At 55.5% G+C, this 114682-nt stretch carries 111 protein-coding genes (2 of these 111 cut by a window edge); 60 read left to right on the top strand and 51 right to left on the bottom strand.

What is annotated here, in order from left to right; all coding sequences use genetic code 11:
- The 6 genes from bamA to lpxB form a co-directional block, all read left to right on the top strand.
- On the top strand, positions 1-512 hold the 3' portion of the coding sequence (gene bamA / locus C1J03_RS12880) for an outer membrane protein assembly factor BamA (protein WP_254694269.1). The gene continues 1738 nt to the left of window position 1, outside the view; only the last 512 of its 2250 coding nucleotides appear in the window; its start codon lies beyond the left edge, outside the window; its stop codon occupies positions 510-512.
- A 5-nt stretch (positions 513-517) separates the two neighbouring features.
- Positions 518-1087: an OmpH family outer membrane protein gene (locus tag C1J03_RS12875; RefSeq protein WP_174234463.1), complete on the top strand. Its 570-nt coding sequence runs from the start codon at positions 518-520 to the stop codon at positions 1085-1087.
- Positions 1088-1162: 75 nt separating this feature from the next.
- A complete protein-coding gene (gene fabZ / locus C1J03_RS12870; protein ID WP_114886964.1) occupies positions 1163-1624 on the top strand; it encodes a 3-hydroxyacyl-ACP dehydratase FabZ in 462 nt (153 codons plus the stop codon).
- Positions 1621-2403 (top strand): acyl-ACP--UDP-N-acetylglucosamine O-acyltransferase, encoded by a 783-nt coding sequence (gene lpxA, locus C1J03_RS12865; RefSeq protein WP_114886963.1) that lies wholly within the window; start codon positions 1621-1623, stop codon positions 2401-2403. Before fabZ ends, lpxA begins: the two co-directional genes overlap by 4 nt.
- Complete coding sequence (locus tag C1J03_RS12860) at positions 2403-3194, top strand: LpxI family protein (RefSeq protein ID WP_114886962.1); 792 nt, start codon at positions 2403-2405, stop codon at positions 3192-3194. Before lpxA ends, C1J03_RS12860 begins: the two co-directional genes overlap by 1 nt.
- Positions 3191-4348 (top strand): lipid-A-disaccharide synthase, encoded by a 1158-nt coding sequence (gene lpxB / locus C1J03_RS12855; protein WP_114886961.1) that lies wholly within the window; start codon positions 3191-3193, stop codon positions 4346-4348. Before C1J03_RS12860 ends, lpxB begins: the two co-directional genes overlap by 4 nt.
- On the opposite strand, the gene mnmA is transcribed toward lpxB, so the two are convergent.
- Positions 4349-5491: a tRNA 2-thiouridine(34) synthase MnmA gene (mnmA, locus tag C1J03_RS12850; protein WP_114888991.1), complete on the bottom strand. Its 1143-nt coding sequence runs from the start codon at positions 5489-5491 to the stop codon at positions 4349-4351. It lies immediately after the preceding gene.
- Between the two features lie 120 nt (positions 5492-5611).
- Between mnmA and sciP the strand changes: the two genes are divergently transcribed.
- From sciP to C1J03_RS25960, 5 genes are all read left to right on the top strand, one after another.
- Positions 5612-5890 (top strand): CtrA inhibitor SciP, encoded by a 279-nt coding sequence (sciP, locus tag C1J03_RS12845; protein WP_114886960.1) that lies wholly within the window; start codon positions 5612-5614, stop codon positions 5888-5890.
- Positions 5891-5989: 99 nt separating this feature from the next.
- Positions 5990-6697: a response regulator transcription factor CtrA gene (gene ctrA, locus C1J03_RS12840; RefSeq protein ID WP_114886959.1), complete on the top strand. Its 708-nt coding sequence runs from the start codon at positions 5990-5992 to the stop codon at positions 6695-6697.
- 129 nt (positions 6698-6826) lie between these two features.
- Positions 6827-8920 (top strand): NAD-dependent DNA ligase LigA, encoded by a 2094-nt coding sequence (gene ligA / locus C1J03_RS12835; protein ID WP_114888990.1) that lies wholly within the window; start codon positions 6827-6829, stop codon positions 8918-8920.
- On the top strand, positions 8917-11007 hold the full coding sequence (recG, locus tag C1J03_RS12830; protein ID WP_114886958.1) for an ATP-dependent DNA helicase RecG: 2091 nt from the start codon (positions 8917-8919) through the stop codon (positions 11005-11007). The genes ligA and recG overlap by 4 nt, the downstream gene beginning before the upstream one ends.
- A 109-nt stretch (positions 11008-11116) precedes the next feature.
- Positions 11117-11245, top strand: a complete 129-nt coding sequence (locus C1J03_RS25960; protein WP_302661631.1) for a hypothetical protein — start codon at positions 11117-11119, stop codon at positions 11243-11245.
- Positions 11246-11439: 194 nt separating this feature from the next.
- Here the strand turns inward: C1J03_RS25960 and C1J03_RS12825 are convergent, their stop codons facing one another.
- Positions 11440-11889, bottom strand: coding sequence for an iron-sulfur cluster assembly scaffold protein (locus C1J03_RS12825; RefSeq protein WP_114886957.1), 450 nt, complete (start codon positions 11887-11889; stop codon positions 11440-11442).
- An 84-nt stretch (positions 11890-11973) separates the two neighbouring features.
- Between C1J03_RS12825 and hisI the strand changes: the two genes are divergently transcribed.
- Together hisI and C1J03_RS12815 are read left to right on the top strand one after the other, a co-directional pair.
- Entirely contained in the window at positions 11974-12333 is a 360-nt protein-coding gene (gene hisI / locus C1J03_RS12820; RefSeq protein ID WP_114886956.1) for a phosphoribosyl-AMP cyclohydrolase, read from the top strand.
- Between the two features lie 66 nt (positions 12334-12399).
- On the top strand, positions 12400-13146 hold the full coding sequence (locus C1J03_RS12815; protein ID WP_114886955.1) for a hypothetical protein: 747 nt from the start codon (positions 12400-12402) through the stop codon (positions 13144-13146).
- Here C1J03_RS12815 and gluQRS read toward each other — a convergent pair whose 3' ends face one another.
- From gluQRS to C1J03_RS12795, 4 genes are all read right to left on the bottom strand, one after another.
- The gene (gluQRS, locus tag C1J03_RS12810) at positions 13147-13998 is read right to left on the bottom strand and encodes a tRNA glutamyl-Q(34) synthetase GluQRS (protein ID WP_114886954.1); all 852 of its coding nucleotides are present in this window, start codon (positions 13996-13998) and stop codon (positions 13147-13149) included.
- Entirely contained in the window at positions 13995-14609 is a 615-nt protein-coding gene (locus tag C1J03_RS12805; protein ID WP_114886953.1) for a class I SAM-dependent DNA methyltransferase, read from the bottom strand. Before C1J03_RS12805 ends, gluQRS begins: the two co-directional genes overlap by 4 nt.
- A 38-nt stretch (positions 14610-14647) precedes the next feature.
- Positions 14648-15985 carry a methylenetetrahydrofolate--tRNA-(uracil(54)-C(5))-methyltransferase (FADH(2)-oxidizing) TrmFO gene (trmFO, locus tag C1J03_RS12800; protein WP_114888989.1) on the bottom strand — a complete coding sequence of 446 codons (1338 nt, stop codon included), beginning with the start codon at positions 15983-15985 and terminating at the stop codon, positions 14648-14650.
- 261 nt (positions 15986-16246) lie between these two features.
- Positions 16247-17092, bottom strand: coding sequence for an enoyl-CoA hydratase (locus C1J03_RS12795; RefSeq protein ID WP_302661599.1), 846 nt, complete (start codon positions 17090-17092; stop codon positions 16247-16249).
- Between C1J03_RS12795 and C1J03_RS12790 the strand changes: the two genes are divergently transcribed.
- Positions 17091-17528: a PaaI family thioesterase gene (locus C1J03_RS12790; RefSeq protein ID WP_114886952.1), complete on the top strand. Its 438-nt coding sequence runs from the start codon at positions 17091-17093 to the stop codon at positions 17526-17528. The genes C1J03_RS12795 and C1J03_RS12790 overlap by 2 nt on opposite strands.
- Positions 17529-17593: 65 nt before the next feature.
- Here the strand turns inward: C1J03_RS12790 and C1J03_RS12785 are convergent, their stop codons facing one another.
- A complete protein-coding gene (locus C1J03_RS12785) occupies positions 17594-17827 on the bottom strand; it encodes a DUF1127 domain-containing protein (RefSeq protein ID WP_114886951.1) in 234 nt (77 codons plus the stop codon).
- A gap of 100 nt (positions 17828-17927) precedes the next feature.
- On the opposite strand from C1J03_RS12785, the gene C1J03_RS12780 reads away from it, so the two are divergent.
- The 4 genes from C1J03_RS12780 (at position 17928) to C1J03_RS12765 (ending at position 22308) form a co-directional block, all read left to right on the top strand.
- Positions 17928-19334, top strand: coding sequence for an aminotransferase-like domain-containing protein (locus C1J03_RS12780; protein WP_114886950.1), 1407 nt, complete (start codon positions 17928-17930; stop codon positions 19332-19334).
- Between the two features lie 162 nt (positions 19335-19496).
- Complete coding sequence (rplM, locus tag C1J03_RS12775) at positions 19497-19958, top strand: 50S ribosomal protein L13 (RefSeq protein ID WP_114886949.1); 462 nt, start codon at positions 19497-19499, stop codon at positions 19956-19958.
- 2 nt (positions 19959-19960) lie between these two features.
- Entirely contained in the window at positions 19961-20449 is a 489-nt protein-coding gene (gene rpsI / locus C1J03_RS12770; protein ID WP_114888987.1) for a 30S ribosomal protein S9, read from the top strand.
- Positions 20450-20619: 170 nt separating this feature from the next.
- Complete coding sequence (locus C1J03_RS12765; RefSeq protein ID WP_114886948.1) at positions 20620-22308, top strand: calcium-binding protein; 1689 nt, start codon at positions 20620-20622, stop codon at positions 22306-22308.
- 54 nt (positions 22309-22362) lie between these two features.
- On the opposite strand, the gene C1J03_RS12760 is transcribed toward C1J03_RS12765, so the two are convergent.
- The 9 genes from C1J03_RS12760 to guaA all read right to left on the bottom strand — a co-directional run bounded on the left by C1J03_RS12760 (position 22363) and on the right by guaA (position 31575).
- Positions 22363-23109, bottom strand: coding sequence for an FkbM family methyltransferase (locus C1J03_RS12760; protein ID WP_114886947.1), 747 nt, complete (start codon positions 23107-23109; stop codon positions 22363-22365).
- A gap of 69 nt (positions 23110-23178) precedes the next feature.
- Positions 23179-23796: a TetR/AcrR family transcriptional regulator gene (locus C1J03_RS12755; RefSeq protein ID WP_114886946.1), complete on the bottom strand. Its 618-nt coding sequence runs from the start codon at positions 23794-23796 to the stop codon at positions 23179-23181.
- Positions 23789-24658 (bottom strand): polyphosphate kinase 2, encoded by an 870-nt coding sequence (ppk2, locus tag C1J03_RS12750; RefSeq protein WP_114886945.1) that lies wholly within the window; start codon positions 24656-24658, stop codon positions 23789-23791. The genes C1J03_RS12755 and ppk2 overlap by 8 nt, the downstream gene beginning before the upstream one ends.
- Positions 24659-24706: 48 nt before the next feature.
- Positions 24707-25732, bottom strand: a complete 1026-nt coding sequence (locus tag C1J03_RS12745; RefSeq protein ID WP_114886944.1) for an alpha/beta fold hydrolase — start codon at positions 25730-25732, stop codon at positions 24707-24709.
- A complete protein-coding gene (gene metA, locus C1J03_RS12740; protein ID WP_114886943.1) occupies positions 25668-26585 on the bottom strand; it encodes a homoserine O-acetyltransferase MetA in 918 nt (305 codons plus the stop codon). Before metA ends, C1J03_RS12745 begins: the two co-directional genes overlap by 65 nt.
- Before the next feature lie 98 nt (positions 26586-26683).
- A complete protein-coding gene (locus C1J03_RS12735; RefSeq protein WP_114886942.1) occupies positions 26684-27532 on the bottom strand; it encodes an ATPase in 849 nt (282 codons plus the stop codon).
- 292 nt (positions 27533-27824) lie between these two features.
- Complete coding sequence (locus C1J03_RS12730) at positions 27825-28967, bottom strand: OmpP1/FadL family transporter (RefSeq protein ID WP_114886941.1); 1143 nt, start codon at positions 28965-28967, stop codon at positions 27825-27827.
- 106 nt (positions 28968-29073) lie between these two features.
- Positions 29074-29955, bottom strand: coding sequence for a DMT family transporter (locus C1J03_RS12725; protein WP_114886940.1), 882 nt, complete (start codon positions 29953-29955; stop codon positions 29074-29076).
- Between the two features lie 57 nt (positions 29956-30012).
- Complete coding sequence (gene guaA / locus C1J03_RS12720; RefSeq protein ID WP_114886939.1) at positions 30013-31575, bottom strand: glutamine-hydrolyzing GMP synthase; 1563 nt, start codon at positions 31573-31575, stop codon at positions 30013-30015.
- 202 nt (positions 31576-31777) lie between these two features.
- On the opposite strand from guaA, the gene C1J03_RS12715 reads away from it, so the two are divergent.
- Positions 31778-33319 (top strand): trimethylamine methyltransferase family protein, encoded by a 1542-nt coding sequence (locus tag C1J03_RS12715; protein ID WP_114886938.1) that lies wholly within the window; start codon positions 31778-31780, stop codon positions 33317-33319.
- 17 nt (positions 33320-33336) lie between these two features.
- Here C1J03_RS12715 and C1J03_RS26080 read toward each other — a convergent pair whose 3' ends face one another.
- Both C1J03_RS26080 and C1J03_RS12710 read right to left on the bottom strand, forming a co-directional pair.
- Complete coding sequence (locus C1J03_RS26080) at positions 33337-33429, bottom strand: DUF6477 family protein (RefSeq protein WP_368073898.1); 93 nt, start codon at positions 33427-33429, stop codon at positions 33337-33339.
- Positions 33416-33631, bottom strand: coding sequence for a DUF6477 family protein (locus C1J03_RS12710; RefSeq protein WP_368073897.1), 216 nt, complete (start codon positions 33629-33631; stop codon positions 33416-33418). The genes C1J03_RS26080 and C1J03_RS12710 overlap by 14 nt, the downstream gene beginning before the upstream one ends.
- 251 nt (positions 33632-33882) lie before the next feature.
- Between C1J03_RS12710 and C1J03_RS12705 the strand changes: the two genes are divergently transcribed.
- Positions 33883-35019 (top strand): DUF6456 domain-containing protein, encoded by a 1137-nt coding sequence (locus tag C1J03_RS12705; RefSeq protein WP_114886937.1) that lies wholly within the window; start codon positions 33883-33885, stop codon positions 35017-35019.
- Positions 35020-35155: 136 nt separating this feature from the next.
- On the top strand, positions 35156-35611 hold the full coding sequence (locus C1J03_RS12700) for a hypothetical protein (protein WP_114886936.1): 456 nt from the start codon (positions 35156-35158) through the stop codon (positions 35609-35611).
- 72 nt (positions 35612-35683) lie between these two features.
- On the opposite strand, the gene katG is transcribed toward C1J03_RS12700, so the two are convergent.
- Complete coding sequence (katG, locus tag C1J03_RS12695; RefSeq protein WP_114886935.1) at positions 35684-37873, bottom strand: catalase/peroxidase HPI; 2190 nt, start codon at positions 37871-37873, stop codon at positions 35684-35686.
- A gap of 218 nt (positions 37874-38091) precedes the next feature.
- Here katG and lipA point away from each other — a divergent pair, with 218 nt between their 5' ends.
- Entirely contained in the window at positions 38092-39045 is a 954-nt protein-coding gene (gene lipA / locus C1J03_RS12685) for a lipoyl synthase (protein ID WP_114886933.1), read from the top strand.
- A 28-nt stretch (positions 39046-39073) separates the two neighbouring features.
- Here the strand turns inward: lipA and C1J03_RS12680 are convergent, their stop codons facing one another.
- From C1J03_RS12680 to hpt, 3 genes are all read right to left on the bottom strand, one after another.
- Positions 39074-39964: a cytochrome c gene (locus C1J03_RS12680; RefSeq protein ID WP_114886932.1), complete on the bottom strand. Its 891-nt coding sequence runs from the start codon at positions 39962-39964 to the stop codon at positions 39074-39076.
- A 6-nt stretch (positions 39965-39970) separates the two neighbouring features.
- Positions 39971-40450, bottom strand: a complete 480-nt coding sequence (locus tag C1J03_RS12675) for a c-type cytochrome (protein ID WP_162798533.1) — start codon at positions 40448-40450, stop codon at positions 39971-39973.
- A gap of 299 nt (positions 40451-40749) precedes the next feature.
- Positions 40750-41286: a hypoxanthine phosphoribosyltransferase gene (gene hpt / locus C1J03_RS12670; RefSeq protein WP_114886930.1), complete on the bottom strand. Its 537-nt coding sequence runs from the start codon at positions 41284-41286 to the stop codon at positions 40750-40752.
- Positions 41287-41354: 68 nt separating this feature from the next.
- Between hpt and C1J03_RS12665 the strand changes: the two genes are divergently transcribed.
- Positions 41355-41813, top strand: a complete 459-nt coding sequence (locus C1J03_RS12665) for a type II toxin-antitoxin system RatA family toxin (protein ID WP_114886929.1) — start codon at positions 41355-41357, stop codon at positions 41811-41813.
- A 1-nt stretch (position 41814) separates the two neighbouring features.
- Here the strand turns inward: C1J03_RS12665 and C1J03_RS12660 are convergent, their stop codons facing one another.
- Genes C1J03_RS12660 through C1J03_RS12650 form a run of 3 tightly spaced genes read right to left on the bottom strand, consistent with a single transcriptional unit; the run spans position 41815 to position 43909 of the window.
- The gene (locus C1J03_RS12660; RefSeq protein WP_114886928.1) at positions 41815-42288 is read right to left on the bottom strand and encodes a CinA family protein; all 474 of its coding nucleotides are present in this window, start codon (positions 42286-42288) and stop codon (positions 41815-41817) included.
- On the bottom strand, positions 42285-42782 hold the full coding sequence (locus C1J03_RS12655) for a phosphatidylglycerophosphatase A family protein (protein WP_114886927.1): 498 nt from the start codon (positions 42780-42782) through the stop codon (positions 42285-42287). The genes C1J03_RS12660 and C1J03_RS12655 overlap by 4 nt, the downstream gene beginning before the upstream one ends.
- Positions 42779-43909 carry a bifunctional 2-C-methyl-D-erythritol 4-phosphate cytidylyltransferase/2-C-methyl-D-erythritol 2,4-cyclodiphosphate synthase gene (locus tag C1J03_RS12650; protein ID WP_114886926.1) on the bottom strand — a complete coding sequence of 377 codons (1131 nt, stop codon included), beginning with the start codon at positions 43907-43909 and terminating at the stop codon, positions 42779-42781. Before C1J03_RS12650 ends, C1J03_RS12655 begins: the two co-directional genes overlap by 4 nt.
- A 178-nt stretch (positions 43910-44087) precedes the next feature.
- Here C1J03_RS12650 and dusB point away from each other — a divergent pair, with 178 nt between their 5' ends.
- The 5 genes from dusB to ntrX are packed head-to-tail and all read left to right on the top strand — an operon-like array spanning position 44088 to position 51273.
- Positions 44088-45074, top strand: a complete 987-nt coding sequence (gene dusB / locus C1J03_RS12645) for a tRNA dihydrouridine synthase DusB (protein WP_114886925.1) — start codon at positions 44088-44090, stop codon at positions 45072-45074.
- Positions 45071-46165, top strand: coding sequence for a two-component system sensor histidine kinase NtrB (locus tag C1J03_RS12640; RefSeq protein WP_114886924.1), 1095 nt, complete (start codon positions 45071-45073; stop codon positions 46163-46165). The genes dusB and C1J03_RS12640 overlap by 4 nt, the downstream gene beginning before the upstream one ends.
- Before the next feature lie 3 nt (positions 46166-46168).
- Positions 46169-47536 carry a response regulator gene (locus C1J03_RS12635; RefSeq protein WP_114886923.1) on the top strand — a complete coding sequence of 456 codons (1368 nt, stop codon included), beginning with the start codon at positions 46169-46171 and terminating at the stop codon, positions 47534-47536.
- A 54-nt stretch (positions 47537-47590) separates the two neighbouring features.
- Entirely contained in the window at positions 47591-49861 is a 2271-nt protein-coding gene (locus C1J03_RS12630) for a sensor histidine kinase NtrY-like (RefSeq protein WP_114886922.1), read from the top strand.
- 11 nt (positions 49862-49872) lie between these two features.
- Positions 49873-51273 carry a nitrogen assimilation response regulator NtrX gene (ntrX, locus tag C1J03_RS12625; protein WP_114886921.1) on the top strand — a complete coding sequence of 467 codons (1401 nt, stop codon included), beginning with the start codon at positions 49873-49875 and terminating at the stop codon, positions 51271-51273.
- A gap of 53 nt (positions 51274-51326) precedes the next feature.
- Here the strand turns inward: ntrX and C1J03_RS12620 are convergent, their stop codons facing one another.
- Positions 51327-52331 carry a nuclear transport factor 2 family protein gene (locus C1J03_RS12620; RefSeq protein ID WP_114886920.1) on the bottom strand — a complete coding sequence of 335 codons (1005 nt, stop codon included), beginning with the start codon at positions 52329-52331 and terminating at the stop codon, positions 51327-51329.
- A 73-nt stretch (positions 52332-52404) separates the two neighbouring features.
- Entirely contained in the window at positions 52405-52878 is a 474-nt protein-coding gene (locus tag C1J03_RS12615) for a hypothetical protein (protein ID WP_254694035.1), read from the bottom strand.
- Between the two features lie 124 nt (positions 52879-53002).
- On the opposite strand from C1J03_RS12615, the gene trkA reads away from it, so the two are divergent.
- From trkA to C1J03_RS12590, 5 genes are all read left to right on the top strand, one after another.
- Positions 53003-54379, top strand: a complete 1377-nt coding sequence (gene trkA, locus C1J03_RS12610; RefSeq protein ID WP_114886918.1) for a Trk system potassium transporter TrkA — start codon at positions 53003-53005, stop codon at positions 54377-54379.
- Between the two features lie 31 nt (positions 54380-54410).
- Positions 54411-55946 carry a TrkH family potassium uptake protein gene (locus tag C1J03_RS12605; RefSeq protein WP_114886917.1) on the top strand — a complete coding sequence of 512 codons (1536 nt, stop codon included), beginning with the start codon at positions 54411-54413 and terminating at the stop codon, positions 55944-55946.
- 129 nt (positions 55947-56075) lie between these two features.
- Entirely contained in the window at positions 56076-56315 is a 240-nt protein-coding gene (hfq, locus tag C1J03_RS12600; protein ID WP_114886916.1) for an RNA chaperone Hfq, read from the top strand.
- Entirely contained in the window at positions 56312-57613 is a 1302-nt protein-coding gene (hflX, locus tag C1J03_RS12595; RefSeq protein ID WP_114886915.1) for a GTPase HflX, read from the top strand. The genes hfq and hflX overlap by 4 nt, the downstream gene beginning before the upstream one ends.
- An 82-nt stretch (positions 57614-57695) precedes the next feature.
- A complete protein-coding gene (locus tag C1J03_RS12590) occupies positions 57696-58097 on the top strand; it encodes a DUF2177 family protein (protein ID WP_114886914.1) in 402 nt (133 codons plus the stop codon).
- A 6-nt stretch (positions 58098-58103) separates the two neighbouring features.
- Here the strand turns inward: C1J03_RS12590 and C1J03_RS12585 are convergent, their stop codons facing one another.
- Together C1J03_RS12585 and C1J03_RS12580 are read right to left on the bottom strand one after the other, a co-directional pair.
- Positions 58104-58673, bottom strand: a complete 570-nt coding sequence (locus C1J03_RS12585; RefSeq protein ID WP_114886913.1) for a pseudouridine synthase — start codon at positions 58671-58673, stop codon at positions 58104-58106.
- Positions 58670-61138 (bottom strand): penicillin acylase family protein, encoded by a 2469-nt coding sequence (locus C1J03_RS12580; RefSeq protein WP_114886912.1) that lies wholly within the window; start codon positions 61136-61138, stop codon positions 58670-58672. Before C1J03_RS12580 ends, C1J03_RS12585 begins: the two co-directional genes overlap by 4 nt.
- Before the next feature lie 120 nt (positions 61139-61258).
- On the opposite strand from C1J03_RS12580, the gene C1J03_RS12575 reads away from it, so the two are divergent.
- Together C1J03_RS12575 and C1J03_RS12570 are read left to right on the top strand one after the other, a co-directional pair.
- Entirely contained in the window at positions 61259-62131 is an 873-nt protein-coding gene (locus tag C1J03_RS12575) for an NAD(P)-dependent oxidoreductase (RefSeq protein WP_114886911.1), read from the top strand.
- Between the two features lie 68 nt (positions 62132-62199).
- Positions 62200-63411, top strand: coding sequence for a hypothetical protein (locus C1J03_RS12570; RefSeq protein WP_114886910.1), 1212 nt, complete (start codon positions 62200-62202; stop codon positions 63409-63411).
- 54 nt (positions 63412-63465) lie between these two features.
- On the opposite strand, the gene C1J03_RS12565 is transcribed toward C1J03_RS12570, so the two are convergent.
- Complete coding sequence (locus C1J03_RS12565; protein WP_114886909.1) at positions 63466-64032, bottom strand: YSC84-related protein; 567 nt, start codon at positions 64030-64032, stop codon at positions 63466-63468.
- A gap of 347 nt (positions 64033-64379) precedes the next feature.
- Between C1J03_RS12565 and C1J03_RS12560 the strand changes: the two genes are divergently transcribed.
- Entirely contained in the window at positions 64380-64802 is a 423-nt protein-coding gene (locus tag C1J03_RS12560) for a GNAT family N-acetyltransferase (RefSeq protein ID WP_162798532.1), read from the top strand.
- 59 nt (positions 64803-64861) lie between these two features.
- On the opposite strand, the gene hemB is transcribed toward C1J03_RS12560, so the two are convergent.
- A complete protein-coding gene (gene hemB, locus C1J03_RS12555; protein WP_114886907.1) occupies positions 64862-65866 on the bottom strand; it encodes a porphobilinogen synthase in 1005 nt (334 codons plus the stop codon).
- Between the two features lie 118 nt (positions 65867-65984).
- Between hemB and C1J03_RS12550 the strand changes: the two genes are divergently transcribed.
- Both C1J03_RS12550 and mfd read left to right on the top strand, forming a co-directional pair.
- Positions 65985-66506: a component of SufBCD complex gene (locus C1J03_RS12550; RefSeq protein ID WP_174234462.1), complete on the top strand. Its 522-nt coding sequence runs from the start codon at positions 65985-65987 to the stop codon at positions 66504-66506.
- Between the two features lie 39 nt (positions 66507-66545).
- Complete coding sequence (gene mfd / locus C1J03_RS12545) at positions 66546-70013, top strand: transcription-repair coupling factor (protein WP_114886906.1); 3468 nt, start codon at positions 66546-66548, stop codon at positions 70011-70013.
- A gap of 3 nt (positions 70014-70016) precedes the next feature.
- On the opposite strand, the gene C1J03_RS12540 is transcribed toward mfd, so the two are convergent.
- The 5 genes from C1J03_RS12540 to C1J03_RS12520 all read right to left on the bottom strand — a co-directional run bounded on the left by C1J03_RS12540 (position 70017) and on the right by C1J03_RS12520 (position 75147).
- Positions 70017-71234: a multidrug effflux MFS transporter gene (locus tag C1J03_RS12540; RefSeq protein ID WP_114886905.1), complete on the bottom strand. Its 1218-nt coding sequence runs from the start codon at positions 71232-71234 to the stop codon at positions 70017-70019.
- 301 nt (positions 71235-71535) lie between these two features.
- On the bottom strand, positions 71536-71961 hold the full coding sequence (locus C1J03_RS12535; protein WP_114886904.1) for an adenylyltransferase/cytidyltransferase family protein: 426 nt from the start codon (positions 71959-71961) through the stop codon (positions 71536-71538).
- Complete coding sequence (locus tag C1J03_RS12530; RefSeq protein ID WP_114886903.1) at positions 71961-72869, bottom strand: hypothetical protein; 909 nt, start codon at positions 72867-72869, stop codon at positions 71961-71963. Before C1J03_RS12530 ends, C1J03_RS12535 begins: the two co-directional genes overlap by 1 nt.
- 128 nt (positions 72870-72997) lie before the next feature.
- Positions 72998-73633, bottom strand: coding sequence for a DsbA family oxidoreductase (locus tag C1J03_RS12525; RefSeq protein ID WP_114886902.1), 636 nt, complete (start codon positions 73631-73633; stop codon positions 72998-73000).
- Positions 73630-75147 carry a class I adenylate-forming enzyme family protein gene (locus C1J03_RS12520; RefSeq protein WP_114886901.1) on the bottom strand — a complete coding sequence of 506 codons (1518 nt, stop codon included), beginning with the start codon at positions 75145-75147 and terminating at the stop codon, positions 73630-73632. The genes C1J03_RS12525 and C1J03_RS12520 overlap by 4 nt, the downstream gene beginning before the upstream one ends.
- Positions 75148-75212: 65 nt before the next feature.
- On the opposite strand from C1J03_RS12520, the gene C1J03_RS12515 reads away from it, so the two are divergent.
- Positions 75213-75836, top strand: coding sequence for a helix-turn-helix domain-containing protein (locus C1J03_RS12515; protein WP_114886900.1), 624 nt, complete (start codon positions 75213-75215; stop codon positions 75834-75836).
- Here C1J03_RS12515 and C1J03_RS12510 read toward each other — a convergent pair.
- Genes C1J03_RS12510 through C1J03_RS12500 form a run of 3 tightly spaced genes read right to left on the bottom strand, consistent with a single transcriptional unit; the run spans position 75825 to position 78808 of the window.
- On the bottom strand, positions 75825-76475 hold the full coding sequence (locus C1J03_RS12510) for an aquaporin (protein WP_114886899.1): 651 nt from the start codon (positions 76473-76475) through the stop codon (positions 75825-75827). The two genes, C1J03_RS12515 and C1J03_RS12510, sit on opposite strands and share 12 nt — an antisense overlap.
- Positions 76472-76948, bottom strand: coding sequence for an arsenate reductase ArsC (locus C1J03_RS12505; RefSeq protein ID WP_114886898.1), 477 nt, complete (start codon positions 76946-76948; stop codon positions 76472-76474). The genes C1J03_RS12510 and C1J03_RS12505 overlap by 4 nt, the downstream gene beginning before the upstream one ends.
- Positions 76949-76990: 42 nt before the next feature.
- Entirely contained in the window at positions 76991-78808 is a 1818-nt protein-coding gene (locus C1J03_RS12500; protein WP_441351116.1) for an extracellular solute-binding protein, read from the bottom strand.
- Positions 78809-79194: 386 nt separating this feature from the next.
- On the opposite strand from C1J03_RS12500, the gene C1J03_RS12495 reads away from it, so the two are divergent.
- Entirely contained in the window at positions 79195-79968 is a 774-nt protein-coding gene (locus C1J03_RS12495; RefSeq protein WP_216825931.1) for a 3-hydroxybutyrate dehydrogenase, read from the top strand.
- A gap of 53 nt (positions 79969-80021) precedes the next feature.
- Here the strand turns inward: C1J03_RS12495 and C1J03_RS12490 are convergent, their stop codons facing one another.
- Entirely contained in the window at positions 80022-81656 is a 1635-nt protein-coding gene (locus C1J03_RS12490; protein ID WP_114886896.1) for an NAD(P)-binding domain-containing protein, read from the bottom strand.
- Positions 81657-81814: 158 nt separating this feature from the next.
- Here C1J03_RS12490 and C1J03_RS12485 point away from each other — a divergent pair, with 158 nt between their 5' ends.
- Positions 81815-82849, top strand: coding sequence for a patatin-like phospholipase family protein (locus tag C1J03_RS12485; RefSeq protein ID WP_114886895.1), 1035 nt, complete (start codon positions 81815-81817; stop codon positions 82847-82849).
- 17 nt (positions 82850-82866) lie between these two features.
- Here the strand turns inward: C1J03_RS12485 and C1J03_RS12480 are convergent, their stop codons facing one another.
- From C1J03_RS12480 to C1J03_RS12465, 4 genes are all read right to left on the bottom strand, one after another.
- Positions 82867-83613 (bottom strand): DUF502 domain-containing protein, encoded by a 747-nt coding sequence (locus tag C1J03_RS12480; RefSeq protein WP_114886894.1) that lies wholly within the window; start codon positions 83611-83613, stop codon positions 82867-82869.
- An 88-nt stretch (positions 83614-83701) separates the two neighbouring features.
- On the bottom strand, positions 83702-84622 hold the full coding sequence (locus C1J03_RS12475) for a pseudouridine-5'-phosphate glycosidase (RefSeq protein WP_114886893.1): 921 nt from the start codon (positions 84620-84622) through the stop codon (positions 83702-83704).
- Entirely contained in the window at positions 84619-85494 is an 876-nt protein-coding gene (locus C1J03_RS12470) for a PfkB family carbohydrate kinase (protein ID WP_114886892.1), read from the bottom strand. Before C1J03_RS12470 ends, C1J03_RS12475 begins: the two co-directional genes overlap by 4 nt.
- A 48-nt stretch (positions 85495-85542) precedes the next feature.
- Positions 85543-86358, bottom strand: coding sequence for a DUF4198 domain-containing protein (locus C1J03_RS12465; RefSeq protein WP_114886891.1), 816 nt, complete (start codon positions 86356-86358; stop codon positions 85543-85545).
- Here C1J03_RS12465 and C1J03_RS12460 point away from each other — a divergent pair.
- Positions 86357-87481 (top strand): HupE/UreJ family protein, encoded by a 1125-nt coding sequence (locus C1J03_RS12460; RefSeq protein WP_114886890.1) that lies wholly within the window; start codon positions 86357-86359, stop codon positions 87479-87481. The genes C1J03_RS12465 and C1J03_RS12460 overlap by 2 nt on opposite strands.
- Here C1J03_RS12460 and C1J03_RS12455 read toward each other — a convergent pair.
- Entirely contained in the window at positions 87478-88098 is a 621-nt protein-coding gene (locus C1J03_RS12455) for a thiamine phosphate synthase (protein ID WP_114886889.1), read from the bottom strand. The genes C1J03_RS12460 and C1J03_RS12455 overlap by 4 nt on opposite strands.
- Before the next feature lie 145 nt (positions 88099-88243).
- Here C1J03_RS12455 and C1J03_RS12450 point away from each other — a divergent pair, with 145 nt between their 5' ends.
- The 4 genes from C1J03_RS12450 (at position 88244) to C1J03_RS12435 (ending at position 92187) form a co-directional block, all read left to right on the top strand.
- On the top strand, positions 88244-88990 hold the full coding sequence (locus C1J03_RS12450) for an RNA methyltransferase (protein ID WP_114886888.1): 747 nt from the start codon (positions 88244-88246) through the stop codon (positions 88988-88990).
- Between the two features lie 55 nt (positions 88991-89045).
- Entirely contained in the window at positions 89046-90194 is a 1149-nt protein-coding gene (gene ctaA / locus C1J03_RS12445) for a heme A synthase (protein WP_114886887.1), read from the top strand.
- A 2-nt stretch (positions 90195-90196) separates the two neighbouring features.
- Entirely contained in the window at positions 90197-91672 is a 1476-nt protein-coding gene (locus C1J03_RS12440) for a carboxypeptidase M32 (RefSeq protein ID WP_114886886.1), read from the top strand.
- A gap of 158 nt (positions 91673-91830) precedes the next feature.
- On the top strand, positions 91831-92187 hold the full coding sequence (locus C1J03_RS12435; RefSeq protein WP_114886885.1) for a hypothetical protein: 357 nt from the start codon (positions 91831-91833) through the stop codon (positions 92185-92187).
- A gap of 68 nt (positions 92188-92255) precedes the next feature.
- On the opposite strand, the gene gyrA is transcribed toward C1J03_RS12435, so the two are convergent.
- Together gyrA and C1J03_RS12425 are read right to left on the bottom strand one after the other, a co-directional pair.
- Complete coding sequence (gene gyrA / locus C1J03_RS12430) at positions 92256-95006, bottom strand: DNA gyrase subunit A (protein WP_114886884.1); 2751 nt, start codon at positions 95004-95006, stop codon at positions 92256-92258.
- A 166-nt stretch (positions 95007-95172) separates the two neighbouring features.
- Positions 95173-96120: a radical SAM protein gene (locus C1J03_RS12425; protein ID WP_114886883.1), complete on the bottom strand. Its 948-nt coding sequence runs from the start codon at positions 96118-96120 to the stop codon at positions 95173-95175.
- Between the two features lie 199 nt (positions 96121-96319).
- Between C1J03_RS12425 and zwf the strand changes: the two genes are divergently transcribed.
- From zwf to pgi, 3 genes are read left to right on the top strand one after another with little or no spacing between them, the layout of a single operon-like run.
- The gene (gene zwf / locus C1J03_RS12420) at positions 96320-97798 is read left to right on the top strand and encodes a glucose-6-phosphate dehydrogenase (protein WP_114886882.1); all 1479 of its coding nucleotides are present in this window, start codon (positions 96320-96322) and stop codon (positions 97796-97798) included.
- A complete protein-coding gene (gene pgl, locus C1J03_RS12415; RefSeq protein ID WP_114886881.1) occupies positions 97785-98456 on the top strand; it encodes a 6-phosphogluconolactonase in 672 nt (223 codons plus the stop codon). Before zwf ends, pgl begins: the two co-directional genes overlap by 14 nt.
- Before the next feature lie 2 nt (positions 98457-98458).
- Entirely contained in the window at positions 98459-100048 is a 1590-nt protein-coding gene (gene pgi, locus C1J03_RS12410; RefSeq protein WP_114886880.1) for a glucose-6-phosphate isomerase, read from the top strand.
- Positions 100049-100099: 51 nt separating this feature from the next.
- Here pgi and C1J03_RS12405 read toward each other — a convergent pair whose 3' ends face one another.
- The 4 genes from C1J03_RS12405 to C1J03_RS12390 form a co-directional block, all read right to left on the bottom strand.
- A complete protein-coding gene (locus tag C1J03_RS12405; protein ID WP_114886879.1) occupies positions 100100-101356 on the bottom strand; it encodes a cation:proton antiporter in 1257 nt (418 codons plus the stop codon).
- A gap of 24 nt (positions 101357-101380) precedes the next feature.
- Entirely contained in the window at positions 101381-101827 is a 447-nt protein-coding gene (locus C1J03_RS12400) for a GNAT family N-acetyltransferase (RefSeq protein WP_114886878.1), read from the bottom strand.
- Positions 101828-101829: 2 nt separating this feature from the next.
- Positions 101830-102309, bottom strand: coding sequence for an acyl-CoA thioesterase (locus C1J03_RS12395; RefSeq protein ID WP_114886877.1), 480 nt, complete (start codon positions 102307-102309; stop codon positions 101830-101832).
- 203 nt (positions 102310-102512) lie between these two features.
- On the bottom strand, positions 102513-103109 hold the full coding sequence (locus C1J03_RS12390; protein ID WP_114886876.1) for a YceI family protein: 597 nt from the start codon (positions 103107-103109) through the stop codon (positions 102513-102515).
- Between the two features lie 80 nt (positions 103110-103189).
- On the opposite strand from C1J03_RS12390, the gene C1J03_RS12385 reads away from it, so the two are divergent.
- From C1J03_RS12385 to C1J03_RS12330, 11 genes are all read left to right on the top strand, one after another.
- Entirely contained in the window at positions 103190-103714 is a 525-nt protein-coding gene (locus C1J03_RS12385; protein WP_441351138.1) for an RNA polymerase sigma factor, read from the top strand.
- Entirely contained in the window at positions 103711-104439 is a 729-nt protein-coding gene (locus tag C1J03_RS12380; RefSeq protein WP_114886874.1) for a hypothetical protein, read from the top strand. Before C1J03_RS12385 ends, C1J03_RS12380 begins: the two co-directional genes overlap by 4 nt.
- 195 nt (positions 104440-104634) lie before the next feature.
- Positions 104635-105168 (top strand): hypothetical protein, encoded by a 534-nt coding sequence (locus tag C1J03_RS12375; RefSeq protein WP_114886873.1) that lies wholly within the window; start codon positions 104635-104637, stop codon positions 105166-105168.
- Between the two features lie 639 nt (positions 105169-105807).
- Positions 105808-106335 (top strand): DapH/DapD/GlmU-related protein, encoded by a 528-nt coding sequence (locus tag C1J03_RS12365; RefSeq protein ID WP_114886871.1) that lies wholly within the window; start codon positions 105808-105810, stop codon positions 106333-106335.
- A 2-nt stretch (positions 106336-106337) separates the two neighbouring features.
- On the top strand, positions 106338-108101 hold the full coding sequence (locus C1J03_RS12360; protein ID WP_114886870.1) for an AMP-binding protein: 1764 nt from the start codon (positions 106338-106340) through the stop codon (positions 108099-108101).
- On the top strand, positions 108098-108913 hold the full coding sequence (locus C1J03_RS12355; protein ID WP_114886869.1) for a hypothetical protein: 816 nt from the start codon (positions 108098-108100) through the stop codon (positions 108911-108913). The genes C1J03_RS12360 and C1J03_RS12355 overlap by 4 nt, the downstream gene beginning before the upstream one ends.
- Positions 108910-109983, top strand: coding sequence for an MBOAT family O-acyltransferase (locus C1J03_RS12350; RefSeq protein ID WP_162798530.1), 1074 nt, complete (start codon positions 108910-108912; stop codon positions 109981-109983). Before C1J03_RS12355 ends, C1J03_RS12350 begins: the two co-directional genes overlap by 4 nt.
- Positions 109980-110138: a hypothetical protein gene (locus C1J03_RS25345; protein WP_162798529.1), complete on the top strand. Its 159-nt coding sequence runs from the start codon at positions 109980-109982 to the stop codon at positions 110136-110138. Before C1J03_RS12350 ends, C1J03_RS25345 begins: the two co-directional genes overlap by 4 nt.
- Positions 110135-111211 (top strand): 2-dehydropantoate 2-reductase N-terminal domain-containing protein, encoded by a 1077-nt coding sequence (locus tag C1J03_RS12345; RefSeq protein ID WP_114886867.1) that lies wholly within the window; start codon positions 110135-110137, stop codon positions 111209-111211. Before C1J03_RS25345 ends, C1J03_RS12345 begins: the two co-directional genes overlap by 4 nt.
- Before the next feature lie 1702 nt (positions 111212-112913).
- Positions 112914-114167, top strand: coding sequence for a patatin-like phospholipase family protein (locus tag C1J03_RS12335; protein ID WP_114886865.1), 1254 nt, complete (start codon positions 112914-112916; stop codon positions 114165-114167).
- A 154-nt stretch (positions 114168-114321) separates the two neighbouring features.
- Positions 114322-114682, top strand: partial view of an adenylate/guanylate cyclase domain-containing protein gene (locus tag C1J03_RS12330; RefSeq protein ID WP_114886864.1) — the 5' end (the start) only. 2981 nt of this gene lie beyond the right edge of the window; the window shows 361 of its 3342 coding nt (coding positions 1-361); it begins with the start codon at positions 114322-114324; its stop codon lies beyond the right edge, outside the window.

Here is a 114682-nt window from a genome sequence, read left to right as displayed (position 1 = left end):
ACATCAAAACGGTCGCCAAATTGGTTGGTGAAAAGCAGGTTCTTAGCGAAGAAGTCACATTGAGGGCTACTCTTGAGGGCGGCGCGCTGAGCTGGAGTGGTGGTAACAACCGCGTTGTCGACCGCTTTGTGCTGGGTACGAAGCAACTGCGCGGATTTGAACCGGGTGGTATCGGGCCGCGCGATACCTCTGCGGTGGAAAATGACTCGCTGGGCGGCAACCTCTATGTGGTTGGCAAGCTGGAAGCGGAATTCCCGATTGGCTTGCCCGAAGAATACGGCGTCACTGGTGGTCTTTTCTATGACGTCGGAAACCTTTGGGATCTGGCTGATGTGAACCTGAACGGTGCAACCGTATCCGGTGAAAGCGGGTCCTTCCGCCATGTTATTGGCATCTCGATCTTTTGGGCCTCGCCTTTGGGGCCATTGCAGTTCAACTTTTCTGACGCGATCCGCAAAGAAGAGTTTGACCGCGAACAGACCTTCGAGTTCACCCTACGAACACGGTTCTGATCGTTATGCGTAGTGTTGCGGTCCTCTTGGTCGCAGTTCTGTTCGCAGGAGCGCTTGTGGTGGTCCCCTTAGGGGCCACCGCGCAACAGACCGTATTAAGCCCGGTTCTGACGATCGATTCTGAGCGCATGTTCCGCGACAGCGAATTTGGCCAACGCCTTGCAAGTGAAGTCGAAAGCCAAGGCAGCACCTTGGGATCAGAGAACCGCCGCATTGAGGCCGAGCTTGCCGCAGAAGAAAAAGAGCTTACGGATCTGCGTCCCACAATGGCACCCGAAGAATTTCGGATCCTTGCGGATAAATTTGACGCAAAGGTTCAGGAATTCCGGGCTGCACAGGCCGCAAAGACCCGCAGCCTGAACCAGTTGCTAGATGTGGAGCGTACCGAATTTTTGCAAGCCGCAGCCCCAATTTTGGAACAGCTAATGATCGAAGCAGGTGCCGCCGTCATTCTGGAACGGCGTTCCGTTTTTCTTACTTCTAACAGCGTGGACATCACCGACGAAGCGGTGATCCGTTTGAACGAGGCACAGGCCGGTGTTCCCCAAAACGAAGCACCGCAAGACAAGCCTTAAGCCGCAGGGCCGCTTGCCCCCGTTCGTCTGACTTGTTAGCGTTTCCCCCAAGCCACTGCCCAAATAGGATTTTCCATGACCCAAGAGCTTTTGAGCGCCGACATTCTGATGATCCAGCGGATCCTGCCGCACCGCTATCCGTTTTTGTTGGTCGATAAGGTCGCCGAAATCGACGGGACGACGTCTGCCGTCGGTTATAAAAACGTCACCATGAACGAGCCTCATTTTCAGGGTCACTTCCCAGGCGCGCCTATCATGCCTGGTGTTACGATTGTCGAAGCGATGGCGCAGACTGCTGGTGTCATGATCGGGGTGGCCCTTGAACAGATGGACCGCGACATGCTGATCTACTTCATGTCGATCGATAACTGCAAATTCCGCCGCAAAGTGATCCCCGGTGACGTGTTGCGCATGGATGTCAAAACACTGCGCGGCAAAGCGGGCGGTAAAATCTGGAAATTCTCTGGCGTGGCGACAGTCGAAGGTGAAATGGCGGCTGAGGCTGAATTTATGGCAATGCTGGACTTGCCCAAATGACAGGCATTCACCCCAGCGCGGTGATCGAAGAAGGTGCGCAGATTGATGCCTCTGCGACGGTAGGGCCGTTCTGTGTTGTCGGACCGCAGGTGGTTCTTGGGCCAGATGTGGAGCTGAAATCCCATGTTGTCGTGACCGGCCAAACCGAGGTGGGTGCTGGCACGGTAATATTTTCGTTCGCGGTCATTGGTGAGATCCCCCAAGATTTGAAATTCAAGGGCGAGGCCTCAAAGCTGGTCATCGGTAAACGCAATCGCATCCGCGAACATGTGACGATGAACTGCGGTACCGAAGGTGGTGGTGGCCTGACGTCTGTGGGCGATGATGGGTTGTTTATGGCGGGCTGCCACGTAGCCCATGATGCCATCATCGGCAATAATGTGATCGTTGTGAATTCGGCCGCTGTAGCGGGCCATTGTGTGATCGAAGACGACGTGATCATCGGCGGTCTGGCGGGCATTCACCAGTGGGTGCGTATCGGGCGCGGGGCCATTATCGGCGCGGTCACCATGGTGACCAACGATGTGATACCCTACGGCTTGGTACAGGCCCCACGAGGCGTCCTTGATGGGCTGAACCTTGTGGGCCTCAAACGCCGCGGCGTGTCGCGCGCGGATATCACGGCCTTGCGGGCAGCCTTTCAGATGCTGGCCCAAGGCGAGGGCACGTTCCACCAGCGTGCCGAGCGTTTGGGCGAAGAGACATCGTCAGAATACGTAAGCGAGATCGTTGATTTTGTATTGGCCGAAACAGGTCGTCATTTTCTGACGCCGGGTTGATGCTTGCGCTGATAGCAGGACGCGGCGATTTGGCCGCTGAGGTGGCGCGCGCCCAAGCGGAGCCACCCTTGGTTTGCGTTTATGAAGGCATGGTGCCGCAAGGGTTGGAGCCTGATTTGCTGTTCCGGCTCGAAACACTTGGCTCGCTTTTGGTGCAACTGGGCGAGCGCGGGATCACCGAGGTGTGTTTTGCCGGCGGGCTGGACAGACCCGCCCTTGATCCCTCCAAGCTTGATGATGAAACAGCGCCGTTGGTTCCATTGTTCATGGCAGCCCTCAAAGAAGGTGACGATGGTGCGTTGCGCATGGTTCAAGACCTGTTTGAACGTACGGGCTTTGTGGTGCGAGGCGCGCATGAACTGGCCCCTGATCTGGTTGCGCAGGGCGGCGTGCTAAGTGACGCATGGCCTGACGCGCAGATGCGCAGCGACGCAGACGTAGGGGCGGCGAAAATACTAGAGATGTCACCTCAGGACGTGGGGCAAGCCTGTGTTGTGGGTCGTGGCAAGGTGCTAACAATGGAAGACGTTGGGGGCACGGATGCGATGATCAAATCCTTGCCGAAGACCGTCGGCGATAAGAATGCGATATTGTTTAAGGGCCCAAAGGATGGGCAAACCAGACAGATCGACATGCCAACCATTGGTCCCGAAACGCTTGATGCAGCCCATGCTTCTGGGCTTGTTGGTGTGGTGATCGATGCCGAGGATGTGCTGATCCTGCACCGCGAAAAATGCGTCGAGATTGCCAACGCCCATGGCCTCGTGCTGTGGGTGCGCACGGGCGAATGACCCTCCGGGTTTTCATTCTGGCCGGTGAACCTTCGGGCGACAAACTGGGCGGTGCGTTGATGGCTGGGTTGCGCGCAGAGCGGCCTGATGTGGTTTTCGAGGGCATCGGCGGGCCAGAGATGCAGGCCCAAGGCCTCGACAGTCGATTTGACATGTCCGAGTTGAGCGTCATGGGCTTGGCCGAAGTTATTCCGAAGTATCGCCACCTCAAACGCCGCATCGCCGAGACCGCCGCCGCCGTGGTGCAAAGCGCGCCGGATGTGCTCATCACGATCGACAGCCCTGATTTTTCGCTGCGTGTGGCCAAGCTGGTCAAAGAGGCAAGCAACACGCGCACGGTTCACTATGTTGCGCCGACGGTGTGGGCATGGCGGCCCGGCCGAGCGGCCAAAATGGCGCGCCATATCGATCACGTGCTGGCGCTGTTCCCGTTTGAGCCGCCCTATATGACGGCCGCCGGAATGGCCTGTGATTTTGTCGGACATCCTGTTGTGGCCGAGCCTATTTCTGATACGCAAGAAGGGGTGGCATTTCGGGAGGCCCAAGGGATTGGCGATGCGCCGATGTTGCTTGCGTTGCCAGGGTCGCGTCGGTCCGAAGTGGCTCGGCTGGGTCCTATCTTTGGCCAGACGCTTGAGCGTGTCGTCAAAGCCCAACCTGACCTGCGTGTTGTGGTGCCTGCAGCGGCACCCGTGGCCCAAACGGTGATCGACATGGCCGCCAACTGGCCGGGCGCGCCCGTTGTCCTCGATCCGCGTGCTCAAATGCTAGAAGCCGCGACTGCGACCAAACGCGCGGCGTTTCGCGCCGCAGATGTTGCCTTGGCGGCGTCAGGCACTGTTTCACTGGAACTTGCAGCGGCAGATACCCCTATGGTGATCGCCTATGACATGAATTGGTTAAGCCGCATCATCATCAGCCGCATGGTCAAGATCGATACGGTAACTCTGGTCAATTTGGTGTCCGAAACCCGCGTCGTTCCAGAATTTATTGGCAAAAACTGCCGCCCCGATCTGATCGCCGACGCTTTGGCGCAGGTGATGCAGAACCCAGATGCGCAACGCGCGGCAATGACGCTGAGCATGGAACGTTTGGGAAAGGGTGGCGAGGCACCGGGCCTGCGCGCTGCCAAAGCAGTGCTGGCCCGGCTCTAATTATCCGCGGTGAATCCAACCACCGCCAAAGATGCGGCTGCTGTCGGGATCATAAAAAACACACGCCTGACCGGGGCTCACACCTTCTTCTGGCGTCAGCAACTCGACCTCGGCGGTTGTGTCCGATAGGGGCCGCAAAATTGCATCCGTCGGAGGGCGCGTTGAGCGAACGCGGACCGAGATCGGCCACTCCGCGCGCGACATCAGCGGTGTATCGCCCAACCAATTGATCTCGCGTACGGGGATTGTCCGTGTGGCAAGCATCGCCTTTGGCCCGACAATGACCTCTTTGCGGTCTGCATCCAGCCGAACCACGTACAGTGGATCAGCCAACCCACCGATGCCAAGGCCGCGGCGCTGGCCAATGGTGTAATGAATGACGCCTTCATGCTGCGCCAAGATGTTACCGTCAACATCTACGATATTGCCGGGGTCCGCCGCCTCTGGCCGCAATTTTCGAATGACGCTGGCATAATCACCATTTGGCACAAAACAAATGTCTTGGCTGTCAGGTTTATCCGCCACCCGTAGGCCGTATTTCGCCGCAAGTGCGCGCGTTTCATCCTTTGATGGCAAATGGCCAAGCGGAAAACGTAGATAATTTAACTGATCTGGTGTGGTGGAAAACAAGAAATAGCTCTGATCACGATTGGCATCGGCCGCGGCGTGAAGCTCGGCGCCTTGTGCGCCCATCTTGCGCTGGATGTAGTGGCCGGTCGCCATGCAATCGGCGTCCAGATCGCGCGCAGTTTCCAACAAATCCTTGAATTTCACCCGCTCGTTACAGCGAATACAGGGCACCGGCGTCGCACCGCCAAGGTAGCTATCCGCGAATTCATCGATCACTGCATCTTTGAATACGTTTTCATAATCAAGGACATAGTGGGGGAATCCCATGTCCTCGGCCACGCGACGGGCGTCATGAATGTCGAGCCCAGCACAACACGCACCCTTTTTCGCAAGTGCGGCACCATGATCATACAACTGCAGCGTGACGCCGACTACATCGTAGCCTTCTTTCGCCAACATCGCCGCCACAACGGAGCTGTCGACACCGCCTGACATCGCAACAACGACGCGTGTTTCTGAGGGCGCTTTGGCAAATCCAAGCGAGTTGAGGGGCGGGGTTTGATCGAGGGCCATGGTGTTCTCCGGAAGGTCCATCAGAATATAGGAAAATCCTAATCATTCTCAAGGGCGTGCTTCATATGTCCTTAAGGGACAAGTTGCATTTTTGTCCATATCAACAAGGGCGGTGAGAAAATGTATTTGAAAAGAGTGGATGGGCCCAGGTCGGTGACCTTGGCCAACGGGTCGGTGATGACGCAGGCAGACCTGCCATCGGTAAAGACACGGCGATGGGTTGCATCGCGCAAAGCGGCGGTCGTTCGCGGCGTTGTCTACGGTTTGATGACGCAATCAGAGGCGTTGGAACGGTACCAAATCAGCGAAGATGAATTCTTAGAATGGGTCCGGGCGGTCACTGAGCATGGCGAAGGCGCATTAAAAGCAACATCGGTTCAAAAATATAGACAACTTTAGGTTGTTCGGTTACTCATGTTATCACTTTTAAAGGGTAGTTAACCTTTTAAGTTCACGGTTAACGGGAGAAGTTAACCTGTGCTGATGTGGAGAAACAGAATGCGTGTCCTGCTAGTCGAAGACGATCCGACGACGTCCAAGAGCATCGAATTGATGCTCACTCATGCAAACCTAAACGTATACGCGACAGATTTGGGAGAAGAAGGGATCGATCTGGCAAAGCTATATGATTACGATTTGATCCTCCTCGACCTCGATTTGCCGGATATGAACGGTCACGAAGTGCTACGCCAGTTGCGTCTTAGCCGTATTGAAACACCGATCCTGATCCTCTCGGGGGCCGATGATACTGAAAACAAGATCAAGGGCTTTGGGTTTGGGGCGGATGACTACTTAACGAAACCATTCCACCGCGAAGAGCTGGTCGCGCGGATCCATGCCATCATCCGTCGATCAAAGGGTCATTCACAGTCCATGATTGAGACAGGTCAGATTTCCGTCAACCTTGATGCCAAGACGGTCAGCGTTGACAGCAAATCGGTCCACTTGACGGGCAAAGAATATCAGATGTTGGAGTTGTTGAGCCTGCGTAAAGGTACGACATTGACTAAAGAGATGTTCCTAAACCACCTATACGGCGGCATGGACGAGCCTGAGCTAAAGATCATTGACGTGTTTATCTGCAAACTGCGCAAAAAACTTAGCGTAGCGACAGGTGGCGAGAACTACATCGAAACCGTCTGGGGCCGTGGATATGTGCTCCGTGATCCCGAACCCGCAGAACTAAGCATGGCCGTCAGTGCCTAAACCTTAAGCAAGCGCAATTTGAGTAAAACCTGCTAGACCTGCTTTGGACTGCCGCCTATCACGTTAAGGTGGAACGGCAATTCCGGGGCAGGTTTTTTGACATCTGAAATAGACAGCGACATCCAAACCATGACCCGCGAGGCGGCAAAGACTGAGCTTGCGCGTTTGGCATTAATTTTGGCCGATGCGAATGCGGCTTATCACAAGCTAGACGCGCCGGAGTTGTCGGATGCCGATTTTGACAAGCTCAAACGTCGCAACGCAGCCCTCGAGCAGCAGTTTCCAGACCTCAAACGCCGGGACAGCGCTTCCGATCAAGTTGGCGCGGCGCCTGCATCTGGGTTTGGCAAGATCACCCATAGCGTTTCAATGTTGTCGCTCGCAAATGCCTTTGACGATGCAGATGTGACTGAATTCGACAGCAGTATTCGAAAGTACCTCGGCATGGGTGCAGATGTACCGCTGACATATACGGCGGAGCCTAAAATTGACGGCCTTTCTTTGTCGTTGCGTTACGAGGATGGCGTCTTGGTTCAGGCGGCCACTCGCGGCGACGGGTCGGTCGGCGAAAACGTAACCGCGAATGCATTTACCATCGAAGATATTCCCAAAACGTTGGAAAATGCACCAAACTTGCTGGAAGTTCGAGGTGAAGTTTACATGAGCCACGCGGATTTTGAGGCACTGAATATGAGGCAAGAAGCTAGGGGCGGCAAGACCTTCGCCAATCCGCGAAATGCCGCGGCAGGATCTTTGCGCCAACTCGATGCACAGATTACCAAATCGCGCCCTTTGAGGTTTTTTGCATATGCGTGGGGCAGTTTGTCGTCGCCGCTCGCGGAAACACAATCGGGTGCCATTGAGCGACTTGCAGCGCTTGGCTTTGCAACGAATGAACTCACAAAGCTCTGCCAATCCCCGCAAGAAATGGTTGATCACTACGCCAAGATCCAAACGGCGCGGTCGGCTCTGGGCTATGACATCGACGGTGTTGTCTACAAATTGAACGATTTGGCGCTTCAGGAGCGGCTTGGCTTCCGGTCCACTACGCCGCGTTGGGCAATTGCACATAAATTTCCCGCCGAACTTGCCTGGACGACTCTCGAAGGCATAGACATTCAGGTCGGTCGCACTGGCGCTTTAAGCCCCGTTGCACGGTTAAAGCCCGTTACTGTTGGGGGCGTCGTCGTATCAAACGCGACGCTGCACAACGAGGACTACATTGCCGGGCTCGACAGCAAGGGCGGCGAAATCCGCGGCGGAAAGGACGTACGCGTTGGCGATTTTGTCCAAGTATACCGGGCCGGGGACGTCATCCCCAAAGTCGCTGATGTTGATCTGACGCGCCGGCCAGACTCGGCGCAGCCTTTTGAGTTCCCGCAAACCTGTCCAGAGTGTCAAAGCGATGCGCCGCGCGAGCCCGGAGATGCGGTGCGTCGTTGCTCAGGGGGATTGATCTGTCCAGCCCAAGCGGTTGAGAAAATGAAACATTTTGTGTCTCGCGCGGCTTTTGACATCGACGGGCTTGGGGCAAAGCAGGTGGAGCAATTCTATCTTGATGGTTGGATCGCCGAGCCTGCTGATATTTTCACGCTGCAGACACGCTATGGCACCGGCATGCTACAGCTGAAAAACCGGGAAGGGTGGGGCGAAAAATCCGCCAGTGCGTTGTTTCAGGCCATTGACGACAAACGTAATATCCCACTCGCCCGGCTTCTTTTTGGTCTGGGGATCCGCCACGTTGGGGAAGCCGCGTCGGCGATGGTTGCTTTGCATTACGGCACATGGGACGCGCTAGATCAGGCGATGGAGGAGGCACGCGATTTGGAGGGCCCCACATGGGAAGACCTCGTTGGAATTGACGGCATGGGGGCGGTCATGGCCGGATCGTTGGTCGGGGCGTTTGCGCAAGAAGCAGAGCACGCATCGATAAAGCGCCTTGTGGCTGAACTTGATGTGCAGCCTGCAATCCGCGCGGACACCAATGGATCGCCCGTCGCCGGCAAAACGGTAGTCTTTACCGGAACGTTGGAAAAAATGACACGCGCCGAGGCAAAAGCCCGTGCAGAGCGGTTAGGCGCCAAAGTGTCAGGATCGGTCAGCGCCAAGACGGATATATTGGTGGCCGGTCCCGGCGCCGGCTCCAAGGCAAAAAAAGCCGCTGAACTGGGGATCGAAACGCTGGACGAGGACGGTTGGCTCTCCTTGATCGACGGCGCATGAGCACCCGTCCTGAACCGCTGTTTCCGTTGTTCTCAGGGTTGGAAACGTTGGAGGGCATTGGCCCAAAAACGTCGCTATTGCTGGCGCATCTCGGGGTGCAAGCTCCGCGCGATTTACTGTTTACGCTGCCCTATTCTGGCATCGATCGCCACCTTCAAGACAGCGTTAAGGATGCGGTGCTTCCCGCGACCTTGACCGTAGCGGTGACGGTAGGGCCCCACCGTGCCGCGCCTACAAAGAGCGGGGCTTACCGTATTCATGTCGAAGACGCTCAGACCAGTTTTCAGCTGGTGTTTTTCCATGCACGTGGCGATTTTTGGAAACGACAGTTGCCTGAAGGCAGTCGCCGCATCGTGTCAGGGCGGGTCGAGATGTTTGACGGAACAGCCCAGATGGTACACCCCGATTTTGCGGTGCCAGAGGCGGAAGCGGACACGATTCCGAGCTTTGAACCGGTTTATCCACTCACTGGCGGAGTTACACAAAAGCTCATGTACAAGGCCACGCGTGCTGCGTTGTCTCGTGTGCCAGAGATGGACGAATGGATTGATCCTGAACAGAAAAAACAAGCGAACTGGCCCAGTTTTTCGGATGCCGTTGTTCAGGCGCATGACCCAAAGTCTTTGGAAGATCTGGCCGCAACAGCCCCTGCACGCGAGCGCCTTGCCTATGATGAATTGCTTGCGCATCAGCTGACCCTTGCGCTTGCACGGGCGTCAGAGCGGCGCAAAAAGGGGCGCTCCAGCAAAGGCGAGGGCCACCTGCGCAAACGTGTGCTTGCTGCGTTGCCGTATAAACCGACGGGTGCGCAGACCCGCGCAATTGGCGAAATCACCGCCGATATGGCGACTGACCTGCGCATGAACCGACTGCTGCAAGGCGACGTGGGCTCTGGCAAAACGCTTGTCGCGTTCATGGCTCTCCTGGCAGCGGTTGAAGCGGGCGGGCAGGGCGTCCTGATGGCCCCCACGGAAATTCTTGCGCGTCAACATTTGCAAGGCCTGAGGCCATTGGCCGAAGATGCGGGCGTGGTGTTGGAAATCCTGACGGGGCGCGACAAAGGGGCCGAGCGACAGGCCAAACTCGCCGCTCTTGAACGCGGCGATATTCAAATCCTAGTGGGCACCCATGCGGTCTTCCAAGAGACGGTGGTTTTTCAGGACCTCCGCCTTGCAGTGGTGGATGAACAACACCGCTTTGGTGTGCGCCAGCGGTTGGAGTTGGGCAAAAAAGGACGGCTCGCGGATGTGCTGGTAATGACTGCCACGCCAATCCCGCGCAGTCTGGCACTGGCGCAATATGGGGATATGGATGTGTCGGTGCTGGATGAAAAGCCTCCGGGGCGCCAGCCGATCCGCACCGCCCTGATCAGCACAGAGCGGATAGATGAGGTTATCGACCGCCTTCGTGCGGCGATTGCGGAAGGGCGGCAATGTTATTGGGTTTGCCCGCTGGTAGAGGAAAGCGAAGTTAGCGATCTGATCGCGGCCGAGGCGCGGTTTGAACGTTTGCGCGCTGCTTTGGGCGAAGGTGTTGTGGGGTTGGTCCATGGCCAGATGCCGCCTGCCGACAAAGACGCCGCGATGGCCGCCTTCCAGACTGCGCAGACCAAGGTGCTGGTGGCCACAACGGTGATCGAGGTCGGGGTGGACGTGCCAAATGCGTCGATCATGGTGATTGAACGCGCCGAGAGCTTTGGCCTCGCACAGCTGCACCAATTGCGGGGGCGTGTTGGGCGGGGAACCGCGGCGTCGACCTGTTTGCTGATGTATCAGGCGCCGTTGTCTGAAACAGGCCGTCAACGGCTTGAGGTGCTGCGCGAGACAGAAGACGGCTTTGTCATCGCTGAGACCGACCTGAAAATGCGCGGCACAGGAGATCTGATTGGCACGGCACAATCTGGCGTTCCGCGCTTTCGTGTGGCTGACCTAGAGCGGCAAGCAGGGTTGATGGCTGTGGCGCAATCTGACGCGAGAAAACTACTGGCAGATGATCCCAAATTGGAAACGATGCGGGGCCGGTCCGCACGGCTGCTTTTGTGGTTGATGCGGCAAGACGAAGCTATTCCTTTAATATCAGTCGGTTAAGCATTTTCGAGTCGATGGTGTTCCACTTAGTTCACAAATGTTCTTAAAAAGTTCTTTACAGCGCGCTCATAAAATGAGACCAAAGGAGCAACAAGAACGGGAGACGCACATGACACTGCTCAGCACTTTGAAGACCATCGCAACACGCTCGCAAGACACGTTGTTGCAAGACGCGGCCGGAGCCGCCGCGTTGGTTGTAATGCTGGTTGTGGCGCTGCATATGCCCGGACTTGCCTGATTTCTGCCTGCGCTCTCATGCCGGGTCTGTCGCGCATCTATCCCCATTAGATGCGGTGTTTGGATTTGCCTATCTAAGACACATCTAGGATCTCCCTAGACGACAGCCAGCCCGGGTCCCCATGAGGTCCGCTTCTCTTGCGCCGCCATCCTGTCCCGGATGTGCGGCGTTTTTTTTAGTTTCAACAAAGTGGATTAGGAGGCGGGAGCCGTCGCTTGTTCCATGGCCTCAACCATCGCTTCAATACTCAGCAGGATAGACGCGTGGCGGTTTTTATATTCAACGGCGGGTGTTAGCACCTCAAAACCGTCAAATGGTGCATCAGGAACAGGCCCTTGAGCCTTCAGCATGGCACGCAACTGATCTCGGGCTTGCACAAGCTGTTGATACGTCGCGCCAATCGCGGCGGCCGCTGCAACGGATGCAGCCGCTTGGCCCAAGGCGCAGGCTTTGACGTCTTGTCCCAGCGCTTCGAGTTTGCCGTTGTTAACGACGACATCCACCGTAACGGTCGATCCACACAGGGGTGAACGGCGCGTCACACTGGCATGCGGGGTCTCCAACCGGCCCAAATGTGGAATATCCGCCGCCAAAGCCAATATTCGGGCTGAGTAGAGTTTGATCAGGTCTGTTCCGTCCGACATGACTGTTCCTTTGTCGCGTATGTTCCTACATAAGCGTGCGCGCGCGGTATGCAAAAACTTTTACGCCAGAGAGGCTGATGCTAAATGAGTTTCGACCCACAAACACTTAAATACAACGACGCGGGCCTGATACCCGCAATCGCGCAGGATCATGTTTCTGGCGAAGTTTTGATGATGGCTTGGATGAATGCCGAAAGCCTGACTCGAACGCTTGCCAGTGGCAAGGTCACCTACTGGAGCCGTTCACGTCAAGAATTTTGGGCCAAGGGGGCGACGTCGGGCCATGTACAGCAGCTGGTTGAGCTGCGTGTGGATTGTGACCGCGATTGCCTTTTGATGCAGGTCACGCAAAGCGGTCCTGCCTGTCATACGGGGCGCCGCAGCTGTTTTTATACCGTTGTCACGGCCGAGGGCGAAACAATCACCCAAAGCCCAATGACCTGATCAATTTTGCGCTGTGGACAAATTGCGCTACGCTCCACGGGCATTATTCAAAGATGGGGAATTGGGATGAGGATTAGGATTGTTGGCGCGGCGGTGTTCGCCGCCACATTGGGCACGTCTGCGCTCGCGCAAGAAGGCGGATTTGATCCCAGACAAACCTGTGGGGAAGTTCTGATGGACGCAAGCGATGCGGACCGGATGATGGCGGCTGCTTGGACGTTTGGATTTTTGGCCGCAAACACCAATGATATCAGACCGGTAGATCGACAAAATAACACGACTCTGTTGGGGAATTTGGACCGCGCATGTGCTGCAAGTCCAAATACAACACTGTTGGCGTTGGTCGGTGGCAGCGCAAAACACACTGCCGATGTCCCAGGATCCGAAGCCGAGGCGCGCGCACTTTTGATGAAGTTCTATGAGCCCGGCACGGACCGCAACGCGCTGACCCAAGCGCTATTACCCACGCCCGAAGATATCCGTTTTGTCTATGCCGAACCTCTGGCCAGCGCGCTGGTGAAAACCTATGGCGAGTCTTTTGGGCCCGGTACTACCTTTGGCCCGAAACCTGATCACAACGAAGTTCTGATGGCATATGGAACAACCCGTCAACTGGCCGAAAGGCAAGCGGTGCTGCGTGAATTCCCCGGCGGCTACAAAGACGTGCTGCAGTATTTTCGTGCAGATGTTCCGATTGTGCGGTTTAAATTCGTGACCAAGGGCGAAACGCTGGGGCTTGCGTTTGATGGTTTGGTGTTTGTGAACGAACGCTGGGTCATCATGCCAAAACCGTGGCGCAGTCTGCCGCAGTAACTACAAACCTAACAGGTGCCGAATATCTTGCGGCTTCATGCCGTCGCGCCGGTAGGTCGCGATGGCCCGTGCATCATCTCGTTTGGCCAATCGTTTGCCGGTGTCGTCTCGGATTAGAGCGTGGTGGTGATATGTGGGTGAGGAAAGTACCGTAAGGCGTTGCAAAATAACGTGAATATATGTGGCTTCAAATAGATCCTGCCCGCGAACTACATGTGTTACTCCTTGCGCCGCGTCATCCAGTACAACAGACAGATGATAAGACGTACCCATGTCTCGCCGCGCCAGAACAACATCGCCAATGCCCCTAAGAGCATCTTGAGTGGACAACGTGATCTCTCCCGTTTGGCCTTCGGGTCCTGCGCCGGTCTCTGTAAAGCTCAGCGGGGTATCCCCCAAAACCTGAAGGGCCGCGGCCATGTTCAGCCGCCAAGCGCCGTCCGTTAACCCCTTGTTTCGGCAAGTTCCGGGGTAGACAACCCCATCGGGGCCAATAACAGGCGGCACACCTTCTTGTGGGGCATTTGCGGCTTGAGCAATGTCAAGGCGATTGCAGGTGCAAGCATAGATCAGGCCGGATGCCTTTAAGCGATCAAGGGCAGCGAGATAAGCGGGCTGTCGGTCAGATTGGCGCATAACCGGCTGCGGCCAACTTAAACCCAGCCATGCGAGATCATCGTAAATCTGCGCTTCCCATTTCGGGCGGGCGCGCGATTGATCGATATCCTCAATTCGCAACAGGAACTGACCACGTGCCGCTCGCGCCATGTCATGGGCCAAGAGCGCAGAGTATGCATGTCCTAAATGTAGGGGCCCAGTCGGCGACGGAGCGAACCGCGTAACAAAGCTCACCGTTTTTCGAGCACGTAAACGTTTGATTTTAAATCAATGCCCGGTAAATGGTCGCCATGTTCGCGAAACAGCAAGGCAGCTGCGGCACAGTCGGTCCATTCCATTACGCGCGCTTCATTCGCAGAGTCCGAAAGCGCGTGATCATTCAAAGAAAACACCAGCTTGCCGCCGGGGCCAAGGCTTTGCATTAGCATATCAAACAGGGTTGTGGGGGCCCCACCTGCGCCAACAACGCCAACGGCGCTGATCGCGGCATAGGTACCGGGCGTGTGCGAGAGCGGCGTGTCAGCTTCGATTTGGGTCAGTGTCCGGTAGACGTTTTTCTGTTTGGCGAGCGCCAGCATGTCAGCAGAAACATCGACACCGTCGATCACCGTAAACCCGGCATGCTTGAGCGCCGCGCCCGATAATCCGGTGCCGCAGCCAACATCTAGGATGGGTGCACCTTTATCGGGCATGAATTCAGCAAGTGCGGCCGCGCAACGATCCGGGGTGGCATACCCGATTTCGCCGATTTCGGCATCGTAGCTGCTTGACCAGTCGTCATACAGGGCGCGCGTACTGTCCGCGTCGCGCGCAGCATATGCTTTGTCTAGGAAATTGTGGTTCATCGCGGCTAAGTTAAAGGCTTAACCTCGCGTGTCCAGTGCTAAGACGCGAGCCAGTCTTGCCATTCAAGTTTGGCACGGTCCGTATACGCTTTGTAGCGGTCTTTACGGCCTCGACGGCCCGATTTGAGGCCTTCAACTGGCGGAAACAACCCAAAGTTGACGTTCATGGGCTGAAACGTCTTCGCTTCGGCACCGCCAGAGATATGGGTGATCAGCGCGCCGGTTGCTGTGGTGTTGGGTGGTGTTTCTAATGCCTGACCTAGGATTTCTGCAGCAGCCAACCGTCCGGCAAGCATGCCCATTGCGGCACTCTCAACATAGCCTTCAACACCCGTTATCTGACCGGCGAACCGGATATGCGGCGCTGCGCGCAGGCGCATTTGTCCGTCCAGAAGGGTCGGGGAATTCATAAACGTATTGCGGTGGATCCCACCAAGTCGCGCAAAGTTGGCGTTTTCCAGTCCGGGAATGCGTTTGAAAACTTCCGTTTGCGCGCCGTACTTCATCTTGGTTTGGAAACCTACGATGTTATAGAGCGTGCCCAGGGCGTTATCGCGGCGCAGCTGCACCACGGCATAAGCTTTGACCTCGGGTTGGTGCGGATTGGTAAGACCAACAGGTTTCATCGGGCCAAAGCGCAGGGTTTCACGGCCACGCTCTGCCATCACTTCAATCGGCAGACACCCATCAAAATAAGTCGCAGTTTCGCCTTCGTGGAATTCAGTTTTTTCAGCGGCCAGCAATGCATCGATGAAGTCTTCGTATTGGGCGCGGTCCATTGGGCAATTAAGATAGGCGGTGCGTTCTTCTTCGGTTTCGCCTTTGTCATAGCGCGACTGCATCCATGCGCGGCTCATGTCGATGCTATCGTGGTAAACGATCGGCGCAATTGCGTCGAAAAATGCCAATGCATCCGCGCCGGTTTGCGCCGCAATCGCCCGTCCCAACGCGCCAGATGTCAGCGGCCCGGTGGCCACGATCCACATGCCATCCGATGGCAGCTCCGTAATCTCACCGTATTCAACAGAAATATTCGGATGTGCCATCAACGCGTCGGTCACCGATTGCGCAAACGAATCTCGGTCCACGGCCAGGGCACCACCAGCGGGCAGGCGGTGTTTATCTGCTGTGGCCATGATCAGGCCATTCGCTGCGCGCATTTCCCAATGCAACAAGCCCACGGCGTTTTGCTCATCATCATCTGAGCGGAATGAGTTGGAGCACACCATTTCCCCCAGCAGTCCTGTTTGATGCGCGAAGGTTTCAACCGTCGGGCGCATCTCGTGGATAACAACCTGAATGCCAAGGTGAGCCGCTTGCCAAGCCGCTTCTGAACCGGCCATGCCGCCGCCGATGATGTGGAGTGTTTGTGTCATGCCCGCGATGTAGGGCAGGGCGTGTGCCCGCGCAACCAAAAGCCGCATAAAACTCGTTACGACGGGTTGATGAAAGAGGGGGGAGTTTTGGGGTCGCCGTTGCGGGAAAGATCAGTCAGTGAGAGCTGACTTGGAGGGACCTTCCGCCTACGGCGACCCAAAATCATCTGGGGCGCGCTGGCCTCAACTTATTGATGCCACATTGCTGCCCAATTTGATAGACGCTATTTTTGCAACAATTAACCAAGCTTTTGGAAACAATCACTGCGTCCACTTCGGGTTTCGTTTCTCAATAAAGGCCTGCATTCCCTCGTGGGTATCAGTATTAGCCAAATTTTCTACCATAACGCGGCCTGTGTGTGCGTAGGCGTCAGGGGTGGATAACGCAATTTGGTCATAAAAGGCGCGCTTGCCGATCCGAACAGCACTTCCCAATTTGCCAGCGATCTGTTGGGCAAAGGCAGACGTCTCTGATTGCAGGGACTCGAGTGGGGCGACGCGGTTGATCAGCCCATAATCCTGCGCGCGCTCTGCGGTGATGAAATCGCCCGTAACCAGCATCTCAAACGCTTTCTTCGCTGCGATGTTGCGGGTGAGCGCGACCATCGGCGTAGAGCAAAACAGGCCAATGTTGACGCCGTTTACGCCAAAACGAGTGTCAGACGCCGCGACCGCCAGATCGCAGGTCGCGACCAGTTGGCAACCAGCCGCCGTCGCGATGCCATGAACTTGGGCGATCACGGGCTGGGGCAGGGACTGAATGCGCGCCATCAACGCGGTGCACCGGTCAAACAGATCCTTAAACTCAGCGGCCCCCGCATCAGAGGCCTTACGCATCGCTTGCATTTGTCGCAGATCGTGGCCGGCGCAAAATGCTTTGCCTGCACCTGATAGAATAACGACGCGGCAATCGGGGGTCTGTGCCAACGCATCAAGCTCCGCGTGAAGCGCCGCGATCATCTCATCGGACAGGGCGTTCAACCGCTCAGGCGCGTTCATCTCAAGATGCGCGACCGCACCATCTTGTGTCAGGTTCAGAATTGCCATCTTGTCCTCCGCGGCTGCTTGGCCCAACTCTAGGGCAGGGATGCAAGCGAGGACAAGCATGGTGAGTAAATCTGAGATTAAACTGGATAAGGTTAAGTTAAACGCTTTCATGCTTGAAGCGTTCCCGCAGGTCGCGCATGAATATGCGATCCAAACCGTCGCCGTGAATGAAATCACCGTGCGGCTCGCTGTGGAGGAACGCCACTTGCGCCCTGGTGGCACGGTATCTGGTCCAACGATGTTTGCTCTGGCGGATGTGTCGGCCTACCTTGCCACGCTCGCGATGATCGGCCCGCAAGCGTTGGCCGTGACGACAAATTGTTCAATTGATTTTATGCGCAAACCGGCTCCAGGTGTTGACCTGATCGCCGAGGCCAAGATTTTGAAACTTGGGAAACTTCTATCGGTGACGGATGTCATGATCCGCTCTGAAGGGATGCAAGATCCTGTGGCGCGCGCGACGTTGACCTATGCTATTCCACCTGCAAGGCCCTGAGCCTGAAAAAAGGGCCGGGGAATATCCCGGCCCAAGTAAAGAGGTCTGTCAGATGCCACAGGGTGCTACATCTGCCAGAACACACGAGAGACCTCTGTACTGGCCTGGCCCGGTGTCAGTCCCACATCGCGCAGTTGCCAGGACTCCAATTGAGCAAGGGCTTTTCTGGTGCGGCGACGGGTCGCCCATGTCGTCACGCAGACCGCAAATCGCACAGCAAGAATTGCCAAAAGTGGCAAGCTGCGGTTGTTTTGTAGAACGGTCAGGCTCTCGTTCGAGAGGGTCATTGCGTGTGTCATGGGGAAGCTCCTTTGAATAAATTGTATTGACACAATGTGGCGGTTAGGCCATGAATAAATGATACAATATGAATGCCCCTAGCGCTATGGAAACATTGTAATGGATACAATTTGGCGGCCCGAGATTCTCGAGGGGATCAAGCCCAAGTATAAATCGGTTGTTGCGGCGATCCGCAGCGCGATTGAAGCCGGAGAGCTTGGGCCCGGTGATAGATTGCCGCCAGTGCGCGAGTTGGGCTGGCACCTCAAGATGACGCCGGGGACCGTCGCGCGGGCTTACACAATCTTGACGGATGAAGGGGTGCTGAACGCTGAAGTGGGTCGCGGGACATTTGTGGCGTCGCATCAGGCCCGACCGGCTGATGGGCTTCTAGAAATAGATGTTTCGCCGCATAACGGCCCAAAGGAAACCTACCGGGTTAACCTGTTCTCGCCGAGCTTGCCCAATATAGGTCAGCCAGAGTTGGTCCGCCGGGCGATGATGCAGGTCGCGCAAGATCCGCCGTCTGGCCTCATGCATTATCCGTCTCGCGCGGCACAAAGGCCCGCGCGCGAGGCCGCGGTGCAGTGGTTGGCCGGCACCCCACTTGGGCCTTTGGTGGAGCAAGATATCGTACTGACACATGGTGGCCAAAGTGGGATTGGGCTTACATTTCAGGCAATCCTAACGGGGCGCAAACCGTTCATATTAATTGAAGAGCTGGCCTATCCCGGCTTTCGTCGCGCCGCAGAGTTGTTGCGCGCTGAGGTCGTCCCGGTGCCAATGGATTCTGACGGTATTATTCCTGAGGCACTTGAAGAAGCGGCTTTAACGCATGGTGCGCAGGTGCTTTGTACCTCTCCCGAGGTCCACAACCCTACGGTGGTCTTTACTTCGCTGGCCCGGCGCAAACAAATTGTTGCTGTGGCGCGCAAGACCGGGATGCAAATCATCGAAGACGATTGTTACCGGATGGGAGCCACGCGGGCCCCGACTTACCGAATGCTGGCCCCAGAGCGGGGGTGGTACGTGTCGTCCATCGCTAAAACGCTGACACCGGCGCTGCGCTTGGGCTTTGCTATTGCTGCGGAAAACCGCACCGCCGATCTGCGGCGTGCAGCAGAGCACGGCTTTTTTGGCCTGGCGACGCCATTGACCGACATGGCGGCGTTGTTGCTGGCCGATCCAGCCGTGCACGAGATGACACTCTCAGCACGCGACATTTATGCGACCTATCTGGCTTGCGCGCAGCGTGTCCTGTCGGGTTACGATCTGTCGGTGAATGCTGAGGTGCCTTTTATGTGGCTGAAACTGCCTATCGGTTGGCGCGCTGGGGCTTTCTGTCAGGCCGCCGATGCGGTGGGCGTCCAAATAAGGTCCGCCGAAGAATTTGCAGCCCGGGATGGCCGGGTGCCTCATGCGGTGAGGCTGGCTGTTAATGCGATGGTTGGATTGACGTCATTTGAACAAGCGATGGTGCGATTGCGCGCTCTGCTTGATAGTCCACCCGAAGAAATAGGTGTCTGAGAATTGGGGTAACATAATACCTTATTTGTAAGCCTATGTTTTTGAATGTTTTTTATCAGAGGGTGACGCTTGACGCGGTGTGGCGCTGGTTTATAACCCGCTCATCAGACGCGGGCGTTGGTCTGCGATCAACTTATGACTAATTTAACGGGAATACCGTCCATGAAAACCTACTCTGCAACACCGGCAGATATCGACAAGAAATGGATCATCGTCGACGCTGAAGGCGTCGTGCTGGGCCGTCTTGCTTCGATCATCGCCACGCGGCTGCGCGGCAAGCATAAGCCGTCTTTCACACCTCATATGGATTGCGGCGACAACGTCATCGTAATCAATGCCGAGAAAATTCAGATGACCGGCAAGAAGCGCGAAGAAAACTTCTACTGGCACACGGGCCATCCCGGCGGGATCAAAGAGCGGACCAAGGCACAGATCCTTGAAGGCGCGCACCCTGAGCGTATCGTGACCCAAGCGGTCAAGCGCATGTTGCCTGGCAACCGCCTGAGCCGTCAGATCATGACCAACCTGCGCGTCTATGCAGGCGCAGATCACCCCCATGAGGCACAAGAGCCCGAAGTTCTGGATGTAAAATCCATGAACGCCAAAAACACGCGGAGTGCATGAGCATGGCTGACGAAATCAACACACTCGAAGACCTCGCAGAAGTTGCAGGCGTTGCCGCAACTCCAGAAGTTGAATTGACCCCGCGCGAACCTCTTCGCGATGACCTTGGCCGTTCATACGCCACAGGCAAACGTAAAGACGCCGTCGCACGCGTCTGGATCAAGCCGGGTTCCGGCAAGGTCACTGTAAACGGCAAGCCGCAGAACGAATATTTTGCGCGCCCTGTTTTGCAGATGATCTTGGCACAGCCTTTCACGATCACAGGCACCGACGGCCAATTTGACGTGGTTGCCACGGTCAAAGGTGGCGGCCTCTCTGGTCAAGCTGGTGCGGTTAAGCACGGCGTGTCCAAAGCGCTGCAGCTTTATGATCCCAGCTTGCGCGGTGCGCTGAAAGCCGCCGGCTTCCTGACCCGCGACAGCCGTGTGGTTGAGCGTAAGAAATACGGTAAGGCCAAGGCGCGTAAGAGCTTCCAATTCTCTAAGCGCTAATTTCTATACCATTTCACGTATGACGGGTGGCTGGCCAATAAATGGCTGGCCACCCTTTAACTTATTAAAAGTTGCCATATATGATCGGTGCGTTTAGCATTTGCCAGAGCGCCGCTCGCGGTGCCTTTGTTGCTACATATCAAGTGTTTATATAAATAGGAGGCCCTGCCATGGCCGTAGTTAATTTTCAACAATCCGACAGTGGTTATTCAATCTATCCCGCCGGTGCGGCTGATTTCACAAATCCCATCCTTGCTGCGTCGGGGAATCGTCTATTCTGGCGAACAACTGACGGCAGTCGCGTTTTGGGCGATGCTACAGGCCTTGCGGTCAACGGCAGTGTTGTCCCAACAGCGGGTACGTTCACCGCATTTCGCTTCGATTTGGGTGCTCAAAATGGGTATTCCGACATCTTTGTAACCGGTGTTTCGATTAGCTTCGACGAACTGAGGTACGGTCCAGGTGAAGCATCTACACAGGCCTTCTGGCAGGCAGTTCTTGATGGCAACGACACCATCCGCAACAGCGCGACTTCTGCAATCGGCATTTCGGGTGACGGCTATAGTGTCGCTTCTGGTGTTGCAGGCAATGACACGTTTACGGGAATTGGTGCGGATAACTCGGAGCTTATCGGCGATGTGAGAATTCTCTCTTCAGGAACGCTGACGGGCGGCAATGACACATTCACGGTGACCGCAGATGTCGTCGACGGAGATGTTAACCAAATTGAAAACGCTACGTTGAACGGTGGTGCCGATAGCATCACGTTTATCGGTGATTGGTCACAGGACCAATATGTATCTGTTTCGGGCGATGCCTATTTCGTGACGAACGCCGTCGTAAATGGTGGCAATGACGTTATTAATATCTCAACTGTGTCTTCGACCACTGGCGTGAACGAGATTTTCGGCGATGTTTTCCAAACCACGGGCGGGAGCACCATTCAGGGCGGCGATGACACGCTGACAGGCAGCGATGCAAGAGACATTATTTTCGGTGACGCACAAATCGTAAGTGCCGCGGATGACGTTTTTGGCGGCGATGACATTATCTTTGGCCGTGCCGGTGATGACGAGATTTACGGCGATGCCGTGTCGACGACCAGCAATGTAGTGGGCGGTGCCGACTCGATTGACGGCGGCACAGGCGATGACACACTATATGGCGGTGGTGGCAATGACACGCTGCAAGGCAATAACGACAATGACGAGATTTACGGCGATAACGGCGATGATTTGATCAATGGCGGCGATGGTGATGATCTTTCGCTGGCCGGTCGCGGCGAAGACAGCATGATCGGTGGCTTGGGCAATGACTCGCTCTTTGGGCAATTCGGCGAGGATACAATCCGCGGTGATGCCGGCATGGACACAGTCAACGGTGGCTTTGGCAACGACACGCTTTATGGCGGTGTTGGCCGGGACCGGGTTGTCGGCGGTGGTGATGATGACCTGCTGAATGGCGGCTCTGATAACGACCGTTTGAATGGCGGCTTTGGCAACGACCGCCTGTTTGGCACCGATGGGGACGACACCCTGAGCGGCGAAGGCAGCAATGACCTGTTGAATGGCGGAGACGGTGACGATGTCCTGCGTGGCGGCACTGGACGTGATACGTTCTTTTTCGTGGACGGATGGGGTATCGACAGCATTCAAGACTTTGAAATTACACCGGGTTCATCCGACCGTATTGATCTGCGTAACGTAAGTCGGATCACTGATTTCGATGATTTGATTGATACACACCTGCGCGAAGTGAACGGCACCGTTTTCATCACTGACCAGCAGGGTAACTCAATTAGGTTCAACGGCGTAACGCTTGCAGAATTGCAATCGAGTGAGGATTTCTACATCTTCTGATCGCCCGATTGGACAAACAGTTTAAAGGCCGCTCCTTAGCCGGGGCGGCCTTTTTCATTTGGCGGGGGCGATGTACCAATCGTCAAACCGTGAGACATGCTCATGAACGCGCTGGTACCCCTTGGACGTCAGCAAACTGTGCAATTTCTCACGCTGCGGCGCGTAATTATGCTCAATGCACATCACACCAAACGACCAACGGTCAAAATCAAACGCATCAAGGATATCGAATTCACTGCCTTCGGTATCGATTGAGGCGAAATCAATGTGGCTAGGCGCACCGTGCTCCGCCAACAGATCATTCAGTGAAATCGTAGTGACATCATACTCGGTTCCCAGCGTCCTGCGCCGTTTGCCAACAAAGCTGCTAATTGCCGAATTCTCGCCTCTTGGCGCTTCGGTGAATTGAAGCGTTTCGCCGCTGGCTTTCCAGACACAGCGACTGTCGATTGTGCAGGTTCGATTGGCGCGTAGATCATCCTGCCAACCGCGCGCTGGTTCAGCCAAAATTCCGCTCCAGCCGAAGTCATTTTCCATCAACCAAGTGTTGTTCAACTCGACCCCGTCAGTGGCTCCGAATTCCAGAAAATAGCCGTTTTTCTTGAACTTTGATTGTACGAGCCCAAAAATATCCTGGCGCAGTTGCGACTTTGAGCGATCCAACAGATCGATGCAGGTGCTGCGGTCCTCAGGGTCCAGCACCTTGATGAATTCAAGATCGAAATATCCCGGCTCCCGGGCCTTTAGATCACGAAGCCGGTCTTTTCGGGTGATCGTCGCATTGGAGAATATATTGGCCACGTTTGCACCTCTGAATGATCGATTGTGGGGAGCATAAACCCGGCCTCGCAGACCAACAAGCTGGGATGTTCACTCGTCTGGTGAAATCAGCCCAAGCCCACGTAAGTAGATACCAATTCCACTTTCCAGCAGGTCCTCAGGCGGGAAGGGCGACGCACGACCGGGCGAATTCCGTGCAAAAAGCTCTACAACGCCGTGGCTCATGGCCCAGATATGCGCAGAAAACATCGAGGCCGGGGGGCGTTTGTCCTCCGGGATATGTTGGCTGAGGTCGCTTGCAGCTTTCTCCAACACCCCATTGGCACGATTGGCCACCGTCGCAAGAGCGGCACTGCGGTTAATGGAGATACCACTTTCGAACATGGCGATGTAATGGCCGGGATGTTTGCGCGCGAAGGCAAGATAAGCGCGCCCCGTTGCCTCAAAAGCTTTGAGCGCTGAGGGTTGGCCCGACGCATAGGCGTAATCCATCAAGTCCGCGAATATTTCGTATCCCTGCAAGGCAGCTTCGGCGATCAGGTCATCGCGCCCCTCAAAGTGACGGTAAACAGCCGCAGGGGTCACGCCTGCCTGCTTGGCGGCCTCTGACAGGGTAAAGCCCATTGGGCCCTTCTGCTCAATCAGCTCGAGGGCAGCGTCGACCAGTGCTTGGCGTAGATTGCCGTGATGATATCCGCGTTTAGGCATCCCAGACGTCCGGACCCCCGCAGATCTGCGTTTCAACTTCGCCGATGGCGCGGACGTTTTTGAGATCATAGTCAAAGGTATGAAGCACCGTGCGGATCGTATTCAGCCGCGCGCGTCGTTTGTCGTCGGACCGCACCACCGTCCAAGGGGCAATGTCGGTATGTGTTCGCTCTAGGGTTTCTTGGATCGCGTTGGTGTAAGCTTGCCATTTCGACAGGCCCTGCACGTCGATAGAGCTGAGTTTCCATTGCTTGAGCGGATCGCTTTCGCGTGCCAGCATCCGGCGCAGTTGTTCAGGCTGACAGACGTTCAGCCAAAACTTAAAGACATGCACGCCATCCTCAACCAACATCTCCTCAAACGGGCTCACCTGTTTAAAGAAATGCTCAGTCTGCTCAGGCGTGCAAAATTCAAATACAGGCTCGACAACGCCGCGATTATACCAAGATCTGTCAAAGAAAACCATATCACCATCGGTTGGCAAGTGTTTGATATACCGCTGAAAGTACCATTCACCGCGTTCTTGGTCAGAGGGTTTGTCCAAGGCCACCACACGTGCGGCACGCGGATTAAGGTTTGCCCGAAAGCGCCCGATTGTGCCGCCTTTACCAGCAGCATCGCGTCCCTCAAATACCATGGCAATGCGGGTGCCCGTTTCGCGGACCCATGCCTGTAATTTGACCAACTCGATCTGCAGTTGGGCCATTTCCTTGTCGTAAATTTTGGAGGAAAGTCGTTCTGAATGTGGATAGCTTGGCGATAAAATGTCACGCTTTTTGGCGTGCTTGATCGCAGCACGGATATCTTTAGGGGCCTCGTTCTTGAAGAAGGCACTGATTGCGCCGTCAAAGGGCAGGTCCATCACGGCCTCCGGCTGATTATTTCTATTCAATATGGGATGTTAATGCGATTAACGCAAACCCGCGCGTGTCGCCGCGCGGTCAATGGCATCCACCACGGCATCAGGCACGACATGATGGGGCATGTGGCCGATGCCCTCAAGCTTTGTCAGGACGGCACCAACAATCTGCTGAGATAGAGGAACTGAGTGGATTTCCATCGGCACAATGGTATCTGCAGTGCCGTGCACGATCTCAACAGGCATCTCTAACGCGCTATATTCCTGTGATATATCGACGATGTGAGGGCGCAGTGAGTTTACCTGCTGCGCATTCGCTCGCATTGAGCTGCGGCGCAGTGTGAGGCCCGGTCCGATATGATTAGCATAACCTTCGGGGGCGTCCTGCGGCGCGAAAATCGCAGCTAAATTGCTGTCTACAAGGCTGTTGGGCACAAATGCGGTTATGAGCGGAACAACCAATGCACCACCTGCGGCTGAGCCATTCACGGTATAGAGCCAGCCAAGATTGCCGGGCCAAGGGTTCGATACCGCCGATACCAGCACAAGTCCGGCGGTTTCGTCGGGCCGTTCAAGCGCCCATGCGAGGGCGACGGCACCACCATAAGAATGGCCCATAACAATTGGGGTCTGCACACCGACGATATCGGCGGCTTTTTGCAAAAAGATGGCTTGTTCTTGCGGGCTCTCGGAACTGGCGGTCCAAGCGCCGGCGTATCCCGGCAACCGCGCTGTCGCGCCAAGGCCGGGACGGTCCAACATGATGACACGGTAACGATCACTCAGGCGATCAGCGAAATCTAGAGTGAAATCTCGCAGGTTGCCGCTGGCCCCGTGGATCAACACCAGATCAGGTCCGCTGCCTTGGATAAGCACATGCAACGGCGTACCGTCGACTTCAACAATCTGGCCAACGGGAGGATAAGCCCTGTTGGCAGCGCGTTCGCGAAGCGTGGCTGAAACCTGCACCACCAAGATTATTACCACAGTAAGGGCAAGTAGTATCAAAGTCTTACGCGCCAATGTCTTGAAGATCGTAGGACGTGGATTGATAGATTTCGTTGATCCAGTTGCCATAAAGCAAATGCGCGTGGCTGCGCCAACGATTTAACGGCGGTTTGCTCGGATCATCACCGGGGTAGTAGTTCACCGGCACATTAATCGCCGTGCCAGAGGCCACGTCACGGTCGTATTCTTGTTTCAGCGTGTCGCGGTCGTATTCAAAGTGGTTGAAAATATAGAGTGCACGGTGATCGGCATCCTCAACCAAGCATGGCCCTGCATCTTCGCTTCCCAGCAATGTGGTAAGGCCTGGGGCCGCGTCAACTTCGGCTTGCTTCATTTCGGTCCAGCGCGACACTGGGATCACGCAATCATCTGAAAACCCGCGCAAATACGGCGAAGCGGGTGCCAAGTTTTGGTGCCGAAAACAGCCAAAAGCCTTTTCGGCCAACATATGTTTGTCGACTCCGTGAAAGTGATTGATCATTGCCATGCCGCCCCAGCAAACACCAAAAGTCGAGTGCACATTGGTCTGGGTCCAGTCCATGATCCGGCGCAATTCATCCCAATAGGTCACGTCCGGAAAAGCCAAATGTTCAATCGGTGCGCCTGTGATGATCAGCCCGTCAAATTTCTGGCTCTCAATGGCCTCAAACGGTTGATAAAAGCTCTCCATGTGGGCTGCGGTTGTGTTGCGGGTCTGGTGGTCAGACATCCGCAGCAAGCTCAGCTCGATTTGCAGAGGCGTGGCACCGATCAAACGGGCAAATTGGTTTTCCGTCTGAATTTTCTTGGGCATCAGGTTCAAGAGCGCGATCCGTAGGGGCCGAATGTCCTGCCGGTGTGCCATATCTTCATCCAACACCATCACGCCTTCACGGGTGAGCACGTCAAAAGCGGGCAGGGTGGCTGGAATCTTGATCGGCATGGTTTGGGTCGGCTCCTACTGGGTCGTGAGGGATGGCGTTTCAAATAGCGGTTTGGGTGGGATCGCTCAAGACCCGCAGCTTCACGGCTGCGTGCGCCCTAAAGTTTGCTTGAGACAAGGGCGGTAAAGTCATCCTCGCAGGTCAAGCCGGCCACTTCATCCGCGGTGACGGTAATGCCGTGGCGCGCAAGGTCTGCGTAGCGTGGTTGGCGGTGCGCCAGCGCTCGTGCGAAGGTCCAGCGCACAAATGCATCTGGATCAACTTTGTCTTCTGCCACGTTGTTTTCAATCAAGTATTCCGCCCATGCATCGGCCAAAAAGGCGGGCTGGTAGGCCATCGGTTTTGGGGCACGGTCAAAGCGGCGGATCAGCTCTTGGGTGTGATCATCTGACCCTTCGATCCAAATCAGAAGTGCATTTTTTGCCAACTCTGCCAAAAGCGGGTCGGCATCATCCCCCGGTGTGATCCACTCACAAATCGATCCGCCCGTATCGCAGATGAAATGTGGATAGCCATAAAGTGACTGTGCGCGTTGGGTGAAATGGGCGGTCTCTTGCAGGGCCGCGATTTCTGCGTCACGAAATAGACCCTGACGGCGGGCGTATTCCTCCATGGGCAGGCCGCCCTTGTCCGGATCGCCGGGTTTACCCAACCATGTGGCGACAGGGCTGAGGTTGTTAAACGTGATGTTGGAGCCGATATAGATGCTGTCGGTTAACAAAAGATCACGTAAGAACGGCACCTTCATCGCTTCTGCTTTTGCGTTATCGATGATTGTTTCACCCAGATAGCGCGTGCCAATGCGGTAATCGATGGAATAGTGAAACCAATTGCCTTCGCCGCGCAAAAGATGCGCCAAATGCGTCTTGCCCAGACCCGACATGCTAAAAACCAGCACCTTGCGGTGTGCGGCGGCCTGCCACGCGGCGGCATCGGGATAGAGCATTGCGGTGAATCCTTGTGAAATCTTGCCGCCTTTCCTAGCCGCGCGGGCGCAACACCGCAAGGACCCGCCTAGTGAACACCATCAACCCCAATGACTGGAGGCCAAAGCCTGGGTCAGCCGAAGGGGGCGTTGTTTCCCTAAATCATCTCCAGCAGCATCGGTTCGGCTAAGTGGGGGCCAAAATGGTTCTTGAGCCGTCATGCAAAGAGGCCTAGCGGCTTCGTTTCGCGATAGATGCGAAAAGGCCCGCCGCAGTGTTGCGACGGGCCCCAAAACTTCAATCCAAATCGTTTTAGAACGAATAGGAGATCTTGAACCCAGCAGACACGGCTGAGTTATCATCAAAGTTGGCCCGGGCGGTGTCCGGTGTGCCTGTTTCCGGCTGCGCATCACCCAGCATGGTATAGCGAATGCCGCCACTAAGTGCGATTTGTTCATTGACCTGATATTTTGCGCCAAGAGAGACATATTGCGCACCATTTCTCGGGTTCAATGGCGATACGAGATCATCTTCGCCCCTGCTTTCGTACCCAAAGGCAATGGAACCAGACCACTGGTCGTTAAAGCGACGGGCAAAGCCAATCTCGATATCGGTCGAGTCTTCGAGGTCTGTCAGGCTGTCGCCAGAATCGGCTCCGTTCACAACGGAGTCAAAAAACGCTGGTGACACAATTGTGTCGCTGTAGCGGGCGTAGCGAATGGAGCCAAAGACCAGAGTATCCTTGGCAATACCGGTTTGGAATTCCAGATTAAGGCTCTCGGGGGCGACAACTTCGGTCACACCAGGCAGTGCAACGGGATTGCCGCCGATGGTTTCTTTGGTGGGCAAGTCATGCGTGATCTTGGAGCTGTATGTCAGCGAGACACGTAAGGCGATTTCTGGCTTTTCGAATGCCGCGCCAACGACGAAACCAAATGCACCTTCGGAATCAAACTCCGCACGGTAGCCATTCAGCGGGCCATATGCATTGCCGCCCAAAACAACATCCGCTTCAATCTCTTGATAGCGGATACCACCATGCGCGCTCCAGTTGTTGTTGAACTTGTAACGGGCCAAAGCAGTCAGCGCGATGCTGTCCACAATAGCTTGTGTGCCGCCCAACGCAGTTACTGCGCTATCACCGGGATAGTTAATGTCGGATCCATAAGGCTCGTCGACAATCAACGCCACTGAGAGCTTTTCGTTAATTTTGTAGCGCAGGCCAGCGCTGAGTACGCTGAAGTTATCGGCTACGTTGCCAATATCATTCGTCGTCAACGTGCTGCCGTTCTCGACGCCAGTAAGGCTGGGGTTTACCAGACCAAATGAAAGCTCGAACAGGTTGCCAGACTCGAAGATGATACCAATGTCCTGACCAGAACGGTCTAGACCACCAGCTTGTGCTGTGTACGCGCTAAGAGAAAACGCAACGGATGCGAGTAGCTTCTTTTTCATTTGTTGTCCCCCCGACAAACTCAAATCGTTATTCGAAACCTTAGGCATTAAACGGGGTTTCAAAGCAATTCGTGACGCAGGGTCAGTATTTGATTGTGCCCTAACGTCACAGTTTCGTCAGGTCGGGGGTTGTAACACGCGTTTCGCGCCATATGTTTATGTAATTGGCCGCAAAAATCACCGCTGCGCCAACAAACACCCAAACATCGAGTGCTTCGCCAAAGAGCAGCATGCCCACCACCGCAATGGCTGGCAGGCGCAGAAAATCGATCGGTGCGACAACCGTCGCCGGGGCAATCGCCAGTGCATTGGTCAGACAATAATGCGCCAGTAGACCCGCAGCACCGACCCCAACAAGATACGGCAAGCTCCAGGCATTTGGCCAAACCACGTGGCCGTCATAACCCGCCGCGATCATGCCAAATACCAACTGCATGGTGGTTAGGTAGAACAGAATACTGGTAATCGACTGCTTCCGGGTCAGGCGTTTTGTCAGCATAATCGACAGCGCAAAGAAAATGGCCGAGCCTGCTGCAGTGAAAACCCCGGAGTTCAACGCGTCAATATTGGGCCGCACCACGATCAGGATACCGACGAATCCCATGGCCGCCGCCAGCGCCCGCAAACGGGTCAGTTTTTCGCCTAGAACAAGTGGGGCTAACAAGATCACCCACAAAGGCGAGGTGAACTCCAAGGCAAACAGCTGCGCGAGCGGGATTATCGTTAAGGCATAGAACCACAGGTTCTGTCCGGTAAAATGCGCCAAGTTACGGACAAAATGCAGACCCAGTTGCTGACGACTGATTTGCCGCCAAGCGCCCGTGGCCCAAGCGACGGCGATCACAATCACCGCACCAAAGGCGCTGCGGTACATCATAATCTCAAACGTGTCGTGGCGTTCGGCCAATAGGCGGCCAGCCACGGCCATACAGGAAAACGAAAAAATTGCCCCTAGCATCCAAAGGGCGGCACGAACGGTCGTGCTCATGAGCTGGCCTCCAGTTGGTTCAAGATCCCCTCCGAAGGACTAGATTTTATTGGACCCTCATTCCCACTCAATAGTGCCAGGTGGTTTTGAGGTAATGTCATAAGTCACGCGATTGATACCGGGAACTTCGTTGATGATACGTGTGGCTGTCTCACCCAGGAATTCGTGGCTGAACGGATAATAATCCGCCGTCATGCCGTCCACTGAAGTCACCGCCCGCAAGGCGCAGGCAAAATCATAGGTGCGCCCGTCGCCCATAACGCCGACCGTGCGCACAGGCAGGATCGCTACAAACGCCTGCCAGATTTCGTCATAGAGCCCGTGCTTGCGGATCTGGTCGATATAAACGGCGTCAGCTTCGCGCAGGATCTCGAGCTTGGGCCGTGTGATTTCGCCCGGACAACGGATCGCAAGGCCGGGACCCGGAAAGGGGTGGCGGCCAATGAAACTTGTCGGCAGTCCCAATTCACGCCCCAATGCGCGTACTTCGTCTTTGAACAACTCTCGCAGCGGTTCAACAAGCTTGAGACCCATCTTTTCGGGCAATCCACCGACGTTATGGTGGCTTTTGATCGTGACCGAAGGGCCGCCTGAGAACGAGACGCTCTCAATCACATCAGGATACAATGTGCCCTGAGCGAGAAATTTGGCATTTCCGACCTCTTTTGCATGTTTCTGGAACACGTCAATAAAGAGCTTGCCGATAATCTTTCTCTTGGTTTCCGGGTCACTTACGCCATCAAGCTCACCAAGGAACAACTCCTGTTCGTCAGCATGGATCAAAGGCATATTGTAGTGGTCGCGGAACATCTTAACCACTTCTGGTGCCTCGTCTTTGCGCAGCAGTCCGTGGTCGACAAACACACAGGTCAGTTGATCACCAATCGCCTCGTGGATCAGAACGGCGGCTACCGAGCTATCGACCCCACCAGACAGACCACAGATGACCTTAGAATCGCCCACCTGTTCGCGGATGCGCGCAATGGCTTCTTCGCGGTAGGCACCCATGGTCCAGTCGCCCGTGAACCCGGCAATGCGTATGAAATTCTCATAAAGGCGCGCGCCGTTAGGGGTGTGATGCACTTCTGGATGAAATTGCACGGCAAAGAAATTGCGCGAGATATCTGCCGTGATCGCAAACGGCGCGTTAGGGGAGGTGCCGTAGACTTCAAACCCGGGGGCAAGCTTGCTGACATGATCGCCGTGGCTCATCCAGACCTGTTCGCGGTCAGCTTCAAACCAACCGTCCAGCAGGTCCAGCTTGTCCTGAGATGGCGTAACGTAGGCACGGCCAAATTCAGCGGTGCCATGGCCGCGTTCCACTTTGCCGCCGAGGCAATGCATCATCACCTGCTGGCCATAACAAATGCCAAGCACGGGTACGCCCAGATCAAAAACGCCGGCTGGCGGCATCGGCGCGCCCTCGGCAAAGACTGACGCAGGGCCGCCTGACAAGATTACCGCCTTGGGGGCGAAATCGGTCAGAAACGCTTCAGTAACAACATTGAAGGGGTGAATCTCGCAATAGACATTTAGCTCACGCAGGCGGCGCGCAATCAGCTGCGTAACCTGGCTGCCAAAGTCGATGATGAGAAGGCGATCATGGGATATTTGTGTCATGCGCTCTGATTATGCCGCAGCCGCTCCCGGGGCAAGAGCGGATGGGCAATGTTGGGCTGAGATGATCAGGATTTGATGCCGCAAACGGCACATTGATGCTGCGGCATGTCGCTTTTCTCCCCCACGGGGCGCAATCCGCGCGAAGGGAGCTGGCAAGGTAGGTTAGTCAGACAACAACATTCAGGCGTCGAGGGATAAAGCTATGGCAGAGGCAGCAACACGTCGAGGTCGCGGAGGCGGTGGGGCCGCACGGCGCGCAGAGCGGACAGCGGTATCCTTTGAAACCGCACGGTATATTGAGCGCAATATCCCAAACTTCGAAATCTTAAACGACGAAGCGCTTGAGATCATCGAGGCCAACGCGGATCAGGTGCTCGAAGAGATCGGCGTTAACTTTCTCGATAACCCCCGCGCGCTGGAGCTTTGGCGCGCCGCTGGAGCCATCGTTGAAGGTGAACGTGTCCGCATCCCGAAGGGCCTTGCCCGCGAGCTGTGTAAAACGGCACCGTCGAGCTATACCCAGCATGCGCGCAACCCTGAGCGCAATGTGGTTGTAGGCGGCAGAAACCTCGTGCTGGCACCGGTTTATGGACCGCCATTTGTGCGCGATGCTGCAGGTGGTCGTCGCTATGCTACGATGGATGATTTTAGCAAATTCGTGAAGCTTGGTTATATGTCCAAATGGCTGCACCATTCTGGGGGTACCGTGTGCGAACCCACGGATGTCGCCGTTAACAAGCGCCACCTTGATATGCTGCACGCCCACATGACGTTGAGCGACAAGCCATTCATGGGGTCCGTGACCGAACCATCTCGTGCCCAAGATAGCGTCGACATGTGTGGTGTTCTGTTTGGCGAAGAGTTTGTTCAGCAAAACACTGTGATGACGTCGCTGATCAACATCAACTCACCGATGACTTTTGATGATGTGATGATGGGCTCACTGGAAGTTTACGCCAAAAACAATCAGGCCTGCATCATTTCGCCCTTTATCGTAGGTGGCGCGATGGCACCTGTCTCCGTGGCGGGCACATTGACCCAAGTGATGGCGGAAGTATTGGCAGGGATCGCCTATTCCCAGCTGTTGCGCAAAGGTGCGCCGGTGATTTTTGGTGCTTTTGTGACGTCCATCGATATGAATTCTGGCGCGCCGACATTTGGCACACCTGAGGCCGCGCATATTACATATGGTGCAGGTCAGTTGGCACGGCGCATGAACCTGCCGTTCCGCTCGGCCGGATCGTTCTGCGGTTCAAAACTGCCCGATGCGCAGGCGGCATATGAAACGGCCAATAGCCTTAACATGGGTCTTTTGGCTGGTGTGAACTTTATGCTGCACTCCTGTGGTTGGCTTGAGGGTGGGCTGGTCAGCTCGTTTGAGAAGTTCGTGATGGACGCCGATCAGCTTGGCACGCTGCACCATTTGGCCAAGGGTATTTCGATGGACGATAATGCGCAGGCAATGGATGCAATCCGCGAAGTTGGACCCGGCGGGCATTACCTTGGCTGCGATCATACCCAAGCGAATTTCAAAGAAGCGTTCTGGAAATCTGACCTGCTTGATTACAAACCCTTCGAGACTTGGGAAGACGAGGGTGCACGCGATACACAAACCCTCGCATCCTTGAGGGTGGAAAAGCTGCTCGCGACTTACCAGCAACCGGCCCTTGATCCGATTAAGCGCGAGGCGCTGGACGCGTTTGTTGCGGAGAGAAAAGCAGCAGAGCCCGACAGCTTTATGTAGCGTCGGGCCTCTGCGGGTTAAGCGACCGCTTGGGCCGCGCGGAGTTCACGGGCTTCGCCGACGACTGCGATCAAAACATCTACATGACGGATCAGGCTATAACCACGCATCCGTGGCAGTGCGGTCTGTTTCCAGTTCCGCCTCTAGTTCAATCAACTTCATCAACGCTGTGCCATGCCGAGGCACTGTGCCGTATCCCAATAGCCGTGGCAGATGGGCTGTGCGGCGGTAATCCTGCGCGCCAATTCGAGCGGCACGCATCAGGATCCGGGGGCGTTGCAGGGTGTTTAGCATTGTGAACAAGTCTTGCATTCGTTGGTACCTCGTTTGCGGTTTGCCGGGCCGCGACTCGGACCCGTTGACAACAATGTGACACAACTATGGCGTGTGTTGCGTGTTGGCTATAAATGGCGCACGGCGGCTTCACCAATGTTTATCATTTAGAAACAATGATTACCGGAGGCCAAGATATTAACCAATGAGTAACCAATGCATTCTTAGGTTGTGTTAATAACTCAGTGGATAAGTCTGGGGACAGGTTTGTAGAGCAAGGTTTGACGGGTATGGGTGTGGTTTCGAGGGGGCAGGGGCAAAATAACAATGGGACACTTCCTCATTGGGTGCCGTTGAGCGTTAAGAATTATCTCGCACATACCGAGACCGGCACCTCCATCCGCGCACTTGCGCGCGAAGGCGGCTGTCATGCGTCTACCATCCTGCGCCAGATACGCCGAGTTGAAACAAGGCGCGATGACCCATTGGTCGACGCCGCCTTGCGGAGCTTGGGGGCCTTGCAAGGCAACGACAAATCCAAACTATCGACAGGGGATTATCCACGTATGACAAAGCACACTTCGCCTATTGAACCACCACTGGATGCTGGAACCCTAAACCAAGAATCGACCCGTATTCTGCGACGACTATGCGAAAGCGGAGCCGTTCTGGCCGTCGCCGCAGAGATGGAAAAAGCCGTTGTCGTCCGTGATGGTGCAGCCGGCATCAGCACCCGAACTGCCGTGGTGGACTGCGCTGTGGCAGAGGCGATGGCGCTGAAAGGCTGGATTGCGTCAAACGCGGTCGGGCGTATCACGCGATACAAGATCACCGCCAAGGGCCGCAGTGCGTTGACGGATATGATGGCAAAAATGGAAAGCGCGCAGGCACGCAAGACGGGCGGGAACGGGTTTGCGGATGCGCAAACGCCCTTTGATCCAGCCCCAGAGACAGATGTGGGCGCACCGCAACCGCGTCGGCGGATGCGCTATAGCATTGCAGAAAGCCCGCTGACGGCACTTGCACGGCGCCGCGACAAAGACGGAAGCCCATTTCTGAACGATGATTTGGTGCATGTCGGCGAGCGGCTGCGCGAAGATTTCGAGCTGTCGCAAATGGGCCAGCGTGTTGCCCAAGACTGGGACCGGTTTTTGACCGCGCCGGGAAATGGCGGCGGCGTGGGGGGCAGTGGCCCGACGGGCCCGTCAGATGCCCGAGCCCGAGTAGCAAATGCCTTACGCGATTTGGGACCGGGTTTGGCCGATGTTGTGCTGCGCTGTTGTTGCCATCTCGAAGGGTTGGAGACTGCGGAAAAGCGCCTTGGTTGGTCGGCGCGGTCCGGCAAAATCGTGCTGCGGATCGCATTAATGCGGCTCAAGCAGCACTATGACGAGACAACGGGGCCGGGCGGGCCGATGATCGGATAGATCACGTCCCCTGATATCCTTGTAACAAAACGGCGCATTCTTCCTCCCGAATGCGCCGTTTTTTTCGTCACATTGCCGTGTAACGCGGGACAGCAGCAGTATTTTTGGCGTAAAGCGGGTGAAAAGAGGATTGCCCATGACCGCTCAAGACCACCGCGACGGCGCCGCCACACTGATCCTGCGATTGGGACTGGCGTGGTTTATTTTTCTGTGGGCTGCCCATAAGATTATCACGCCCAAGCAATATCAATTCCTCGCCAAGAACTTTGATGGCGTCGAGGTCAGCTTCACCCAAATCTATACTGTAGCAGCAGTTCAGATTGCGCTCTGCGTGCTTGCGGCCTTGGGACTGTTTAGGATCTTTAGCTACGGCGGCTTGGCGATCATGCATTTCTATACATTGACGCGGCGGTGGGATGGTTTTTTTGACCCCTTTGCGCTCAGCGCCAAAGGCTTTCCAATCCATCGCAATCAAGTGATAGATTTGGCAGTGATGGGTGCATTTATTGCGCTGATTTTGCTGATCCACCGCGATAATTGGAGCGTCGGTGGCTGGCTGAGACGCCATCGCGGGCCGCATTGGTGGCAATAAGGCCCACAGGAGCTGAACAAAAAAAGAGGCACCACGCGGATGCCTCTTTTTCGTTTTTTGGGATGTGATCGATTAAGCTAGATCGAACCGATCTGCCATCATCACCTTGTCCCAAGCTTTAACAAAGTCGCGGATAAACTTCGCTTCACCGTCGTTCTGACCATAAAGCTCGACCAACGCGCGCAATTGCGAGTTGGACCCAAAGACCAGATCAACCCGGCTTGCTGTCCACTTTACGTCACCCGTCGCGCGGTCACGCCCCTCAAAGGCGTCTTCTGCCTCTGATGTGGGTTTCCATTCGGTTTGAATGTCGGCCATGTTGACGAAAAAGTCGTTGCTCAGCACGCCAGGACGCTCGGTCAGTACACCCTTTTCAGAGCCGTCCCAATTCGCCCCAAGCACACGCATACCGCCCATCAACACTGTCAGTTCGGGTGCGGTCAACGTGAGCAATTGCGCCTTGTCGATCAGCAATTCTTCAGGCGTCAGGCTGTAGGTTCCCTTTTGGTAGTTGCGGAAACCATCTGCGATCGGCTCCATAACATCAAAGGACTCTGCATCCGTCTGCTCTGCTGTTGCGTCCGTTCTGCCTGGTGTGAACGGTACGTCCACGCTGTGCCCGCCATCAGCTGCGGATTTTTCAATCGCCGCAACACCACCAAGAACGATCAGATCGGCGAGCGAGATTTTCTTGCCGCCGCTTTGAGCACCGTTGAAGGCAGACTGAATGCCTTCCAGCACCTTCAGAACCCGCGCCAAATCGGACGGGCTGTTGATTTCCCAATCTTTTTGCGGAGCTAGACGGATCCGCGCACCATTGGCACCACCGCGCATGTCTGAGCCGCGGTAGGTCGAGGCCGATGCCCAAGCGGTCCGCACAAGGTCCGAAACGCTCAAGCCGCTGGCCAAAAGCTTGGCCTTAAGTGCTGTGACGTCCGCGCCATCAACCAAGGCATGATCAACCGCGGGCACAACGTCTTGCCAGATCAACTCTTCGCTGGGCACTTCGGACCCAAGGTAGCGCGGGCGCGGCCCCATGTCGCGGTGTGTCAGCTTGAACCAAGCGCGGGCAAAAGCATCGGCAAACGCTTCAGGGTTTTGGTGGAAATGGCGCGCGATTTTTTCGTATGCCGGGTCCATGCGCATCGCCATATCGGCGGTGGTCATCATCAAAGGCACCGTGCCTGAGCCGTCAACCTGCGGCGCGTGGTCATCGTCACCCAACGCCTTGGCTTGCCATTGCTGCGCACCAGCGGGGCTTTTTGTCAGCTCCCACTCATAGCCGAACAGAACATCAAAATAGGTCATGTCCCATGTGGTTGGTGTTGGCGTCCAAGGTCCTTCAACGCCACTGGTTGTGGTGTGAACGCCCTTGCCGGATTTAAAATCATTGAGCCAACCAAGCCCCTGATCGGTAATGGCACCCCCCTCAGGATCGGCACCAACCAGCTCGGGATCACCCGCACCATGCGCCTTGCCAAAGGTATGACCGCCAGCAACCAATGCCACAGTCTCTTCGTCGTTCATCGCCATGCGCGCAAAAGTGTCACGGATGTCAAAGCCTGATGCGACTGGATCTGGATTGCCGTCTGGTCCTTCAGGATTGACGTAGATCAGGCCCATCTGGACAGCAGCAAGCGGGTTTTCCATGTCACGCTCACCAGAGTAGCGCGAATTTGGATTGTCGCTGGTTGCCAGCCATTCGGTCTCGGAACCCCAGTACACATCATCTTCGGGGGCCCAGATATCTTCACGACCGCCGCCAAAACCAAATGTCTTGCCGCCCATCGATTCGATAGCGCAGTTGCCGGTTAGGATGAACAAATCCGCCCAGCTGAGCGCATTGCCGTATTTTTGTTTGATCGGCCACAACAGGCGGCGCGCTTTGTCGAGGTTGCCGTTATCTGGCCAGCTGTTGAGCGGCGCAAAACGTTGGTTGCCTGACCCGCCACCACCACGGCCGTCTGCCGTGCGGTAGGTGCCGGCACTGTGCCACGCCATACGGATAAAGAAGGGACCGTAATGCCCGTAATCCGCCGGCCACCAGTCTTGGCTGTCGGTCATCAATGCATAGAGGTCTTTCTTGACGGCGGCCAAATCCAACGCCTTGAAAGCTTCGGCATAGTTAAAATCATCGCCCATCGGGTTGGACTTTGCGCCGTGCTGGTGCAGCACTGAAATATTAAGCTGGTTGGGCCACCAGTCACGATTGCTTACGTGATATTTCTTTCCCGCTACGGGGCATTTTGCATCGCCGGCCATGTTATCTCCGTCTGGTTGTTTAAGGCACAGGGTAGCGCCTTTTTTGGTCCAACGCCAAAAACAGCGCTGTTAGAACCGTTCTAATGTCTGCGCCGCCAAGTTCAACGACAAATATCTGTGAGTTCTGTTTTCGGCGCAGACCTGCAATGCTGTGACAGGCCTTTGCGCCGCGAAATTCGCTGCTATATAGAACACATAGCTTAGAAAAGGTTTGGCCCATGCGCGATCTTAAAATTCCCGAGCAACGCCACCCCGAAAAGGCGCGCCGCCCGGATAATCCGCAGCCCAAGAAACCCAGCTGGATCAGGGTCAAAGCCCCCGGCGGCAAGGGCTATGCTGATACAGCGCGGATTATGCGCGAAAATAAACTGGTTACAGTCTGCGAAGAGGCAGGGTGCCCCAACGTTGGCGAATGTTGGTCGCAAGGACATGCCACCATGATGATCATGGGCGAAGTTTGTACCCGCGCTTGCACGTTTTGCAACATTGCGACCGGCAAACCGCCCGAAGCGTTGGATGCGTTTGAGCCGGGCCGTGTGGCCGATGCCGTGTCCAAACTGGGGCTGAAACACGTTGTTATCACCTCCGTGGACCGCGACGATATTGAGGACGGCGGGGCCGAGCATTTTGCTCAAACCATTAGGGCCATTCGTCACCGCAGCCCTGGCACCACAATCGAAATCCTGACGCCCGACTTTATCCGCTGTGACCCATCCGTGCTGGAGCAGGTGGTCGAGGCGCGGCCCGATGTGTTCAACCATAACCTTGAAACGGTACCCGGCCTTTACCCCGAAGTACGCCCCGGCGCGCGCTATTTCCATTCGTTGCGCCTGTTGCAGCGGGTTAAGGAACTGGACCCGTCAATGTTCACCAAATCCGGCATTATGGTCGGGTTGGGCGAAGAGCGGCAGGCCGTTGTGCAGGTTATGGAAGACATGCGCGCGGCCGACATCGATTTCCTGACAATCGGACAGTATTTACAGCCGACACCCAAACACCACCGGGTCGACCGCTTTGTGCATCCGGATGAATTCGCGGCCTACGAAAAGGCGGCGTATGGCAAAGGGTTCTTGATGGTTTCTGCGACGCCGCTGACCAGATCAAGCTATCACGCTGGCGATGATTTTGCCCGCCTACGTGAGGCGCGGAAACGCAAATTGGGCATCGCGTAACCTACTTGGTTGCCTTGCTGATACGGGCCTAGTCGCTTGTTGGTAGCGCTTTGATATATGCAGCTATTGCCGCTCGGTCTGCGTCTGGCAATTGCGCAAGGTTGCTCACTACCTCCGCCATCTCACCGCCTGCGCTGTCATATTCTGGCGTAAAGCCACTGGTGAAATAAGTGACCAATTCGTCGGCCGACCACTTATGCTCAGCGGGGGTGATATTCGGGATTTTGCCCTTGCCAGAGGGATTGGGCGCGCCCGCCAACCATTGGCCACGTTTCAGCCCACCAAGAGCGGAGCGTGGCGTGTGACATTCTCCGCAATGCGCCAAAGCTTCGACAAGATAGCGGCCGCGCGCGACCTCTGGATCAAGATCACCGCTGATCACAAAATCACTCGGCATATAAAGCAGTTTCCACCCACCAACCGCTCTTCGGATGTTAAAGGGGAAACCCACGTCATGCTTTTTGCTGGCGGTGCCATCACTTGGCAATTGCGAGATATAGGCGAATAAATCTGCCACATCCGTTGGCTGCATTTGGCTATAGGCGGTGTAGGGGAATGCCGGGTAATAGTGCTTACCTTGCGGTGATACGCCCTGGGTCAGTGCCAAGGCGAACTCCTCAAAGCTCCAGGCCCCGATACCAGCCTCCGGATCGGGCGAGATATTGGGGGCATAAAATGTCCCGAATTCGCTGGGAAAGGCCGTCCCGCCAGCAAGCACCAATTTTGCGTCGCCTTCGGCCCCGGGGGCAGCATGGCAAGACGCACATCCTCCCGCAGCAAACACTTGCTGGCCTGCCGCCAGATCCCCTTGGGGAATATCCACAAATGCGGCATCCAGCGGGGCAGGGCCGGTCAAGACCCATCCCACCCCGGCTGCAATCACCGCAAGTCCAGCAATTGATCTGACGAACTTTGCCATGGCCGCTTAGTTACGCGGACCGCGGTATGCTTCGTGGCAAGCTTTGCAGGTACCACCAACCGCACCCATGCCGGCTTTCAGCGAATCCAAATCGGTGCCTGCGGCATCGATCATGTCGGCTGACGCTTTTTCAAGCATGGCAAATTTTTCTTCGAATCCAGCAGCATCACTCCAGATTTCAGCCTTGGCACGTGAGCCCGGAACCGCCCCTTGTTCTGTGCCAGCAACCCACATTGTCACCCGAGCCAACGAGGCGGCGGCATGAAGGTTCGTTGCCGCAGCTTTGGCGACTTCAGCGTCATACGGCACTTTGCCACCAGCCATCCCGCCCAAAATTCCCGTGTGATAGGCGACGAGACCCATCTGAGCACTACGCGCGCCTACAGCAGCTGCAGCTGCTTTGTCGTGACCATCCGCAACTGCGGTCGTTGAGACGATCGCCAACCCAACTCCGATAGCGGCTGCCGTGCGCAATAATTTGTTCATGATTTTCTCCCTGATCTGAAAAAAGTAGCCTTGCATCAAAGCGTAGCATGAGACCCCGCAGTTTATGCAAACATTTCCGTGAAATTTGCAGGTGAAATGCCGGGTGCACTGAAGGATGCATCGTCAGGGTCGAAACCGTACCCGCTCGGATGTGGCCCAATCAGGCCACCATCCCACATACTCAGCCCCAAAAATTGCACCAGCCAGTACAACCACCACAAAAATAAGGATGATCCGCCGCGTTGAAGGCGGGTTTTGAACCCAACGTTTCGCGCGCATCAATTGGCGCGGGCCTAGCATTAGGTAAAGCGAACCTTGCCGATGAATGCGAGGTTGCGGTTGCGTTGGGCAAAATCGATCCCGTAGCCCACGACAAATTCGTCTGGGATCTCAAAGCCCGTCCAATCCGCTTTGAGGTCGACCTCACGGCGGCTGGGTTTGTCCAACAAAGCGATTGATTTAAGCCGGGCAGGCCCCCGCGAACGCAGCAGATTGGTCACGTGCATCAAGGTGTGGCCCGTGTCGACAATATCTTCGACAACCAACACATCGCGGCCTTCGATGGCGCCGCGCAGATCCTTTAGGATGCGGACTTCGCGGCTTGATTCCATGCCATCCCCATAAGACGACGCCTCGAGGAAATCGACTTCGATGGGCAGGTCCAGTTCGCGGACCAAATCTGCAATAAAGACGAACGATCCGCGCAGCAATCCCACAACGACCAACTTGTCGGTGCCTTCAAATTCATCATGGATTGCACGGCTTAAATCCTCGATCCGAGCGGCAATTGCCTTGGCCGAGATCAACTCGTCGATAACGTAAGGGCGTTCTGTCATGGCTTTGCCCTTGAATCTGAGACGTTAAGCGGTTTCATAAGGGCTAACCGCAGGACCTTAGGAAATCAATGCCAACCCACGCCGAGACCCGAACTTTACCCTACAGCGCGCAACAGATGTACGATCTGGTGGCTGATGTGGGATCATATCCACAATTTCTGCCTTGGACCGCTGCCGCGCGCATCCGTTCCAACGAACAACGCGGCGATCACACTGTGATGGAGGCCGATTTGGTGATTTCCTTCAAGGTTTTCCGCGAAAGATTCACCAGCCGTGTTGTGCTGTGGCCTGAAACCAAGGTCATCGATACCGAATACCTTGATGGCCCGTTCAAACACATGAAATCAAACTGGACCTTTGAGGACGCCGACGAGGGCGGGTGCACGGTGCATTTCTTTGTCGATTTTGAATTTCGCAATGCGATCCTGCAAAAGATCATCGGCGTGGTGTTCAATGAGGCCATGCAACGTGTGGTACGCGCCTTTGAAAAGCGCGCCGAGACGTTGTACGGGCACACTTCAGCTTAAATCAGGCCATTTCGATATGTTTGAGCAAGAGCATCAAAGCATGATCTCGGGCGGCTACGCGCACATTCATTCGGCCCAGCGCCCCGAATTTTTGAGTTTCAGCCAAAGTTTTGCTGGCTGTCGCGATCCCAAAACAAACCATGCCTTCGGGTTTGTGATCTGACCCGCCCGGACCTGCGACGCCAGTGACGGAGACGGCAACGGCGGCCGCGCTGCGCTCAAACGTGCCCCGCGCCATTTCGAGCGCTACCTCTTCTGAAACGGCACCAACGCGGTCCAAAGTAGCGGGCGATACACCCAGCAGATCAATTTTTGCGGCATTGCTATAGGTCAAAAAGCCACGATCAAACAGCGCAGAAGAGCCGGGCAAGTCGGTCAACGCAGCCGCAACCATTCCTCCAGTGCAGCTTTCTGCACAGGCCACCATATTCCCAGTTTGATTAGCTATTTCAAGCAAATGCGCGGCGACATTCATCCCATAAACACCCCATGCGCCACGCCAGCCAGCGCAATAACACCTAATGCTGCAAAGATGCCGGCGATTACATCATCCAGCATCACGCCCAGCGGATCACCGCGCCGGTCGGCCCAGCCCACCATCCACGGCTTCCAAATGTCGAAAAGGCGAAAGAGCGCAAAGGCGGCGATCCAACCTGGCCACATCAAAAGGATGTTCAGGTCCATTGACCACGCCGCATATGACAGCGGCAAAAGTGCGATCCACTGGCCAACAACTTCGTCGATGACGATCTCTGACGGGTCATGATCATCGCTGCCAGCGGTCATCTTGGCCGTCGCCCACCAGCCCAATATAAATGCAACGATCATGCCAACAAAGAGCAAAGGAAAGCCGCCGATCACATGCAGCAACCACCCCCATGGTAGGGCAACAAAAGACCCCCACGTGCCCGGCGCAGGGCGGATGTTGCCCACGCCCATAACGGTCCCGATCATATTCGCGAGTTTCATGTTTTCACCAATGTCGCAGTTGCCATGCATGCGATCCCTTCACCACGCCCGGCAAAGCCGAGCCGTTCCGTTGTTGTCGCTTTGACCGACACACGCGTCAGATCGAGCCCTAGCATTTCGGCCACTGCCGCGCGCATTTCAGCCGCGTGCGGCCCAATTTTTGGGTGCTCACAAATCAAGGTGCAATCCAAGTGGGTCAGGGTAAATCCATGCTGCACAGCAAGCTGTCCGGCATGGCGCAAGAATACGTGGCTTTCGATGCCTTTCCACTGCGGATCAGAGGGCGGGAAATGCTGTCCAATGTCGCCCATCGCCAGCGCACCATAAATGGCATCGCTGAGTGTGTGAAGGCCAACATCCGCATCAGAGTGGCCTACAAGCCCTTGATCATGTGGTATTTTAACGCCGCAAAGCATCACGTGATCGCCCGGACCAAAAGCGTGCACGTCAAATCCACTGCCCGTTCTGATGTCCATTTGTCGCTCCAAAATCCGTGCCGCGCGGGCAAAATCCGCAGGCGACGTTATCTTGAGGTTATCAGCGCTGCCCGGCACGATGACAACCGCCATTCCTGCCGCGCGCGCCACTGCCACATCATCGGCGGCGGGGCCCTGATAGGCATCATGTGCGGCTTGAATTGCGTTCAATTCAAAACCTTGGGGCGTTTGTGCTGCAAAGAGCCCTTCGCGGTCTTGAGATCCCTCAACCGCCCCGTGGGCACCTCGCCAAAGGGCGTCTGTTACCGGCAACCCTGGGGCAGCGGCAGGCGCATCCTTTAGGGCTGCAATCACATCCGAAATCAGAGCGTGGGAGATACAGGGCCGCGCCGCATCATGAATAAGCACATGCTCCGCACCCGCTGCCGCGCGCAATCCCGCTTGAACAGAAGCACGCCTGTCAGCGCCCCCAACCACAACCGTGATACCGCGCGTTTCTAGCGCAGGGGCCTGCACCATATCTTGGCCATGTAGCACTGCAATAACTTGCGTTACTTGCGGATTTTGCAAAAACGCAGCCAGCGTATGGTCGATCACTCGCGCTCCGGCCAGTGGCTGCCACTGTTTAGGCACCGCGCCCCCAGCCCGAACACCACGGCCTGCAGCGACAATAATTGCGGTTACACTCATGGAAAACCCTCAGAAAACATGTGCTGGTTGTAGGCAATCACAGCATCCCATGCAATCTGGACCGAACTGCCCAAATTTTAGGCAAAAAGGCAGAGGCGTCGCAATGTCACACGGCGATTTTGTTGTAGGTTCAGGGGTATGGGGTTAAACGAATGGCTTCTGCACAAGGATTAAGCAATTGAGCGCCGCGCCGCTGCCCCTAAACTTCGAATTGCCTGTTTTCCTAGCTCCGATGGCTGGGATCACTGATTTGCCGTTCCGCACGTTGGTTGCGCGGTTCGGGGCAGGGCTTGTTGTGTCCGAAATGATTGCCAGCCACGAATTGCTGACCGAGACCCGCGGCACCCGCGAAAAAGCAGAGCTTGGCCTTGGCATTGAAGGCACCGCCGTACAGATCGCAGGACGTGAAGCCGCCCCCATGGCCGAAGCCGCACGCCGCATTGAGGCCCAAGGTGCACGGATCATCGACATCAACATGGGGTGCCCGGCCAAGAAGGTCACCCAAGGGCTGTCCGGGTCTGCGTTGATGAAAACGCCTGACCATGCGCTGCGACTTATCGAGGCAGTTGTGGGGGCTGTGAATGTACCGGTGACGCTTAAGACCCGGCTTGGCTGGGATGATGCGATGCTGAACGCGGCGCCGCTTGCAGTCAGAGCTGAGGACGCTGGGATCAAAATGATCACTATTCATGGGCGCACCCGTTGTCAGTTTTACAAAGGTCATGCCGATTGGGCCGCGATCCGCGCCGTCAAAGACGCCGTCAGTATTCCTGTGATTGCCAATGGCGATATCGTAGACGCTCCAAGTGCCAAAAAAGCCTTGGCGCAATCGGGAGCAGATGGGGTGATGGTCGGGCGCGCAATACAAGGGCAGCCTTGGTTGCTGGCGCAGATTGGTCATACGCTTTTTGGCAGTGCCGCACCCGTCGTCCCACAGGGCAGCGATTTCGCAGACATGGTGCAAGGGCATTATGCGGATATGCTTGCATTTTACGGCGAAACCATGGGCCTAAAAGTCGCGCGCAAACACCTTGGTTGGTACATGGACTGGGCCGGCACCCGGGCAGACCTGCGCCGCGCTGTGTTGACCGCCAAGACAACAGATGAAGTGATCCGATTGGTTCCCGAGGCGATGACTACCCAGTCAGTGGAGGCGGCCGCATGATAGACCCTCAAGCGCTGTGGGCGTCGCTGCCGGTACCGGCACTTTTGATCGCACCCGATGATACGATTGCTGATGTAAATGCGGCAGCCGAAGGGTTTCTGAACGCTTCTGCTAAAACAGTGTTCGGCCAGCCTGTCTGGGACATGATCGTCGTTGATGCCCCGTTAGAGCAAGCCTTTGAACGCGCCCGCAAGAACGCCGGTGCGCTGTTTGTGAACGATGTGGACGTGGGAACTGGGCAACGCGCGCCTATGCAATCAGCGCTACAGATTGCTCCTCTTGCTGGGTCTGAAGGGGTGATGATCATGATGATCTCGCCTCGGGAGTTGGCCGGGCGCATGACACAAAATCACAGTGTAAAATCTGCGGCCCGTTCCGCCATCGGTATGGCCGAAATGCTGGCTCATGAGATAAAGAACCCGCTGGCCGGGATTACGGGGGCCGCGCAATTGCTGAGCATGAACCTCAGCGCGGATGATCTGGAACTGACCGATCTGATTGTCGCTGAAAGCCGCCGCATCGTGAAACTGCTGGACCAAGTTGAAGAGTTCGGCAATCACACCGGGCCTGAATTGGGGCCTGTGAACCTGCATGATGTCCTTGATCGTGCGCGCCGTTCTGCCTTGCTGGGCTTTGGGGCGCAGATGAAGATTGTTGAGGATTACGACCCTTCATTGCCCAAAGCGTGGGGCGACAAGGATCAATTGCTTCAGGTCATCCTGAACCTGCTAAAAAACGCATCTGAGTCGGCGGGTGATCAGGGCGGCACGATCCGGTTGCATAGCTATTTTGAACATTCATTTCGGTTGCGGCGTGCAGATGGCAAAGGCCAATCGCTGCCGTTGCAGATTGAAGTGATCGACGATGGCCCCGGATTGCCAGAGCACATCAAAGGCGATGTGTTCGAACCTTTTGTGTCGGGCCGCGAGAATGGCACCGGGTTGGGTTTGGCGCTGGTGAACAAAATCATCTCCGAGCATGGCGGCTGGATTTCTGTCACGTCGGTGCCCGGGCATACGGTCTTTCGCATTTCGTTGCCACGCGCAGATAAACCGCGCGATGACCGCACATTAATTTCAACGGAAGGGTAGCTCATGGACGGCACAGTTCTGGTCGCAGATGATGACCGCACGATACGCACGGTGCTGACGCAAGCATTGACCCGAGCGGGCTGCAAAGTGCACGCGACCTCTAGCCTGACGACGCTGATGCGTTGGGTGGCCGAAGGCAAAGGTGACGCCGTGATCACCGATGTGTCCATGCCAGATGGAAATGGGTTGGAGATGTTGCCAAAGATTGCACAAGATCGGCCCAATTTGCCGGTCATCGTGATCTCTGCTCAAAATACAATCATGACGGCGATCAAGGCGGCAGAGGTCCAAGCATTTGATTACCTTCCCAAACCGTTCGATTTACCAGATTTGATGAAACGGACGGCCCGTGCGCTTGACCGCTCTGGAGTGCCACGGCGATCAGCAGAAGACACAAGTGCTCAAGATCCCGAAGATCTACCTTTGCTGGGCCGGACAGCCTTGATGCAGGCGCTATACAGCGTGGTTGCCAGGGTTATGAACACCGATCTGCCGGTGTTGGTTTGGGGTGAATCTGGAACGGGAAAATCGCTGATTGGCCGGGCGATTCATGATTTTTCAGACCGCCGAACCTTACCATTCATTACGGTCACAGCCGCAGATTTGATGGATATTGAGGGGCCTGCGCGCGTGTTGGCCCGTGTGCGCGGTGGCACCTTGATGATCGACGAAATTGGCGACATTCCTGCCGAGGTGCAGGCCCGCATCGCGCGTATGATGGATGCGCCCGGTGATCATGCGCCACGGTTCTTGGCAACCTCACAGAGCGATCTTGCCGAAGATATGAAAACGGGCAGCCTTCGCCGTGATCTTTATTACCGGCTATCTGGGGCCACGTTGCATGTTCCCAGCCTGCGCGACCGGGTCGAAGACATCCCGTTGCTGGCGGCGCATTTTCTGGAACGTGCAGAAGGCGGCATGAACCCACCGCGCGAATTGTCAGGTGGGGCCATTAAGCTCTTTTCGAATTATTCGTGGCCCGGCAATGTTCGCCAGCTTGAACACGCAATGCGCCAACTGGCGCTAACCAGTCGAGCGCCGCAGATCACCCAGTCTGAGGCCGAACAGGTGCTGGGCGGTCAGCCCGATCCAGAACCACTGCGCGCGTCGGGCACCACGGAAAAACTCGGAGCCTCGGTTGAGCGTCATTTACAAAGGTATTTTGATCTGCACGGTACGATGTTGCCGCCTCCGGGGTTGTATCAGCGGATTTTACGCGAAGTAGAAATCCCAATGATCGAGATCGCCCTTGCCGCAACCTCAGGAAATCAGGCGAAATGTGCCGATCTCTTGGGGATCAATCGAAATACTTTGCGAAAGAAAATCACAGAACTCGATATTGAGGTTACACGCGGTCGAAAAATGATGTAAAACTGCCACATAACCGTGGCCATCTGGGATCAAACCCGATCAGGACCACATAATATGGCGGTCAGGTGCATTTGCACCACATCAGGTGAGGACAGCGGTGTGGCAACCCGGTCACGCAAGGGTCAGTTTCAGAAACTTCTGCGTCTGCGTCGTGTCAGACGTGTGCGCAACGCCACGACCTTGGGGTTGGTGGTGCTGGGGCCTGTGCTGGCACTTGGAACATATCTGGCGTTTGGACCCTTAGGGCAGGGTGGCAGCACGTTATCGCTGCGGCTGATTCTGCTGGCCGATCTCGTTTATATTTTGCTGATCGCAGCGCTCGTTTTTAATCAGGTGGGCCGCCTGATCGCGGCGCGACGTGCAAAATCCGCAGGCTCGCGGTTGCATCTGCGTCTGACGGGCGTCTTTGCTTTGATGGCACTAATTCCAACAATTTCGGTCGCAATTTTTGCCGTACTCACCATCAACTTTGCCTTTGAGGGTTGGTTTTCGGACCGGGTCCGCGCGGTTTTGGGCAATTCACTTCTTGCCGCGGAGGCATATGAACGTGAGCAAAGAGAAGACCTGATCGCGGATGCCGATGCGCTTAGACGGTATATCGATGATTCCCGGCGCGCCGGTGTGAGCCTTTCCGACAGCGCGCTGCTGGGCGAAGGGCAACGACAGGTTCAGCGCGGCTTGCGCGAAGCTTATCTTATTGACGGAACAGCCGAAATTCGGGCGCGGGGGGATCGATCCTACCTCTTTGACTACGAGGCCCCTGATGCGGCATTGCTTGCGCAGGCCACTGGAACTGAAATCTTAGTTATCGAAGATTGGCCCAACAATGAGTTCCGTGCGTTGGTTCGGATTTCTTCGCTTGTAGACCGTTATTTATATGTCAGCCGTGATGTGGACGGCGCAATTCTGAGCCTGCTGGATGAAACCAAAGAAACGGTGCGTCTTTATCAGCAGCTTGAAAGCGAACGCGGTCGGCTGCTGTTTGAGTTTGGCCTGTTGTATCTCGCCTTTGCGGTGATCCTGATCCTTGCCGCCGTTTGGCTTGGCTTGTGGTTTGCCGAACGGCTGTCAGGTCCTGTGGGTCGTTTGACGGGTGCCGCGCAGCAAGTCGGGGCAGGGGATCTGGATGTGCAGGTCCGCGAAGAAGAGGGTGACGATGAAATCGCCATGCTGGGACGCTACTTCAACCAGATGACCAAGCAATTGAAAGGCCAGCGCAACACGCTTTTGGACAACACCCGCCACATTGAACGCCGCCGCCGGTTGTTTGATTCCGTCCTAAGCTCGGTGACTTCGGGCGTTGTGGGCCTTGATCCAGAAGGCCGTGTGACCTTCGTCAACCGTTCCGCAATGCGCTTGCTTGATTGGGAGGAAGACCAACAATCATTGGCGCTGACTGTCGCTGTTCCCGAATTTGGACCGCTGTTTGACACCCTGACCACAAGCCCTGGCGAGGCGGCCCAAGGTGAGGTCAAAGTATCCCGTCAGGGGCGCCAGGAAAACCTGCTGGTTCGAATGTCTACACGCCGCACCGAAGATGCGCGGCTTGAGGGCTACGTTGTCGCCTTTGACGATGTGACCGATTTGGTCAGCGCGCAACGGATGGCCGCGTGGGGCGACGTTGCGCGACGGATCGCACATGAGATCAAGAATCCGCTCACCCCGATCCAACTATCAGCAGAACGCATTCGTCGAAAATTTGCGCCAAAACTGGGTGAAGACAGCGAGGCGCTTGAGCAAATGACAGGTGTGATCATCCGCCAGGCGGGCGATCTGCGCCGGATCGTTGATGAATTCTCAAAATTTGCCCGTATGCCCGAGCCGGAAAAAGTCACTCAAGATTTGGCGCAACTGCTGCGTGACGCGGTGCTGTTGCAACAAGCAGGTCAACCCGATGTTGAGATAACGGCCGTGTTGCCAGAGGGCGAAGTCATCGCACAGATCGACGGCACTATGGTTTCTCAGGCCCTAACAAACCTGATTAAGAACGCAGGAGAAGCCATTACAACGCTTGCCGAAAAAGGACTTCCTGAAGGGCATACACCCCAAGTCCATGTCACTTTGGAGCAAGACGCGCATCACGCGCAGATCACCATTGCCGACAACGGTATTGGGCTACCCGAAGACCGGGCACGGCTGTTTGAACCCTACGTAACCACCCGAAGCGAAGGCACGGGCCTCGGCCTGCCTATCGTCAAAAAGATCATCGAGGAACATGGCGGCAGCCTGACCCTCACCGACGCTCCCGTATTTGACGGGCAAACCCATTTCGGCGCCATGGCGGTCATTTCACTGCCACTTTCAGCCCGAACCCAGACCGCATAGAGGACCACAATATGAGCGATATTCTGATTGTTGATGATGAACGTGACATCCGCGAACTGATCTCGGACATCCTTCAGGACGAGGGTTTTGCGACCCGACTTGCTGGAAATTCCGACGATGCGATGCAGGCGATTAACACAGAGCCACCCGCGCTGATGATCCTCGATATCTGGTTGAAAGACAGCAAGATGGACGGGATCGACATTCTCAAATCCGTCAAACGCGACAATCCAGATGTGCCTGTGGTTATTATTTCGGGTCACGGTAACGTCGAAATCGCCGTCGCTGCGATCAAACAGGGCGCGTATGATTTCATCGAAAAGCCCTTTAATATTGACCAATTACTGGTTGTGATCCGGCGCGCAATGGAAACGGCGCGTCTGCGCCGCGAGAACGTCAGCCTGCGCCGCCAAGATGTGGCAAGTTCGCAGATGATTGGAACATCGGGCGCGTACCGCACGCTGTTGAGCCAGCTTGAAAAGGTTACCAAGTCAAACGGCCGAGTGATGCTAACCGGCCCTGCTGGGTCCGGCAAAGAAGTTGCGGCCCGCTACATCCACACCAATTCCGCGCGCGCCTCGGCACCGTTTATCACTGTGAACTGTGCAGGCGTTGCCCCTGACCGGATGGAAGAAGTGCTGTTTGGCCGCGAGACCCCTGAGCGCGGCGTTGAGCCGGGCCTATTAGAGCAGGCCCATGGTGGCGTGGTCTATTTCGATGAAGTTGCAGATATGCCGATGGGCACACAATCCAAAATCCTGCGCGTGCTCGTAGATCAGCAATTCACCCGCGTGGGCGGCAACGACAAAGTGCGCGTAGATCTGCGCGTCATTTCCAGTACCAACCGGGACCTCGCCGTTGAGATTGAAGCAGATACCTTCCGCGAAGAGCTTTTTCACCGGCTGAATGTTGTTCCGATTGCAGTACCGCCATTGGAAGAGCGCCGTGAAGACATCCCGCTTTTGACGGAAACGTTTATTGCCGAATTTAACGCCACACAGGGGCTGCCGCTGCGCAGCTTATCAGAGGATGCAACTGCCTTGCTGCAAACCATGATCTGGCCTGGCAATGTGCGTCAGTTGAAGAACTTGGTAGAGCGCATCTTGATCTTGGGCGATGGCACCGGCCCGATTGAGGCCCGCGAATTGCCTGGCGAAGACGACCGGACCGAGGACGATGGCCGCGTTGTCCTTTCTGCTGGGATGGCCACTTTGCCTCTGCGCGAAGCCCGCGAAGCGTTTGAGCGTGAATATTTGCTAACTCAGATCAACCGCTTTGGCGGCAACATCAGCCGGACAGCCAATTTTGTCGGCATGGAACGCTCTGCCTTGCACCGCAAACTCAAGAGCCTCGGTGTTGTGACATCCGCGAAATCAGGCGCGCGGGTTGCGCATGTTGACGAAGAAGACTGACGTTTTCTAGATCAGACTGAGGTGCGGGGTTCGTGAAGAACGTAACGCCGCACCTATTTTTGGTTTAGCTCGGCCAATACATCGACGCCCTGCATCAACAGAAAGTGCAGCATGTCGATAAATATCCAGTTTTCGGCCAGCTTGTCGCCCTCGCGCCGGTAGATATCGATGACGCGCATATCGGCGCGAACGTCATTGGCGGGGATGCCCATAAATCCACCAGTATTGGTCAACGTCAGGTTCGGCCAGCCAAAAAATCCACCGAAGTTTCCTTCGGCCAACCGCGCGACATGGCCATTAAAGGCCCGATCCGCTAGGCCACGCCGAAATGGCCCCTGATGCTGTTCGATATAGCGGTCGATGGTATAGGTGGCACCAATGCCCTCAGGGCCCCACCATAGCATATTTTCATGCCAACACACGGCCATCTCTTCTCGTGGTGTGCGCGCCTCTGGATCAGCATTTGCATCATCAATCGCACCAATCATGCGGTTGATCAGCTGCAAGGTGTGGGCCGCCTCGGCAGGGTCCTGCGCGCTGGTTAACAAACCACTGTGATCGCGCGGCCCCGGTTGCACGAGGTGCTGCGCGGTTTGGTCGGGGAACCGAACGATCCCCGCCTGACGCATCAGGTGCAGTAAGTCGCAATACATTGCTGTCTCGACGATCTTGCCGTTTTCAACCCGGTTGAATTCGCAATAGCGCAGCATCGCCAGTTTGCGCGTTGCAGGGATTCCTAACAGCGGTGCGTCAAACAACCCCATCAGATGCCCCATTGAGACAACCCAAACACCGTCGGAGCCGTCAATCCCGCTGTATCCGGCAAAGAACACATCCTCGCGGCGTTGCACGGCACTTAGGGCAGCACGGACTGGGCCCCAAAAGGTCGCTGCGATCGCCGCAGGGCCAGATTGTTCGTTAAAAGGATGAAAGCCGCGCCAATGGCAGGTCGGACTTAGGCGGGCGGCTAGGGTATTTTCAATCTGGTTAAGGTCGGCAGAATCGAGCGCGGTATAATGGGCCCGCACCAGCGTTTTGGCGTCTTGTAGATCTTGCATTTGTGTACTCTAGAATCTGTGTTTCGCGAGCATCATAGGCTTTGCACACGTTTGCACCAGCTTCAATTGACGCTTAACCGCGCGTTACAATCTGGTAGCTGCCATCTTTGTTGCGGATCACACAGCTGCGCTCATCAAGGGGCGGCAATGTGGTGGTGGCACCCGGTGGGGCTGCGCGCGCGATGTTGTCTGGGCACGGTGGGATCGACACGGGTGCATAGCCCTTCGCGGCCATACATTGATCGCGGGTTTGCCTGCGAAGCTTTTCGTTTACATCAACGGAATATATCTGGCCGGAAACGTAATAGCCTCCGCGTGTGGTGCAATTGCCCGCACCATTACATCTGCGACGGCCCGGAATATACCGCGGTGGATCTTGGAATATTTGGGTGTTCACCGGAACCGATTGCAAAGCCGAAACTGCACAGGTGTTTGTGTCTGCTTGCAATCGCGCAACAGGCACACCGGGTTTGTAATAGATCGCCAAGGGCGCGCAGGAACCCAAAGCCAAGATCAGAGGCAGTAGGCATATGTGCATAAATTTCATATTGCCAATTCTGCCCGAGAACCGGGGCGTAGACAATTGATTTGACCCCTCATGGGGCTTCTGTCATTTCATACCCTCGGTTTGACAGGCCTTTCGGGCCAGTTGCAAAGGATCAAGGTACCCCATGAAGGTTATCATCTGTGGCGCTGGCCAAGTCGGATGGCAAATCGCCCGACACCTGTCAGGTGAACGCAATGACGTCACGGTCGTCGATAATGACGTCGATCTTGTGCGCCGTGCGACGGACACGCTTGATGTGCAGGGGATCGCTGGTTTTGCCAGCTACCCCGACGTGCTGGACCGTGCAGGCGCGCGTGACGCCGAAATGATCATTGCGGCCACGCATTCTGATGAGGTCAATATGGTGACCTGTCAGGTTGCCCATTCGGTCTTTGGCATCAACCGCAAGATCGCGCGTCTGCGCAGCCAATCCTACTTAGATGCGATTTACTCTGATCTTTACCGCCGCGATCACATGCCGATTGATGTAGTGATCAGCCCAGAAAAAGAAGTCGCCGCCGCGGCCTTGCAACGCCTGCGCGCACCTGCCGCCTTTGACACTGAAGTATTCATGGACGGTCAGGCACAGCTGTTTGGGATAACCATTGATGCCGAATGCCCGGTCATTCACACGCCCTTGCGCCAGCTGACGGACCTATTTTCGACCTTGCGCGCCGTTGTCGTAGGGGTGCGTCGCGATGGCACGCTCTTTGCGCCGGAGGCTAAGGATCAGCTTTTTGCTGGCGATGATTGTTATCTTTTCACCCATAAAGACGACATCGCCCGCACGATGGAGATTTTTGGCAAGAAGACCTCCAAGCAAGAACGTGTGGTACTCGTCGGCGGCGGCAACGTTGGTCTGACCGTGGCCCAAACGCTGGAGCAAAGCGCAAACCGCATCCGCACCAAGGTCATCGAAAAAAGCCGTGTCTGTGCAGAACGTGCCGCCGAAGCGCTCGAGCGAACGATTGTGCTGAATGGTGATGGTCTGGACGCAGGCTTGCTGGCCGAAGCAGGGATAAGCCGCGCCGACGCGATGCTGGCCGTGACCGATGACGATAAAACCAACATGCTGGCCTGCGTGCGCGCCAAAGCGGAAGGCTGCGATTTTACGATTGCGCTGATTAACGATCCGACGCTGGTGCCTTTGATGACGCCGCTGGGGATCGATGCCTATATCAACCCGCGCGCCACCACTGTCAGTTCGATCCTGCGCCACATTCGCCATGGCCGGGTGCGGGCCGTCTATTCCATTGGGGATACCGAAGCCGAGGTGATTGAGGCCGAAGTTCTGTCCACATCGCCCATTGCTGGCAAACGCATTGCAGACATCGACTTTCCCGAAGGGGTGTTGGTGGGGGCCGTGCGCAAAGGTCAGGACGTTATTCGCCCCAGTGGTTCCACCCGAATCGACGAAGGTGACGTGATTGCCGTCTTTGCCCTGTCGGGGGATGTGCCACAACTTGAGCAGTTGATGCAGGTCTCCATCGACTTTTTCTGACGCCACGCACTCAACAGCAGGGGGATATGCCATGCGCCGCGAAAGTTATATCCGCCGCGAAACGCTGCGACTGCCGCTGTTTTTGCTGCTGTTCGGTATCGTGTCTGTGTCGATGCTGGTGCCAGCCGGCCACGGCTTTGCGGTGCGTGACCCCGATACCGGGCGCGCGTTTCTCTATGCAGGGCTGGTCGGTTTGGTGGTCTTTGTGATGGTTGCGGTGGCGCATTCGGGTCGCGAATCCCAAAAATCTGCGCTTGGCCCGTTGTTGTCGCTTTTCTGTGCGTTTGTGTTTCTGCCCATTTTTATGGCGCTGCCCTTTGTTGAGGTTCTTCCAACCACTAAGTTCATCAATGCCTATATCGAAATGGTCAGCGCATTTACGACCACCGGGGCTGCTGTTTTTGACGATCCGTCCCGCCTTAATCCGTCGCTGCATCTGTGGCGCGCCCAAGTAGGGTGGATGGGTGGCCTGCTGATGTGGATCGCCGCCGTAGCCGTCCTTGCGCCGCTCAACCTTGGTGGGTTCGAGGTGACGGCCCAAAATGAGCCCGGTCGGCGTGCGACTGCTTTCACTCAAATGGCCGAGATTGAACCGCGCCAGCGCATCTTGCGGTCGGTTCGTACGTTGTTCCCGCTCTATATGGCGCTGACGTTGCTTCAATGGTTGTTGTTGATGGGCAGCGGCGTGGCCCCATTGACGGCGCTGGTGCATGCCATGTCAGTGATGTCGACCTCGGGCATCTCCAACACCGGCGGTGCCGAAACTGCGGGTGCCGGATTCGGCGGTGAATTGGTCATGTTCATTTTTATGGCTTTTGCGCTGTCGCGTCTTACCTTCTCCAAAGATACGATTACTGGCACCCACAGTGCGTTGCGCAACGATCCCGAATTTCGCATTGGTCTTGCGATTGTTGCAGGCGTTCCGCTGGTTCTGTTTGCGCGTCATTGGCTAGGGGCGTACGCCGTGGCTGCTGAAAACCCGCTTGATGAGGCGTTTGGGGCACTATGGGGTGCTCTTTTTACCGTCATGTCATTTCTCAGCACAACGGGGTTTGTGTCTGAATTTTGGGGTCAGTCGCAAAACTGGTCAGGTTTAGGCACGCCGGGGCTAATCTTGATGGGGCTGGCCCTGATTGGTGGCGGGGTTGCCACGACAGCGGGCGGAGTCAAATTGCTGCGGGTTTTTGCGCTTTACCGCAATGGCGTGCGCGACATGGATCAGTTGGTGCACCCCCATGCTGTGAGTGGTGCGGGCGTTGCGGGCCGCAGATTACAAAGCAATGGGGCCTTCATTGCATGGATATTTTTCATGTTGCTGGCAATTTCGATGGCCGTGATTACGCTGGCATTGGCCTCAGTAGGCGTCTCCTTTGAAAATGCTCTGGTGATGGCAGTGGCAAGTTTATCAACCACAGGACCGCTGATCCAATATGCCGCTGAAGACCCCATTCGACTGCTTGATTTGGCACCCGCAGCCAAGGCTATTTTCTGTGCCGCGATGGTGTTGGGGCGGCTTGAGACCCTTGCGATCATCGCTCTGCTGACCCCGGACTTATGGCGCGCATAGACACACAACCGGCGCTTTTGCACCAACGGTTCGAAATTTGCGCTGGAAACTCCTGCAAACACTCCCCATACTTAGACAAAGGGGAGTCCGGTCCGCGGGCACCAGCAAGAATAAAAGCGAGAAACAACAATGGCGTCTGACAGACAGAACCTTCAGGATGCGTTCCTGAACCACGTGCGCAAGACCAAAGTACCGGTCACGATTTTCTTGATCAATGGCGTGAAACTGCAAGGCGTCATTACTTGGTTTGACAACTTCTGCGTTCTTTTGCGACGCGATGGTCAGTCACAGCTCGTTTATAAACATGCGATTTCCACTATCATGCCAAGCCAACCCATTAGCTTGTACGAGGGTGAAGAGGCTTCTTGAGCCGATCTCAATTCCAAGTAGACGAAACCGATGGCCCCGCGCAGACCCGCGCGTGGGTGCTGCATCCTGACATCAAAACGGATCCTGACCGCCGCGAGGCGGAACCTGCGTTGGCCGAAGCCATTGCACTCGCCGAAGCCTTGCCAAATCTTGTGGTGACCGGGGCCAACGTGGTGCCGCTGCGCAGCGTCAGCGCCGGCATGCTGTTCGGTAAGGGCAAGATCGACGAAGTCAAAAAGAACCTGCACGACAATGAGATTGAGCTGGTGTTGGTGGACGGACCCGTATCGCCCGTACAACAGCGCAATCTGGAAAAGGCGTGGGACGTCAAATTGCTGGACCGTACCGGTCTGATCCTCGAGATTTTCAGCGACCGTGCGGCGACCCGAGAAGGTGTGCTGCAGGTCGAAATGGCCGCATTGAATTACCAACGCACCCGGCTGGTGCGCGCATGGACCCACTTGGAACGTCAACGTGGCGGGCTTGGGTTTGTAGGTGGCCCCGGCGAGACGCAAATTGAAGCGGACAGGCGTGCCATTGACGACCAACTGGTTCGATTGCGCCGCCAGCTCGACAAGGTGGTTAAGACCCGCGCGTTGCACCGTGCAGCCCGTGCCAAGGTGCCGTATCCGATTGTGGCGTTGGTGGGTTATACCAACGCAGGCAAATCGACGCTCTTTAATCGGCTGACCGGTGCAAATGTGATGGCCAAGGATATGCTCTTTGCCACGCTCGATCCCACCATGCGCAGTCTTGAGCTGTTGGATGGTCCCGAGATTATCCTAAGCGACACTGTTGGATTCATCTCTGATTTGCCAACCGAACTGGTTGCGTCGTTCCGGGCGACACTTGAAGAGGTGCTGGCCGCTGATATTATCTGCCATGTGCGCGATATCAGCCACGCCAAGACCGAAGAACAAGCCCGCGATGTGGCCGAAATCCTGACCTCCCTTGGTGTGCCAGAAGACACGCGCCGGTTGGAAGTTTGGAACAAGCTTGATCAATTGCCCGATGACGCGGCCGATGCACTGCGCGAACGCGCTGCACGCGACGACGAAGTTCTGGCGATTTCTGCGCTTACGGGCGAGGGGCTCGAAACACTCCAGCACACCCTCGCAGAGGCATTGCAAGGCGCGCTTCGCGAGGCAGATCTGACACTGAGTTTTGCAGATGGGCGCAAACGTGCGTGGCTATTTGAGCAAGACGTGGTGGTAAGCGAAACGCAGGGCGATGATGGCTTTGAGATCACAGTAAGGTGGTCTGCGGCACAAGAAGCGACCTATTTGCGGTTAGGCTGAGGCATTTATTCTCACCAAGCGGTCGCTTTTTGCACGCACCGGAACATATCGTTCTTTAGACGCCAAGCCGCGGGAGGCCTAAATGACCTTGTTGATCCTATATTGTGCCACCATCGGTGTCTTTCTCTGTTTGGATTTTCTGGGCCTAAGCTATCTGATTAAGCCCATTTTTGAGCGGGATATTGGGCCACTGCTGCTCGACAATTTTCGAATATTCCCGGCATTTGTGTTCTATGCGTTCTACATCGCTGTGCTGCTTTGGTTCGTCTCGGTGCCTGCATTGGCCCAGGACCGCAGCCTGTGGTGGGTTTTTGGCAATGCCGCGCTGATTGGCGCATTGGCCTATGGCACGTATGAATTCACCAACTTTGCCACGCTCAAAGATTGGACGTCAGCGATGGTAGCGACGGATCTGACGTGGGGTGTTTTCCTGACGGCAGTGTCCGCGACGGCGGGTGTCGCCATCGCACGGGCATTTTCCTGAGGCGCGTTACGGCCCTGATGCAGATGCAAACCGCCAAGCACCGGGAGCCAGATCGTTGAGCTTCCAATCCCCGATCTGAGCGCGGATCAGGCGCAGGGTAGGCAGACCAACATGTGCGGTCATGCGGCGGACCTGACGGTTGCGGCCCTCGCGAATGGTGATCTCGATCCATGCATCCGGAACCGTCTTACGAAAACGCACCGGCGGGTCGCGGTCCCATAATGGGCTTGGAGCTTGGATGATGCGCACATCTGCGGGGGCTGTGGTGCCGTCCTTGAGCGTGACGCCCTGACGCAAGGCACCAAGGGCCGCATCATCCGGCGTACCTTCAACCTGAACCCAATAGGTTTTCGCCATCTTATGTTTGGGATTGGCAATGCGCGCCTGCAACGGCCCATGATCGGTCAATACCATCAACCCTTCGCTGTCACGGTCCAACCGGCCTGCGGGATAAAACCCAGGCTCCTTAATGTAATTGGACAGCGTCGGGCGCGGCGATCCTTCGGTACCTTTATCCGTGAACTGTGACAGCACGCCGAAAGGCTTGTTAAAAAGGATGACGCGCAAGGAACTCATCGTTGCGGTACCAACGTTGTCACGCCAACCGAGGCCGCGCGCGCAAGGTCGGCATCCAGCGACATGGGGATGTATTCACCGCGCCGCCAAAGTTGTGCCATGTCATCATAGTGACGCGACAAAAAGTGGCCCGATTGGCCCGTCGATGTGACAAAAACCGAGCTGTCGGGATCGGCGAAATCATAGACACCGCGGTATCCCGCACCATGAACATTATTGAAAGGATCCGGCGTGGTCCCTTTGGTTCGGCCCCGCTGCAGCGTGTTATCGCCGCCAGAGGTCGACTGACGGATGTTGACGAAATAGCGCAACACCGGAACCTTACCCAGCACGGGGTGATCATGCGTGGCCTGATGTGCGTCGCCCCAGCGCAGGGATTCAAGTGAACCGCCCCCCCAAGTTTCCCCGATCCAGATCAGCGCATCATCAAGCGCCAGCCGCGCCATGTCGGCGCAGGTCTCGATGGGGGCAGATTGGAGCACATCGCACCACACGCCAGCACCATCAACATTGCGAAAGGCCCGTTCGATGAAAAGTGGCTCAACATGATTGAACTCTGCAGCCAGAGGACCCAGCTCGTCTTGGATCAATCGTGCTTGCAGACTGCGCAGCCAAGCGGCGTAGATCAGAGGTTCGGGCAGATGTTCGTTCATCTCACCAGACCACCCAGCAAGCAGCATCAGCGCGCGTTGGCGCATCCGCTCATCCGTGCCCTCAGCGGCGGCCTCACCGGTGAACCACAACTCGGTACCAATCAGAGGCAACAGCGAGCGCGCCGTAAAGCTAACCGTGTCCAGCTGCGCTTCGATAAAGCTGTCACGGGTATGGACCTGACGGTTTTGCATCAGGCGCTGCCAACGTTGCACACGCTGTGTATCACCCCATTCGAACGAGATGTGATTGGGAAACGGCCGGTCCACGGTTTTGTTGTTGGTGTTCCCAAGGATCCCACCTTCGGGCGAAACAAACCCAGGGTTGGTCGAAAACGGCATCACGCCTTGCCAGCGGTTGGTGGCGATCCAACCGGGCGTCGGCATCCGCCCTTGGCTTTGGTGTGCAGGATCACGGCGGGGCGCGGCCCCGACGGTTTTCATCGCGATGTTTTGGCTGTCTACCAGCGTGAGGTTCAGCGATGGCGCGATATAGCCCTCAGACGCGCCGATGCCCTCTGCAACGGTCTTGGTGTGCATAAGGTCCATGGCGGCCTGAAGAGACGTGTCGCGCGCGCTTAGAACGGTCCACGCAACCGACACAACATGCCCTGGTGGCGTGATGCTGGCCAGATTGTAATGCGAACCGGGCAGGACCGGCCCATTGTCGGTCCAGCGCAACGTCAGCGTGGCAGGGACCGCGTCTTTGATGTTGATAATTGACGCACGGGTGACGAATTTTTTGAAGCCGTCAGGGGTGCGGTATTCTTCCGGGTTGGCGGTGTTGAGCGCCTCGATATAGACGTCCTGATCATCAAGGTAGGACGACGTCATCCCCCAACCTAAATTGGCACTCCGCCCCGTCAGCACAACAGGAAGGCCGGGTATCGTAGCCCCAATTACGCCACCCGATTGCAATTCCAGCCGCGCAAGATACCAGACCGACGGTGCGGTAAAGCCCAGATGCGGATCATTGGCCAACAGCGTGCCACCAGAGGCCGACCGCGAGGGGGCGGCCGCAAACGCATTTGATGCGCCCGCAAGTGCAAAGCGTTTGAATGGGCTTAAGGGATGCGGATCAAGTGGGATGTTCTGCGCAATTTGCCGCGTGCCGGGCGCTAGTTCGGAATATTGGGGCAGGGCGGCAATACCGGTTCCGGGTGCGTCGGGCAAAATATCGCGGACCCGTTCCTCATCTGCGAGGGCCAAGGACACCCGTGCCCGGATCACTTCGGCATCCAAATGGCCCGACAGTTGCAGGCCCAACAGTTTTACAATCGCAATCGAATCTGCGGGGCGCCACGGCGCCATCGGGGCGTTGAACAAAAACATCTCGGGCGCGCCACGGCCCAACGCATCGGTGTTGATCTGATCAAGGCGCGCGTTCACACCCGCAGAATAGGCTTTTAGCGCATCAAGGGTTTCCGGCCGTAGCGCTTCAACCGACGCGACAGAAAGCGTGTAGATGTCCAACCGGCGCAGTAGCTTATCAGTGCTCAGCGTGGCCTCACCAAACACTTCAGACAACCGCCCTTGTGCCGTGCGACGCAGCATCGTCATTTGCCACAGGCGGTCCTGCGCATGGGCAAACCCTAAGCCATAAAACACGTCATCGTCTTTAGATCCAAAAATATGCGGCACATTGGCATTGTCGCGCACGATCTCGACCGGCGCGCTGAGGTTTGGCACCGCGACTTCGGCGTTGTATTCCGGCAGCGATCTTGAGGCGAGCCAATAGACCAACGACACAGCCATCACGCTGAGCACGATCAGCGTCGCTGTGAGGCGGATCAGCCAGCGAAAAACGAGCGCCATGGAGGTCTCCTCAGAAAAGTTGGGGCAGCGATCTATAAGGCTTGGGCCGCAATTGACCCTTGTGGTCAGGGTGTTAGGTTCGGCCAAGCAATAGCGCAACAAATCATTAAGGAAAAGCCGATGGCACAGCTAGCATTTTTGGGACTTGGCGTCATGGGTGGACCCATGGCGGGACACCTGCAAAAGGCGGGGCATGCGGTGACGGTTTACAATCGCACGGCGTCCAAAGCGAACGATTGGGCCAATGCACAAGGCGGCGCAGCATCTCCAACACCGCACGGAGCTGCCACGGGTGCAGAATTTGTGATGTCCTGTGTTGGCAATGATGACGACCTGCGCTCGGTCTGTTTGGGCCCGGACGGCGCGTTTGCAGGGATGGCATCGGGATCGGTTTTTGTCGATCACACGACAGTGTCGGCGGCGGTCACGCGGGAGTTGCACGACGTGGCGCAAGAAGCAGGGATCAGTTTCATCGACGCGCCTATTTCGGGCGGGCAAGCAGGCGCCGAAAACGCCCAGCTGTCGATTATGTGTGGCGGTGCCCAAGACGCATTTGACCGCGCCCTACCGCTTTTGGAAGTTTACTCGAAAATGTGCCGCCGCATTGGGGACAGTGGCGCTGGCCAGATGACCAAGATGTGCAACCAGATCGCCATCGCAGGTGTGGTGCAGGGATTGTCTGAGGCGCTGCATTTTGCGGAAAAAGCAGGCCTTGATGGCCGCGCGGTTGTTGAGGTTATCAGCCAAGGTGCCGCGGGCAGCTGGCAAATGACCAATCGCTATGAGACGATGTTGGATGATGAGTTTAACCACGGCTTTGCAGTCGATTGGATGCGCAAAGATTTGGGGATTTGTCTGGATACGGCTGATGAAACAGGCGCGAGCTTGCCAGTCACGGCGTTGGTAGATCAATTCTACAAAGATGTGCAAAAGCTGGGCGGTGGGCGCTGGGACACCTCAAGTCTGATCCAGCGGTTGCGAAAGATGGGGTAGCGCGCCCATTAACGGTTGCTCAAACAAGCTGTGGCAGAAAAGAATAATTGCCCTTTGATCGAAGTTTGATGCACGAGACTGACACAGTAATTGATAGGATGGTTGAGCAGGACTGCAAGAAATTGCACTTCTGCCAATTCGACCACGCATTGCTGCCAATGGCGGCCAACTATCCTATCGACCTGGCGCATCACACTTCTTTGCCAGACGTCATACGCGCCGCCTACGGCGTTGATCCACATCCTGACATGCCGGACGGGGTGTACAGTCGCATGAATTCGCGGCTTGAGAAAAACATGGGCGCGGCAGGGTATTACCTGTGTAAATCAGCAACCACTGCGCAGTTTTGGATCTCGATCGGGCTGTTCCCGACAACAAACGGGATCATAGCCTCTCATTTCCAGGCGACTTCGCCGCAGCTTTCGCAGTTTGCCAAGTTTTTTGCTCAGCTCAAACATGCAGAGATTGCGGGGTTAAGCGCGGAGGAAAGTGCCGCGCAACTTGTGGAACTAATGGTCAGCGAGGGGATTGCCGATTACCGGGCAATTGCAACCACAATCATGGCTGAAGAAATGGCCAAACGCGGCGACCGCAAGAAAACGTCGCAGTCTATTCAGTTGAAATTGCTGGATCAAATACTGTGCAAGTTGGAGAAGATTGAGACGTATAGCTGTGATATTGGTACTCTTTCAGGGCGCAGCAGGTTGATCCCGTATAACCTTAAAATACAAGCATCTCAGCTTGAGTGGAGCGGCGGTCCAATCAGTGTGATTGCGAGCAACCATCAGGAACTGTCCGATTCAATGCTCCGAATTACGGCCGAAATCCAAAAAACGTCTGGAACGGAGATCGATAAGCTCAACGATGCTATCGCGTATATTGCTCAAAGCGCACAGGTCGCAGAGGTTCTGGATATAAGCCAAGGTCCGTGCGGTGCCATCGACAAGATATCAGGCGCAGTCAGGAAGGAGCTTAACGAGGTTGTAGAAGAATCCGCGCGTCGGGTCCAAGATGTTCTTGCTGACATCAACAAAACCGCGCTGGCGATGAACCGAATAAGCCATCAAATGAGGCGGGCGCTTTGTGCGATGGAGATGACCCGAGTGTTGTGCAAAATTGAGCATAAAAGAGAAATCACGCGCGCCGAAGGGTTGGGTGATGTAGCGACGCAATTGCTCGAAGTTCAACAGGCGCTGTCCCAACGTATGTCACTTATTGACGATGCCGTTGATATCGCTCTGTCGCTGGCGGCGCAGGTAACTGAAGAGATTTCCGCATAAAAAGGCGAAGCGCCAAAGCACTACGCCCTTTTTTTTTGTCGATGGGTCCGCGGTTTATGGAATGATGCGCGAGTATTTTGTTCCTTCAAGTGTCGCACCGACGCGCAGACCTGCTTGACCAAAGACAGCAGCCAGCACGGGAGCCAACGCAGTGGTCGTATCCGCATTCACACTGTCACCTAGATCAGAGATCACGTATTCCAGATCGGCACCAGCGGCCCAACCAGGCGAACGCCGGAAGCCCTCAAGTGCGTCATTGGTCATAAAGAACAGCACGTGGGCATATTGTGCCGCACCGATCTGCAGGCCACCCGATGCGCTGGTCACCGAGTAATAATCGACGGTAACGTCATTCACCCGCAACGCGCCGCGCCCGTATGAGCCACCAAAGCCAAGACCCGCTTCGGTAATCAGCGGCATAATCAGCATCCCATTGGCCTTTTCAGCCAGCGCTTGCGTGTTGGGATAGGTGCTATACATCTCTTCGAGCGTTGCTGCGACGCGCGCGTCGATGGTGCTTGCCCCGCCGCTGCCGATGCCATTTCCACACGCTGCCAACGTTCCGGTGCCCGCAAGCAAACCGAAAGAAAACGCGCGCCGAGACACGATTGAATTTGTCATAATTTCCGCCTGTATTTGTTTATATAGTCTGCTCATGCCGGTTATTCCGACTTAACGAGCACAATAGGCATAATCCTGCCGCTTGTCATGTAATTTGGCCCCGCTTGGGCAAATTACCGCTGTTGCAGGGTGAGAGGCATGTTTATGGAGCTTTCCTGGTTTTTGAACACACTGGGCAAACATGGTGTACTAGAGAGAATTCATGCTAAAAAGAGCTTATGAAACCTGTCTCAGCCCCACAATTGGTAGATGATTTTCGGACCAGTAGATTATCAATACTGCACTGGTCTTGGGCAACGGGAAGTGGCGAAACAAGGCATCAATTGGCGGAGAATTTGGCGACTATTTTGACACCGATTGTTCTCAAACACCTTCCACCGTCATTTCAAGTAAATCAGACGACCGAAGACGTTCTAAAGTGGATTGGCGAGCGATCTGATGAAAGCGATGTCTACCTAATTTGCGACGAACAATCCAACACGCTCATCGGACTAATGTTCCTCGTAAACGGATCGGAGCCAGAGGCCGAAGTGAAGGTCCATATCGGGTACCTATTATCTGAAGCGGCATGGGGGCAGGGCTATGCATCAGAGCTGATTAAAGGTCTCTTGCTCGAAGCGCAAAAAAAGGTGCCCATGACCTTGATTGGTGGTGTTGCCAAGGGCAACGGAGCATCAGCGCACATCTTGCGAAAGCATGGGTTCTTGTTGGATCAAAATCTATCAAACGACGATACTGAAGTCTTTGTGGCGACCTTAGCCCAAAGGTAGATAAATAACGGTGGAGGCGGGGATTCCGCAGTCAATCACAGCCCAGAAACAAGCCCTAATTACCTGCCTAATATCTTCGCGGCAGCCGGTGCGAAATACGTTAACACCCCGTCACAGCCGGCCCGTTTGAAGGCCATCAAGCTTTCCATCATCACGCGTTCTTCGTCGATCCACCCTTGAGCGGCGGCGGCCTTGATCATGCTGTATTCGCCAGACACCTGATAGGCAAAGGTCGGCGCGCCAAATGTGTCTTTTACTCGCCGGCAAATGTCGAGATAGGGCATCCCCGGCTTGACCATGACCATATCCGCACCTTCACCAAGATCGCGGGCAACCAGACGCAGCGCCTCATCGGAATTGGCCGGATCCATCTGATAGGTCTTTTTGTCGCCGCTCAGTGCTGAAGAGGCGCCTACCGCATCCCGAAATGGTCCATAAAACGCGGACGCATATTTGGCCGCATAACTTAGGATCATCACGTTTTGATGGCCCTTCGCCTCAAGCCCCGTTCGGATCGCGCCAATACGTCCGTCCATCATATCTGAGGGCCCGATGATGTCGGCACCGGCATCGGCTTGTGCCAGCGCCATCCAGACCAGCGCTTCGACCGTGCGGTCATTGACGATCTCGCCATTCTCAACAAAGCCGTCATGGCCGTTGATATTATAGGTATCCAGCGCCACATCTGTCATCACAGTTAAACTCGGCACCGCCGCTTTAATCGCGCGAATGGCGCGGTTGGTATGGTTTTCAGGATCCCAAGCGCCTGTGCAATCCTCAGTGCGTTCTTCGATCCCGGTATAGGGGAAGATACAGATGGCACCGATCCCCAAGGCCTCTGCCTCGTGGGCGGCGTCCACGATTTTGTCCACTGATCGGCGCATCACGCCGGGCATCGAGGGCACTGGTTCTTCGATTTCCGTCCCAGAACGCACAAAGACCGGCCAGATCAAATCCGCGGCACTTAGGCCGTTTTCACGCACCAAGCCCCGAATGCCTTCTGACTGGCGTGTGCGGCGTAAGCGGGCCGCAGGAAAGGGGGCGGAAATGGGTGTCGGAGCCATGCAAAAATACCTCACTAAGTTCACCCAAAGTCGTGCCATGAATTTTTGCGCGCCTCAAGGGTAGGAATTGCCGCAAAGCCCCGATATGTACGGCGCAATTACCCAATAGAGATTTGACTTGGACTGGTACAACAACCTCTTTGAATTAATCGACATGCGCTCGTTCTCGAACCTTTGGTTTTGGATTGTGCTTGCCGTCGTGTGGTCCACCAGCAGCCATTATGTACTGGGCGTGCCCTTTGACATGGTTTTGCGCGCGCGCCGTCATGGCGGCGAAGCGGAAACGGACCTAGAGGACATGGTGCGCATTAACACCAATCGGATGCTCTATATCGCGCAGGTTTCTGGCCTGTGGTTGTTAGGATTCGGGTGCTTTTTCCTCACGATGCTGGCGTTGTTGGGGTTCTATTACGGAATGGAATTTGCCCAAGCCTTGATGTTGCTCGCGTTGCCGCTGAGCGTGGTGGCACTGCTTAGTTTGTCAACCGCGCGGTTGATCCAACAAGAAGGCGCCGAGGGCGAGCGGTTGCGCCGCCGCCTGACACGGCACCGGCTGTACACGCAAATCATCGGTATGGTCTCAATCTTTGTTACGGCGCTTTGGGGGATGTTCCAGAACCTGACCGTCGGCCCGTTTTGACGTTTGACAAATCGCACCAGCACGCCACATGACCCTAACATGAGACCATCTACCCATATCACGCTGTCCGGCGCGCCTGAGGGATATGACGCCCAGCTTTTGTTGCGCGAACTTGAAACGGCCGGAACCCCGGTTGTCCATGTCGCGCGCGATGACAAACGGATGGCGGCAATGCAGGCCGCACTGCGGTTTTTCGCGCCTGATTTACCGGTTGTGACCTTTCCCGGATGGGACTGCCTGCCTTATGACCGCATTTCGCCCAATGCCGATATTTCGGCGCAGCGCATGGCCACACTTGCGGCTTTGGTGCACGCAATGCCGGAAAAGTTCATTCTGCTGACAACGTTGGGCGCTGCCACGCAGCGCGTTCCGGCGCGTGCCACTTTGCGGGATGCTGCGTTTTCAGCCCAAGTTGGCAACCGCGTCGATGAAAAAGCGCTGCGCCATTTTCTGGTCCGGATGGGGTTTGTTCAAAGCCCAACGGTGATGGAGCCGGGCGACTATGCCGTTCGCGGGGGCATCATCGACATTTACCCGCCCGGTGATCTGGGCCCGGTGCGTCTGGACTTGTTTGGGGACACACTGGACGGCGCGCGACGGTTTGACCCTGCGACTCAGCGCACCACTGAAAAGCTTGAACTCGTTGAACTGGCCCCGGTGAGCGAAGTCATTCTGGACGAGGCCGCAATAACGCGTTTTCGCCAAAACTACCGCATCGAATTTGGTGCGGCAGGTACTGATGATCCGCTTTATGAAGCCATATCAGCTGGCCGCAAACATCAAGGCGCTGAACATTGGTTGGCGTTTTTCCACGACACCCTCGAGACGTTATTTGACTACTTACCCAAAGCGACGATTGCGCTGGATGATCAGGTGACACCGACTCGGCTGGCCCGCTGGGAAAGCGTCGCGGATCAGTATGAGACCCGCAAAATTGCGATGGCAAATCGCTCAAAGATGGACAGTGTGTACAAACCTGCGCCGCCAGATGGGCTCTATCTGGATGAGGCCGCGTGGGACACTGCGGTTTCTGACCGGCGCGTGATCCAATTGGTTCCATTGGCACAGCCCACGGGTCCGCAGGTTTTGGATGCAGGTGGGCGCATTGGGCGAAATTTCTCACCAGAGCGCCAGCAGGAATCTATTAGCCTTTTTGGGGCTTTGGCCACGCATATTAACGCAAAGCTTCAAGATGGTCCGGTGCTTATTGCGAGCTATTCCGAAGGCGCGCGTGAACGCCTTACAGGGCTAATCGAAGACGAAGGCCTGGCCGAGGCCGTCCCAATCCCAAGCGCAAACCGCATCGGCAAACGCGGGCTCTATCTCGCCGTTTGGGCGTTGGAGCATGGGTTTGAGGCGGACGGGATGTCGGTTATTTCCGAACAGGACGTTTTGGGCGACCGCTTGATCCGCGCTCCGAAACGCAAACGCCGGGCCGAGAACTTTCTGTCCGAAGTCCAAAGCCTGACTCCTGGCAATCTGGTTGTTCACGTGGATCACGGCATTGGCCGCTATCTGGGCATGGAAGTGATCACGGCTGCGGGCGCCGCGCATGAGTGTCTGGTGCTGGAATATGCTGCAGAATCGAAACTGTACTTGCCTGTCGAGAACATCGAGCTGCTGTCGAAATATGGCCATGAGGAAGGGCTGCTCGACAAACTAGGCGGCGGCGCGTGGCAATCCAAAAAGGCCAAGCTTAAGGAACGCATCCGCGAGATGGCCGACAAGCTGATCCGTATTGCCGCTGAGCGGGCGTTGCGCAGAGCCCCCGTACTTGAGCCGCCCCCCGGCATGTGGGACGCGTTTTCTGCACGCTTCCCTTATACCGAAACCGACGATCAGATGAGCGCCATCGGCGATGTCATCGATGATTTAACCAGCGGCAAACCGATGGACCGTCTGGTGTGCGGCGATGTGGGCTTTGGCAAAACCGAAGTCGCGATGCGCGCGGCCTTTGTGGCGGCCATGTCGGGCGTTCAGGTCGCAGTGATCGCGCCGACGACATTGCTGGCACGTCAGCACTACAAGAGCTTTGCAGAACGCTTTCGCGGATTTCCCATCGAAGTGCGCCAGCTTAGCCGCTTTGTCAGCACCAAGGACGCCAATCTGACCCGAGACGGCATGACGAAGGGCACCGTTGATATCGTCATCGGCACCCATGCGCTGCTGGCCAAAGGCATTCGGTTTAAAGAGCTTGGTCTGTTGGTCATCGACGAAGAACAGCATTTTGGCGTGACCCATAAAGAACGTCTGAAGTCGATGCGCACGGATATCCATGTGCTGACCCTGACGGCGACGCCAATCCCGCGCACCTTGCAACTAAGCCTTACCGGTGTGCGCGACCTAAGCATCATCGGCACACCGCCCGTCGACCGGTTGGCCATCCGCACTTATGTGTCCGAATTCGACGCGGTGACTTTGCGCGAAGCGTTGTTGCGCGAACATTATCGCGGCGGACAGTCGTTCTATGTGGTGCCGCGGATCAGTGATCTGCCTGAGATTGAGGCATTCCTCAAAGAACAACTGCCAGAGTTGAGCTACGTGATTGCCCATGGCCAGATGGCCGCAGGCGAACTTGATGACCGAATGAACGCTTTTTATGACGGTAAATTCGACATCCTGCTGGCCACAACGATTGTTGAATCGGGCCTCGATATTCCGACGGCCAACACGATGGTTGTGCACCGGGCGGATATGTTCGGCCTGGCGCAGCTTTATCAAATCCGAGGCCGTGTTGGCCGCTCCAAAACCCGTGCCTATGCGTATCTAACAACCAAACCGCGCGCCAAGCTCACGCCGTTGGCTGAGAAGCGCCTGAGGGTTCTGGGCAGTCTTGATACGCTTGGAGCAGGCTTTACGCTCGCCTCACAGGATCTCGATATTCGCGGGGCAGGGAACCTGCTGGGTGAAGAGCAATCAGGTCAGATGCGCGATGTTGGATTTGAGCTTTATCAATCGATGCTCGAAGAGGCGATCGCCAAGATCAGGTCCGGAGAGCTGGAAGGCCTTGCCGGCGATGACGGACAATGGGCACCGCAGATCAACCTAGGCGTGCCCGTTCTAATTCCGGAAATCTACGTACCGGATCTAGATGTGCGGTTAGGCCTGTATCGCCGCCTGTCTGAGTTGACCACGAAGGTGGAGCTCGAAGGTTTTGCCGCTGAATTGATCGACCGTTTTGGCAAATTGCCGCGCGAGGTCAACACGTTGATGTTGGTCGTTCGGATCAAAGCGATGTGTAAACGTGCAGGCATTGCCAAGTTGGATGGCGGCCCAAGGGGCGCAACTATCCAATTCCACAACGACAAATTCGCGTCACCTGAAGGTCTGGTCACGTTCCTTCAGGACCAGCGCGGGTTGGCCAAGGTTAAAGACAACAAGATCGTTGTGCGTCGCGACTGGAAGTCAGACGCAGACAAGATCAAGGGTGGCTTTGCGATTGCGCGCGATCTGGCTGAACATGTGATCGCCAAGGAAAAAGCCAACAAGGCGCGCAAGGTAACCTAAGATTTAGGGGGCCGGTGCGGGGGTTGCTGATGTTGATGCCGCGCTGCGCACCACCCGACCTAGATACATCATCAATCCAAAAGCCAGTGTCGCAAGAACCAAAACAGCGATTGTTAGTGGATGTGCGGTACCGTCAAACAACGTCCCAATAGGGATTGAAATTAGCGCCGCTATGACCGTTGCAACAGCGCTGATTACACTCGCGGCAGTGCCCGCGATATGGCCCATCGGCTCCATCGCCAAGGCGTTCAGGTTGCCCAACGTCAGGCCCGCTTGGAAGAACAAATAGGTCTGCCAGCCAACAAAGAATGCAAAGCCATACATCCTTTCGCCAAGGTCAAAGTAGACAAAAACAAGCGACAAAAGGATCTGCAGGCCAAAGGCGATCGTGATCAGCCGCTGCATTCCGTAGCGCACAACCAGAAGCGCGTTGAGCACGCTCGCAGTTGCGGAAATCGCGGCGACAACGCCGAACCAATAGGGAAACGATGCGGCCCTGTCATAGACTTCGGCATAGATCTGTTGAACCATCATCAAGGTAATAAACAGCATGGCCATGGCCAGCGACTGAACAAGGATCGACAGGCGGACGACACGGTGGGCGAATATTTCTCGCACGGCCTGGAGCATCAACCTTGCACGCAACGGACGGCGACGCTCAACCGCAAGGGTTTCGGGCAGCCGAATAGCCATCCAAATCAAGTAGATTGCGGCAAACACAATGAACGCCAGAAAGATTGCACGCCAACCAGCGGTGCTGATGATTAGGGCACCCAAGGCAGGCGCTACGGCTGGTACAAGAGTAAAAATCACCATCACGATTGAAGATATCTGCGCCATTTGGCGGCCCGAATAGAGATCGCGGATGACTGCAAGGGCGACCACACGCGGGCCCGAAGCGCCCAAACCTTGGAACACGCGGGCAATCAGCATCATTTCAAGCGATTGAGCATACCAAGCAAGCCCAGCCGCAACGATATAGAGAGCCGCACCCCCATATATGACTTTCTTGCGCCCAAAGGCATCCGACAGAGGGCCAGTAAAGAAGGTACCAATGCCCATGCCAATCAAAAAGGCGCTGAGAACCAAAGGCGCACGATGTGGCAGGTCAGGTGTGAGCTCTGCTGCAATTTCGGGCATGGCAGGCAACATGGCGTCGATGGAGAAAGCAATCGTTGCGAAAATCATCGCAATCAACGCTACGAACTCGGCGCGCCCCATTCGGAAGTCTTGACTTGTAGGCGGCAACAGGTAGCTCCAATGGCTCTTCTAGTATTAATTACTCTAATGTAACAGGAACTAACCTAAGGTTGCAGTTGACACAATCCCGGTCAGATGCATTTGAGTATAAATATCTTCAATCGGCAAAGAAAGCACAAAAAAGCCCACTTGCTGATGGTTTTTTAGTAGGTTTTAGAAACACTTATGCTCACTCAATAGGTATTGTCGCAAGAATGGAGACACAGGTGTCGAATTCTAGATCTGAGTGGCGTCTTCGGAGCTGGAGAAACCTATAGTTGAGTTAACCTGCGACGCGTATGTCTTCCAAGGTCAATCGAGTCCGCAATAGGCTGCTGGAAATGTCCTTGGTCCGTGGCAGATATATGACCTCTGCGAGGTCGCTTAGATCGTCAAATCGGCCTTCCCAATCATCGCCCATCGCAAACACTGAGGCATTGTAGTTCACAATATCAGTTCTTTTTTGATCCCAGTCTTCTTCCGCAATAACGTGCGTTACATAGCGGCAACTTTCCAGGATGGCGCGCCGTTGCGCATAGGGCAGGGTGCTTTGCTTGCCTTTCGCGGCATTAAACGCGTCCGTGGAACAGCCTACGATCACTTCATTGCCCAATGCAGTCAGCCTTGACAGCAATCGTGCATGACCGTGGTGAAAAAGGTCAAACGTGCCATAGGTCAGGATGGTTCGCTGTGGAGGCCGTTTTAACATTAGCCAAGACTTTCGAGAAAAGGGGCAAAGCGTTTGTTGGCTGCAGCCCAAGGAAATTTAAAGAGTGGGTCCGGGGTTTCCCAGCCAGGCCCGTAATTTTCGGCAAGCATCCGTTCGGGGAACGCAGGCAGCGCCTGTCCCGTGAGCCTGCAAGGTTGCAACGGCAGCACATCTTCTGCCGCAAGACCGCCGCTGGTATGAGGATAAACAAAGACGCGGTCGTCTTGCAGCCATGCGGGAAACAGATCAATCTCGATGGTGCCTGCCCGGCGCAATTTGTAGATGCCCGGCATTCCCGGAACATCAGCCTCAAACAGATCATGCGCGATCAGTTTGGCGCGCAGCGCGGTCCATTCCTCAGCTGCTTCTTCGGCGCTATTGGCCCAAAGCATAATCGCTAAATCAACATCATCATCATGATCAATCAACTGGGCATCGCGAACAATGCCCAGCAATGTGCCCGAGTTCAGAAACACTTCGTAACCCGCGCGCCGCAATGTCCGCAGATGGATATCCACTTGCACCCAAATGGCGTCGTGGTCCGCCGTGGCAAAAATTTCCTCGCGGTAGCCGTGGTTAGTTAAGATCAGCGGCGCAAGGTAGTCTTTGATTTGGGTCTCGAACACATTGAACTCTGCTTGCGTGTTCGAATTTTCGTGCAAGGCGCGCAGTTTCATCATGTTGCTGATCGCTTTGCTGGGGCGAATTTTTGCAATCGCCGCAAGCATAATACTGGCCTCAAGCCAAGCACGGGTATGCTGGCGCTGCGCAAGGCCGCGCAGTTCATTGTAATAGGATTGGGCTTCAATACAGGTTTCGCCCAAGGCAATCTCTGCTCGGGCCATTAGGTGTAATTCAAATATACGAAGGTCTTGCCCGTTTCCGGACATTGCCTGCTCGTCTGCCATGTTGACCGCTCAATAGTATATTATTTAACGAGGCTTTTTGCCCCTTGTGCAGTCATGATAGGCCAGCGAGTTCAACAAAGTAAGCTTTTTGTTGCCCGGAACGTCAACTGATGCATCCGGGCCCCAATTTAGGTCATCTCGGCGATGACTTTGGCCCAAAGCTCTGGCTGTTGTGCGCCCGGAACAGCGTGACGCCCGGCGACAATAAAGGTTGGTACTGAATTGATGCCCATCTTTCGGCTATGCGCGTCGCGATCGCGGATGTCTTGCACATCTGCATCTGAGGCCATGAGCCGGGCGACAACCGACGCGTCCATGCCGCAAGCATCCGCGATATCAGCCAAAACCTCAATCTGACCGATGTCGCGGGCGTCAACGAAATAGGCGACGAACAGGGCATCAACGACGGCGTTCTGGTGCCCTTCGATGCCAGCCCAATGGATCAGGCGGTGGGCGTTGATGGTGTTGGGCGTTCGTTTCATCCCCTCAAAGTTGATCTTGAGGCCCGCCGCCTGAGAATGCTCAACCACTGGTGCATAGGCGCGCACGGCGGCTTCTTTGCCACCAAACTTGCCTTCCAGATAGGCGCGGCGATCCATGCCTTCTTTTGGCATATCCGGGTTAAGCTGGAACGGGTGCCATTCGATGGTAAAGGGGTGATTTCCGTTCGTTTTTAACGCCTTGTCCAGATGCGTTTTGCCGATGTAGCACCACGGGCAAATGGGGTCGGACATGATATCAAGCTTCGTGGTTTCATCGGTCATTTCGGTCTTACCTCATAAAGCGGTGCCAACGCGCGGCGCTGCAATTTGCCATTTGCGCCCATGGGCAGCGCTGGCAGATGAACATAGAGGCGCGGCTGTTTATAACGCGCCAGTTTGGACCCGGCATAAAGGTGCAATGCAGCATCGTCCAGTGCGGCAGGGCCAGTGTAGAATGCAGCGATCACATGCACGTCCGGACTGACCTCAATCTGCGCGCACCCTGCACCCGTAATCCCAGGCATTTCGAGCAGCACTTGTTCGACCTCGATGGGCGACACCCGAAAGCCGCCTGCGTTCATCATGTCATCCGCGCGGCCCAAATAGATGATCTGGTCGTGCGCATCCATCGCGCCCTGATCCCCGGTCATGAACCAGTCACCTTGGAATTTTGCAGCCGTAGCTTCGGGGGCATCCAAGTACCCCAACATCAAACCGGGATCGTCGCGGCGCACGGCAATGGTGCCTTCGGTATTGCGCGGCGCTGGCCCGTCAGGCCCAATGATCGCGATGCGGCGCCCGTTTTGTGGTCGCCCCAAAGCATCGTTTTGTGCAGAACCATCAGGGGCTTGCGAGATGAAGGTGGAGCATTCGGATATGCCGTAAGCTTCAAGGATCCGCGAGCCCGTCGTAGTCTGCCATGCGCGGCTCACACGGGACGGCAGCTTTTCTCCTGCACTTAATCCATGCCGCAGATCCGGTAGATCTAGCTTGTCGTGATGACGCAGGATTTGCCGGTAGATACCCGGTGCAGCTGCAAAAATGCTGGCGCCGTGGCGCTTCATCAGCGCGGGCAACTCTGCAGGTGCTGTGCCAGACGCAGGGATCAGCGCGGTCGCCCCAGCGGTCCAAGGGTCCATCAGGCCTGTGCCTAAGGTGTAGGTCCAATTCAACGCGCCTGCGTGCATCACGCGGTCCTGCTCGCGCAGTCCATACCAACCCTCAAACATCATTTGACGCGCCCAAATGGCACGGTGCGCATGGGCGACAGCGCGTGGCGTGCCTGAGGTCCCGGATGTATAGATGATGTAGCCCAGCCGATTTGGATCGCCCATGTGCCAATCCGCGGCTGGCAGGCTTTGCATTGCGCGCAACGTTTCTAGGTTGATCGCATTGGGGATCAACGGGCAGACGACGTCTGGATCATGTAACACCACATCGGGTCGCAGCGTGCTGAGGATATGCGCAACTTCGCGGTCGGTTAAGGACGCCGATGTCGGCACAGGCACCATCCCAGCGGCAAGCGCGCCCAAATACGCCAGTGGGAAATCAACCGTATTGCTAAGGCGCAGCAACACTCGTGCTCCAGGCTCAAGCCCGAGGGTCTGCAAGCCGGTGGCCGTGCCAAGCACAGCAGATTTTAGCGCCGCATAGGTCCAATCATGCGAACCTTCCGGGCCGACAATCTGTAAGGCCAATTTATCAGGTGTCAGATTCGCATGCGCCAAGACATGCGCCGCCATGTTGAACGGCGCAGGGCAAGGTTTGAAACCACCATGATCAAAGACTGAAGTCATTGCGGTTTGGCTAGCGTCCGGTGCGGCCCGTTGCAAGTACAAGCTCTGCCAATTATAGCAACAACATGACGAAATCTGATGCCAAGTCCATGATCCAGATCGCGCGCGAAGATGGTGAGGCCGCGCATGTGCCGCCTGTCGATCTGGGCGTGCGGGTGCGCGAATTGCGCAAGGCACGCGGTTGGACATTGGAGCAGGCAGCCGGGCAGGCGGGGCTTGCCCGCTCGACATTGTCAAAGATCGAAAATGGTCAAATGTCGCCAACCTATGATGCGCTAAAAAAGCTGGCCGTGGGGCTTGAGATTTCTGTGCCGCAGCTGTTTACCGCGCCGTCCGCCGGGCAGATCAATGGGCGCCTAGCCGTAACGCGCCAAAACGAAGGCACCGCCAAAGCAACGGCGACCTATGAGCATACATTACTGGCCGACACGCTGCGCAAAAAGCAGATGTTGCCATACCATGCGCGCGTTCGGGCCCGTCAGATGGAAGAATTTGACGGTTGGGTCCGCCATGATGGCGAAGAGTTTCTGTATGTGCTGACCGGCGTCATTCAGCTGTTTAGCGAATTTTACGAACCAATCGAGATGCGACGCGGCGACAGCGCGTATTACGACGCTGCGATGGGCCATAACGTGGTGTCTGTCAGCGACGAAGATGCGACGATCTTATGGGTCACGTCACTCGTCTAAGAGCGCCTTGAGCGCGAAATGCGCGATGCCTACTGCGACCAGCTGCGCTGCGATAAACGCCGGAATATGGCTTGGGTTGATACCTGCAAAACTATCCGAGAAACCACGCGCGATTGTCACCGCCGGATTGGCAAAGCTGGTCGACGCCGTGAACCAATAAGCGCCTGTAATATAAAGAGCGACCAACGTCGGAACCGCCTCGGCGCGCGCTTTAAGGCCTCCAAAAATGACCAAAAGTAGGCCCAGCGTCGCAATCAGCTCTGATCCCCATTGTGCGCCACCCGTGCGGTGCATCGTCTGCGAGATTTGCACAATCGGTTGGTCAAACATAAAATGCGCGATCCAGACACCGGCTATGGCCCCGGATATCTGAGCGATGATGTACCCAGGTAGATCGCGCCACGGTAACGCGCCGCTTAAAGCAAATGCGATGCTGACAGCTGGATTGAAATTTGCGCCTGAAATCGGACCCAGGACCGTGATAATTACGTAAAGCATGCAGCCCGTAGCGATTGCATTCGCCAGGAGCATGATCGCGACATTTCCTGATGCGAGGTTCTCTCCCATAATCCCTGAGCCGATGACAGAGATCAGCAGCAGCGCCGTGCCAAGGGCTTCAGCGGCGAGCCGGCGCTTCATCCTTGGGTACCACAGGCGTTTAGATGCGCTTGCAGGGCTGTGGCCGTCATCGTCTCAACTGGTGCGGCAAGGAAAGACTCAGCTCGACGTGACAGGATGGCATAGGCTTGGTCGAAGGCCGCGGGCGCTTCATGTTTTGACGCAGCGGCGGGGTCTTCAACACCCCAATGCGCCCGCAGCGGAGCACCCGGCCAGAATGGGCAGGTTTCGCCGGCAGCCGACCCACAAACAGTAATCACAGCATCCATTTGTGGTGCACCTGTCTCGGCGAACTCATCCCAACTTTTGGACCGCAACCCTGAGACATCATACCTCTCGCGTTCAAGCAAGGTGAGTGAGTGCGGATTGACTTGACCAGCAGGTTGGCTGCCAGCGGAAAAAGACATAATTCTCCCTTTGCCCAGACGCGCCAAAAGACATTCCAAAAGGATCGATCGGGCTGAGTTGCCCGTACATAAGACAAGTATATTCATGCGGTCCAACTACACCTGCAATGCTACAGTTTCGTGACAGGATTATTTATCTTCCCACCACCACATGCCGGGCATCCAGTCAGGACCATCACCGTATATCGGAATGACGTCCGGGTGCTGCATCTGTGACACATGAGCGATACGACCTTCGCTGTAGGACCAAAACGGCACGACGTAACGACCCGCTGTCAGCAACCGGTCCAACGCACGGGCTGCTGCGACAAAGTCCGCACTGTCGCGTGCACCAAGCATTGCGTCGATCATTCCGTCAATTGCTGGGGATCTGACGCCCATCAGGTTGCGCGATCCCGGCTGATCTGCTGATTCCGTACCCCAATAGAACTTTTGCTCATTGCCCGGGCTGAGCGACAGGGAACGTCTAAATATCGTCATGTCGAAATCAAACTCGTTTGTGCGCCCGACAAATTGAGCGTCATCGACGGTTTCAACCATAACCTTGATGCCTAACCGGGTCAGGGCCTGAACATAAAGCTCAGCGATCGCGACATTCTCAGTGCTGCCCTTGGCCAACAGGATATCAAAGGTCAGGGGCGACCCGTCTCCGCGCCGCATGGTACCATCTGCGGCGGAGTATCCGGCCGTTTCAAGCTTGGAGATGGCCGACGCGATGCCAGCGCGGTTGCGGGCAGATCCATTGGCAACTGGCAAACTGTACCCATCCATCGCACCGACGGGCAACGTGTCGATGTAGGGGGTTAAGAACTCGGCAACGCGCCCTTCGGCCGGGCCATGCTGCATCGATAGGATCGAGTTTGAGAAATACGAGGTGATGCGCGGCTGTGCACCGCCCGTCAGCGTGTCATTGATATACTCAAAATTAAACGCATCGATCATTGCGTCGCGCACGCGCCAATCATCAAAAGGCGCGCGGCGTGTGTTCATCACAAAACCGGTCATGCCTGATGGCTTTTGATGCGGGATCGTCGTTTTGACCACGTCGCCGCGCAATGCTGCCGGAAAGCCGTACTGATTTTCCCAAGTCTCCGCATTGAATTCGCGTACGGCCGAGATTTCACCAGCCTTGAAGGCTTCAAACAAAACCGATGCATCGCCGTAGAAATCGATTTTGATGTTGTCGATGTTGTGGGTGCCGCGGCGGAATGGCACATCAACGCCCCAATAGTCAGGATTGCGGGACAACTGCACAAAGCGGCCGCCCTCAAATCCACTGATCACATATGGGCCAGAGCCAAGCGGGATCTCAGAGATCGGCGCGTTCTGAAAATCCTGACCTTCCCATTGGGCACGACTTAGTATCGGACGCATTCCTGCCAAAAGAGCCAATTCTCGATTGTCGGTGTTGAAGGTAAATTTCACCGACCGGTCGCCAGTTTGCTCGATCTTTTCGATCTGCGAGACCAACCCATAGTAGCGAGGATGTCCTTGGCTGCCCAAAAGCTCGTAGCTAAACATTACGTCATCGACAGTAACTGGCGTCCCATCCGAGAACTTTGCCTCTGCGCGTAGCGTGAATTCGACCCAAGTGCGGTCCTCATCTGTTTCAACCGATTCGGCCAATAACCCGTATAGCGCGAAAGGTTCATTCCACGATCGCCCCATTAGGGATTCGTGCGTGAAGAACGGCAGCTGCCACGGCGACGTGCCTTTGGCGATGTAAGGGTTCAGGCTGTCAAAGCCGCCGGTGTTTCCCAACGTTATCGATCCGCCCTTGGGCGCATTGGGGTTCGCATAAGGCAAAGACACAAAATCAGGTGGGAGGGCCGGGGCTCCGTACATAGATATCCCATGTGCTGGCTCTGCATGCACTGCTGCACCGAACAGAATCAGTGAAGAGAAGGCCATAAACCCCCGTGTGATTTGGAAACTATCCGCGCTCATTTCTGCAACAATCCTGTTCAGCCTTTGTTTTATTGCCTTAACGCTTAGCGTGGTCTTTGGGGCATATCAAACTTTATGCTTGGCCAAACCTAGGGAATTGTTTATAAAGGTCTTACTGCTCGATAGGTTTCTTGCCTGTATGAAACCTGCCTCAATAACTTGACGCCCGCTTCGCGCGGGCGTTTTTTTTGCCCAACGACACTTTGCACTGTTGTTATAGGTATCTCAAATCTTACCGTTCCGCGCGCCTCGCCAATTTTGGCGAATTGACAGAACTGCATTTTTGCGGCGTAGCTAACCCGAAGTTCAATGCCTTTCGCAAGTGCAGCATTTACGCTATTTTGCCGCCAAACCCAAAATTGGAGGCTATTCCCATGGCATTTACAATCGACCTTTCAGGTAAGACGGCCATCATCACGGGCTCAAACTCTGGCATTGGCCTCGGCATCGCGCGAGAAATGGCCAAGGCAGGTGCGGATGTTGTACTGAATTCCTTTTGCGACCGCAAAGAAGACCACGCTTTGGCCGAAGAAATTGCCGATCTGACAGGTGTCAAAGCGCGCTATATCAAAGCTGACATGTCCAAGGGCGACGAATGCCGCCAGTTGATCACGGATGCAGGGCGCTGCGACATCTTGATCAACAACGCCGGCATCCAGCATGTCGCCCCGATCCCGGAATTTCCGACCGCAAAGTGGGACGCGATCATTGCGATCAATCTAAGCTCAGCGTTTCATACCACGGCCGCCGCATTGCCGATGATGCGTGCAGCGGGCTGGGGCCGGGTGATTAACATTTCATCTGCCCATGGCCTAACGGCGTCGCCCTACAAAGCGGCCTATATTGCTGCAAAACACGGGATCATTGGCCTGACCAAAACGACAGCGCTGGAAACAGCCCAAGAGCCGATCACATCAAACGCGATCTGCCCTGGTTATGTGCTGACCCCATTGGTCGAAAGCCAGATCCCCGACACGATGAAAGAATATGACATGAGCCGCGAGGACGTGATCAAGAACGTCATGCTCAAACGCCAGCCGTCCAAAGAGTTCGCCACCGTTGAGCAGATGGGCGGCACAGCGACGTTCCTGTGCTCATCTGCGGCAGATCAGATCACCGGCACCGCAATCAGCGTGGATGGCGGTTGGACTGCGCTTTGATCGTTACTGTTTAAACAAACGCCCCCGGACCTTAACAGGACCGGGGGTGTTTTTCATTCTGCAGCCAGCTGATTCTGAACGCCCTGAGAGATCAAAAAGTTGCTGATCTGATCGCGGACGACTTCGGCGATGGGCAAGGCTTGGCCCAAATCGGCAAATGTCATTGCTGTAACCGTACCCGCGGTGTCTTCTTTATCTTCAACGCGGCGCCAATCGGCATCCAGATGATCTGACAGATGGATCATCGCAATTTCTTCGCCATTGCGGAAATGACGTAGAACTGGGTGGATAAAGGGATCAGGCTCTCCGCCGTAAGCGGTGTGCGCCCGCTTTACATGTGTAGGCGTATCCCCAAAGTTACCGAACTCAAGCGTGATCAGCAGACTGTCCTCACCCAGAATGTCGGGCGTTTCGCGGACCCACTGCACTGGAATGTCGCGGTAATGACGACCCATTTGTGGTCCTGACAGATGTATCACGTCGCCCAAGAACCCAGGCTGCAGGAACATCGCAGATGACAAGCTGATCCGGTCGATCACAGTGTCGACCAGCGGTGCGACATCGACTGCGATCTGATCACAGGGCAACTCCGTGCCCTGAACGCGGCCAGCAATAAAGGTCGCTAGCGCCGCGATGTTGTGCCGGAACCCGTGCACAAATCCAGACATGGTTTTCTTGAAATCCCGGCTTTGCATGATTGTGCCCGCAAACCAAAGGTTCGGCGTGGTTGTGGATTCCCACTGGGGGGTCATAACGGGGAACTTGTCAAAATGCTGCAAGGCTGGGCGGATGTCTTCGGCAAGGATCGAAGGGTCCCAGCGAAATCCGGTACAACAGATAACGTGATCATAGCGCAAGACAATTTCGTGCCCTTCGGCCGCTGTCATACGGGCATGCACCACGTAGGTATCGCCGTCCTTTTCAATACGCACCGGATTGGCATCCACCACAGCGTTTTGCGATTTCAGTTGGTAAGTATCGATGAATTCGGTGTTCACGGCCCGCACATGACCCACGAAATGGGTGTTCCAGGCGAACTTGATCGGATTGGGGCTCATAACGTGGATGGCAGAGGCATGCTCCAGCATCTTTTGTGCTGTCTCAAAGGCCGCGTTGCCTTTGCCCAAGATCAGAACACGTTTGTTATTGAACCGTTCCAGCGTCGCGTCAAAATCGATGTAGTTCTCTGTCAACTCGATGCCTTCGACATCAGGCAACCAAGGCTGCGTGACGCCGCTTGAAACGATGACATGATGCGAGCGGAACTTCCGACCATCAGCAGTCTCAACCGTAAACACATCATCCGCCTTGCTGATCTGTGCGACTTCGGCATTCAATACGACATCATCACCCAGCATTTCGGCGAATTTCTCTAGGTATTCAACATAGCGGTCGGCTTTTGGAAAATACCGAGTGGTATAATCTCCAACCTTCAGCCCCTCATCATTGAGTAGGCTGTTCCAGTCAAACCGCAACTGGGCGTCTTTATCGTCGAGACCTGTGTGCACTTTGTTGATAGAGATGAAATTACGATGCCGAGGGAATTTCCGGAAAAAACCGCTGACGCCGTCTCCGCGCTCCAGCAATGCGATCCGCAGCCCTTTTTTACGCAATAAATACGCCGCCTGTAGCCCAGCGGGCCCCGCACCAACAACGCAACAATCCAGTATATTTTCGCTCGACGACATGTTCACCCTTCCACCTGACGGCCATATCCGACCGTTTCAAAAACCAAACCAATGCTCGCGCAACGTGTCAACCTTTACGCGAACAACTTACAACAAGAAGACGAGTTGTTGCAGTTATCACAATGCAGTATCGGTGGACTCTGATTAAGGAATGCCCAATGACTCAAAAAAAACAGATCAACCTTGCCTTGCAGGGCGGCGGTGCACATGGCGCATTCACATGGGGTGTCTTGGATCGATTGCTGGAAGAAGAGGAGTTGGACATTTGCGCCATCTCCGGCACCTCCGCGGGTGCGTTGAATGGGGCGGCTCTCAAGGCGGGGATGATCAATGGCGGTCGACAAGGCGCGCGTGACAATCTGGATTGGCTATGGGAGCAGGTCGCCGGCGCGCCGGATCTGAGCATTGCGAAATGGATGACCCCGATGGAGCCCGCGGCCATTAGCAAGGTTTTGGAGAACAGCCTGCCTGTCGCGATGGCCGAGGCTTGGACACGGATGGTATCGCCCTATGATTATGGACCGTTTTATAAAAACCCGCTAGCCGATATTGTCGCGCGATTTGATTACACCCATGTGTGTGACGATGACAAACCGCAGCTTTTGGTTTGCGCAACGCGCGTGCGAAACGGCAAAATTCGCGTGTTTCAGGGCGCAGAGATTGGCCCCGATGCGCTGATGGCCTCGGCCTGTTTGCCCACTGTATTCAAGGCCATTGAAATTGATGATGCGACCACAGGCCGGCGAGAAGCCTTTTGGGATGGCGGCTATACCGGAAACCCCGCGCTCTTTCCGTTGTTTGCCAAGGACTTGCCCGATGACATTGTGATCATCAACATCAATCCGCTTGAACGTGATGAAATCCCGACCACGCCACAGCAAATTCAGAACCGCATCAATGAAATCAGCTTCAATTCAAGTTTGCTTCGCGAATTGCGGGCGATTGAGTTTGTGCAGCGCATGCTGGACGACGGCCAATTGAAGAGTGAACAGAAAAGCCGGGTGCGGGTGCATATGATCGCCGATGACAAACTGATGTCGCAACTCTCTGTCGCCACAAAAACAGTTCCAAACGCCGGGTTGATCTTGCAGCTCAAAGAAGCAGGTCGGGCCGCGGCGGATACGTTTCTGACGGGTCACATCGACGACATCGGCAAGCGCAGCACAATCGATCTTAAGGAGATGTTCAGCTAGGCAGACGTTGCGCTGCCCTAGTTTTTCTCAACCTTGTCCAATAGTTCGACCACTGTGTTGTCTTCCTCCTCCGGCGCGCTGGTATTGGGGTAAACAAGCCCCGCGGAGATCACCAGCTTGGCGGCATCTTCGACACTCATATCCAGTAGCTTCACGTCTTTGCGCGGGAAAAACAGCAAAAACCCGGAAGTGGGGTTCGGCGTGGTAGGGACAAAAATCGACAGCATCCCGCCATCCACATCCGCCTTAGTGGCAACTTCACCTTTGGCCGTGGTTGAAACAAACCCAATGGCCCAAATGCCTTTCCGCGGATATTCGATCAGACAGGCGTGCTCAAAGCTGCTCTCGGATTGGGCAAAGATCGTCTCAGAAATCTGCTTGATGCCCGAATAGATCGAACGAACAACCGGCGTGCGCTCCACCAGGCTTTCTGCAAAGCGGATCATGGAGCGCCCGATAATGCCTTTGGCCAGCCAACCGACCACAACCGTGAAAATCAGGAAAATAACAACGCCAAGGCCGCGCACGTTAATCTGGATGGACGGATCAAGACCAAAGAAATCCTGGATCATCCGATCGGGGTGGTACGATTGCGGTACGAGCGGCAGCACAAAGCCGTCGATCCAGCCAATTACCGACCAGATCAACCATATCGTCAACCCAACAGGCGCAATGACAACCAGGCCCGTGAGGAAACTTGCGCGCACACGGGCAAGCATCCCACGGCGCGGTGGTTTAGGATCGGGATCGAAAGGTGTGTTCATCTACATAGTAATCCGGATTGCAACGTTTGCAATTAAGTTATGTGCTCTGCCCGCCCGTCACAATGGCACAACGCACTGCAAACCGATGTTATGCGACCAGATGGCCCGCAATTTTGGCCGCAAGTGCTGCATTATTGCGCACCAGTGCAATATTTGCCTCCAAAGACTGCCCATTGGTCAGCTCAAAGATGCGTTGCAGCAGATAGGGCGTGACGGCTTTGCCAACGATTCCGGCGCGCTGCGCATCGGCCTGCGCCGTCGCGATGATCGGGTTCAGCACCTCTGCGGCAATTTCAGCGTCAGCTGGGATCGGATTGGCAATCAGCTGCCCGCCCGGCAATCCAAGTGCGGCGCGCATTTTATGAGCCGCGGCAATCTGCGCCGCATCATCCATGCGAAGTGGGGCGCGCAGTTTTGATCCACGTGACCAAAACGCCGGAAAGGCATCCTGACCATAAGCAATCACCGGAACGCCTTGGGTTTCTAACACCTCAAGCGTTTTAGCTACATCAAGGATGGCTTTGGCACCTGCTGCGACAACGGTCACAGGAGTTTGTCCCAATTCCATCAGGTCGGCTGAAATATCAAAACTGTCCTCGGCCCCTTTATGGACCCCACCAATACCGCCCGTCGCAAAAACTGCGATCCCGGCCAGATGGGCGGCAATCATTGTCGCGGCCACTGTTGTGGCACCTGTGCCGCCGGTTGCGATGCAGGCGGCCATGTCGGCACGGCTTAATTTGAGCACGTTCTTTGCCTGTGCCAGATCGGCAAGCTGCGCATCCTCCAGCCCGATATGCAGTTGGCCCTTGATCACTGCAATTGTCGCCGGAGTGGCACCGGCAGCGATAACATCAGCCTCGACCTGACGCGCGACCTCAAGGTTCTGGGGATAGGGCATCCCATGCGTGATGATCGTGCTTTCCAGCGCAACAATTGGCAGTCCGTCCTGCGTTGCCTTTGTCACGGCAGCGGAACGGTGAAGCGTCAGTGTCGTGTTCAGTGTCATATCTTAGTTTCTCCAGAAACGTATTGTGCGGCTGCACTCAGCGCGTTGTTCAGTGCCACATCGGGCGCATGCCCGCGCAGCTCGGCGGCGATGTGCGCGGCCATAAATGTATCTCCGGCACCCGTTACACGGGTCACTGAAACGGGCGGAGGTGTTTGTGTGATCAAGCCGGTGCTCTCAGCGACCGTGGCCGGGTTACCGCCATCGGTCACAACCGCGCGCAGGGCACCGCGCGCCAAAAGGCCCGCAGCCGCATCGTTTGAACTGCCAAAACCAGCCTGACACAGCAGTCCAGCCTCTTCGAGGTTCACATAAAGCGTGCCGCGTCCCGTGCGCAGAAACGGTGAAAGCCGCAAAGCTTTGCCCGGGGATGCAGGCGCCACACGCAGATCAGCCTCAGCCAAAAGCGGGCTCGAGGCCATAGTAGCCAGCAATTCCACGGTGAGGTTTCCATCAAGCGCCACAGCACCGGTAAAACCCTCGGGCAGGGGTCGCAAAATCTTTTCTCCCGCTGCTTCGAGAGAATGCGCATCTGCCACAGCCGCAATCAGGCCATTTGCTCCCTCAACGGCCATATACCGATCAGTGGGCAGATCATCCGAGCGGTAGATCATGTCCGTCACAAGCCCTCGCGCCGCACAGGCTGCGATCAGCTCATCGCCTTCGGCGTCCCGGCCCACGGCACTCAGCAACGCAGGTTTCAACCCAAACCGGGCCAACGCCATTGCAATATTCAGGGCAACGCCGCCGGGTAGGCGGGTAATGCGCCCCGGCATATCAGAGCCCTGGCGCATCGCGGTATCACAGCGCCCGATCACGTCCCATAGGACCGATCCGATGCACATGATGTCAGTGTGTTCAGTTGATGTCATGCTGCCCGTTTTGACGAAGGTCCGCGCCCCGTGCAAGCCCTGCTGAGCTTATTGCGGCACAGCAAATGTAAGTGCCGCCCAAAGCGTTTCCCACACCGGGCTCTTGGGTGTCTCGCCCGCATCCAGGGAGGGGCGCAGCACCACATGGTCAAAAAGATAGGTATGCGCGTCATCCACGGGGATTGTTGCCTGACCGTCTGCGCCAGTTCGGTGCAACGTGACGCTCACTGATTGATCCGGCGCGCGGTCAAATACCTCGACTTGTGCGTCAGGCAACGGAGCGCCCTGATAAAAGAGTGCCACCTGCATTTGCCCGTCAAAGCCGTCCGCATAGGGATTGGTTAAGGCCACAAACTCGACTTCAAGGCCAAGTTCGCGATCCGCACCTTCGCCGTCACCCACAGCTATCAGTGCTTTGGCGTGGCGGGTGTAGCGTTCGGTGAATTTTTCCATGCTCCAACCTGCGGCCTTATGATCAGCGGCGGCAAGTGGGAAATCTTTGTGCTTGGCAAAGGCGAGGAATTTTTCCCACTCGGAATACGTGATGTTGCTGGGGGCTGCTTCATGCGCAATCACAAGCAAGCCTTCGCTTTCGGGGGCATCAAACTGAATGGCCGGGCTGTCGCCCATTCGACCAGGAATTGTTGTGACTTTATCCCCGAAAACCGCATCCATTCGCGTATTACGCTTTTCGAAAAACGCGAGGTCAGTACCTTTGAAATCTTGCCCGTTGCGAATGTCGGCAAACACAGGTTTACCTGTGTCTACTTGATACGCCAGCGGCTCAACCCATAATTCATGGGCGATGGCCACAGAGCCAATCATCACGAACGTACAGACGGTAAAAAGGCGCAGCAGGTTCATGGCACAGACTTTCCTAAAACTCCTCTTTAAGCTGACGCTGGCGGTCCTTTTGTCAAGCGGAGCCGCGCGTGCTCACGAAGTGTTGCCTACCATCGCGGACCTAATAGTGGCTGACGGCACAGCAGAATTATCCCTGCGGATTAACCTCGAGGCGTTTTTGGCAGGCGTCGATCTTGATAACGCTGAAAACACTGACGAGACCGCCCAAGCCGCAGATTACGACGCCCTGCGCGGGCTTTCCGCTGACCTGATCGCGGCCCAAGCGCCTGAGGTTTTGATCGCCTGGAATGCGCTGCCGATCTTGCGGGTGGACGGGAATGCGGTGCTGCTTTCAACAACGTCGGTTGTCGTCCCCCAAGATGTGGACCCTGAATTGCCGCGCATCGCCGAATGGGTGCTGAGCGGGCAAGTTCCCAAGGATGCAGTCTTCATAACTATGGCTTGGCCTGATGGCGCGGGTGACTTGATCTTGCGCCAACAAGGCGTGGAAGATCCGTTCACAGGCCTGATCAGCGGCGGCAACATTAGCGAAGAAATCTCGCTCGGTGGTGGCGGCGCACAGAACGCGTGGCAGGCCTTTGTCGGGTATATCCCGGTGGGGTTCGATCATATTCTGCCCAAAGGGCTCGATCACATCCTGTTTGTGCTGGGGCTGTTTTTCCTATCGACGCGGTTGCGCCCCCTGATCTGGCAGGTTTCAGCCTTTACGCTGGCCCATACCGTCACATTGGCCCTTGGGGCGTTGGACATCGTGAGTGTGCCGGGCAGCATCGTCGAGCCATTGATTGCGGCCTCCATTGTTTATGTCGCGGTCGAGAATATATTTACCTCAGGGCTCAGCCCTTGGCGCCCGGTTGTGATCTTTGGCTTTGGGTTGCTGCACGGTCTTGGCTTTGCATCGGTGTTGGGTGAATTCGGCCTGCCTGAGGATCAGTTCATCTCGGCCCTGATCGGCTTCAATATCGGCGTAGAGATCGGTCAACTATCAGTTATCGCAATCGCATTCATTGCGGTCGGATGGGCCATGCAGCGCACATGGTACCGCAATGTCATCGCGGTGCCAGCATCTTGCGTGATTGCAGCCGTTGGGGGCTATTGGTTCGTTGAGCGGGTGTTCTTCTAGCTCATTCCCGCGACAAAGGTCGCAAGCGCTGCCGCAGGATCGTCCTGACCCCAGATTTCTTCGCCGAAGCCAAAAAAGTCGGTCATTGGGGCCAAGGCGCGGATCATGGCCTCGTCGAGTGCGCCTTCGGCGACGCAAGGGATTTCGATCACCTCAGACCACCACTTAAACATCTCTGTCTCAGCAAAACTGCCATCATCCAAAGCTGACGCTTGCACGGGACCAAAGGCAACGTAATCTGCGCCGGCTTCGCCGGCTGCCATTCCTTCATGACGCGAACCACCGCAGTAGGAACCGACAATGGCATCATCACCCAGCGTTTTGCGGGCGTGGCGCACTGAACGTGCCGCATCGTTTAAATGCACGCCATCAAGGCCAAGACGCTCAGCCAGCAACGTATGATCTGAGATCACCAACGCCACATCACGGGCATGGGTCACTTCGCGCAGCGTATCCGCGGCGCGTGACAGCTTGTCTTCGTCGCGCGTGGCCAAAGCCAAGCGCACACAGGCAATCGGATGGGCATCCAATACCGCAGCAAGCTGGTCTGGGAAGAGGCTCAGCTCAAGCTCAGGCGGGGTGATGAGGTAAAGTTGCGGCTGTTCCGGGGCGTCCATAATGCGCTATCCTTTTGTGCGTTGCCGCCGTGATTAGCCCAGCGGGCGAGAAAAGAAAACTTTAATGCCTGCAAAGCGGCATTTTTACCAAATCCGTGCAGGTGCCGTTCTTGGCAAGGGGCAGGGGCGCTTGTAAGAGGCTGGAATGAATACCGAGAACCCCAACCAGCCCGCCATTGTCCTTGTTCGCCCCCAGATGGGTGAAAATATAGGCGCCGCCGCCCGTGCCATGCTGAACTTCGGGCTCGATCACATGCGGATCGTGGCCCCGCGCGATGGCTGGCCAAACCCTGCAGCTGTCGCAATGGCATCTGGTGCCGGGCGCGTGTTGGATACTGCGCTCTTGAGCGAGGATCTGGCCGGGGCCGTTGGCGATTGTGGTTTTGTCTTTGCCACCACGGCGCGCGGGCGCGACTTGGCCAAACCGATCTATACGCCTGAAGCCGCAATGGCATTGGCCGCCGAAAAAATCGCAGCAGGCCAACGGGTGGCCGTGTTGTTTGGGCCCGAACGCGCAGGCCTTGAGAACGATGATATTTCACGTGCAAATGCGATCATTTCCGTGCCGGTGAACCCTAGCTTTGCGTCCCTGAACCTTGCGCAATGTGTGTTGTTGATGGGGTATGAATGGATGCGCCAGAGCACTGACGCGACGCCTGTGCGTGAAGAATTGGCCGGAACCAATTGGGCCGACGGGTCCGAGGTTGAACATTTGGCACGTCATTTCGAAGAACGACTGGAGGAGGCGGGGTTTTTCTATCCTGACCACAAAGCGACTTCGATGAAGGTCAACCTGCGCAACATGTGGAGCCGACTGCCGCTAACCCGTGCAGATGTGCAAATGTTGCATGGGACCTTGCGGCAGATGGTCCGCTGGGCCGGGCGCGGCTAGACCTTTGGGCAAGGGTGCCCTACCTAGGATCGCAAGTACAAAGGCGGAGGGTCCCATGGCCACGAAACGCAAACTTTTTGAGGATGTCGGCGAGGCACAAACCACCCGTACTGTCGCAAAGACGGGGGTGATTGATGCTGGTCGTGGCGGCGCACGGGGTGCGATCCGGATCTGGCTGATGATCCTCTTTGCGCTGGTCTGTGTGATGATCCTTGTTGGCGGTGCCACGCGGCTGACCGATAGCGGGCTCAGCATCACCGAATGGAACCCTTTTAGTGGCGCAATGCCACCCTTGGATGCCGCCGCATGGGCCTCTGAATTCGAAAAATACCAACAGATTGATGAATTCCGCCTCCAGAACTCTTGGATGGAACTGTCTGATTTTAAAACGATCTATTGGTGGGAATGGGGCCATCGGCAGCTTGGCCGCGTAATCGGTCTTGTTTGGGCGATAGGGTTCTTTTGGTTTCTGGCGCGCCGCCAAATTCCAACAGGTTGGACGCCCAAATTGTTGCTCCTCGGAGCCTTGGGCGGCTTACAAGGCGCGATCGGCTGGTGGATGGTGTCCTCTGGCGTGACGGCGGGAACGGCGACCACAGATGTGGCCAGCACACGGCTGGCAGTGCATCTGGGACTGGCCTTTGCCATTCTGGGGCTGATCACATGGAACGTCCTGAGTCTTGGCCGGCCCGAACGAGACCTGATGCAAGCACGGCGCAACAAAGATGCCAAACTTTATGGGCTCTCAACGGGGTTGCTGCATTTTGCGTTTCTGCAAATCCTGATCGGGGCGCTGGTTGCTGGCATTGATGCTGGCCGCACCTATACCGATTGGCCGCTGATGGCTGGGCAGTTTTTTCCGCCACAAGCCTTCGCGATTGAGCCCATGTGGCGCAATTTCATCGAAAACCCCGGATTGGTGCAGTTCATTCACCGCATGACAGGATATGCTTTGCTTGCCTTTGGCATTGTCGTCTGGCTGCGGGGTCGTAAATCTGCCCATCCTCGTACGCGATTTGCCTTTAACGCCGTGATGGCAGGCATGGCGCTGCAAGTTGTAGTGGGCATTACGACCGTTCTATATGAGGCCGCCGTGCCCGTCGCGATGGTGCACCAAGGGCTTGCGGTGGTTCTTTGGGTGCTGATCTTGCGCGCACGCCACCTTAGCCTTTATCCCATTTCCACATCGCTCAGAGGAGCATGACCATGACTGCATTTGACGATCTTATGGCCTTTCAGCGTGACACCCAGGCACTGGCCGCAATTTCCGGGCGGCTGGAGTGGGATCAAGAAACGATGATGCCCCGCGGAGCCTCCTCTCAGCGGTCTGAGGAATGCGCCGCAATCGCCAGTGTACTTCATGCACGCCGCGTCGCACCGCAGGTCGGCGACTGGTTGGCTGAAATCGATGAAAAGTCCTTGGATGATGTGGGCCGCGCCCAAATGCGCCACATCCGCCGTGGCTATGACCGGGCCAGCAAAGTGCCCGCAGCACTCGCCGCAAAGATCGCGCGTCAGACGTCGATGTCCCAGGGTATTTGGGCCGAAGCGCGCGCTGCTGATGATTTCGCAGCCTTCGCGCCAACGCTGGCAGAGGTTATCGAGCTCAAGCGGGAAGAGGGTTTGGCACTGGCGGATGGCGGAAACGTCTATGACGCGATGCTTGAGGATTACGAACCCGGCACCACCGGTGCGCAGCTAGAAGCGATGTTTGGCGCTTTGCGTCCCGCCCTGACAGAGCTTCGCGCCGCCGTGCGTGCCGCTGAGGCCCCCGCAAAGCTGCAAGGGCATTTCGACGAGAGCGCTCAGATGAAACTGACGCGCCAATTAGCCAAAACCTTTGGCTATGACATGAGCCGGGGCAGGGTCGATAAGGCCGTGCATCCATTTTCATCAGGATCTGGCCAAGACGTGCGGATCACCACGCGCACCAATCCGGCCGATCCATTCAATTGTTTTTACTCCACCGTTCACGAAGTCGGCCATGCAGCCTATGAGCAAAACATCGACGATGCCTACCTGCTGACGCCGCTTGGTTCGGGCGTATCGATGGGGGTGCACGAAAGCCAAAGCCGCATTTACGAGAACCAGATCGGTCGGGGCCGGGCGCTCACAGGTTGGCTCTTTGCTCAGATGAAGGATGCGTTTGGTGATTTCGGCGTTCCAGACGCCGATGCGTTCTATGGTGCTGTTAACCGGGTTAATGATGGTTTCATCAGGACCGAAGCGGACGAGTTGCAGTATAACCTGCACGTCCTGCTGCGCTTTGATCTGGAACGCGCACTGATGTCGGGTGATTTGCAGGTCAACGATCTGGAAGCCGCATGGAATGATCGATTTGAGGCCGATTTCGGTTTTGCCGTGGATAAGCCGTCAAATGGCGTGCTGCAGGACGTGCATTGGTCGGTCGGGCTGTTTGGGTATTTCCCAACCTATACGCTGGGCAATGTCTATTCCGGCTGTTTGAACGAGGCCATGCGTGCAGCGCTTCCAGACCTTGATGCAAGCCTTGCGCACGGCAATACCGAACCTGCGACAGGCTGGCTCCGGGACAATGTGCAAACGCACGGCGGGCTTTACGAGCCGCGTGATGTGATCACCCGCGCAACTGGCCATGCCCCCAGCGAAGCGCCGTTGCTGGCATATCTTCAGGAAAAATTCTCCACTCTTTATAAGCTCTGAGCGGCGCGCCTTTCAGCCATAAGCCGTGGCCGAATGCAGGCATATTGTAACGTTTTATATCGAAACCTCTGGGCTCTCTTGGGCCCAGTAAGCAAAGTCTTAATCTATCTCTCATACTCGAAACAGAACTAGGTTTTGGATCAAGAGTGGGACGTAGCATGAAAAGAATGGTTTTGGCTTTCACCGGTATTTTAGGATTGATGGCATCAGGGGTGTTGGCACAATCCACGACCCAACAAGCTGTGTTGGGGGCATCCGATGATGCGGTTTATGGCTTGCGTGTGCAGGGCAGCAATGGGGTCATCTACAATTGCCGCAATGACATTGCAGTAATCAACGGCGCGCCCTCGCGCGAATGCGTCCGTGCCCAAAGCCAGGCAGTCGCAGGGGCCGATCTGTTTTCATCAGGGACAGGTATTGGGGCAGGTGCCGTTTTGGCCGGAGGCGTAGTTTTAGTGGTAGCAATCGCCGCGGGATCTGATGGTGACAGTTCAGCGACCAGCACAACCAACTAGCTGCCCGTCACGAAACGACAAAGGCCGCCCCAATGGAGCGGCCTTTTAAATCGTTTATGACCAGCGTCTTACTCTTCGGGTTGCTCGCCTTCTTCTTCATCACCTTGATCAGCGATCCAAGCGACGCTCACCACAACTTCACCGCGCCCGGTGTCAAAGACTTTGACGCCACCGGCACTGCGTGAGCGGAATGAAATCCCTTCGATAGGCACCCGGATCGACTGCCCCTTAGACGTAGCGAGCATAATCTGATCGTCGAGCTCAACAGGGAACGAGGCAACAATATCGCCGCCGCGCATTGCCTTGTCCATCGCCGTAACACCAAGCCCGCCGCGACCGCGCACGGGATAGTCATGGCTCGAACTCAGCTTGCCAGACCCTTTAGCCGAAATCGTGAGGATCAGGTTCTCGGATGCAGACATCTCGGCGTAGCGTTCTTGAGAAATTGTGGCGTTGGCCACGACCTCATCGTCTTCACCAACCTCGGTATCATCTGCAAGACCAGCAACAGCCCTGCGCATTTTGAGGTAGGCAACGCGCTCTTCGGATGTTGCATCGAAATGGCGAATAATCGACATCGAGACAACGGCATCATCGCCACTCAGTCGAATGCCTCGAACGCCGACTGACGCGCGGCTGTTAAACACGCGCACATCCGTCGCTGGAAAGCGGATCGCCCGGCCTGAATTGGTGGTCAGCATCACATCGTCATCATTTGATGCAATCCGCGCATTGATTAGCGTGGTGCCCGCATGTTCGTCCTCAAACTTCATCGCGATCTTGCCATTGCGCATGACGTTGGTGAAATCTGACAGCTTGTTGCGCCGCACCGTACCTGCTGAGGTCGAGAACACGACCTGCAGATCGGCCCATTCAGATTCGTCGCGGTCCACAGGCATGATCGCCGCAATAGAGACGCCAACTGGGATCGGCAGAATATTAACGATAGCCTTGCCTTTGGACGTGCGCCCACCTTGAGGCAACCGCCAAGTCTTAAGCTTGTAAACCATGCCATCGGTTGTGAAAAACAGCAGCTGTGTATGGGTATTGGCCACGAAAAGGGTCGTGACAACATCCTCTTCTTTGGTCTGCATGCCAGACACACCTTTGCCGCCGCGGCGCTGACTGCGGAAGTCCACAAGCGGCGTCCGTTTGATGTAGCCGCCAGACGTTACCGTCACCACCATATCTTCGCGTGCGATCAGGTCTTCGTCTTCCATGTCGCCGGACCAATCGACAATCTCGGTGCGACGCGGCACTGCAAAGAGGTCTTTGACCTCCTGCAGCTCGTCCGAAATGATGCCCATGATCCGCTCACGTGAACCCAGAATTTCAAGGTATTCCTTGATCTTACCGGCCAACTCCTCCAGCTCATCGGTAACTTCTTTGACGCCGATCTGCGTCAGGCGCTGCAGACGCAGTTCCAGAATGGCTCGGGCTTGGGCCTCGGAAAGGTTATAGGTGCCATCGTCGTTGGCCGTGTGGGTCGGATCGTCGATCAACGCAATGTAGGGCAGGATTTCAGCCGCCGGCCAGCGCCGTGTCATTAGCTTTTCGCGCGCTTCACCAGCATCGGCCGAGGACCGTATGGTCGCAACGATTTCGTCGATATTAGTTACAGCCACAGCCAAACCACACAGAATATGGCTCCGCTCACGGGCTTTACGCAGCAAATACGCGGTGCGACGTGCGACAACATCTTCGCGGAAATCAATGAATGACGTAAGGAATCGGCGCAATGTCAGCTGCTCAGGACGTCCGCCATTTAGCGCAAGCATGTTGCAGCCAAAATAAGTCTGCATCGGTGTGAACCGGAAAAGCTGGTTCATCACGACTTCGGCTGTCGCGTCGCGCTTGAGCTCTACGACGACACGTACGCCATTGCGGTCAGATTCGTCTTGTACGTGGGCGATACCTTCGATCTTCTTCTCACGCACTTGTTCCGCGATTTTCTCGATCATCGCAGATTTGTTCACCTGATAAGGGATCTCGTCGATGACAATTGCGTAGCGATCCTTCCGGATTTCTTCGACCCGCGTTTTGGCACGCACAATCACGGAACCACGCCCTTCAAGATAGGCCTTGCGTGCGCCTGTACGGCCCAGCATCAAACCGCCCGTCGGGAAATCAGGACCTGGAATATAGTCAATCAGCTGTTCGGACGTCAAATCCGGCTCAACAATCAGCGCGAGCGTGGCATCAATGACTTCCCCAAGATTATGAGGTGGAATGTTGGTCGCCATGCCGACGGCGATACCGCCAGCACCATTGACCAACATATTCGGAAAACGCGCTGGCAAGACGGTTGGTTCACGGTCTTTACCGTCATAATTGTCTTGAAAATCAACGGTATCTTTGTCGATATCTTCCAACAAAAATTGCGCGGCTTTCTTCATCCGCACTTCGGTATAACGGTAGGCGGCAGCTTTATCGCCGTCCATTGATCCAAAATTACCCTGACCATCCAACAGCACCAAGCTCATCGAGAAGCTTTGCGCCATCCGCACCAAAGCGTCATAGATCGCGCTGTCGCCGTGCGGGTGATATTTACCCATCGCTTCGGCCACAGGCCGCGAGGATTTACGGTAGGGTTTATCATGCGTGTTGTTGGTTTCGTGCATCGCATAAAGGATGCGCCGGTGCACCGGCTTGAGGCCATCTCGAAGGTCAGGAATGGCGCGGGAGACGATCACGCTCATCGCATAGTCGAGGTAAGACGTCTTCATCTCTTCTTCGATGGTCACCGATGGGCCGTCATAAACGGGCCGCTCGGGGCGGTTTTCATCTTCGTTTTCAGGGGTTTCCGGCGTATCGTTCAAGTCGTTTCCCAGCCTGGCTGATGTTCTTCTATATCTTGTGATTTTCTATATCAGACAGTCCATATGCGGTGCAATGCCTGAGCGCAAATGCCACAAGCCCGACTCGCATGGTTTTGCCAAGCCGTTGTAATTAGTAGTAATTAAATTCTGGGGCGAAATGGTCGGATTAAGCCGAACAACTGGCCCCGCCAAGCACGCAGAACTTGGAACAATGCGGATGGTTGAGGGCGACATCCTTTTCGGCGTCTTCCAAACTTGTGCCCAACTCGAATTCTGGGGAATAGGGCAACAGCGTACAAGCCAGAACCGCAGGACTGTCAGCGCCTTTGCGCTTTACCACCATGCGGGAGCTTGCGCACATCACCGCATCGGGCGATTTGTCCAGAATGTTCCAGCAAGACGTTGTGATTTCGGGCACTTCTGCGATTTCGTCCATTTCTGGGAATAAGACGGTCATGCCAGGATCATTCGCGTCGACTTCAAAGCCATGCCTGGCATAAAGTGCGCCGTACCCTGCGCGGCTTTCTGCCTCAGAATGTGCAAAGATTGACCGGCCGGCCACCGCCATGCGCAATCCGTTGTCACGCAGCCATTCCATACCCTTAATCGTCTTGTCAAACGCACCAACACCGCGTTCGAGATCATGGAGTTCTGGATCAAAGTGATCGACAGAAATGCGCAACGTCATCTGGCCGGGGAAGGTGGCCTCGAGCCGTTTCAGTCCATCCTGCATAGATTTTCGCATCATCGGGCGCATTGCGTTTGTCAGGATCAGAACCTTGTACCCGCGCAAGAGCGCCGCCTCGGACATCTCAATCATCTGCGGATTCATGAAAGGTTCGCCGCCGGTAAAAGCAATTTCCGAAACGCCCCAATTACGTGCCTCAAGCTGATCAAGATAGCTGCGCACTTCGTCGGCCGTGATATAAACCAGCGCGTCATTGGTCGGGCTTGACGCAATATAACAGTTGGCGCATTCGATGTTGCACAATGTGCCGGTGTTGAACCAAAGCGTCTGCGGATTGGTCAATGCAACAGTAGCGCGGTCTTCGCCATTGGCGGTGACCTTTGGGTCATTAAACTTGCCCATATTTGCGCTTGGTAAATCTTTCATCGCCAGTCCTTTAGGTCGTGCTTGGTCAGCCTCAGTTCGGTGCTAAGATATGTAGGGAGTCATTAAAAGCCCAACCATCTTGGCGCACAGACTTGTGATATAAAGGATATCGTCTATGTTTGCGCTAACAATAGCCCGATGTGATATAAAGGGCTGAAACGGGGCGCTGATCTGCCCTCAAGGCTAAGGAAAGTTAACGATGGTTTCGCGCGTAATTCCGGTAGACCCTTTTGACCTCGTGATCTTTGGTGGCACAGGCGACCTAGCACAGCGCAAGATCCTGCCGGGTCTATTTCGGCGTTTTTGCGCGGGTCAAATGCCACACGAGGCCAAAATCATCGGGGCCGCGCGCAGCGACATAGATGCAGATGGCTACCGTGATTTGATCCGAGCAGCGATCGCCAAATTCGGCGGTGAACAGGCCTGTGGTGACGCGCAGCTCGACGCGTTTTTGGCGCGGTTGAACTATGTCACCATCGACGCAAAGGGCGAAAAGGGCTGGGCCGACCTGCAAAAGCTGATGGCAGGCAAGGGCCGCGTTGAGGCTTATTATTTCTCCGTGGCACCATCGCTGTTTGGCGATTTGGCTGAGCGTTTGCAGAAATGGGGTATGGCCGATTCCCAAGCGCGCATTGTGGTCGAAAAACCCTTTGGCCGCGATCTGGAGACAGCCCGCACGCTAAACAATACCCTCGCCGCGTTTTTTGAAGAACGCCAGATTTACCGGATTGATCACTATTTGGGCAAAGAGACCGTCCAAAACCTGATGGCCGTCCGCTTTGGCAACATGTTGTTTGAGCCGCTGTGGAACAGCCAATATGTCGACCATATCCAGATTACTGTGGCTGAAACTGTCGGAGTTGGGGGCAGGGGCGAATATTACGACAAATCCGGTGCCATGCGTGACATGGTGCAAAACCACCTGATGCAGCTTTTGTGTTTGATCGCGATGGAGCCGCCCGCGCGGTTTGATCCTGACGCTGTGCGAGATGAAAAACTCAAGGTCATTCGCGCGCTTGACCCGGTTGAAAATCATCACATCGCCCGCGGGCAATATCAGGCAGAGCCTTGCAACGAGGCCGAAAACCCCGGTTACCGCACGGCTGTGGGTGATCCGCGCTCGCGGACCGAGAGCTTTATCGCGATGAAAATCCACATCAGCAACTGGCGGTGGGCTGGCACGCCGTTCTATATCCGCACCGGCAAGCGGATGTCTTCTCGGGCCTCAGAGATCACAGTGGTGTTTAAAGACACACCTCATTCAATCTTTGGAGAAGAGGCGGGGCGCCACCGCAATGTGCTGTCGATCCGGCTGCAACCCAACGAGGGGATCACCTTGGGCGTGACGATCAAAGAGCCAGGCCCAGGTGGCATGCGCCTGATTGATGTGCCGCTTGATATGACATTTGCGGATGCACTGGGATCTGAGGCTGATGATCATGTAGATGCTTATGAGCGGCTGATTATGGACGTCATTCGTGGTAACCAAACTTTGTTTATGCGCGGCGACGAAGTTGAAGCCGCCTGGACATGGACCGACCCCATCATCAAGGGGTGGGAAGCGCGACATGACGTTCCAAAACCATATGATAGTGGGTCTGACGGCCCCACAGATTCCAGCGAAATGATGCGCCGTGATGGCCGAAGCTGGCGAAAGGGTTCCAATGAAGATGTTTGAATACGCAGACCGCGAAATGCTTGCCATTGAGGTGGCAAACAATCTTGCGGGTGAGTTGAAGCAGAGTTTGTTGGTGAATGAGTTTGCCTCTTTTGCTGTGCCGGGCGGGACCTCGCCGGGCCCGATTTTTGACGCGCTGTGCGCGGCTGATCTGGATTGGTCGCGGGTACATGTCATGCTCACGGATGAACGCTGGGTGGATGAAGATCATGCGCAATCCAATACGGCACTTTTGCGTAATCGCCTCCTGACCAACCGGGCGGCTGCCGCGAAGTTTATAGCGTTTTACCGCCCCGAACAGACGGCCACCGAAGCTGCGGCGGACCTGTCAGAACAGTTGAAATCCGAACTGCCAATTTCGGTACTTCTGCTTGGTATGGGGGCAGATATGCACACCGCATCGCTTTTTCCGGGGGCTCCAGAACTTGAGGCGGCCCTTGCCGCCAATGCGCCAGCACTTTGCGCCGTCCAACCGCCGGGCCATGAAATCAGCAGGCTCAGCTTGACCGGGCCAGCACTGTCTGGCGCGATGTCGACGCATATCGTCATATACGGCGATGAAAAACGTGAGGCCCTTAACCGCGCCAGCAGCCTGCCAGCGCTGCAGGCACCCGTCAGCACCGTACTTTCCACCGCACATATACACTGGGCCGCTTGATTATGGATATATGGACAAAACTTAAAAGCCGCCAAGACGCTATTAAAGACCGTCCGATCCTTGCCCTCTTTGAAGGCACTGACCGGGCGGAAAATTTCTCGGCGCAATTGGGTGATATGCTTTTTGACTACTCCAAAACCAACATAGATGCCGATACGCGGTCGGACCTGTTGCATTTGGCCGAAGACGCCGGCGTTGCGGAAAAGCGCGATGCGATGTTTGCCGGCGCACAGATCAACGCCACCGAAGGGCGCGCCGTGCTGCACACCGCTTTGCGCAACCTTGATGGGGATCCCGTGATGGTTGACGGCGTCGATGTGATGCCTGCGATCCTTGATACCCTTGGGCGAATGGGTAAATTCGCCAACCAGATCCGCGAAAGTGACATCACAGATGTCGTCAACATAGGGATTGGCGGTTCTGATCTGGGGCCTGCAATGGCAGTCCAAGCGCTTGGGCCATATCATGACGGCCCGCGCTGCCATTTTGTGTCCAATGTGGACGGCGCGCATATTGCTGACACGTTGCGCGAGTTGGACGCGAAAACGACGCTGGTGATTGTCGCCTCGAAGACCTTCACCACGATTGAGACCATGACCAACGCCCGAACTGCACGTGCATGGATGATCGACCACGGTGGCGATCCAAAAACTCAATTTGCGGCACTCAGCACTGCGGACGAAAAAACTGCCGACTTTGGCATTGATCCGGACCAGGTTTTTGGTTTTGAGGATTGGGTTGGTGGTCGCTATTCCGTCTGGGGTCCGATTGGCCTGTCAGTGATGCTGGCAATTGGGCCGCGGGGTTTCAACGCGTTCCTGCGCGGTGGGCAAGCGATGGATATCCATTTCCGCGCGGCCAAACCGATCGAAAACCTGCCCATGATGTTGGCGCTTGTCGGCATCTGGCACAATCAAATTTGCGGCTACACCAGCCGTGCGGTGTTGCCATATGACGAACGGCTGGGCCAACTGCCCAATTACCTTCAACAGCTTGAGATGGAATCAAACGGCAAGTCGGTTCAAATGGATGGGACCGATACGCCGCGAGATACCGGGCCGGTCGTGTGGGGCGCTGCAGGTACCAACGGACAGCACGCATTTTACCAACTGATCCATCAAGGGACCCGGGTGATCCCAGCCGAATTCCTGATTGCGGCTAATGGCCACGAGGCTGATCTCGCGCATCATCACAGCCTGCTGATTGCAAACTGCCTCGCGCAATCTGAAGCCCTAATGCAGGGCCGTCATCTGGATGAAGCACGCAGGATCATGGCCGCAAAAGGCCTAAGTGGAGACGAGCTCGAACGCCAAGCCCGCCACCGTGTTTTCCCCGGAAATAGGCCCTCGACGACGTTGGCCTATCCGTTGCTTGATCCGTTTACGCTTGGGCAGATCATTGCACTTTATGAGCACAGGGTTTTTGTCGAAGGCGTGATCTTGGGCATCAATTCCTATGATCAATGGGGCGTGGAGCTTGGCAAAGAATTGGCCACATCACTGCAACCCATTGTGGACGGTGATCAATCTGCGGACAGCAAAGACCCATCAACCGCGGCGCTGGTGTCTTTCATCCATAAGCACCGAGCCTGAGTTTTTCGGGCAATAATACCCTGCTCAAGTGCGTCTAGGGCAGGGGACGCGTCACATCAATTCAGGTGCGCGCCCCACGCGGCGTGCCACCGCAGCGACTGTCAGTCCCTGCACGATGATTGAGAAGATCACGATCACATAGGTGCATGTCAGGATCAGCGGCTTCCATTCACCTGCGGGTAGGGACAGGGCCAAAGCGACCGAAATCCCGCCCTTTAATCCTCCCCATGTCATGATCCGCGTCACGCCCTGATCAAAGTTCCGGAACGGGCGCAGCAATGAAATGGGCACGGCCACTGCGACGAACCGTGCAAACAGCGCCAGTATTATCGCAAACATGGCAGTCAAAAATGTGTCGCCGTCAAAAGCGATCGCAAAGACCTCAAAGCCGATCAACAGGAACAACACTGCATTGAGGATTTCATCAATCAGCATCCAAAAGGCATCGACATAATGCCTCGTCTCCTCTGACATGCCTTTGGCGGTTCCGACATCGCCAATCAGCAAGCCAGCACACACAGCCATAATCGGGGCAGAAACATGCAGATAAACCGCCAGTTCATAGCCGCCAAAGGCCAGTCCCAGTGTCAACAGAACCTCTAGCGCGTAGTCATCGATCCGGCGCATGACCCGAAAGACCAACCAGCCCAGCGTAATACCAAGTACAGCACCACCCAGCGCCTCTTGGACAAAAAGCTGCAGCGCGCCGACAAACGCATTTTCGCCAGCGCCGTGATGCGCGTCGCTGGGAAAGGCGAGGCCAACCAACACCAGAAACACCACGTACCCAACGCCGTCGTTAAACAGGCTTTCGCCCGCGATCTTAGTCTCAAGCGATTTGGGCAGATCAGCGTCGCGCAACACGCCCAAAACGGCAACCGGATCTGTTGGCGATATCAACGCGCCAAAGGTCAGCGCCACCAAAAGCGGCATGCCGGTCATATAGGAGAACCCGAACCCGACAACGGCCGTCGACAGCGCAATCCCGAGGGTTGCCATCAAGAAAACCGCGCCCCATTGCGCGCGCAAATCCGACAGTTTGACGTGCAACGCACCAGCAAAGAGCAGAAGGCCCAGCATGCCTTCCAGCAGTGCCTCCGAAAAATCGATGCGCTCTACGATACCAGTAACGGTGTCTGCGATGCCCAATGCCGGCAACACGAGGTCCAACCCCAGCAAGACAAAGGAGGCCAGCAGCGACACAATCAAAATTCCGATTGCTGACGGTAGTTTCAGGAAAAGATAGTTTACCGCACCAAAGACACCGGCCATGACGATCAGCAACGAGGTGATTTGCAAGATGTTCATGCGCCAAATGCCTTTGCGTCTGGGTTAAAGCTTGATGTCGTAGGTGACCCAAGGTGTGCGGGTGGCGGTCCGGTCATAAAGCCCGCGTGCGCGGTAGTTATCCTCGGCCGTGATCCAGCGCACGACGCCCCATCCTCTGGTTTGCGCGACCTCTGTCACCCCGTCGATCAATGCTTGTGCTGCACCGCTGCCACGCGCGGCGGGGTCCACAAAAAGATCATCCAGAAAGCAGTTTGTGATGGCCCGCAACGGGCTTGCGAACGGGCGGTAATGGGTCAAACCGATGAGCGTGCCGTCCATATCAGCGACCAGACCAGCGCTTTCGTGATCGTCACTCATCAGCCAGCTAAACACCGTATCGCGCATTTCAGGGGTCTGAGGCACACCGTAAAACTCGGCGTATCCAGTATAAAGTGTATCCCACGCGGCGCGGTCTTGGGCGGCAAGCGGGCGAATTGTGATATCTGTCATGGTCATCCCTCCGAGGTCGCGTGATCAATGTCCGTAAAACGTTGGCGCACGGCATCAGGGATCGCCATCCGTCCGCTGCCATCAGGCGTTAGCAGCACAACGATGCAATCGAATTGCGCGCGTTTGGTTCCACCTGACCACAGTTGTTGGTTCAGCGAAAATGAGGTGTTGCGAAACGCGCTACAGCCGCAGGTCACGACATAGTTTTCATCCATGCGCATTTCTTGGATGTAATGGATGCTGCCTGATCGAATTACGATGCGTGGATCGTTGGTTCGGTCATAGCCAGAAATCCCGATCTCCTGCACATAACGGACCCGAAGGCGCTCGAACCACTCCATATAAACGGCGTTGTTGACGTGGTTCAACGCGTCCAATTCAGAGAAACGGACCTGATCGGCCATGGCCAATGGCTGCGGCGGTGAGATGCCCAAACGGTGTTGTTCATCTGTGCTAAGCGGGGTGTGATAGGCAAGCGTCATGGACCAATCAGTATGCCGCCTCAGCAAAGCTTGCAACCGCCCGTCTGGTTGACTCAACGTGCCGTGTGCCTGTCTAATGCTTAGCCGCAGAACGGGACGCTATTTGCCTAAGAAACCTAGAGTTTGGGAGACGTTGCTTCACTTGCCTCGACGGGAAGGAATGGAAAGCAAGGCGACCGATAGCTTCCTGCTTTCCAGTTAGCTTATGATCCTGCGTCGAAAATAAGCCGCATGGTGACCGGGCTCACGCGGGTGATGCTGTCGAGGCTGGCTAGCTCTTGAAGTTTACTAATCCCGTCATCCAAACCCGCGTCTTCTGTGCTGAGCATCAGCATGCCGTCGGTAGTCACCAGAACCTTGTCTTCGGACAGGCGCATGACAAAAAACACTGCATCAAGTTCAGTTTCCGTCCCCAATAGTGTCAGCGTCCCGGTCGTTTCAACGGTCGTAGTTTCAGCGACACCAAGTGCCATCAATGCCACCATATCAAGTTGCGCTGTAATCGTGGCGGACGGGGCATTGTCGAACACAAATTCCATCAACCGTTCATTTCGGATGTCGATATTTGTTTGAACAGACCCGAGCCCAAGTTCAATCGTCGCCAAACCTTCGGCTGAAACTGTTCCCGACACCTTGCCAAAGCTGTGGCTTTCACCCGCGTAATCGTTCTTGATCGATCCGAATGAGACATTTGACACCGCAGGGTCAAGGGTCCAGTTTGCCGCGTGGCCATCCGCATAGGCCGTGCTGGACAAGACAGACAGGGCCGTCGCGGCCAAAATGGTTTTGAGTTTGCGCATCAAATTTTCCTCCAATAGGTTTGGTCATTGCCCCGGTTCAATCCGGCGGCTGATGAGGTAACACCCGTGGGGGCCAGATTATTCGGTGGATCAGCAAAAAATCTCAGCACAGCGCTGTTGAAGACGGGCTGCCACAGATATATCGGCGGCTTTGGCGGTTTTGCATGGTGCTGACCAAAGACAGAACTGCCGCCGATGATTTGGCTCAGGCGGCATGTGAACGAGCATTGGTAAACGCCGCAAAATTTTCGCCGGGGACTGATCTGGACAGGTGGGTTTTTACAATCGCGCGCCGCCTTTGGCTCAATGAAATTCGGTCCCGCAAAGTTCGACGGGGTGAAGGCCTTGTGGCTGTGGAGGACGTCGACATTGCGGACGAAAAACCTGCGATTGAAGTGAATATTTTGGCGCGTGAGGTGTTAGATATTGTGCAGGCCCTTCCTGAAGCGCAAAGGCTGTCGGTATTGCTGGTCTATGTCGAAGGCTATACCTACAGCGAGGCTGCAACGCTTTTGGATGTGCCAATCGGCACAATAATGAGCCGACTTTCGACCGTGCGAAAGTTGATTTCGACCTATGTGGATGACCCGAGGAACCTGAAATGACTGGCAATCCAAAAGCCGTTTCTGACAGTGAGCTTCGCGCCTATTTAGATGGTGCGGCGGATCTTGAAGTGACCCAAAAAGTCGATACTGCACTTGGGCAAGATCAAACTGTCCAAGCGCGGCTCCATGCGCTTGATGAAACAGTGCCGCTCTTGAAGAAAGGGTTTGATCTCGATGAACTGGACGCGCCCGAGATGCCTACTTATTTGCGGACGCCCACGGCGCATGTCAGATCGCGCGCGATGCTTCCGCTGGCGATTGCCGCCTCATTTGTCTTGGGCGTGGGGGTCACTAGTTTGCTGCAGCCAAAGTCGGATTGGGTCGACAGCGTCGCCTCCTATCAAGCGCTCTATGTGACCCAAACGCTCGCAGGCAATGCGCAAGCGGTTCCGGTAACCGACGGCGTGCTCGCGAATGCCAAGGCGGCGCTGGACGTGGACCTTGGGGCTGCAACAAAGATTGATGGACTTTTGTTCAAGCGCGCACAGATGTTAGCAATCAAAGGTAAGCCATTGATCCAGATGGCATACCTTGATGAAAACGGCACGCCATTTGTGTTTTGTGTCACCCGAGTGGACGGTGCAAACAAACCTCCGCAAACATCGATCAACCATGAGCTTGCCGCGACAAGCTGGGTTCAGGACGGGATTGGTTACGTCTTGATCGGTGGGGAGAATAAGGCACAGGTGTCGGACCTGGCTAAGGTTCTCACGCTTTCCCTTTGACCATTTGCGGTTGGGTCTTCCAATCTGGCTGGTGGCCTTTATCTCAGTCTCTGAGTTAGTTGGTTTTTATGGACTAAAAATTCGGCGCTTGCCTTATCTGATTAAAACAGTCAGGTATGGACCTATAGAACGCCTCAATCCAGCCAGCCAAGCCGCCAGATAGGTCATCGTTCTCCCTTATACCGGAGCGAGCACATGATCCCAACCGACCACAATACACGCTGCCACCGTGTGCCCAGTCCCAAAGAAACACTGTGCAAAAGCGCCGGTTTTGATAACCATGAGCACATACTTCTGACAGCAGCACGGCTCTACTTCCAAAGTTTCGCAGAACCGCATTCTCAAAGCTGGATGCAGGCGTTGTCCTTGACGCAGGTTCATTTTGGCCAGTTCGATGGGCCCATTATTGCCATTCGGCTGCTGACTGCGTTGCAGGCGATGCGCTGTACGCGCCGTTCCATATTTGGCTTCAATGCACCGCAATGCGCAACTTGTTCCAAAGTCTTAACCGAACATGAACGGCGGTTTATGACAGCGATTCAATCAGTTCGGCGCGGTCAGAACAGCGTCGCTCAGCTTGAGATCATGCTTTTGTGCGAGGGCAATGAAACCGAACATGTGCTTGCGGCATTTATCGATCTGTCCTGTGTGCTGGCATGTGCAATTCCCGTGGCTGTTCACGACACCTCGAGACATGCACAGACTGGCTTGTCGCAATCCCCAAGCTGAACGGGGCTGCATACCAAAGTGATACGTTGATGGGCGAAGTTCAAACTAAAGGCTTATCACCAAGAAGAAAAATCCGAAAAATCTAAATACCAGACATCCCGCCTTGGCGGCATTCTTGCTGAGCATCTAACAGATGTACGGCAATACTTTTTTCAATCAAAGAAAAGCTGCATAGGGCGGATATCCACACAAAAGCAAGGTCAACTCTGCTTTTGCAACGGCTGACGTGTAGCCGCAGGTGAGAAAATTCAGATGCACGCAAGCCTTTGTAATTCCACAATTCGGTCATCATTTTGAAGCCAACCGTTGATAGCAACGCGTGAGCAGATTGACACCGATTAGGACGCCAACACGTGGCGCTGAAAATTCCTAACCAAAGAACAACGGCGATTAATGTCCTCGAAGGCTTGTTGCATTGGGCCTATGCCATAGCCAACGCGCGATGTTGGCGTCTAAACAAACTTGAAGATACCAATGTAGAATTGGTCGCCAGTGGGAGAAAAGATAGTGAATTCCGATTTGGTCTTATTTGGTGTGAGATCACCCCTTGTCGTAGATTACGAAATTTCCGCTGAAAGATGCGCCAGTAGGATCGCGTACGGCGTTTCTGTGTCTGGCCATCCCCGTATTCTGGGAGATATGCCACTTGTGGATCTGAAGGATATAGCGGGTGCCATGCGCCTTCCGGCTTTGACTTGTGCTTTTTCTCCGAAACGGAGGCAAGAACTCGCGCTGATAGCAGGTGAAGAGGATTTCGAACTAGCGGACGCTTTGATCGATCCAACTGTAATACGCCCCCCTCGATTACGGGTCGGACTCGGCAGTTTTATCAATGCAGGCGTGGTTATCGGGGGCGGTTGCGCCTTTGGTGAGGGCGTGTTGATAAATCGAAGCGCTTCTATCGGTCATCACACGGTGTTGGGTGATTACGTCAGTATCGGCCCCGGCGCTGTTTTGTCGGGCAATGTCCGCATCGGACAAGGCAGTGTGATTGGTGCCGGTGCGGTCATCCAATCCGGGATCAGGATCGGGGAAGGGGCCCTAATCTCTGCGGGCAGCCTTGTGCGCAAGCATGTAGAGGACGGCGCGTTGGTCGCGGGTAATCCAGCAAAAGTACTGCCGTTCCGGGCGCGCCAATCGTCACTCGACCTAACTGGGGGGGAATAATCATGCCCTTACCTAAAAAGTTTTGGCACTCTTTCGAGCAGGGTGGTCGAAAGGATTTCCTCGTTCTCCCAGATGTCACGTTGAGCTATGATGCCGCAGAGCAGGGCATACGCGAATGGATCGCGGCGTTTGATGCAGCAGGGCTTGTTCCGGGGGACCGATTTGTCTTGCGCACCAACAGCGATGCCATAGCATCAGTGGCTTTCCTCGCGGGCTTGGTCGACGGCATTGTGCCGGTCTTGCTTGAAGGAAGTTGTCCCGACCCGCGCCTTTTGTCGATCATTTCGACAGTAGAGCCGCGCTTGGTGGTTTCAGATGATGCGCTTCCGGATATCTCTGCCGAAACCGTGGCACGTATATTTAAATCACCCGAACAGCGAGGCGGACTTCGTGGGTTCCTAGGACAAAAAAAGTCGCTCAGCTTGGGTTTGGGCGATCACGCTGCGACGCGTTTGCCACGGTTGCCGGTCGATGATGGGCTGGCTTATTTGTTATTCACGTCCGGTACGACAAGCGCGCCTTGCGGGGTTGAGGTCAATCGATCGAACTTGGCTGCGAATCTTGACACACTAACGCGGCTTGGTGACATCTCTGCCGCATCGAGAATATTCAACGACATGATTTTGGCCCATACGGATGGCTTGGTTCAGGGCCCGCTTTTGGCGGCGTGGAACGGGGCGGCGGTGCTGCGTGCGGGCGGGTTTGATGTGCAACGAATGGAGGAATGGTTAAGCGCCATTCGCCAAACGCGTGCCACACATGTTCTGACCGTCCCAACTGTTTGGGCTATGATCGATAGATATGCCGCGCATGATGACTATTTCGACGCCCCCGAATGCACCATGTTAGTAACAGTTGCCGCAAAGATGTCGGATGATCTGTGGCAGCAGATTGAGACACGCTTTGGGCGACGGCTTATCAATCATTATGGTTTAACGGAAACGGTGGCGAGTGCCCTCTATTCAGGCGATCATCCCGAAATGGGTGAAATCCGTACGATCGGTCGCCCGATCGATTGTGAGGCGCGTATTGCTGATGGCCTTCCCGAAGGCGAATTGGAGCTAAGAGGCGACAATATCATTTCCGGTTATTGGCGGAATCCAGAACGAACACAGGCAAGCTTTACCAAGGATGGCTGGTTTCGGACTGGCGACCTTGCCCGCGTGCGATCAAGCGGCAGTTACGAGATATTGGGACGGTTAAAAACGGTCATCATGTCTGGCGGGGTTTTGATCAGGCCCGATGAAATCGACGAAGCCATGATGCGCCAAACCGCAGTCATAGAAAGCGCGACAGTCGGTGTGCCTGACGAAATGTTTGGCGAAATTGGCATGACCGCTGTGGTGCTAAGCGAACCCGTAGGCGAAATGGTATTAACCGAGCATCTGCGTGCCTTGATCGAGCCACGCAAAGTCCCCAAACGTATTATCGCGGTTGACCAGATACCACGCGGCCTGTCTGGAAAATTCCAATTGAATGCCCTCACAGAGCTCTTGATCGACGCAAGCCAAGCACTTGCAGAAACCAAAGGTGGCGACGATTTGTTAGCGACAGTTCTGGCGATTGCATCAAAGGTCTTTCGCACACCAGCCGAACAGCTTTCGTCAAGGACAACACCCGATGATGTCGAAGGGTGGGATAGCTTTACTCAATTGAACCTTGTGCTTTCAATAGAGGAACATTTCGACCTAAGAATTCCAGCCGCACGTGTCAGTGCTCTGCAGCGGTTGGGCGATTTCGCCGACGTTCTGAAAGACCTGAAATGAAGATCAACACACGCAACATGGTCCTGGCTTGGCTCTGCGCGCTTTGTGCGGCTTTGGTGGGGGCCACTGCAGTACTTCAGGCAGGACAACGACAGCTTGAAACGAGATTAGCTCCGTATGACACTGTTTTTCTTGGCACATCGTTGATGCGCTATGCGCTTCCAGTTCAGGGCGACGGCAGATCTATCCAAGCAGTTGACGCAAACAGTGCGCTACGGATTGGGCTGTCGCGCGGATCGGAAGCCGACCTCCTTGATCTAACGCAAGCGGCCGTGAACGCCCGAGTGGCGACGACTTTCATTGAAATCAACCCAATCGTGTCGCGATTTTCCGACCGACATCGGCCGTGCAGCCTCTGGAATGGACTGAACCATCGACGTGGAGCACTAAGACAGGCAGCCAACGCAGTGCTGAGAGGCGGTGACATCATCGTTGGCAACGAGCCGGCCAAAAACGACCGGTTGCCATCTGTTGACCTCGAAAGGCTGGCGGAGCTCTATCCGCTTCAATTCGACGTGCCTTGCCATCCCGGAAAATGGCAACAGATCCCAAAGTCATCAGGTTCTTCAAAGATTGTTCTCGTAGCCATGCCGCGCAGTGAAATTGCAAAAACCCGCATTGGCCCAGAAGGAATGATTGAGTTCGATCGCGCGGCAATACGCTTTGCTTCCCAACTGAACCTTCCTCTCTTCATGCCGGACTCTGATGTAACATGGTCCGAGGACCACTTTCTGGATCAGGCGCATATGAGTCAGCTAGGCTCTGAGCGCTTTCTGCAAGAACTTGGCCAGTGGTGGGACGCGCAGAAATGATGACGTTGGATCTTTTCACGGTCTTCCTTTTGGCATTCGCTTGCGTTCCGTTGTCTTGGGCGGTTCCAAAGGAATACGTGTTCGATGTTGTCGCCATTTGGACGGTGCTTTGCCTTTTTGCGTTGTCGCCTGCGACCGCTGTTTGGCTGATATTGATCGCCATTTCTCTGCCTTATGTTCTTTCAAGCGGAGCCAAGGCAAAAGGATTGGTCGCCGCGGCCACAATCACCGCGCTTGTATTGGGCCTCATATGGTCACGGTTTGCGCCGGGATGGGCGTGGATAGGTGGTGCATTTTTTACGTTGCGTGCGATCCATCTGGTCGTCGAATGGTGGATGGGCCGTCATCCCGCGCCAAAACTCCGTGAAAGCCTGCACTATTTCTTGTTTCTCCCGGTGCTTGCCGCGGGCCCCATCAATCGTCTTCCGCATTTCCAACATCAACTACGCCGCCGCCGATGGGATCCCGATAAGTTCATGACCGGTGCCGAGCGGGTTCTGTTGGGTCTCGTCTTTCTTTACATCATTGCAAGCCGGGTCGGCACAAGGTTGGACCCTGAGGTGGCGCAAATGGTTGCGGGTCTTGGTCCGTTTTGGCGTATTTGGTCGGCGTCGGCGGTATCGTGGGTTGAACTCTTTTTTGTCTTTGCCGGGGCGACCCATCTGGCTCTTGGCATTGCCTTGATGATGGGCCTGAAGCTCGAAGAGAACTTTGACCGTCCTTGGGCCGCACGCAATTTGATAGAATTCTGGACCCGCTGGCACATGTCACTCACGCGTTGGGTGCAAGACTACGTTTTTCGCCCCCTAACGGCACTCACACAGCAGCCAATCTTTGCGCTTGTCGCAGCGATGCTCGTGATTGGGCTGTGGCATGAATTCTCGGCTTACTACGTTATGTGGTCATTCTGGCAAGCACTGGGGATTGTCGTGTCCCGGCTCCTTGTCCAGCGCGAGATCGGAGCAAAGGTACCAACTCGCCTGATGACAGTCCTTGGCCCACTTGGCGTTCTGGCATGGTTGTCCGCTGCAAGGCCCGTGATCGGCCTATTGTTGGGAGATATTTCATGACACCGCTCACACGTTTTTTCAGCGACCATCTACCGGCTCGACTGGTTTGGCCCGCAGTTACAATGACATATGCGGCCGCGTTGTTGCTTCTTGTGCTCTTCGGCCAACCGATTGGAAACGAAATTATTTATATTGATCTGGAAACTGCAAAATGACCTTAACTTCTTCGTCTGAAAAACCGCTCCGCATCCTAACTATCGGGGCCAGTTATGGTTTGTTACCTGCCGCCAAAGTCGCAGCTGCGGGTCACGCAGTCACTGTTCTTGGGCGCGCTGAAGAAGTTTCTGCCATGAGGCAAGAGGGCGTTGAGATCGCGTTCTCTGATCAACACGTTCTGCGCTCCCCTATGGGCGATGACGGATTGTCACTGGCCACGCCAGACGGTGTAGATCCCTCCGACTTTGATTTGGTTCTGCTGGCCGTGCAGGAACCCCAGGTACGCTCCCCCGAGATCTCAAATTTGTTGCAGCGGATTGGAGACAAGGTACCAGTTGCGTCGATTATGAACATGCCGCCACCGCCCTTTCTGGATCGGATACGTTTTCTGCCCAAGAACATCGGGAAGGACGCATATGAACATCCCAGCATTTGGGAGCCGCTGCCGGCTGAGCGCATGACACTAGCAAGTCCTGACCCGCAGGCCTTTAGGCCGGATGCGGAACGGCCAGGTCATCTGCAAGTCACACTCGCTTCGAACTTCAAGTTCGCACCCTTTGCTCGAGAGGAAGATCAGGCGATCCTGGCGCGCGTCACCCGCGATGCAACCCGCGCCATGCAATCATGGGGGCGTCCACCGGTTCACCTGTTGGCCCGTGGGTCTGTCTTTGCTCCATTGTCGAAATGGCCGATGTTGGTGACTGGGAACTGCCGCTGCCTACGCGACGATGGCGGACCCGTTTCCATTCGAGAGGCCGTAAATGAAAATCTGAGTGAGAGCCGGTTGCTTTATGAGGCTGTGAACACATGTCTGGAGGCGCTTGGCGCTCCAAATTCATCCCTCGTCCCGTTCAACTCGTATTTGCAGGCTGCAGGGCAGCTTTCGCGGCCGTCTTCACTTGCGCGCGGTTTGGCAGCCGGAGCCACAGCTGTAGAGCGCATAGATGTCATCGTTCTCAATTTGATGCGTGAGGCAAAAAGTTCTCCGGCGGCGATAAACATCATGACGGGGATAAACGCGCGCATTACTGCGGCGCTTGCTGAAAACCACGTAAAAAGTCGAGTATCCTGAACCAGTCGGTCTGACCGCTCTGGCGCATGCAAACCATATTATTGGTATTTACCAGTCGCCGAGCGGGGCAATGAAGAGCGAAATTCGAAACTGCGACGGCGTATGTTGGCCGGCAAATTAGTGTGTCAGCGGCTCCCACAAATCCAGAATCCCATGTTTGACAGCGATCGGGCAGGGATGCCTCTTGCTATCCTTTGACCGCCCCAATGGGCGACATGAATCGAGCATGTTGAGCCCTTGGGCTCCGTCCACTAAAGAGTGCCTTGTTTCCTGCCTTGCAAGCCAACTCCAGCTTTGAATGGGGCAGGCACAGAACCACAACAGAAAACCAAATTGGGCTTGGGCTTAGATGCAGCCAGCATGTTTGAGACAGTGTGCTCAGAATTGGGACCCAGGTCCGTTCCCCTAAATAGCCGAGTATTCATCAGCGCATCGCGGGCTGCATAGGTGAATTCACATCCAAGTCCTTCACGCTACTCAAATGCTTCGGCGCCGCGTAGCGCTCATTGAAAGGTTAAAATCCCATGTGCTCCGAGGGAATCATGGAAGAGAGGCGCGAGATTCGAAAATGCGTCAACGATTCTGGCCCAGATTCGCGATTTTCATATTTGGGGAAATGTGCCGCCACAACCACCATCTCTACAACCTAAGGTTTATTAGTTTGCAGCAGTGGCAGCGTCGATGAATCGCCGACAGATTGTGGCGCTAATATGTCCAAAACTTGACGGTCTTGTGCTGTGTTGACGTAGGGTAAACAGTACCAGAGATGAACTGAGATCGTATATTTTTTTGATGCTAAACAAATCATACGTACATGGTAAGTTTTCGTGTTCAACAAATAAAAGTTCAACCAGTTGGCGACCTGAATTGCGCAATGCATAATGATTTCACCGCACATTCGGGGTTACCTGACATGTGCATGAGATCACTCTCGACTGTTCTTCGTCCCTTCAGTCGGGAGGTTTACTAAAGTTAACCAGTTCGGGTCGCGTAGCATTTTCTGCGCGGCCCATTTTTACCAAATCGGTGGTATTAGTTCCTTGAAAGTAACTAGCATGAAGCACGATTTCGTTCTCCATAGAAAAGGCGATCCAAGTTCTATCGTGCTGACACCAATGCACAGCAGCGATCTTGAAGAGCGGAAAACCAAACTAAATGCGATCATTTTGCTCGTTGGCATCTGGTTCGTTGTTGGACTGATAATACGAATATCAGCTGGTTAATTGCGTAGGCTTGCATCTAGCCGCGCCAATTCCTTTACGAAAACCCAAATCAAAATAAATTACTTTGCCTGATAATAAATTACTTTGCCTGATGCAGTCACAAAACAGCGCGGCTCTTCTGGCCATGCCTCAAAGGTGTTTTTGAGAGACCAGTTCCAGTGAACAATATCGACAATCCGTGAGGGCGCTGCCCTCGTTTGAATCCGCAGGCGTTTCAGCGAACAAGGCCACCCAGCCAGTCTGATTTTGCACCCAAGGAAGATTGCTGGCATTTTGTTAACAATTGATCATCGGCTTTTGTGCTGAGTATGATAACACTCAAAGCTCGGCAGAACTTGGGATTCGCCCCGTAACAGCATGTTATCAATCACAACACGGCTAGCGGGGCGCGTGCGGCCGTTTGCTTATCCGAAGTGATGCAGGGTCTGCATGATTTAGTGCGGCTTCATTGAGAACAAAAATTAGAAGGAATTGAATTTATGGCTGTTGGATTGGTTCTTGGAGGCGGCGCGCCTAACCTGCCGCTGATGTCAGGTGCGCTGTTAGCGCTGGACGAAGCTGGCGTTGAGTTTGATGTGATTTCGACGACTGGCGCGGGAATGCTCATTGGCTTGATGTACGCGGCGCCCAAACACGGCACCCGTGAAGAGACGCTAAAAGCCACTCGAGAAATGGGTGTGCATGACGCGATCTATGATAAGTTTCCGGTAAATTATAAGATTTTTCACAAATCAGGCCCGATGGCTGAGGCCTATACGAAATTCCATCAGACATGGTTGTCACAGATGCCGCGCGAGAACGAAGCGCAGCGCTTTATGTCAGACATTACGCAGTTCTGGATGGCCGCTCTGTGCCCCAGTGACATGTCACAAAAACAAACAGGCCTGTGTCAGCCGCCCCCGTGGATCGATCTGGTTGTCGACTTTGACAAGCTCAAGGGTTTTGAAGGCGAATTCTTGATGTCTGCCTATTGCATTGAGGACGCGGAAGAAGTTGCCTTCTCCAAAGAAGAGATCACCTCGGATCATTTCAAAGCGGCCCTGGCGATGCCGCTGATTTATTCACCCTATAAGATGGACGGCAAAACCTATCTGGAAGGGTCTGCGTTTGATACTTTGGCCTTTGATCCTGGCCACGTAATGAGCCGCAACCTGGTTGATACGGTCATTTACTTTGACATTCTGGGCCAGCGCAAACTGATCCAGGAACCGACATCTGTCTATGATGCGTGGGTGCATTCGATCATCAACCCATTGACGCGTATCGCTGAAATGGACTCCGCGAATTATGAACGTACCGAAAAGGAAGTTGATGGCATCAAAGTCCTGCGTATGCCGTTCAGCGAGCATATTACCGAAGAGCAATGGCCTAAGGTACTTGATTGGTCCTACTCAAATATGTCGACCCTTTTTGACATCGGGTACGAGACCGGCAAGAAATTTGCAGAGGACCACGCAGAAAGGCTTGAAGAAAGCCACAAGAACCGCGCCAAGGAGTTTGTTGATACGTTCAAGAAAATGGGCGTCTACGAAAAGTTCATGGATATCGTCAACGGTCCAACAGCCTTGGACACAGGTTGGTCGGATAAGTTCGACTTTGAAAAGGCTTTCAAGGATCTGACTCCAAAGGAAAACATGAAGCTGTTCACGGCATTTGTCATGGCTGGAAAGATGTTTGAAGAGCCCGAAAACCCGGATGGAAAATGGGCAAAACCGAAGCAATCAAAAAAGTGAAGGATGCATAATTTGCACCTGCGTCACGTTCTGGGCACCGCGCAATTTGTGCGGTGCCGTCTCGATATTTCTACTGTCCGGGGACAATTGCGTCAGAGGTTGTTCCTGTTAAAATTCACCTAAAGATACGCCCGTCAATATCGAGGACACAAAAATGGATTGCCTGAACTGCCGCGCGGTCAATCGCGACGATCGACGCTTCTGTCGAAGCTGCGGAACTGCTTTGTCGATCGTTTGCACCGGTTGCGGATTTACAAACGAAGCAGATGATACTTTTTGTGGCGGCTGTGGGCAGTCAGTCTCTGCGGGCGCGGCTCCAGCACCGGAGGCACCTCCGGCGCAGGCGCGGGATCTGCCTGCTCAGTTGCCGCAAGGGGCATTTCTAGGAGACCGCAGACAGCTTACAGTTATGTTTTGCGATCTAGTAGGCTCGACGTCCATTTCCGAACAGGTTGACCCCGAAGAGATGGCGCGTTTACTCACGGAATACCGCGACGCCTGTTCCGAAGTGGTCG

Origin of the sequence: Sulfitobacter sp. SK012 (assembly GCF_003352085.1) — a bacterium.
In the GTDB taxonomy this organism is placed as follows: domain Bacteria; phylum Pseudomonadota; class Alphaproteobacteria; order Rhodobacterales; family Rhodobacteraceae; genus Sulfitobacter.
This window is presented reverse-complemented; position numbering and strand designations above follow the sequence as displayed.

Bases quoted from the DNA above. Each gene is read 5' to 3' on its own strand.
- C1J03_RS12875 (WP_174234463.1), top strand. From the start codon at position 518: ATGCGTAGTGTTGCGGTCCTCTTGGTCGCAGTTCTGTTCGCAGGAGCG.
- fabZ (WP_114886964.1), top strand. From the start codon at position 1,163: ATGACCCAAGAGCTTTTGAGCGCCGACATTCTGATGATCCAGCGGATC.
- lpxA (WP_114886963.1), top strand. From the start codon at position 1,621: ATGACAGGCATTCACCCCAGCGCGGTGATCGAAGAAGGTGCGCAGATT.
- C1J03_RS12860 (WP_114886962.1), top strand. From the start codon at position 2,403: ATGCTTGCGCTGATAGCAGGACGCGGCGATTTGGCCGCTGAGGTGGCG.
- lpxB (WP_114886961.1), top strand. From the start codon at position 3,191: ATGACCCTCCGGGTTTTCATTCTGGCCGGTGAACCTTCGGGCGACAAA.
- mnmA (WP_114888991.1), bottom strand. From the start codon at position 5,491: ATGGCCCTCGATCAAACCCCGCCCCTCAACTCGCTTGGATTTGCCAAA.
- sciP (WP_114886960.1), top strand. From the start codon at position 5,612: ATGTATTTGAAAAGAGTGGATGGGCCCAGGTCGGTGACCTTGGCCAAC.
- ctrA (WP_114886959.1), top strand. From the start codon at position 5,990: ATGCGTGTCCTGCTAGTCGAAGACGATCCGACGACGTCCAAGAGCATC.
- ligA (WP_114888990.1), top strand. From the start codon at position 6,827: ATGACCCGCGAGGCGGCAAAGACTGAGCTTGCGCGTTTGGCATTAATT.
- recG (WP_114886958.1), top strand. From the start codon at position 8,917: ATGAGCACCCGTCCTGAACCGCTGTTTCCGTTGTTCTCAGGGTTGGAA.
- C1J03_RS25960 (WP_302661631.1), top strand. From the start codon at position 11,117: ATGACACTGCTCAGCACTTTGAAGACCATCGCAACACGCTCGCAAGAC.
- C1J03_RS12825 (WP_114886957.1), bottom strand. From the start codon at position 11,889: ATGTCGGACGGAACAGACCTGATCAAACTCTACTCAGCCCGAATATTG.
- hisI (WP_114886956.1), top strand. From the start codon at position 11,974: ATGAGTTTCGACCCACAAACACTTAAATACAACGACGCGGGCCTGATA.
- C1J03_RS12815 (WP_114886955.1), top strand. From the start codon at position 12,400: ATGAGGATTAGGATTGTTGGCGCGGCGGTGTTCGCCGCCACATTGGGC.
- C1J03_RS12805 (WP_114886953.1), bottom strand. From the start codon at position 14,609: ATGAACCACAATTTCCTAGACAAAGCATATGCTGCGCGCGACGCGGAC.
- trmFO (WP_114888989.1), bottom strand. From the start codon at position 15,985: ATGACACAAACACTCCACATCATCGGCGGCGGCATGGCCGGTTCAGAA.
- C1J03_RS12790 (WP_114886952.1), top strand. From the start codon at position 17,091: ATGGTGAGTAAATCTGAGATTAAACTGGATAAGGTTAAGTTAAACGCT.
- C1J03_RS12795 (WP_302661599.1), bottom strand. From the start codon at position 17,092: ATGCTTGTCCTCGCTTGCATCCCTGCCCTAGAGTTGGGCCAAGCAGCC.
- C1J03_RS12785 (WP_114886951.1), bottom strand. From the start codon at position 17,827: ATGACACACGCAATGACCCTCTCGAACGAGAGCCTGACCGTTCTACAA.
- C1J03_RS12780 (WP_114886950.1), top strand. From the start codon at position 17,928: ATGGATACAATTTGGCGGCCCGAGATTCTCGAGGGGATCAAGCCCAAG.
- rplM (WP_114886949.1), top strand. From the start codon at position 19,497: ATGAAAACCTACTCTGCAACACCGGCAGATATCGACAAGAAATGGATC.
- rpsI (WP_114888987.1), top strand. From the start codon at position 19,961: ATGGCTGACGAAATCAACACACTCGAAGACCTCGCAGAAGTTGCAGGC.
- C1J03_RS12765 (WP_114886948.1), top strand. From the start codon at position 20,620: ATGGCCGTAGTTAATTTTCAACAATCCGACAGTGGTTATTCAATCTAT.
- C1J03_RS12755 (WP_114886946.1), bottom strand. From the start codon at position 23,796: ATGCCTAAACGCGGATATCATCACGGCAATCTACGCCAAGCACTGGTC.
- ppk2 (WP_114886945.1), bottom strand. From the start codon at position 24,658: ATGGACCTGCCCTTTGACGGCGCAATCAGTGCCTTCTTCAAGAACGAG.
- C1J03_RS12745 (WP_114886944.1), bottom strand. From the start codon at position 25,732: ATGGCAACTGGATCAACGAAATCTATCAATCCACGTCCTACGATCTTC.
- metA (WP_114886943.1), bottom strand. From the start codon at position 26,585: ATGCCGATCAAGATTCCAGCCACCCTGCCCGCTTTTGACGTGCTCACC.
- C1J03_RS12735 (WP_114886942.1), bottom strand. From the start codon at position 27,532: ATGCTCTATCCCGATGCCGCCGCGTGGCAGGCCGCCGCACACCGCAAG.
- C1J03_RS12730 (WP_114886941.1), bottom strand. From the start codon at position 28,967: ATGAAAAAGAAGCTACTCGCATCCGTTGCGTTTTCTCTTAGCGCGTAC.
- C1J03_RS12725 (WP_114886940.1), bottom strand. From the start codon at position 29,955: ATGAGCACGACCGTTCGTGCCGCCCTTTGGATGCTAGGGGCAATTTTT.
- guaA (WP_114886939.1), bottom strand. From the start codon at position 31,575: ATGACACAAATATCCCATGATCGCCTTCTCATCATCGACTTTGGCAGC.
- C1J03_RS12715 (WP_114886938.1), top strand. From the start codon at position 31,778: ATGGCAGAGGCAGCAACACGTCGAGGTCGCGGAGGCGGTGGGGCCGCA.
- C1J03_RS26080 (WP_368073898.1), bottom strand. From the start codon at position 33,429: ATGCGTGGTTATAGCCTGATCCGTCATGTAGATGTTTTGATCGCAGTC.
- C1J03_RS12710 (WP_368073897.1), bottom strand. From the start codon at position 33,631: ATGCAAGACTTGTTCACAATGCTAAACACCCTGCAACGCCCCCGGATC.
- C1J03_RS12705 (WP_114886937.1), top strand. From the start codon at position 33,883: ATGGGTGTGGTTTCGAGGGGGCAGGGGCAAAATAACAATGGGACACTT.
- C1J03_RS12700 (WP_114886936.1), top strand. From the start codon at position 35,156: ATGACCGCTCAAGACCACCGCGACGGCGCCGCCACACTGATCCTGCGA.
- katG (WP_114886935.1), bottom strand. From the start codon at position 37,873: ATGGCCGGCGATGCAAAATGCCCCGTAGCGGGAAAGAAATATCACGTA.
- lipA (WP_114886933.1), top strand. From the start codon at position 38,092: ATGCGCGATCTTAAAATTCCCGAGCAACGCCACCCCGAAAAGGCGCGC.
- C1J03_RS12680 (WP_114886932.1), bottom strand. From the start codon at position 39,964: ATGGCAAAGTTCGTCAGATCAATTGCTGGACTTGCGGTGATTGCAGCC.
- C1J03_RS12675 (WP_162798533.1), bottom strand. From the start codon at position 40,450: ATGAACAAATTATTGCGCACGGCAGCCGCTATCGGAGTTGGGTTGGCG.
- hpt (WP_114886930.1), bottom strand. From the start codon at position 41,286: ATGACAGAACGCCCTTACGTTATCGACGAGTTGATCTCGGCCAAGGCA.
- C1J03_RS12665 (WP_114886929.1), top strand. From the start codon at position 41,355: ATGCCAACCCACGCCGAGACCCGAACTTTACCCTACAGCGCGCAACAG.
- C1J03_RS12660 (WP_114886928.1), bottom strand. From the start codon at position 42,288: ATGAATGTCGCCGCGCATTTGCTTGAAATAGCTAATCAAACTGGGAAT.
- C1J03_RS12655 (WP_114886927.1), bottom strand. From the start codon at position 42,782: ATGAAACTCGCGAATATGATCGGGACCGTTATGGGCGTGGGCAACATC.
- C1J03_RS12650 (WP_114886926.1), bottom strand. From the start codon at position 43,909: ATGAGTGTAACCGCAATTATTGTCGCTGCAGGCCGTGGTGTTCGGGCT.
- C1J03_RS12640 (WP_114886924.1), top strand. From the start codon at position 45,071: ATGATAGACCCTCAAGCGCTGTGGGCGTCGCTGCCGGTACCGGCACTT.
- C1J03_RS12635 (WP_114886923.1), top strand. From the start codon at position 46,169: ATGGACGGCACAGTTCTGGTCGCAGATGATGACCGCACGATACGCACG.
- C1J03_RS12630 (WP_114886922.1), top strand. From the start codon at position 47,591: ATGGCGGTCAGGTGCATTTGCACCACATCAGGTGAGGACAGCGGTGTG.
- ntrX (WP_114886921.1), top strand. From the start codon at position 49,873: ATGAGCGATATTCTGATTGTTGATGATGAACGTGACATCCGCGAACTG.
- C1J03_RS12620 (WP_114886920.1), bottom strand. From the start codon at position 52,331: ATGCAAGATCTACAAGACGCCAAAACGCTGGTGCGGGCCCATTATACC.
- C1J03_RS12615 (WP_254694035.1), bottom strand. From the start codon at position 52,878: ATGAAATTTATGCACATATGCCTACTGCCTCTGATCTTGGCTTTGGGT.
- trkA (WP_114886918.1), top strand. From the start codon at position 53,003: ATGAAGGTTATCATCTGTGGCGCTGGCCAAGTCGGATGGCAAATCGCC.
- C1J03_RS12605 (WP_114886917.1), top strand. From the start codon at position 54,411: ATGCGCCGCGAAAGTTATATCCGCCGCGAAACGCTGCGACTGCCGCTG.
- hfq (WP_114886916.1), top strand. From the start codon at position 56,076: ATGGCGTCTGACAGACAGAACCTTCAGGATGCGTTCCTGAACCACGTG.
- C1J03_RS12590 (WP_114886914.1), top strand. From the start codon at position 57,696: ATGACCTTGTTGATCCTATATTGTGCCACCATCGGTGTCTTTCTCTGT.
- C1J03_RS12585 (WP_114886913.1), bottom strand. From the start codon at position 58,673: ATGAGTTCCTTGCGCGTCATCCTTTTTAACAAGCCTTTCGGCGTGCTG.
- C1J03_RS12580 (WP_114886912.1), bottom strand. From the start codon at position 61,138: ATGGCGCTCGTTTTTCGCTGGCTGATCCGCCTCACAGCGACGCTGATC.
- C1J03_RS12575 (WP_114886911.1), top strand. From the start codon at position 61,259: ATGGCACAGCTAGCATTTTTGGGACTTGGCGTCATGGGTGGACCCATG.
- C1J03_RS12570 (WP_114886910.1), top strand. From the start codon at position 62,200: ATGCACGAGACTGACACAGTAATTGATAGGATGGTTGAGCAGGACTGC.
- C1J03_RS12565 (WP_114886909.1), bottom strand. From the start codon at position 64,032: ATGACAAATTCAATCGTGTCTCGGCGCGCGTTTTCTTTCGGTTTGCTT.
- hemB (WP_114886907.1), bottom strand. From the start codon at position 65,866: ATGGCTCCGACACCCATTTCCGCCCCCTTTCCTGCGGCCCGCTTACGC.
- mfd (WP_114886906.1), top strand. From the start codon at position 66,546: ATGAGACCATCTACCCATATCACGCTGTCCGGCGCGCCTGAGGGATAT.
- C1J03_RS12540 (WP_114886905.1), bottom strand. From the start codon at position 71,234: ATGGGGCGCGCCGAGTTCGTAGCGTTGATTGCGATGATTTTCGCAACG.
- C1J03_RS12535 (WP_114886904.1), bottom strand. From the start codon at position 71,961: ATGTTAAAACGGCCTCCACAGCGAACCATCCTGACCTATGGCACGTTT.
- C1J03_RS12530 (WP_114886903.1), bottom strand. From the start codon at position 72,869: ATGGCAGACGAGCAGGCAATGTCCGGAAACGGGCAAGACCTTCGTATA.
- C1J03_RS12525 (WP_114886902.1), bottom strand. From the start codon at position 73,633: ATGACCGATGAAACCACGAAGCTTGATATCATGTCCGACCCCATTTGC.
- C1J03_RS12520 (WP_114886901.1), bottom strand. From the start codon at position 75,147: ATGACTTCAGTCTTTGATCATGGTGGTTTCAAACCTTGCCCTGCGCCG.
- C1J03_RS12515 (WP_114886900.1), top strand. From the start codon at position 75,213: ATGACGAAATCTGATGCCAAGTCCATGATCCAGATCGCGCGCGAAGAT.
- C1J03_RS12510 (WP_114886899.1), bottom strand. From the start codon at position 76,475: ATGAAGCGCCGGCTCGCCGCTGAAGCCCTTGGCACGGCGCTGCTGCTG.
- C1J03_RS12505 (WP_114886898.1), bottom strand. From the start codon at position 76,948: ATGAATATACTTGTCTTATGTACGGGCAACTCAGCCCGATCGATCCTT.
- C1J03_RS12500 (WP_441351116.1), bottom strand. From the start codon at position 78,808: ATGAGCGCGGATAGTTTCCAAATCACACGGGGGTTTATGGCCTTCTCT.
- C1J03_RS12490 (WP_114886896.1), bottom strand. From the start codon at position 81,656: ATGTCGTCGAGCGAAAATATACTGGATTGTTGCGTTGTTGGTGCGGGG.
- C1J03_RS12485 (WP_114886895.1), top strand. From the start codon at position 81,815: ATGACTCAAAAAAAACAGATCAACCTTGCCTTGCAGGGCGGCGGTGCA.
- C1J03_RS12480 (WP_114886894.1), bottom strand. From the start codon at position 83,613: ATGAACACACCTTTCGATCCCGATCCTAAACCACCGCGCCGTGGGATG.
- C1J03_RS12475 (WP_114886893.1), bottom strand. From the start codon at position 84,622: ATGACACTGAACACGACACTGACGCTTCACCGTTCCGCTGCCGTGACA.
- C1J03_RS12470 (WP_114886892.1), bottom strand. From the start codon at position 85,494: ATGACATCAACTGAACACACTGACATCATGTGCATCGGATCGGTCCTA.
- C1J03_RS12460 (WP_114886890.1), top strand. From the start codon at position 86,357: ATGGCACAGACTTTCCTAAAACTCCTCTTTAAGCTGACGCTGGCGGTC.
- C1J03_RS12465 (WP_114886891.1), bottom strand. From the start codon at position 86,358: ATGAACCTGCTGCGCCTTTTTACCGTCTGTACGTTCGTGATGATTGGC.
- C1J03_RS12455 (WP_114886889.1), bottom strand. From the start codon at position 88,098: ATGGACGCCCCGGAACAGCCGCAACTTTACCTCATCACCCCGCCTGAG.
- C1J03_RS12450 (WP_114886888.1), top strand. From the start codon at position 88,244: ATGAATACCGAGAACCCCAACCAGCCCGCCATTGTCCTTGTTCGCCCC.
- ctaA (WP_114886887.1), top strand. From the start codon at position 89,046: ATGGCCACGAAACGCAAACTTTTTGAGGATGTCGGCGAGGCACAAACC.
- C1J03_RS12440 (WP_114886886.1), top strand. From the start codon at position 90,197: ATGACTGCATTTGACGATCTTATGGCCTTTCAGCGTGACACCCAGGCA.
- C1J03_RS12435 (WP_114886885.1), top strand. From the start codon at position 91,831: ATGAAAAGAATGGTTTTGGCTTTCACCGGTATTTTAGGATTGATGGCA.
- C1J03_RS12425 (WP_114886883.1), bottom strand. From the start codon at position 96,120: ATGAAAGATTTACCAAGCGCAAATATGGGCAAGTTTAATGACCCAAAG.
- zwf (WP_114886882.1), top strand. From the start codon at position 96,320: ATGGTTTCGCGCGTAATTCCGGTAGACCCTTTTGACCTCGTGATCTTT.
- pgl (WP_114886881.1), top strand. From the start codon at position 97,785: ATGAAGATGTTTGAATACGCAGACCGCGAAATGCTTGCCATTGAGGTG.
- pgi (WP_114886880.1), top strand. From the start codon at position 98,459: ATGGATATATGGACAAAACTTAAAAGCCGCCAAGACGCTATTAAAGAC.
- C1J03_RS12405 (WP_114886879.1), bottom strand. From the start codon at position 101,356: ATGAACATCTTGCAAATCACCTCGTTGCTGATCGTCATGGCCGGTGTC.
- C1J03_RS12400 (WP_114886878.1), bottom strand. From the start codon at position 101,827: ATGACAGATATCACAATTCGCCCGCTTGCCGCCCAAGACCGCGCCGCG.
- C1J03_RS12395 (WP_114886877.1), bottom strand. From the start codon at position 102,309: ATGACGCTTGCCTATCACACCCCGCTTAGCACAGATGAACAACACCGT.
- C1J03_RS12390 (WP_114886876.1), bottom strand. From the start codon at position 103,109: ATGCGCAAACTCAAAACCATTTTGGCCGCGACGGCCCTGTCTGTCTTG.
- C1J03_RS12380 (WP_114886874.1), top strand. From the start codon at position 103,711: ATGACTGGCAATCCAAAAGCCGTTTCTGACAGTGAGCTTCGCGCCTAT.
- C1J03_RS12375 (WP_114886873.1), top strand. From the start codon at position 104,635: ATGATCCCAACCGACCACAATACACGCTGCCACCGTGTGCCCAGTCCC.
- C1J03_RS12365 (WP_114886871.1), top strand. From the start codon at position 105,808: ATGCCACTTGTGGATCTGAAGGATATAGCGGGTGCCATGCGCCTTCCG.
- C1J03_RS12360 (WP_114886870.1), top strand. From the start codon at position 106,338: ATGCCCTTACCTAAAAAGTTTTGGCACTCTTTCGAGCAGGGTGGTCGA.
- C1J03_RS12355 (WP_114886869.1), top strand. From the start codon at position 108,098: ATGAAGATCAACACACGCAACATGGTCCTGGCTTGGCTCTGCGCGCTT.
- C1J03_RS12350 (WP_162798530.1), top strand. From the start codon at position 108,910: ATGATGACGTTGGATCTTTTCACGGTCTTCCTTTTGGCATTCGCTTGC.
- C1J03_RS25345 (WP_162798529.1), top strand. From the start codon at position 109,980: ATGACACCGCTCACACGTTTTTTCAGCGACCATCTACCGGCTCGACTG.
- C1J03_RS12345 (WP_114886867.1), top strand. From the start codon at position 110,135: ATGACCTTAACTTCTTCGTCTGAAAAACCGCTCCGCATCCTAACTATC.
- C1J03_RS12335 (WP_114886865.1), top strand. From the start codon at position 112,914: ATGGCTGTTGGATTGGTTCTTGGAGGCGGCGCGCCTAACCTGCCGCTG.